Raw genomic sequence first — 115,343 nt, forward strand, 5'->3', positions numbered from 1 at the left:
AGAAATATATAAATATATTGTTTATTTATACAATGTTTTGGTATTTTTTATTTATATAATTTTAAATTAGCAATATTATTGTTTATTATATGTAAGGAAGTAACATTTACACCTGAACGCTGTAAAAAGGATACAAAACCGGCCAGATTGAGTATTAATCTGGCCGGTGTTATGAAAAGATTTTAGTCTGTACAGATGCAATTTCTGCTTGTACGGTTTCTGTACTGGCAGTAGTTAATAAAATACTTTAAAGCGTTCTGTGTCATCAATAAAGGTTTTTTCGGGGAAAGGTGCTTCATTGGAACCAAAAGGCATCATGGCGCGCAATTTCCAGTTATCCGGTATCTGCCACTCTTTGGCAGCAGCAGCATCCGGCAGTGGATTGTAGTGTTGCAGGCTAGCGCCGATGCCAGCATTAGCTAGTGCCGACCAGACAGCAAACTGGGCAATGCCACTCCCCTGTTCCGACCAGATGGGAAACTGTTCGGTATAGCTGGGAAATTGCTGTTGCAGGCTGGCAATGGTTTGCTGGTCTTCATAAAATAATACTGTACCGATGCCGGCAGCAAAGCTGTTGATTTTGGCTTCGGTGGGGGCAAATTTGTCGGCTGGAACGATGGCGCGTAATTCCTGCATGACAATTTGCCAGAATTTTTGACTTTGCTGGCCAAACAGAATCACTACGCGTGAGCTTTGTGAATTGAAAGCGGATGGTGACAGCTTAACGGCCTGTTCTATCAAGGCGGTTATTTCTTCCTGTGCCTGAGAAACATTTCTGCCCAGTGTATATTGGGTACGACGTTTTTCAATGGCTTCTATCAATGCGTTGTTCATTTTATTTCCTTTATCATTTTGTAATTAAATTATTAATTTGAATCAAACATACATTGCTATATTAACGGAAAAATTTCAACTTACCCAGCCATGTCTGCCAATACAACAGATTCCAATTTTTGATATTTAATTAATTTTATTGCTTTGTAAACAATATGTAATAAACAAGAATAGCTGAAATTTATCGCTATGGCGGCGGTTTTAGCTGATGGTTACACAGCATTTCCTTATAGGAATTGATTTTTTGACTCGTGCTGAACTGGCAAAATGTATATAGCAAATAGGCTGTTTTTAGTATATTTTTTATCAAATTTACTGTTGTTTAATTAGGTAAGTTATTCCGGCAAGGATTATGGCTGTCAGTTTTAGTATGGCAGATAGTGGCGCAAAAAGGCGGTAATGGCGATGCTGAATATTACTGTTGGCAATAGGGAAAAGCGCCATGCCAGTAATATGGTGATGATTACCGATAACAGATTGGCCGGATGAGTAGTGGCAAATGCAGGGGCAATGACTGCAATCAGTACACAGCCGGGAATGGATTCAAGTACGCTGGTCAGGCGCGCCCCCAGTGCGCGCTTGCGCAGTAGCAGATAACCGCTGACTCTAGTTACGTAAGTAACCAGTGCCATGGCCAGAATAGTGAGGATAGCAGGTAAATCAATCATAAGCAGCTGTTATAAATGCTACAGTCAAACCAGCTAGCATACCTAGCAGAACGTACCATGCACCGGGCAGAAAACAGTAGCTGGCAATAGCGACCAGTAAGCTAACCAACCATGAAATGGCCATTTTACAACCTTTCCACATACCTTTAAGTAACACCAGAAATACCGCGACAAAGGCCATATCAAAGCCGTAGTGGCTAACATCGCCAATTATTGGGCCGATAAGCGCACCTATTGTTGTAAATCCTATCCAGACCAGATACAGGCCAAAACTTGTACCAAGATAAAAGTAATAGCTGAATTTCTGCGCAGGTGAGCTTTTGGCATCGGTGAACGCCAGAGCCCAGCTTTCATCACACATAAAAAACAGCGCAGGCAAAACTTTGCGTTTGGGTAAGTCTTTTAAATAAGGTGTCAGTGCGGCACTCATTAAAATATGGCGACTGTTTACCAACAGTGTCATTAGGGCTATCAGAAATAGATGTGGCGGTGATGTCCATAAGTTGACGGCAACAAATTCGGAACCACCGGCAAAGTTAACTGCGGTAAGCAGTGAAATTTGACCAGTGCTCATGCCCTTCTGGATTGCCTGAGCGCCTAAAACCAGTGAAAACGGAATAAAGCTCAGCATAACAGGCAAAGCGGTAATCAAGCCCCTTTTAATCTCCTGAGCAGGTGATGGTATAGCGGATGACGACACTACTGGGCGCTTTCTTGAATATGGTTTGGCTAGCGCTATATTATAAATAATATATTTTCATGGCGTAAATAGAATATGATTGCTTATTACACGTATTAAATATAGCAAAACTGGTTAGAAGCTGTGCGCAGGGTAAGTAATTATTAGCAGCAATATTACAGACGCTTTTATACAGCCTGCCAGCCAGTGTATTCAACAGATGGCAAATTTTGAGATCTGTACAGTTCCATTGATATGGCTACTACAGGTAAATGTAATGTTTCAGCAGCAGGTTATTTGTGCTACTCTGGCAGATAAAAATTGCTGAGTGCTGCATGGCAAGATGCTGGGATAGTGGTAATTGCTGCTGGCCATGTCTTTATGCTTTGTTAACATGAGTCATGTTTGGTTATGTGTGCTGAAGAATAATAAGCTAGACGATGTTTCTTATAAATTTGCGATATGTAATTTATACCTGTCATAATAAATCATACTGATATATTTTGTTTCTTCTCTGCTACTGGTCTTAGTAATAGGATTAGTTAGGGATTCTTTAAAATTTATTATATTGAAATTTATAAATTAGGCTAGCTGGCAGAGATTGCCAACACTAATGGTTTGCGGGATAAATTTCTTCTCTTTGCTGAATTATAGGCACCAATTATGGGGAGCTGAGGAATAAGTAAACTTGTTAAAAGAATAAATTTATTTGCGGGTATTGTACTTATTGTCTTATCGGCTATTTAGTCTGTTTTGAAAGTTTAAATGATTTATTTGCAATATATTAAAAATTTCAGGATATATAGCTTATTAAATTGGCTTATGATTGCGTTTTATAATAACTTGTTTTAAATGGGTTTGAAGTTTCATAATTACTAATTTATCAGTGAATACCCATACTCTTTTATTATGGGTATTCACTGATAAAATTAATCGGAATCAATATGCAATCTTTTCTTACCACATTTAACACATTCAAATAAATATCCTACTAATGAACCATTTTTAGATAGGGAAGATTTTATTAAGTCTTCTGGGTAACATTCTATATCATCTTTGATTTCATCAAAATAAGGTTCAATTTCTTCTGAACCAACATAGTCAATAAAAGCACAAGGTTCATTACAATGAGCCAGCCACACCTCTTGCTGCCACCCTACATAACCTGGTGTTCTTAATAATATTTCCTCCAGTTTATCATCTGGAAGGTCTTGAATTCCAAGATAATCATTAAATTGGCCATTGTATTTTTGTGCAGCAGAACCATCAGCAATACACCACGGACAGATATAATCAGGTTTTTCAATACTATAAAAAGAACAATCATATTTTAGTTCGCGTAACTTATTACAAACAGAACAAATTCCTTGTTCATGTGCAAAAATGTTGATTTTATAGGCGTTTGGATGATATTTAAATTCTGGCAAGCACATAATTATATTTCACCATTTTCTAGTTGGAAACGAATTATCGATTGTTTTGAATGTAGTAAATAAATTGTGAATGACATCCCTTTATACTGCCCAACAATACCAGTGGTACTTTTTTATTGCTGATTAATTAAAACAGACCAGCATAATTACTGCTGGTCTGTAGGCTGGTTATTGATAGTAATGGACGATATTGAGTAAATCCGAGCGGGACATATCGCCGGGGTTGTTGCCGGGCTGGCCTTCGGGAATAGGAATGCCCATTTTTTTGAAGTGTTCTACCCAGTATTCTGGGAATTTACCGGTATCTTTGGATTTGAAAGTCATGGCACGCAAGGGGAAAACTTCTTGTCCGTGATTGGCTTCTTTGAATATCTGGTAGATTAATTCGGAGCAATAATACTGGTCGTTGTTGATATCAAAGGCATCATCGTATTTTTTACCCACTTTCTGGCGCGCATGAACCAAAGCAGAAGAAATCAATGGCTGGTAAGCTGCTTTTAATCTGCCTACCACGGCACGGGGCTGGCACTGTTTTTTCGGATGCAGATATGCGCGCAGGGGAGTAATTTTTACTTTGGGGTGTGTTGCTTCGATTACATAGTGCTGGCTAGGAGTTTTCTGCCAGACAATGCCCACATGGGTAAAATTATATCCCTCCAGACCACTGGTAGCTGCCTTGATGGCACTGCTCATACCGCCATCGCAGTCTTCCAGAAAGATAAGATCGCCATTTTGCACGTGAAAGGGTTTCTGGGCATAGACATTCAGGCTAAGTAACAGGCTGAAAACAAATGCCAGCAATGACTGGATGTATTTCTGGTTCATATCTGAATCTTATGCTTTTGGTAAATAATGGTTAATTATACAGAATATATCATTATTAGCCAGTGTTAATCCTGCATAGGCAATATGTTCCCTCTTATGCATCAGTCTACGTTTTTACCTCGCTTGCGCTGAAAGATGCGGTAACTGGCAGCAAATGCAGCAATGGCGGCGCCAATCAGTGCACCACCGATAAACATGGAAACCAGATCAACGGTTTTGCCCACATCCAGACTATCCAAGACCTGTTTGGCATTCAGTTTTTGGCCGTTAGGGCTGCTCATGCCTGCTATCATATGACGGTTGTTGCACTTGGGCAGTAAGGCTGTCTGGTCGGCCGGCTGTGGATAGGCTTGTCTAACCGCAGCTTCACACTGCTGAATCTGTGCCGGCGTCACCAGATTAAACCAGCCACCAATATATAAGCCGCCAGCCAGCAGACAGGCGGCAACAATGCCCACCATTACGGCAGAACCTCTCTTCTGCTCTGCTAGCGGTGCAGAAGCTTTTCTGTTTTGCTGTTGTTCGGCTTGACGTTTGATTTGACGAGTTTTGTTACTCATTTGCGCTCATTTCGTTGCGACAAATTTAGGGAAATATCTGATTACCAAGCATCTAGTTGTATTGGCCAGCAGTTGGGAAAACTAAAATATGGATAACCAGACAGTATGATGCTGAATGATACCTGAAGCTGCTTATATTCGGTTAATTGATGTAATGGTTTTGATAAACATCTTGTGGCTGGATTTCGCTGTGGCAATTAGTTTTGCAGGAATTTCAGCTTAACGCCAGCTTTGGTTTTCGCCAGCATTTCGCTGACGTTCTCCCCCAGATACAAGGCAAGGCCAATGGTAAGCATGTCGACTACCATTAGCTGTAACAGGCGTGAAATCATCGGTGTATATTTTTCACTGTCTTCAGGGGTAATAACGCTAATTACGCAATCGCAGGCTTGTGCCACCGGTGAGCCGGCGCGGGTAAGGCCGATAATTTTGGCGCCGTTGCCTTTGGCTATTTTGATGGCATCAAGTAAATCGCGTGAGGAACCGGAATGAGAAATGACTACTAGAACATCCTGAGGTGACAGAACAGCAGCGGCCATTAACTGCACATGGCTATCGGTATAGGCAACGGTAGACAGGCCAAAACGAAACAGTTTGTGCTGTGCATCCATCGCTACAATGCCGGAATTACCGGCACCATAAAATTCGATGCGGCGAGCTTTGGCCATAAGTTTTACTGCGATATCCAGATTAGCAGCATTAAGTGACTTACGACTGCCCAGCACGGTGGCAGCGGTGTTGGCGATAACTTTATTCAGCACGTCCTGCATGGAATCAGTGCTATTCAGTTCTTCATGCACATAAGGCATGCCGTCATGGCCAATGCTGGCAGACAGATTGAGTTTGAATTCTGAAAGTCCGCTATAGCCCATACTGCGACAAAAACGAATAACAGTAGGCTGGCTGACACGAGCTTCTTTGGCAATATTGGCGACGGCAGCATGCACAAACCATTTGCTCTGAGCGAGTACACACTCGGCCACGCGGCGTTCTGCCGAGGATAGTTCGGGTAATTTCTGGCTGATTTTGGCTAACATTCTGCTCTCCTGTTTTGTTGGCGCAACAAAACAGGAAGAGAAATATGTCTGTTAACTGCATGCATAATAAACCTGCTGACTTCTCTTATATTGCCCGTTTATCCTAATCACGAGTATAAACGAATGCAATATCTTTGGTGCGAATTAGCGGTACCGACATGGCTATAAAGCCATAAATAGTTATTGTTGTTCTAGACTTAGGTTTGTTTTTGTATACGTCATTTTCTAAACCAGTTTTCTACCCGCCTAGCAGCGATACTGGCCTAATGCGTTGAATATGATATCAAGCAGACGCTGGTTATCCACACTCTCCATGACATTGACAGGCTGGTGTGTTACTTCAGGCATACCTACGGTAAGTCTTAAGGCACCTTCTTTCCAGCGGCGGCTGCTGGCACGGGTATAGTCTCGCGCTGTGGATACATCAACAATATAGGGCGAGCTGGTAACGATATTGCTGTCTATCAGTTTGGCCACACATAAAACATCATGAATCCAGCAACCGGCAAGATGGCGGGTCTGGATAGAATAATCCATCCATGGGCGTGAAGTGCGCACGATAAAGTCGGTTAGCGGATTGGCAAAGCTTTGCAGTTTATCCAAATCCTGATGGGTAAGCATAGTCTGGGTAGTGACATCCAAAGGAGCCAGTGTAATGTTGGCACCGCTTTCAATCACAATTTTGGCCGCTTCAGGGTCGACTGCAAAGTTGGTATCTTTCAGATAGCCGTCCAACTGAAAGACACCGCCCATGATAACGATTTCGGCTACCGAACGGGCAAAATCCGGATATAGTTGAATAGTATGGGCAATATTGGTTAACGGGCCGATGGCTACTACGGTGATTTCTCCGGGATTGCCACACACCAGTTCGCCAATCGCCTGAGCAGCATGAGGTGCGCTGTGGTCGTTGAGTGCGGGCAATGGCGGCAGACTATCCCATAAGGAGAGCAGCCCCTGTTTGCGCACATTATTGTCCAGCTGTTCGCGCCATGGGGCGGCCGGTTCAATCAGTGCCTGTGCCGCACCTTTAACTACCGGTATATCTTTATTCAGCTCTTGCAATAGCTGGCGGGCTACCCGATAGCCGGTATCACGTGGTGTATTACCGGCCACAATGGTAATAAGTTCAAGTTTGATTGAATCTGCGGCCAATGCCAGCGCCAGTGCCAGACCATCATCAACATTTGCACCTGCGATGCCATTACCGGGATCACAGTCAATCACGATGCGCTTCATAAGTATTACCTATGTGTCAATGGTAACGGAGTCAGTGGCTGACTCCGTTACATATGTTTCAATCAGTTTGTCAAAGCGATTAAATGGCGTCTTCTACCGCATTCAAATCGCGTCCGCGGGTTTCCGGAGCAAAGAATGTGGTGAAGAAACCAATACTGGCCATGGCTGCAAAGTATATGGCAATCGGCCACCATGTATGATAATGATTAAGTAATTCTGAGGCTACTAATGATGCTGTGCCACCCGATATGATTCCACCGAGTTCTTTGGCCAGTGCCATTTTGGAATAGCGGTTACGTACGCCAAACAGTTCCACACCATAGGCTGCCTGCACACCGAAAATACCCAGTGAAGCCAGACACATACCAATAACAATAATACTGCCTACGATAAAGGGATCACGGGTTTCCAGAAACATATAGGCCGGAACAGCATACAGCATCAGCAAGAAACAAAACCAGCGGTAAACAATACGGCGACCGTAACGATCAGACAACCAGCCAGCAAAAGGTATCACCAAAAAACCCAGTAGAGAGGCAATAAATACCGCTGTAGTGGCAACAGTCTTACTAACGTCCAGAGAGTTGACTACATAGCCGATGACAAAGCCCTGCGCAAGATAAGATGGGCCGTTTTCGCCGATGCGCAAGCCCAGCATCACAAAAAAGGCTTTATTTCGCGCCCACAAAGAAGCTATGCTGGTCGAAGTGTCGGCAGGTGATTGAGTAACAGTTTCAGTTTGTAGTTGTTTTAATTCATTTTGTTCCTGTTCGAAAACAGGTGTCTCACGTACATGCCGGCGGATAAGGGTTGCAGCAATGGCAATCACAGCACTGAGAATAAATGGGATACGCCAGCCCCAACTAATCACATCTTCATCATCAAGCATTAATACCAGCAGCCATACCGCAGAAGCAATCAGCGTACCACTGTTGGAACCAATGCCGATTATGGAAGCAATTAGACCACGCCGTTTTGGCGGCGCATACTCTCCTAGCATAACCGTAGCGCCTGAAAGCTCGGCACCGGCACCAAAACCCTGTACAAAACGTAACATGACTAGAATCAAGGGAGCCCATATGCCAATGGTGGCATAGCTGGGAATAAAGCCAATCAGGGTGGTGGAAATTCCCATCATGGCAATAGTGGTTACCAGTACGAATTTCCGTCCTTTACGGTCACCCAGCCGACCAAAGAAAATGGCACCAATCGGGCGGGCAAGAAAGCCAACTGAATAAGTGGCAAAACTAGATAACAAAGCAATTTTAGGGCTTACATTTGGAAAAAATACCTTGCTGAACACTAGACCTGTGGCCAGGCCATACAGGGCAAAATCCACATATTCCATGGTGGTTCCAAGCCAGCAGGAAAGTGTTGCCTTAATAAATTCCAGTCGTCCTTCGGGGGTGGCTAAACGTTGTTCAGCTGCGCTCTGCTTATGGCTGTCAACTGACGATTGTAAGTCACTCATTCAAATATCCTATGGTTACAAATCAGGGTAATACTACTTAGAAACAAAAGGTTAAAACAAAATTTCCAGCACAAACTTGCTGCCTATATAAGCCAGCATCAGGCTGACAAATGACACAATGACCCACCAAGCCACTTTTTTCCCGCGCCAGGCCTGAGTATGGTGTCTGAACAAGATAACCAGATAGATCAGCCACGACAGCACGCCAAACACCGTTTTATGGTTAAAGCGTGCCGGTTCACCAAACACAGCCTCGGAAAATACTGTACCACTGACAGCCGCGAGGGTCAGAAGCACAAATCCCGCCTGTAGGCCCTGAAACATTAATTTTTCAATCGCCAGCAATGGCGGCAGGAATGATTGCTGCGGTACAGTTTTGCGCCGGTGCAAATAATGGTTGCGCACCAGCATCAGCATGGCCAGCAGTGTGGTGATGCCAAACAGGGCATAAGCCAGCAATGCCGACAAAACATGTATCATGAATGCACTATTGTGCATCAGGTACGCAGTAGGCTGCCCCGGCAACAGCCAGGCAATCAGCAATACCACGGCTGAGCAGGGAAACAGCACCAACTGCAATCCCTGAAGCTGATAGCGAAAACTACCCACCCAATACAGCACTACCATTAGCCAGGTAATCAGATTGAGTGCATGACCAAACCCTACCAGTAGCACCCGTTGCTGTAACATTGGCTGCCATACCACAAAGGTATGCAGCAGCAATACCAACAGCAACAGTAACTGCTCACCTCGCAACGGATAGGGCACATCAGTATGGCGTTGCCAAAACCGCCATGCCAGTACAGAAAGTACGGCATAGGCAAGAATAAGCACCAGCAACAATAAGCTCATGATTTTTCCGCAGCAATAGCGCGCCAAATTTTGGCGCGCATAGTGTAAAATAGGCAATTATTTATTATTATGCCTGCTCCAAACTCGGGCAGGCATAGCAACAAGATGCCATTTTATAACCAAATCGCTTCTTATCCTACCCATTTATTGCGTCAATTACTGACAATAGACAATTTTCACCCAATATACACAGGCTGCTTACACATAGCTGGAGATGGTTTCGATGCTAGACAATTTATCAGATCGCTTTAGTAAAATTGCGAAAACCCTGCGCGGACAGGCGCGTTTGAGTGAAGACAATATTAAGGATGCCCTGCGTGAAGTACGTATGGCACTACTGGAAGCAGACGTTGCCCTGCCAGTTGTAAAAACTTTCATGACTTCTGTAAAAGAACGTGCAGTTGGGCAGGAAGTCGTTGGCAGCCTTACGCCGGGGCAGGCATTTATCGGAGTAGTGAATGACGCCCTTACCGAGCTGATGGGTACTGAAAACAGCAGCCTGAATCTGGCTGCGGTACCGCCGGCTGTCATTCTGATGGCGGGTTTGCAAGGGGCGGGTAAAACCACTACTGTAGGCAAACTGGCACGACTGCTGAAAAACGAACAAAAGAAAAAAGTACTGGTGGTTTCCGCCGACGTGTACCGTCCGGCAGCGATTGAACAGTTAAAATTGCTAGCGCAACAGGTTGAGGTAGATTTTTTCCCATCTCATGAAGGTGAGCAACCGATTAGCATTGCCCTGAATGCACTGGATCACGCCAAAAAACATTTTTACGATGTATTGATGGTCGATACGGCTGGCCGACTGGCTATTGACCAGAAAATGATGGACGAAATCCAGCAGATTCATGCGGCGATTAATCCGGTGGAAACACTGTTTGTGGTGGATGCCATGCAGGGGCAGGATGCAGTGAACACGGCACAGGCCTTTAATGACACCCTGCCCCTAACTGGTGTGGTATTAACCAAAATGGACGGTGATGCCCGTGGCGGTGCCGCCCTATCAGTACGCCATGTAACCGGCAAGCCGATTAAATTCATCGGTGTCGGGGAAAAAATCAATGGCTTGGAACCATTTTATCCTGACCGACTGGCCTCACGCATTCTTGGCATGGGCGATGTACTCTCGCTGATTGAAGATGTACAAAAAGGCATTGATGAAAAAACCGCGCAGCAAATGGCGAAAAAGCTGCATAAAGGCAAAGGTTTTGACCTAAATGACTTTAAGGCACAGATTCAGCAAATGCGCAAAATGGGCGGGATTGAATCAATTATGTCCAAACTGCCGGGCGACATGGGACAAATGGCCAAGCAGGTACCGGAAGGCACAGCAGAAAAAGCCATGAGCCGGGTAGAAGCCATCATCAATTCAATGACAGCCAAAGAACGTGCCAACCCACAGCTGATTAAAGCCAGCCGCAAACGTCGCATTGCCAATGGTTCTGGCGTTACCGTGCAGGAAGTAAACAAAATGCTCAAACAATTTGAGCAATCACAGAAAATGATGAAATCATTTACTAAAGGCGGAATGGGTAAATTGATGCGTCTGGCTAAAGGCATAAAAGGTATCATACCGCAATAATCTAAATCATCAACGCACTGCCTGAATTCTTGTTCAGGCAGTTTTTTATTTCTGCTATCGTTGCCACCTGAGTAGACGGTTTTAATTCAGCCTGTACAAACTGATATTTTTATTGTAAATTATTCAGGACAGTTGATTCTTTCTGTTTAATCACTCTGCCTAAAAAAGGAGTAATATTATGCGTAAATTTAATGATAAAGGCTTTTTTTGAGCCAACCAGTAAACGTCGTAAAGGTTTCCCGTCCGAAACCAGCGTTAAACGTGGATTGATACGGATTGTTCATGGCGATAAAGTCCTGCATGAAAAGCTGGGTCGCAATGATCGCTGTCCATGCGGTTCTGGCCGCAGCTTTCAAAAAATGTTGCCTAAAAACAGGCTGCTTTCGATGGCAGCAACAGACATGACTATTTCCGCTGATTCCTGCCACTTGTACTGTTACTGATTTAATCAGCCTTTAATTGCTATCTTCCGGTATGCTGATAACACTGGTAGCATACCGGAAGATTATTAATTGCTTTTGCATAACTGATTGATGGGCAAATAATCAACAGACACAACAATCGGAATATGCTGACACCAATAGCAGCCAGTCACCATACTGATATACACTGCATTTCACTTTTTCAGCGATATTATCAACACATAATTACTCATCTGATTTACTTTCACACGCTCACAACGCGTAGTTTGCTGCCATATTATTCAGAATCTAACAAAAGCGCATCATCTTAAACCATGCATTAATGCATGAGTTATAATTGAAGTCTTATTTTTTTGATTTTCTCCCAATCCATAACCATGTTAAATACCCAATATTCTCCGAGTGAAATTGAAACCCGTTGGTATCAGCAATGGGAACAGCGCAGCTATTTCACACCATCACTGGATTTAACCAAGCCTTCTTTCGCTATTCAGCTTCCACCACCCAATGTTACCGGTACACTGCATATGGGGCATGCGTTTAACCAGACCATCATGGATGGACTGACCCGTTATCACCGTATGAAAGGCGAAAACGTCTGCTGGATTCCCGGCTCTGACCATGCCGGTATAGCAACCCAGATTGTGGTAGAACGCCAGCTAGCAGTAGAAAATATTTCCCGCCATGATTTGGGTCGGGAAGCGTTTATTGCCAAAATCTGGGATTGGAAAAAATTCTCCGGCAGCACCATTACCGAGCAAATGCGCCGTGTCGGCTGCTCAGTAGACTGGAGCCGTGAATACTTCACCATGGACGATGTTCGCGCTGAAGTAGTAACCGAAGTATTTGTACGCCTGTTTGAGCAGGGACTGATTTATCGCGGTAAACGGCTGGTAAACTGGGATCCGGTATTGGGTACGGCCGTATCTGATCTTGAAGTGGAAAACATCGAGGAAAACGGCCATATGTGGCACATCCGTTATCCACTGGCCGACGACCCGAACAATGCCCTGATTGTGGCCACTACCCGCCCAGAAACCCTGCTTGGCGACGTAGCTGTGGCCGTACATCCTGATGATGAACGCTATGCCGGCTTTATCGGCAAACAGGTAGTTCTGCCATTATCCGGCCGCACTATTCCAGTGATTGCCGATGAATATGTGGATAAAGACTTTGGTACTGGCTGTGTAAAAATCACACCGGCACATGATTTCAACGACTACGAAGTTGGCAAACGCCACCAAACTGTACTGATTAACGTACTGAGTCTGGATGCCAAAATCCTGCCGCAGGCAGAAGTGTTCGATTTTCAGGGGCAGGCACAGACAGCTATCGACCTGCCGGCAAAATATGCTGGTCTAGATCGTTTTGCCGCACGTAAACAGATGATAGCCGACCTTGAAGCGGAAGGTTTGCTGGTTAAGGTAGAAGAACACAAACTGATGACGCCAAAAGGCGACCGTACCGGTAGTGTGATTGAACCGATGCTGACCAATCAATGGTTTGTAGCCATGACCCGCAGTGCCAACAATGATGTCGCCCATCCGGAACCAGAATCAGAATTCAAAGGTAAAACCTTAACCGAAAAATGTATCCATGCCGTGGAAAGCGGACAGGTACGCTTTATTCCGGAAAACTGGGTAAATACCTATAACCAGTGGATGAACAATATTCAGGACTGGTGTATCTCACGTCAGTTGTGGTGGGGACACCAGATTCCGGCCTGGTATGACCAGTCAGGCCGCGTATATGTTGCACGCAATGAAACCGAAGCGCGTGCACAGGCCGGTGCAGATGCGGTATTAACCCGCGATGAAGATGTGCTGGATACATGGTTTTCTTCCGCACTGGTGCCCTTCTCTACTCTTGGCTGGCCGCAAGACACACCCGAATTGCAGGCGTTCCTGCCATCTCAGGTACTGGTAACCGGCTATGAAATCATTTTCTTCTGGGTAGCACGCATGATTATGATGACTACCCACTTCACTGGTAAAGTACCATTTCATGATGTTTATATTCATGGTATGGTGCGTGACCATGAAGGCAAAAAAATGTCTAAATCCGAGGGCAATGTGATTGACCCGGTAGATTTGATTGATGGCATTGATCTGGAAAAACTGCTGGTAAAACGCACGACTGGTCTGCGCCGGCCGGAAAAAGCACCGCAGGTAATTAAAGCCACACAAAAACTATTTTCTGACGGCATTCCAGTATTTGGTGCTGATGCACTACGCTTTACCATGGCCAGTTATGCCAGTCTTGGCCGCAGCATTAATTTTGACTTCAAGCGTGCCGAGGGCTATCGCAACTTCTGCAACAAACTGTGGAATGCCAGCCGCTTTGTGCTGATGAATATCGAAAACCACGATTGCGGACAAGACGAAAGCCTGCCATTGAGCTACAGTTTTGTTGATAAATGGCTGCTGACCCGTCTGCAACAGACAATCACAGCAGTGAGTGAAGCACTGGATACCTACCGCTTCGATATGGCCGCACAAACGCTGTATGAATTTATCTGGAATGAATATTGCGACTGGTACGTAGAGCTGGCCAAAACCCAGCTCCAGCGTGGTGACGAAGCACAGCAGCGCGCAACTCGGCGTACACTGGTACGGGTACTGGAAGTAGTATTGCGTCTGCTGCACCCGATTATGCCGTTTATTACCGAAGAGCTGTGGCAAACCATCGCGCCTTTGGCCAATGCAAAACATACCGAAAGCATCATGCTGTCAGCATGGCCACAGGCAGACAACAGCCTGACTGATACTGAAGCGGTAAACCAGATGCATTATTTGCAGGAGTTGGTTAATTCCGTACGTAATCTGCGTGGTGAAATGGGGCTGGCTATGAGTGTGAAAGTGCCGCTACTGGTAGAAAGTGCAACGGATTTGGGTACATTATTGCCGTATCTGCTGCTTATGGCACGCCTGAGCGAAGCCAGACAGGTAGCACAGTTACCGGAAAGTGACGATGCGCCGGTAGCCGTATGTCAGGGCGCACGCCTAATGCTGAAAGTAGAGGTAGATAAAGCTGCTGAAACTGCCCGTCTGCAAAAAGAAGCAGAAAAGCTACAGAAAAATATCGACAAGATTGCCAATAAACTAGCCAAACCGGGCTATACGGATAAGGCTCCGGCACATCTGGTAGAAAAAGACCGTAGCGAACTGGCACAATTGCAAGACAGAATGGTCAAAATCAACTTGCAGTTGCAAAAATATCGCTGATTAAATTATTCATGTTCTCATAGCAGCCACCAGACCAGAAGCATATATGCAGGCCAGATACACTGCCAATATGTATATATCTGCTCAGTCTGGTGGCTTTTTCATAGCAACCAAGAATGTTCCAATAATAAATAACAAATAATTTTTTTCATTACAAAACAATATTTTAAACAATAATAATATATGTAATTTGTATTTAATTTACACATAATTATTTAATTTTATAATAATCTTATGTAAAATTCAGAAATAATGTCTTATTTTTTGGCTTATTATTCCAAAGACATATGAACTGGATATACTGAAAGATCGGAGCAACAAGATGGTAAATACATCTAAATACTCATCCCTCAACATCGTCCTGATTCAGACACGCGAAGCATTACTTTCCCATTTTCGACCCATGTTAAATGACATTGGTATTACCGACCAGCAATGGCGTATTATCCGTTTATTGGCAGAAAATGGTATTATGGATTTTCAGGATCTGGCCAAGCAGGCATGCATTCTGCGCCCAAGCCTGACTGGTATCCTGACGCGACTGGAAAAACTGGGCTATGCGGTACGCCTTAAACCCTCCAATGACCAGCGACGGGTATTTCTGAAACTGACACCGGCAGGGGAAAAACTGTATGAAGATTTCTGTGTCGCAGTAGATGCACGTTACAAGGTATTGGAACAGCGTTTTACTCAGGAAAAACTGCAACAACTGGGTAAACTGCTGAAAGAATTTACCAATATCGCTGTTGATAAAGAAGAAAAAGAAACCTGATAACATGGATCAATCATCGTCAGCCATGGCTTTGCAATATCGGGAAGCCATGTCCAAAGTGGCGGCAGCAGTACATGTCGTCACCACAGAAGGCCATGCTGGCCGTTATGGCATCACTCTCACTGCTGTCACCTCGGTAACGGACACTCCACCCACACTATTATTATGTATTAACCGCAATGCCCGCATTCAGCCGATTCTGCGTGCCAATAGACAACTGTGTGTTAATGTTCTGGCCGCTTCTCAGCAGGACGTAGCCGAACATTTTGCAGGTCTGACATCCATTTCGGCAAGCGAGCGCTTTTTGCAGAACGAATGGCAAAATCACCAGCATACTACCCAGCCACAGCTAATAGGCGCACTGGCACATTTACACGGCCACATTATCAACAGCCATGATATGGGCAGTCACAGCATATTTTATGTAGCTATTGAGCATATCAACGTTAATTCGCAGGAAACTCAAGGATTACTGTATTTTCAGCGGCAATTTGCCCAAACTGCTGCACCAAAATGTGAAGCAGGCTATATCTGAATCATTTCCCTAGCAGACTGGCTGTTACCACCTGTCGGCACTATTAAACAAAACGGACTGTCCATACTGGTACAGTCCGTTGTTACTGGCAGAAATATTTATTTTACAATCTGTACCAGCTCACCCGCTGCATAGCGGTTAGCCATTTTTTCCAGAGAAACCGGTTTAATCTTGTCTGCATGACCAGCCGCACCAAATGCCACATAGCGGTCGATACACACCTGTTTCATCGCTTTAACAGTTTCAGTAAAATATTTGCGCGGATCGAATTCTGCCGGGTGTGTAGCCAGAAAACGGCGGATGGCTCCCGTACTGGCCAAACGTAAATCGGTATCAATATTTACTTTGCGCACACCGTACTTAATCCCTTCCACAATCTCTTCCACCGGCACACCGTAAGTTTCCGGAATATTGCCACCATATTCATTGATAACCTGCAACCACTCCTGCGGTACTGAGCTGGAACCATGCATCACCAGATGGGTATTGGGCAGACGTTCGTGAATTTCACGGATGCGGTCGATACGCAATACATCACCAGTAGGCTTGCGGGTAAATTTATAGGCACCATGGCTCGTACCAATGGCAATTGCCAGCGCATCCACGCCAGTGTCCTGCACAAAGCGTGCCGCTTCATCCACACTGGTGAGCATCTGCTCATGGCTGAGTTTACCGGCTGCGCCAACACCATCTTCTTCACCGGCTTCACCGGTTTCCAGATTGCCCAGACAACCGATTTCACCCTCAACCGATACCCCGCAAGCATGTGCTATGTATACAGTTTTACGGGTAACATCCACATTGTATTCATAAGTAGAAGGTGTTTTGGCATCACTCAGCAGCGAACCGTCCATCATCACTGAAGAAAAACCCAGCTGGATAGAGCGTTGGCAAACTTCTGGTGAAGCACCGTGATCCTGATGCATTACCACCGGAATATGCGGAAATTCTTCAATAGCAGCCAGAATCAGATGACGCAGAAACGGTGCACCAGCATATTTACGCGCACCAGCACTAGCCTGCACAATCACCGGAGCGTTAACTTCATCGGCCGCTTCCATAATCGCACGCATCTGTTCAAGATTATTGACATTAAACGCCGGCAGACCATAACTATTTTCTGCAGCATGATCAAGCAATTGGCGCATAGAAACTAAAGCCATGAGATTCTCCGTGGGTACTTGGTAAGAATGGGTAAAAATTTGGCGCAATTATACCATCAAGCATCATGTTTGTAGGCATGTGCATGCACTATTCAGCAAATCCGTGCCTGAATAAACAGTCGCGGGAATTACTGAAAAAAAACGATTTGTTCGCGCTGTATAGTTAATGGCAGCCAGTCACCTGCATTCACGGCCTGATGCAGTGGCAGCCACCAGCGCAATACCCCGTATTGCGGATGCAGCAACTGCACATCATACGATCTGGCCGTTAAACACACCTCAGCTACCTGTACCTGCACCCCGTTTTGCGGGTCATATTGCAACGCATTTTGCGGAATATAGCAGGCCTCACTGACATTATCACAGCCCAGCAGACGCGCAGCCCAAGCATCTGCCGGCCGTGCCAGTAACTCAGATTTCTTGCCCTGCTGCACCCAGCGGCCATGCCTGAGCAGGCAAATGCAATCGGCCAGCGCAAACGCTTCCTGCGGACTATGAGTAACCAGCACCGCCGGACATTTCTGCTGGCGTAGCAAACGCAAGGTTAATTGCTGCAAACTAGTACGCAAAGTCGTATCCAGAGCGGAAAAAGGTTCATCCAGCAGCAATGCCTGCGGTTGCAAAATCAATGCCCGCGCCAGCGCCACCCGTTGCCGTTCTCCGCCGGATAACACCCCTACCGGCTGAGTAGCGGCCTCTGCCAGCTCCACTTCTGTTAAAAGCTGCTGTGCCTGCTGCCGAGCGCGTGACTTACTTACCCCATGCATACGCAGGCCAAAAGCCACATTCTGCCAAACATTAAGATGCGGCAATAAAGCATAATCCTGAAACATCAGCCCGATACGGCGCTGCTCCGGCGGTAAAAAAGTAATATCTGTATCATTAAGCAATATTTTGCCGCTATCCGGCTTCACCAGACCGGCAGCTATATTCAGCAAAGTCGATTTACCACTGCCGCTTTCACCCAGTACCGCCACCAGCTCACCATCGGCCACTTGCAAACTTAAATCCGCTGCCACCACCTTATCAGCAAACTTTTTATTAATCTGTTGCCAGCTCAGCATATGCGTTGCTCCTTTCTGCCCTTACTCCACTCCAGCAAAGCAAAAATCAGCATTGCCAGCAACATCAGCACTAAAGTCAGCACCATAGCACGGTCATAATTATCACGGCCGGCTGTGCTCAGATAATGATAAATCAGTGTAGTTAACGTCTGCCATTCAGGCCGCGACAAAAACAGCGTAGCCGCAAACTCCCCCACACAAGTAGCCGCAGCCAGCGCCAGCCCGCGCTGCATGGCCGGCCGCAACAGCGGTAAAATCACATGTAGCAACACCTGTATGCGACTGGCTCCCAATGTTCGTGCTGCCTGTGTATAACTGCGCGGCAGACTGTCCCACGCAGCCAGTATATCCTTGGTAATAAACGGATAGGCGAGCAACGCATAAGTACATACCAGCATACTTAATGATGCCGTCCAGCCCGGGTAGCACAACAACAGTCCAAACGACACACACACCGGCGACACCATAAACGGTAAAAATGTCAGACTGCGCACCCACGCCAGCCGCTGCGCCAGCGCCGCATGAATAAAACCCAGCAGCAGGGCTAACACCATCGCCATTACAGTAAAGCGCAAAGTATTCAGCAGCGCCTGCCATGTAGTGCTTTCCAGCAATACCAGCCACGAGCTGCCTGCCAGCACAGCACGCCAGCCAACTGCCAGCAGTGGCAGCACACAGCAGCCCAGCAACAGCAACAATGCCAGCAATAGCGCCAGTTTCTGCCGGGCAGTCGGTTTTTGCGCAGGCAGCATCTGCACCATAGCCGTTTGTGCCGTATATTTACTCAGACAGGCATACATAATGCCCGCCAGAAAAGTCGTTGCCAGCGTCCACAGCACCAGCACACCGGCCTGTGCCATATCCAGTTCATAGGCAATCAACTGATAAATCTGCACTTCCAGCGTAATGTAACGCTCCCCACCCAGCAATAAAGCCAGACCAAAACCAGAGAAACAGTATAAAAACACCATGCACATACCACCGGCCAGCCACGGCAGCATCTGCGGTAACTCAACACGAACAAAACGCTGCCACACCCCTGCACCCAGAGTCTGCGCTGCATACAAACGCGTCGCCGGTACCTGACACAAGCCCTGATAGGCCGCACGCACCATTACCGGCAGATTAAAAAACACATTACCATATAACAATAACCACGGCGTTTCTTCCCAGCCACGCCACAACAGCCCCTGTGCCCCGAACAGCGCCAGAATACCCACACCAGCCACCAGCGTCGGCATCACAAACGGCAGCATCAGCAAACGCAGCACCCAGCTTCGGCCGGCAAACTGCAAACGGGTAACCACCCATGCCACCGGCACACCCAGCACCAAAGTCAGCCCACTGCTGATAGCGGCCTGTAAAGTTGTCCAGCCCAATAAACGGCGCAAATATTCATCATGCCAAACCATACGGAAACTGTCCGCATTCGTTTGTTGCAGCATCGTCCACAACGGTAACAGCACCACAGCCAGTAAAAACGGCAGCGGCAACAGTGACAACAGCCCCAGCAATACTTTTTGCGCCATACCGCCAGCATTTACTACAATGCCGTTTACCTTCATATGCACCTGATCATTACCTTTAAATTCACCGTTTGCACAATCAAACAGGGCACCACCATGCCCTGTTGTTATTCCCTGATTCAGCGATAGCAAACAGCCCTATTCCAGAGCAGTGCCATCATCTGCCTAGTGCTGCACCACCTTCACCCACTGTTTCACCCAGCCCTGCTGTTTTGCGGCCATATCAGCCATACTTGGTTGGGCAACAGAAGTAGGAATACTCATATGAGCATATACAGGTGGCAGCTTCACCCCTTTCACAGCCGGATAAACCCACATTGACGTAGGGATAGCACTTTGCACCTGATTGCTTTGCAGATATTGCACCAGCTTCGCCGCCAGTGCCGGCTGGCTGGCATTATTCAGCACCGCAGCGCCTTCAATCTGGCGGAATACCGCACCCTTAAAGCGCAAATCTCCAGTTGGTGGCGTCTGGTATTTGCCTTTACCATAATACACCTCGGCTACCGGACTGGAAGCATAGCTCACCACCATCGGCCTGCTGCCGCCGTTGAGCGTGAAATCAGTGTAATAAGCCTCACTCCAGCCCTTGGCCACTTTCACCCCGTTCTGGCGCATTTTTGCCCACCACTGCCACGTTCCCTGTTCACCGAGGCCACCAATATTGGCCAGTAGAAACCCCAGCCCCACCGTTGAAGTGGCCGGGCTAGGCACTACCAGCAAATCCTTATAAGCCGGGCTGGCCAGCTCCTCCAGCGAGCGCGGTAAAGGTTTCTTGTGTTTCTGGAACCAGGCCTTATCATAATTAATAGCAATATAGCCATAATCCACTGCCAGCACCTGCGGCAAGTCCACGTTTACCGCGCGGCTGGCCGGCTGGCTGGCAGCAAACAGCTTAAACTGCTGTGCCTTGCTGATATTACTGTTATCCAGACCATACACCGCATCGGCAATCGGTTTGGCACGCGTTAAAATCAGCTTATTGAGCATCTCATTGCCACTGCCAACCTTAATCAGAGTTAACTTAACCTGATTATCCTGCTCAAACTGCGCCAGAACATTTTTCGGCAAAGCAAAAGAATCATGCACCGCCAAACGTACTTCAGGCTGCGCCTGTGCCCATACGGCCATCAGCATGCATAATGTCCCGATTAACCACTTACCTGCCTTCATCCCAGCCTCCTGCACTTAAATTATCCATATCCTGTGTACAATCATACCTGTTTTACGCCTACATAGTACAAACCTGACGCCAACTTACAAATCATGACAACCCATTACTGGCTATTCGACCTTGACAACACACTGCATCAGGCAGATGCAGGCATCTTCAGCATTATCAATCAGCACATGACTGCCTATCTGGCTACTAACCTGCACATAGATAGCACAGCGGCCTCACAACTGCGCCAGCAATACTGGCAGGACTACGGCGCTACACTGGCAGGGCTCAGATTGCACCATCCCGAAATAGACCTGCACGACTTTCTGCTTGCCTGTCATCCACTGCCACAGATTCTGCCCCTATTGCAGCCCATGCCACAGCTACAGAACACCTTGGCACACCTGCCCGGACACAAAATAGTTTTTTCCAACGGCCCCAGCCATTACGTACAGGCACTGATAAGCGCCATGCAAATCCAGCCACACTTCCATGCCTTGCTGGGCACAGACAACATTGAACTGCACTACAAACCCCACCCTCAAGCCTACCATAACCTGTGCCGGCAACTGCATATCCAGCCACAGCAATGTATTATGGTAGACGACAGTCTGGCCAACCTGAAAACCGCACATACACTGGGTATGCGTACCGTATGGTATGGAAAGCACAGCCATCCCACTCCTGAAACCGATGCCACAGCCCCAGACATGTCCAGCCTGCTGCGCATCGCCTCAGACCTACTGTGAAATGCTATACGCCAGCACACAAATTCTCTACAATAACAGACTATAAATCACCAACCACAAAGGACAACGCCATGCGTGCGGGAATCTGTTTATTATGCGGTTTACTGGCTCTCAGTGGCTGTACATGGGAAACCTATCAAGACGCTACCGGCCAAACCAGACTGCGCCAGAAATACGAGCCGGGTACACGAGTGGTATATCAGGATGGTACCTACTCGCACAACATGCGTTACAACAACATGCGTCCCGAACCTCATGTCATGAAACCCAGCGTAGGTGATGCCAACGAAAAACTGCCGGCACATACCCACTGGTCAAACACAGACAGCAGTGCCGAATAATCCACATACACCCATACACAGGGCTGCCAGAATCAGACATGAATTCCGGCAGCCCGTTTATACATCTGATACATACTGATTTATGCCTACTACATCCCTTAATATCGTTATCCTCGCTGCCGGCAAAGGCACCCGCATGTACTCCTGCCAGCCCAAAGTGCTGCATGAAATCGGTGGCATCAGCATGCTGGAGCGCGTTATCCACACTGCCCAGAGCCTCCACCCCGACAACATCAGCGTCGTCATCGGCCATGGCAAAGAACTGGTGCGGCAACGCATTCAGGCAGATGTGCACTGGGTTGAGCAAAACCAGCAGCTAGGCACTGGCCATGCGGTAAAAATGGCACTGCCTCATCTGGGCAGCAGCGGGCGTACCCTGATTCTGTATGGCGACGTACCCCTGATTGACCAGCAAACCTTACAAGACTTACTCAGCACCGCCGGTGAAGATATAGGCCTGCTGACCGATGTGCTCGACAACCCCACCGGCTATGGCCGCATCATTCGTGAACAGGGTAACGTCGTAGCCATTGTCGAAGAAAAAGATGCCAGCACCGCCGAAAAAGCCATCCACGAAACCAACACCGGCATCTTCGTACTGCCCAACCACAAACTGGCACAATGGCTTAATGCCCTGCAAAACCATAACGCCCAGCAGGAATACTACCTCACCGATGTGATTGCACTGGCACAGCAGGACAACATCCCCGTACATCCGCTACAGGTGCGCGCTTCATGGCTGGCAGCAGGTGTAAACAACAAACTGCAACTGGCACAACTGGAACGCATCCTGCAACAGCAGCAGGCCACCGCCCTGCTTCAGGCCGGCGTTACCCTGCGCGACCCGACACGTTTTGATTTACGTGGCCAGCTCACCCACGGGCAGGACATAGTTATCGATGTCAACGTCGTGCTCGAAGGCAAGATAGAACTGGGCGACAACGTTACCATCGGTGCCAACTGCGTGCTTAAAAACGCCATCATCGGCGCCGGTACCACCATTCACCCCAACTCCCATCTGGATAACTGCACCATTGGCAGCAACGCCCAGATTGGCCCATTTGCTCGTCTGCGCCCAAAGGCACAGATTGGCGATGCCGTGCACATCGGCAACTTTGTCGAAATTAAAAACAGCAACATCGGCTATGGCAGCAAAGCCAACCACCTTACCTATCTGGGCGATGCCACCATTGGCGAACACAGCAACATCGGTGCCGGCACCATCACCTGCAACTACGATGGCGTCAACAAATACCGCACCATCATCGGCAATCAGGTACGCATCGGTTCCGGTAACATGCTGGTTGCGCCCATCACCATCGGTGACCGTGCCACCACTGGCGCCGGCAGCACCCTGAGCAGAAACTGTCCGGCCGACAAACTGACACTGGCACGCAGCCGCCAGACCACCCTACCAGAATGGCAACGCCCAGAAAAACCGGTCAAAGAATAAACCAGCCCTTACCCGCGCCATCAACCCGTTATGCCGCAGCCGCATAACGGGTTGAAAACCGTCTGCCGCACCCACTTTTATCCAGCATTCACCGTCAACAGGCACACACAGCCACTCAATCAGCCTGCCCGAAACTTACATAATCAGCACAAAATTAAACATAACCATATTATAACCTACAGAATAATCACGCCCATTACCAAAACCTTGACATAAATTCCTCACAGCGCAGCTTCCCTTAGCCATCCATGCATGCAAATTAACAAGCAAAAGTAATATCATGCATAATAAAAATGATTCCCACTAAAAACAACAACACAATACCTATTTCCTAAGGTTTAGCGCAGTGTCAACACTTACCCTCGATCAACTACCGTTTGGGCAACCGGCAGTCATCACCCGCTTATTGCCTGAATCCCTACCATTTCGTCGCCGCCTGTTAGCCATGGGCATCACCCCCGGCAGCCACGTTACCGTTATCCGCACCGCCCCCATGGGCGACCCATTGGAAATCAAAACCCGTGGTTTCTACCTATGTCTGCGGCGTAGCGAAGCAAAAGCCATTAGCGTAGTTGAGGTAACACAATGAAAATTGCATTAATTGGTAATCCCAACAGCGGCAAAAGCACCCTCTTTAACACCCTTACCGGCTCCCGCCAGCAAGTAGGTAACTGGCCGGGCGTCACCGTCGAGCGCAAAACCGGCAGCATCCAGATAAACCAGCAACCAATTGAAATCGTCGACCTGCCCGGCACCTATGTCATCGAAAACCTCGACCTAGCCGCCTCACAGGACGAAATGATAGCGCGCGAATTCGTCCTCAACGAACCCGACACCCTGATTATCAACATCATCGACGCCACCAACCTGCAACGCAGCCTCTACCTCACCTTTCAGCTTCTCGACCTGAAACGGCCTATGCTAGTGGTACTCAACATGATGGACGCCCTGCACAACATAGGCGAAAACATCAACATCAGCACCCTTACCCAACAGCTCGGCTGTCCGGTTATCGCCATTTCTGCCGCCAAAAAAACCGGCCTACCCAAACTGCAACAGGCCATAACCACTGCCATTACCCATCCCATACCGGCCAACCCGCAATTCGACACCCTTGGCAGCAAACACAGCAGCATCATTCGCAACCATCTGGCACAACTGCCCGCAGACAGCGCCGTTCACCAGCTCAATCAGTGGGCACTGATCGAACTGCTACTCAAACAAAATCCCATTCCCCTCAGCGAAGCAGAAAACCACACCTTGCAACAGTGCCGCGATGCCCTGTCCGACTGGTGCAACCACGAAATCGACATCGCACTGGCCAGCGCCCGCTACGACGCCATCGACCAGCTAAGCCGTAGCGTTATCGAAAAACCACGCGAAGCCAACCTATCACTGTCAGACAAAATCGACCGCATCACCCTTGGTCGCTACAGCGGCATCCCATTTTTCCTGCTTGTCATGTACCTCATGTTCATGGTAGCAGTGAAATTTGGCTCCGTATTCATCGACTTTTTTGACATCCTTTTCGGTACCATATTTGTCGATGGCTTTTCCGCCCTGCTTACCAAAATCAGTGCACCAGAGTGGCTGATTGCCATCCTCGCCAATGGCATCGGTAGCGGCATACAGACCGTCGCCACCTTTATTCCCGTTATCGCCGCCATGTTTCTGTGCCTGTCATTTCTCGAAGATTCCGGCTATCTGGCGCGTGCCGCCATGGTAGTCGACAGAGGCATGCGCGCCATCGGCTTACCGGGCAAAGCTTTCGTCCCCATGCTGGTAGGCTTCGGCTGTGGTGTACCTGCCATCATGGGCACACGCACCCTCGACAGCACCCGCGACCGCCTCATGTCAATCAGCATGATTCCCTTCATGTCCTGTGGTGCCAGACTACCGGTATATACCCTATTTGCCGTCATCTTCTTCCCCCACAACGCCTCTACCGTCGTATTTATCCTTTATCTGCTCGGCATTGGCATGGCCATCCTCACCGGCCTCATCCTCAAACACACCCTGCTGCCGGGTGCCATAACCCCATTCATCATGGAAATGCCCGCCTACCGCCTGCCTACCCTGCGCGGCATGCTCTACCTCACATGGTCACGCCTCAAAGGCTTTATCTTCCGCGCCGGACAGGCCATCGTCCTCATGGTAACCATCCTCAGCCTGCTCAACTCCCTCGGCAGTGATGGCTCTTTCGGCCATAACGACAGCAGCCAGTCTGTCCTGTCTGTAGCCAGCCAGAAAATCACCCCAGCATTTGCCCCCATGGGCATCAGCGAACACAACTGGCCGGCTACCGTAGGCATATTTACCGGCATCTTTGCCAAAGAAGCCGTCATTGCCACCCTCAACTCCCTGTACTCCATGAAAGCAGAAGAAGATGGCGGCGAAGAACACTTCAACCTGCAAGCCGGCGTCATCAAAGCCCTGCAAACCATTCCCGCCAACATCAAAGAACTGGCCAGCTCCTTCCTCGACCCCATTGGCTTCAGCGCACTAAACCAGAGCGCCGACAGCGTACAGCAGGATATGGACATCAGCGCCAGAACCATTACCAAACTAGAAGCCTCCTTTGGCAGCAGTACCGCAGCCATGGCCTACCTCATATTCATCCTGCTGTACACCCCATGCGCCGCCGCCCTTGGCACCATCTACCGCGAAGCAGGCGCGCGCTGGATGCTGTTTGTCGCCGGCTGGACATTTCTCACCGGCTGGAGCTGCGCCACCATCTATTATCAGTATCACCAGCTCAGCCACAGCAGCAGCGCCCCCTACTGGATTGGCGGCGTAGCCAGCCTCTTCAGCATCATCGTCTGCGCCATGAAACTCATCGGCAGCCGGTGGCAGACCAGCCAGCTAACCAAAAAAACCAGCCCGCGCAGCACAAACAACGGCTGCCACTAAATAGCAAACTATTTTTACCAACTATCAGACAGATTGACACTCAACAGCAGGCCGATGACTATAGCCAGTGGCTAACTAAAAAGTTGAGGCTGCACTGAAAAGCAAAACATGGCATACACATAATGAAGTAATTACCATTGCTTCGCGTTGCCGAACCGAGTTACTAACTGAACTGAAAAATGCAAGTTAGGTGGACAGATAAGGCATTAGCTGACTTAGACATCATTATGCGCTAATCTTCCAGAACAACCCAACAGCGGCATTTGATATTGAAGATTTGATTTTGAACGGTGTTCAAAATTAATCACTATTTCCATACTTAGGCCGTACTGGACTGGTCTTTTAGTACTCGCGAATTGGTTATCCACCCAAATTACATGGTAATCAATTGAATTGATGAACCATTAATACAAATCATTTCTGTAGTTCATACAAGGCGACAATATCCAAATATTTAACCTGTACTAAGAAATATAAAAGAGCCCCACTTGGGGCTCTTTTTACAGCTTTAATCTCACAAAGACTTTGCAGCTTGTTCCCGCTCATATCGTGCCATATCATCATCAAATTATTATTTTTCCTGATTAATTCTTTCAACAACAGCGAAATAATCAGTTCCTTGCAAGTAAGATGGTGCTAATTCGGGACACAAGTTATATACAAGCATATTTATATTGATCATATTGCCTAAAGCTGTACCACATGCGTGAACAGTTAGATCAAGGTAAAAATCATATTAATGCCGAAGAACAAGGGTAAATTGATCAAGAGTCTTACCTAATTCACTAGCTCTCTGATTAATCCCAACTAATTGATCATCAAAAAAACTAGGTTTGTCCATATTTATTACCAATGATAATTAGCCGCCCCGCCAAGTAAGTCAAAAATACCACCACTATCAGCACCCAAGCAATACATATAAGCCGCATAACACCGATGGTAATCTATGTTTGGCTGAACAGAGTTTTTAATACTCATGCTGGTTTTAGTTGTCCTGAAATAACGGTAGAGAACAGGTTGAGCGTGCGGCAGGTTACTAACCAAGAGAGAACTAAAAAGTTGAGATTGTGCAGAGCCATGATAGAGATTATGACGAACCGAGCATGTGACAAAATTGAAACAAAATAAATTTTAACGTATTGACTTATAATTTAATTTAATTTATTATAAATTTACTTATTTACCAGCAAATGGGAGGAATTTTGATGTTAAAGCGTTTAATTTCTTTATCAATACTGGCAGTTTTAAGTATATCCGCAGTAACGGCTACCGCTGCTGATCAAAAGCATTCTAGTGTAACTAGTATATTGAGTAGTAAGAAAGAAAGCCAAAATAGAGAATCACTTATGCGGCTGACACCAGGAGAATTAAGACATTGTATGAATGAATATAACAGGTGTCAGAGTGGCCTTATACCTAATATAGCCTATCATCAATGCTATGCAGCATTTAGGTATTGCCAAGGCCAAAATGGAATTTTTGACTTACCAGGAGGTGCCGCGAATCATCATTGGTAATGGATTATGAATAAACAAGAAACACAGTTAATCGAGATTGAAAAAAAAGCTGATGAGCTTATGCAGGCAATAAATGCTTTTGCATTTGCTCTTCGCCATGAACATCATTTTTTCCCAGATATAACTGTTAGACTATGTGCTGAGGCCATACACGATATTTCTAATATATCTGCTCTTGTTTATAGCTTAAATCCTGAATTGAGACCATCATATCTACAAACAACTGATTTCTCTAATGCACTTGAGGAGGTTAAAGAACAATTAACTTGGTGCTTTCCTCCTTGTACAAAAAAGCATGTAGAACAAGAATGATGATGAGCTAGTAGAGCTAAGAAAAAGCCCAGTTTGGATTTTTTCGTTGTTTAGCTGTACTAGCTCAAACTTAATCTGACAGAAACCACCTACTCATCGGCATTACCTCGCAATAGCTTAGCGCCCTCCCTGCAGCGGTCACGCCCCAGCAAATAATTAACGGATCCAGCTCCGCCACCTTTCCCTCGATTAAAAAACTGAACAATCATAATCAGCTTTCAAGATAGCCACGAACGGCATTTAATACCCGTTCTGTGGCTGCCAGATGGGTAATGATAGTAAGGACATCTAACTGGTTCACAGCACCAACCTTAACAACTCCATTAATGTTTCGGGCTATCTGGTTTAGATTGTTCCCGACACCCGCCACCGCTCTAACCAATTCTGAGCGTATTTTTCTAGCTTGCAAATCATCAAATTATTCTCTTATTAACTTAATAATCAGCTGCTTATCTCTTTTTTGTTTTGTCATAATGCCGTTCCGGCTACAAAAGGCTTTTATTGTGATCTAGGTGGTATCTCAACAGTGGCCAGCCTGAAGTAACCTCTTTTTTGCTGCACAAAGTTACCAACAATTTAAATGTAACCAGAAGTTTAAGAGGGTTGAGAGGCCTCCCCTCACAAGGCACCAAGCGATAGCTTTATCTAGCCTTGCCTTATTTATACGTAAATATCATATTAAAGCTTAATTTTAAATATCAAGCTCAACTTGCCTCTCTTGTAAATGCTCTTGACACGCTTTTTTGAATAGCTTTTTTGTGCAAACTACTACCCAACTTGTCCATTGTCAGCCAAATGTTAGCAACCTGGTTTATATCAATAGAGTAGCCATTAGCAATAAGTTACTTACACTCTGTAATGTGTTTGCAATAGTATGGATATTTTTACCCAAACAAATAGTGATATTTCCCATATCATCACTATCTGTTTGCATTCAATAGTCCAACCAACAGAAACCACCCACCAACTCACACCCACAGAGGATTACCAGAACATGCTTATCACCGCAATTCGCGATTACCTCCTCACCATCGGACAAGCCAGCCTACAGGATTTAGCGCGCCATTTTCAGGTACAGGAAAGCGCCATGGAGCAAATGCTCGCCTTCTGGCTCAGAAAAGGCACCATCCGCCAGCTTACCCCCAGCCAGCCCGCCTGTAGCCAGAACAAATGCAGCGACTGCTTCGCCTGCCCCGACGGCGTAAAAAAAATCTATCAGGCCACCACCAGCCCGCGCACAACCATCCCCATCAACCCGATTAATCGCAGTGCCTGAACATCCCATATTTAAGTCAAAACACATTAGCAAAGTGACAGCATAAATCAATACCAACAACATACAGCCAGAGCAAATACCGGCCAGCACCAGCAGTACAAAAAACAATATATTTGATAAATAAAAATAATTTACCCCAAACACCCACCACCACAAACCATCAGTACAGCCAAACACACCCCTCGGCACCAGCCGCCACAAACAAACATTACTGTGCAAACCCGCCATTTCCATTACAATCATCTTCTCAAACAAAATGGAAACAGCATCAACAGGCACCGCGATGCGCATCAGACAGGCTACCACCGCTGCATCTATCCATCACCAGCAACAGTATAGCCCCGTCTGACCATAACCCCGCATCCGCACCACCCAACCTGCCTGTAGCAAAAGGATAAACCATGTGTGGTATAGTCGGCGCCATTCGCGCTCAGGATAACGTAGTAGAATTTCTTACCAGCGGTCTTGAACGGCTGGAATATCGCGGTTATGACTCCTCAGGCATCGCCGTATGGACACCAGCCGGCATCGAGCGCGTGCGCCGCGTCGGCCGCGTCAAACTCATGGAAGAAGCCGCACAGGCCGCCGGCCTCAAAGGCTGCCTTGGCATCGGCCATACCCGCTGGGCTACCCACGGCGGCGTTACCGAGCCCAACGCCCACCCGCATATCTCCAACGACTTGATTGCCATCGTCCACAACGGCATCATCGAAAACTTCGAAACCGAACGCAGCCGCCTCCAAGCACTGGGCTATGAATTTACCTCACAAACCGATACCGAAATCATCGCCCACAGCATTCATTACGAATACACCCACACCAGCAGCGGCAACCTGTTTCAGGCCGTACAGACCGCATGCCAACGCTTTCAGGGTGCCTACGCCATCGGCGTTATCGCCACAGACAACCCCGACCAACTCATCGCTGCACGCATGGGCTGCCCCCTGTTGGTAGCACTGGGTGAAAACGAAAGCTTTATCGCCTCCGACGTCTCCGCCGTTATCGCCTATACCCGCCGTGTCGTCTTCCTCGAAGATGGCGACATCGTCCAGCTATCCACACAAGGCATCGACACCCTGCGCGACAAACACAACCAGCCGGCACAGCGCGAAATCAAAATGTCCGAGCTGTCACTAGCCTCCCTCGAACTGGGGCTATACAGCCACTTCATGCAGAAAGAAATCCACGAACAGCCCAAAGCCATCACCGACACCGCCGAAGTATTTCTCGTCGGCGGCTTTGAGCCAGAAAACTTTGGCGCCAGCGCCGCCAGCATCTTCGAGCGCATCCGCAGCATCAAAATCCTTGCCTGCGGCACCTCCTACTATGCCGCCCTTACCGCGCGCTACTGGCTCGAAGCCATCGCCCAGATACCCACCGATGTCGAAATTGCCAGCGAATACCGCTACCGCAAAGTCATCACCGACCCCGAGCAACTGGTCATCACCATCTCCCAGTCCGGCGAAACCCTCGACACCATGGAAGCACTCAAATATGCCAAATCACTCGGCATACAGCACAGCCTATCCATCTGCAACGTCATGGAATCCGCCCTGCCGCGCGAAAGCGAGCTGGTACTGTATACCCGTGCCGGTGCCGAAATCGGCGTAGCCTCTACCAAAGCCTTTACCACCCAGCTAGTAGCCCTGTTTGGCTTGGCGGTTACACTGGGCAAAATGCGCGGGCTGGTTACCTCCGCAGAAGAAGAACAATACACCAGCGAACTGCGCCTGCTGCCCGGCAGCGTACAGCACGTACTCAACCTCGAACCGCAAATCGCCAGTTGGGCAAACCAGTTTGCCGCCAAAAACAACGCTCTCTTCCTAGGCCGTGGCATCCACTACCCCATCGCCCTTGAAGGCGCACTGAAACTCAAAGAAATCACCTACATCCACGCCGAAGCCTACCCCGCCGGCGAACTCAAGCATGGCCCACTGGCACTGGTAGACCAGAACATGCCCGTCGTCGTCATTGCGCCCAACGACAGCCTGCTGGAAAAAGTCAAAGCCAACATGCAGGAAGTAGCAGCACGCGGCGGCGAACTCTTCGTCTTCACCGACCTTGACAGCGAATTCACTGCCGGCGCAGGCGTCCACATCATCCGCACCCCGCGCCATATGGGCGTACTCTCCCCAATCGTCCACACCATACCAGTACAGCTACTGGCCTACCACACCGCACTGGCACGCGGCACCGATGTGGATAAACCGCGTAATCTGGCGAAATCGGTGACGGTGGAGTAGGTATTACTTTCTCATCGCAATTTATTGAAATATAAAAAATCCAGTGATGCCTTTAAAAACATCACTGGACTTTTAAAATTAACTTAACAAATATTTAAAGTTTAAATTAAGATATATTTAATCCAGATTTAAAATATACTAAATTAATCTTGATTTAAAATATGAGTTTTAATCCAACTATCTAATTTTTCGATACAGACAAATTTAGTTGGTACATCATCAGGTGGGGCAACCATCCAAAAATGTAAATCCTTACTAATATATAATTCTATATTAATCTCTGGTTTTTCAGAAACAGGCCATCCAAGCAACTCAAGCATACGCTGTCTATTTTTCTGAACAAATGCGCGCCGTTTGGCGATTTTCTTCATATGTGCATCTTTTTTACTTCCAAATATTTCATCGCGTAAGCGGCGACTATCTTTTATAACAAAAGCTGGTTTATTATATTTACATTCAGCATATACTAAAACATTTATCTCTGGCCAATACACCAGTCCATCAAAATCGCCCACATCATCGAATCTCTCAGCTTTAAACCTGTCGTAAAAATCCAAACCACCTACAACATATTGCGTATATCTCTTAAATATTTCAATAGTGTGTTTTTCCAGTTTCTTTTCTAGCTCAACTTTAATCCCATTTACATATCGTTTAATATTAGGCCAGTTGAAATCTGCTGGCAAAAAGCCATTGTGTAAACTATTTATCCATATATTAGCGGTCTTAAAAGCTAATTCAGCACCCCAATAAAATTTATTATTAATATAAATTAATGGCCGGAGAGAGTGCCGGTAAAGCCGCTTATTATGCTCCCAATATGGAACCTCTCCTTCATCCTGATTTTTACCACTTAAACGAAGAATTTCTTTCTCTGATAAAGTTAAAAATTCTAAAATTGCGCGAGCCTCTTTTGATGAAGTCAATTTAATGTTTTTTGTAAAAACAGATAATAAATCATCCAGACTAGCACTGTAAGAAAGAGATAGATTTTTAGATAACCCAAACTGAAAAGGCTGTGCCAAGATAGTTAAAGCACATAACAATTGTTCAAAATCAAAATTTAAATCTTTTTCGCATATTTGATTAAAGTTTTTATCTTCAACTAAATTATAACCTATCTCTAAACCACTTGTGTCATCATCTTCATTTACTCCCAAACCTAGACGATTTTCAGCATATTGTTGTTGAAATTGTGAAATATTATTTTCTAAATTACCTGAATAAAAAATCTTGGGAATATAATTTTCATTAATGATTAAGCCACCAACAGCTATCTCATGATGTAAAACATCACTTGCTGAATTGAAAGTAAAATAGCATTCTACAAAACAATATAATTTTCTCAGTATATCATCGTTAACTATTTCATGACCTTTAATAGGTAAGCTAACTACTTTTTCAAGTAAATATATGAAATACTTTCCTTTATCCAAAAATTCTTCTTTGGCTTCTTCAATTCTTTCAACTCGATTATAGTCTACATCTTGATTTAAGCTCTTTTTAATCATTGAAACATAGGTTCTCTCAGTAGCTAAAGATGCATTGATTTCTTCAATGCATCGTTTAATCATTTGCTCTTTATCTAATTTATGCAAACAAGATTCAATATAATTTCTTAAATACAGACAAGCTTGTTTTATTCTAAGTTTAGCGTCATCTAGTTCATATTGGCCAGGTTGTAAACCAATATCATGAAAAGCTTTAGCTATACTGTTTATTATATTCTTACGATCATTAGGAGTAACCAATAGAGATTTTTCAGATAGAGGTGTATCAGTTATAGAATAATCTTTGGATATTTGAAATCTAGGTTTTTTTGGAGCTTGACCAAAAATAAGGTTAATAGATTGCTCAGATAATATCTGCTTTTTATGTGCATAACACATTTTTAATACTTCCAATAAACATTTTATTTCAAATGAATTATCTTTAGCATTCAAAAGACTATAAGCTACAACTTGAGGATTTACAGTCAAAATATAATAATTACTTTCTCTTACATCTACATTTGAGATTACTTTATCATCTATATTTATTACTTTTTTATCTGATTGTGAATCAAACAAGTGTTCTTTATCAATCCGACACTCAAAAACTATATGCTTTTCCTGCATTAAAGATATGCCAATTAGAATATCTTTATGTTGGTCAAAACTATCAATTAACAAATGAGCAAATAAATTTAGTTTATCTAAATTTTCGAAATTCAATTTCTCGTCTGAATAAAATATTGCCTGTACTGTACAAGCCCCTATACATGTAGAAAAAAAATATGATTTTTTACCTATAGAACCTAATTGTTTTACCGAATCAGATTTTGTTTTAGTAATTAGCCATGACTGGTCGTTATCGGGAAATCTTTCTGGCGCTTCATGCCAAAATTGAGCTAACTTTTTAAAGCGCCATTGATTTCCCCAATGTGGATAAATAAACACTATCTTTTTTTTAGATGAATAACCACTGAATAAAGTCCCCTTGGAATCACAATAGCTAGCATACCAGTCTACTTGAGATGCCATTGGATTGAAAAGCAAAGTTTGCGGATACGATTCATTACACACCTCTTGCATATAATATTTAAACTGTTCAATTTCATCTATATTTTCCATTAAATCGTAGATTGAAATAAAATCAGCTAATGGTAAAAATTGTGCCGGTTCTTGAGGTATATCCACAGAATATCTACCTAATTTTTTTTGTTCCAAAACCAGTGTAATACGAATATCATCCACACAATATTTTGATTTACCGATTTCCTTTAAGTTTATTATTTGGTTATTTGGTAATCTAAAAAATATTTCTGCTTCTTTTTGCAACTTTATATAAATTTTGTTTGTTGCATTTACAGCAGCTTGATAAAAATTATGTTTACAATAACAGATTAAATGCAATAGTTTCTCTCCCCCGATAACACAACTAATTCTTAAATCTGAAATAATTTCTTTATCAATTTGTATAAAAATTGGTTCTCTACACCCATAAACATCTGCGAAACGTTTGTCTAAAAACTCAGCAATTTTTATATGGGGTAAATAAGAACTGTTATTTATGTTTTTATTTGCCCAGTAATCAATTATTTTACCCGGTAATTGGCGTACTGATATCGGGATTAACAGTTCATCTGTTGACAAAAATATATAAGGTACAATAAAACCTTCAAGAAAATTATTAACAAATTTTTTTTGAGTTAAATCTTTATAGGAAGTGCCAAATGATGTTATTAACTTGTCACTGTTTTCATTGACCCATTTATTTATTTCCTGTCTTGTTTGTACCAGTGCTTTAGTACATGAATACCAGAAATTTTTCGGCGGCACTTCAACATATCCTTTTTCTGGTTGGGAGACATCCACATCAGCAAAACCATCAAAGGAATTAATCATATAGCTTTGAATGGCAATGGCAAGATTCATATCTGCCAATGCCTCAGGGTTATCTGCAAAACTGATACGAAATGATTCAATAAAATCCGGCACACGGTCAAGATTACTTCCATAGAAAATAGGCACAAATTCCGAACCAAGATGTACCTTAATTTGCCCCCAATCAGCTTGAAGAGAGTAGTCTTCTAAAGATGGAAATTCAGGCCATATTTTATAAAGCTCAGTAAGGAAAAAGCTAAATTCTTTGTAGTCTGAAATAGATTTTGCCTCTACTTCATCTTCGGATAGTTCCAGTAATATCGACCAAGCCAATGCATGTTTGGCGGGACTCGCAACATTCATTGGCCATAGTTCTGATACACTAATCGCCAATGCTATATCTAAAAGTTTATATTGTCTGAATAATAATTTTATTTTATTAATACTTGATACGAATTGAATATCTTCTTTTTGTTGAATCATTGTTTTAAATATATTTTTTTCTTGATTTTCTCTACGTTTCCTTTTTAATCGAGCTTTCTTTCCCATATCTTCTTCCTTCAATACATATTGACAAATTTCAAGCGCTACACAAAACTAAATTTATCATTATTCTACATAAATTAATTTTAGATAAGTCATTTATATACTATTTATAAATAAATAAATTTTTCTTAAGAATTTCAATCAGTCTTATATATAATAAATACATAAAAACCCGCCATGACCAAACGTCATTGACGGGTTTGCAGCCGTACAAATTTTCAACCGACCTGTCTAATCGCTATGCGTCGCTAATAGATACTTTTGGTACTGGTGGCAAGGCTTTCTATAAGGGTGAAGGAAACGGCGCTGAATTTGTGCATTCTTGGTTATCTACAAGCGGTACGCTAGCCGTAACAGGCTGGCACTGTAGCAACAGCTTATCTAGGCTGGGGTTATCCTACTTGCAGCAATTGTATTGCTTGCCTTTTCAGGCAAAGAAACGTCCTAACAGAGTGATACCGCTTTGCGATGGCTTCGACATCTTATTTGGTACCATGCCAAGCCTGCTACTCCTTACTTATCCAGCCACGGCCTGAATCTGTACACTTGATGTAAAAGGCAGCGACAATAGCCACTGCATTATGTTTCTTCTTATACACAGATTTGCCGTCATTACCAATACAAAATAATGCTCACCAGACGTTACCTTTCTGAATTAAAACTGGTTTTAGTTAACCTGAACTGCTGTTTTGGTAATTTACACCATAAAATTTAGATTATAATTTTGTATTGGAAAAATAAGCTTTAGTTTATGCACAGAATTTTTATGCTTATGTTAAGCAAGTCTGTGCAATATATATCATCAAACCATAAGTTTTATTTCAAATAAAGGCGATGCTGAATGCAGTATGTTGAGACTAGCCAGAATGACAAATATCAGATTGCGATGTTGGCTTTTCTGGTCGCATTTTTTACTTATATTTGTGTTTACGGTTTTGAGCTTACGCACTTCGGTTTGTCGATAGATGAGGAATTTAATAACAATATTTCCCATACTATTGCTATTGGCCGATGGGGGCATGCTTTATTAAAAGCCAGTATCTATCCTGAACCTTTTATTCCTTTTTATACTGAGATGCTGACCTTTATTTTATTGTCAGCTTCATGTGCGCTAATTGTTTATACCTTTTCCCTGAGTCTGAAACAAGCGCTTTTCTTTACGGTTTTATATGCTTCCTCCGCGCAGTTTGCTTATCAGCTCCAATTTCTCAATCAGTGTGATACGGTGGCCACAGCCATACTGTTGTCGTCTATGGCTGTATATTTAATCGTTAGAAAGAATTCCTTTCTGCATACAGTCCTTATTCCGGCTTTGCTGTTAGGTTATGCTGTAGCCATTTATCAGTCGATAATCTTTTTTTCTTATTCTTTATTGCTTGCCTATTTGTTGCTAGATATAGTCAGAGACACAGAAGATAGCAGGCATTTAAAACTGATATTCAGGTTAATAATAGCTTCAATTATCGGGCTAATCCTGTATTTTGTGCTGGGAGAATTAATCCTGAGTTATGACCATCTGCACTCAGAATCTTATTTAAGCGATATTGTTACCTGGTTTGATAAATCGTCCAAGCTGGCATTTAAAAAGATTAGCCGCTGTATCGAACATTATTTCACTCTTAAAGCTCCTTACGGGATGAATACGTTTGTACTGGCTGTTATATTTCTGATCCTGCCACTGTTTTATCCGCTAAAAAGAAAAACAAGATATGGTTTGTATGCATTTTTAAATATCATTACTTTGTTTTCCATGAATATAGTGGTTGGCAAGGATTTACCAGCCAGAACGATGACCAGCTTTGCTATATTTTTGGCCTCTGCTGGACTAATTGGTTTTATTGTTATCAGAAAAAATAAATATTTATGGGCGGTGGCGGCTTTTTCATTCCTGTACGGCATGGCCACGGTGAGTAATCTTTTTTATGCTGACTATATTGCCTACAAAAAAGATTACCGGCTGGCTTCAGCCATTGCCAACGATATAGCTAAAAAATTAAATGTATCTTTGCAATCGCCGGTAAAAGTCTATTTCTTTGGCGCGCTGGATATTAAACGGGTAAACCGACCCAAAAATTCGGATATGTTCGGTGCTTCGTTTTTTAACTGGGATCATGGCAATTCCGGAAGAATTTCTGCATTTATGAATAAGGCAGAAATAGCTAATATTGTTCCCGCATCCTATGATGAGATTAAATCGGCTTTAAATACGGTATATGCAGCGCCTGTCTGGCCGCAGAAAGGCAGTATTTTGCAGATAAAAGATGTGGTGGTGGTAAAACTGGGGCAGAATGTAGGTTACTGCCCGAATTGTGTTAAAGAAAATACCAAGCCTAAACAGTGTTTATAAGATTATCGACCTGTTGTTTATTATCCTGAGTATTTTGCTGTTACTGCCTAATACGGTGGTAGCAGCCGTCTGAACCCATGCAACATAATGATACAGAAAAACAGCAGATTTCTGCCCAGTATGGGGAGGTAGCTGGGTTGGCGCAGGGTAATGGTTTGTTCGGGGTGGTGTTTTTTGGCGGCCAGCGCGCTGGACAGTTTGCGCAGGTAGTCGATACTCATCGGCCACTCTTTCACTCCCGCTAGCCACTGTGCTGGAATGCCTGCCTCGCCCAACTGAATACCGGCAAGCGCACCGGCGATGGCGGCGGTGGTGTCAGTATCGCCGCCGGCGTGTACCAGTGCGCTGATAGTTTGTTCATAGTTGCCATAGTAGCGCAGCCATGCGTAGATAACGGCAGGCACGGTGTTGTTGATATAGCCGGTAATGCCTTTTTTCTCTAGTTGCAAGGCTAGCAGGTAGTCGCTGAGTTCTGCCTGTTGTTGTAGCTTTTGCTGTGCCAGTTGTAACTGATTGGTCAGTTGCTGGCCGTTTAAGCTGGGCATGATGTCGGCAAAGAAGCTGTCAATCGGGGCTTGCGGCTGTTGTTCTCTGGCCTGTCTGGCGGCCATGGCGATAACCCATGCGCCCTCTTCTGCCCGTGGGTCAGTATGGGTGATGATGGTGGCTGCGCGGACTATTTCGCGCATGGTGGCTGGATTATCGGCAAAAAACCAGCCGATCACAGGGGCACGCATGGCTGCGCCATTACCGGCGGAGCGAATACCGCTTTTGGCCGGACTGATGCCCAGACATAATTTGCTACAGGCTTTAAGGGTAGCCATACCCAAACCGGCTGGTAAGGTAAGAAACCAGCGCCGTAATCGGCTTGCCAGTTGGCGGCTGAAATCATCGGCATTCTGGTAACCGCTTAGCAGGCTCTGCGCCACCATGACTGCGTGCTCGGTGTCATCACTGCACAAGCCTGCCCTGCCCCATGGTGTAACTATCAGGCTATGCTGAATCTGGTTACCAAACAAACGAGAGGCTCGTTTGGGTGCCAGTCCTTCCCGTGCCAGCCCTATGGCATCGCCTACGGCGGTGCCAAGTAACAGGCCGGTAATCTGTTGTGCTGATTGTGTTTCTTGCATGGATAATCCAGACGATCATATCAACAATATACGCTCACCCCAATGTCGGCGCGAAACGGTAGATAGATATACTATCACTGTATGTTAAAAAAATACCTGTTTTTATTAATGTAGTTTAGCTGTTTTGGCAGGATTGAGTACAAGTTTGTTTAGCTGGCAGATATCAGCTTAAACCTATCTGCCGTAAGAATTACTGAAACCACTATGCACAGTGAATCCGGTACTTTTGTGTATGCGGGCAAATCTTTCATCTACATGCTTATAACCTTAGAATAGATTTAGCCCAATGATTGCTTTCGTACAGGCAGATTTCTGGCGTTTTTTATGTTCGTTGGTGTGCATTAATAAATTGGATATTGTTGAATGGCACGGCCATAAAACCGTTATCATAAAATAATTATTATTTAATTTTTACAGCTTTTCATTGATATCTGCGCCATAAAATCATTGGCGCTGAGCCGTTTTGATGCAGCCTGTTCTGGCTTGCTGTTTCAGGATAGATGACTAGTAAGATACACTGGAGCGGATGGCCATGCTGTATCAGGTTATGATGTCTGAACTCATTCAGGCAATAGCAGATGCAGTTATCATTGATGGCAGCCAGTTTAATGCGGTGTGGCAGGAAGGACAGACTTGGAACGAAATTACTTTTCTGCGGCATACGGTGAATATTATTGTGGAATTTTCCTGTGCGTTGCCAGCAGGAAAAAAGGGTGCCGGTTATTTTAATTTGCAACATAATCAGGTTTCAGCGCGCATATCCGCACGCAAAACTGTATATATTGCTTTTGTTGAGCGCAGTTTTATGCTTATGGCGACGGCCACACTTATTTTTCTAAACCCGCAAGGTGAGACGATGTTCAAGATTTTTGTTGGCCGTGATAAAAAGCGTCCGCTATAAGCAGAGCAGTTAAGTAGTCTGGCACAACGCTTTGATGCTGTCTGAGGAAAAGCTGATGAAAACTTTATTGTTGTTTGGGGTAAGCCCGAAAATGGGTACGGGCTATCAGGTATTGCAATTGGCGTTGCAGCAGCCATTGCAGTGGCGCTGTGTTGCGCTGGTACGGGACGCGGATTTTGCCCGACAGTTAAGCCAGCAGGGGGTAGCAACGGTGGTTGGCGATGCCACTGATGAATCCAGTGTCAAGAAAGTCTGCGAGCTGGCCGGTAACCATACGGTGATTGTATCGACATTAGGCGGCTCGGCAGGTGCGCACTATCTGGCACAGCGGCTGATTATTGATACGGCCGAACACTGTGGTATCAAGCAGATGCTGCTGGTTACTTCTCTGGGCTGCGGTGATTCATGGGCTACGATGTCTGAACGGGCAAAACAAGCTTTCGGACATTCAGTACGGGAAAAGTCTCTGGCAGAAGTTTGGCTGCAAACCAGTACGCTAAATTATGAAATTCTGCGCCCCGGTGGTTTGGTTAATGGTGCAGTTACCGGTACAGGAAAATGCGTTTATCAGCAGGAAATACATGGTTATATTCACCGTGCGGAGCTGGCAAATGTGATTATGCAAAGAATCAGCACTGCTGCACTGGATAACTGTGTTTATACAGTGGTTGACCCGGGTTTGCTCCCTGCGGATAAATAAACCATAACCGGCCAGATTGTGGATAACTGTACTTATCCACAACCAGAAAAAACTGGCCAGCCCATCTGCAAGTGTGACTGAGCAGACAGACTGGCCATTATTTCTCTAACCTGTTACTCAGGCTTTTTTCACAAAACATGCTTTAAGCATGATTTTCATGCCATCTACTTTGCAATCAATTTCGTGGTCACCTTCAACCAGACGGATACCTTTGGCTTTAGCGCCTTTTTTAAGCACGGTGCTGCTGCCTTTGAGTTTGAGGTCTTTAATCAGGATAACATCATCACCATTGGCCAGCGGATTGCCGTTACTGTCTTTAACATCCAGTTCCTGTGTGCTGGTAGTACTGGCAGCATCCCATTCATGTCCACATTCAAGGCAGACAGTAAAGGTGCCATCAAAGTAATTCTGTTCGCTGGCGCATTGTGGGCAGATTGGGGTTGATTCAGACATGGTTAAACCTCTGCAATGGTAAAAGCGGCGATTGTACCTAATTCTGTAACAACCACCATATTTTTATGTACTTCTTACGCTCTTTTGCAGCATCTGCGCTGCCGATACAGAAATTATGCCTGATTCTGGTATTGTTGCGCTGTTTTTTCTGAGCGTATGGACATTAGCTCGTGTTCATTAGATTTATTTGCTACAAACTGATAATCCTGTGCTGCAAATTCGGGCAGCATTCGGTAACGCCAGCTTAGTGAACACTTGGCGGTATTGATGGCAACAGGCTGTTTATCGTTGCTATGGCATTAGAGCAAGAGGGGAAATTTTTCTGAGGATAAGATACAAATAACAGGATGGCTATTTGACCACCCTGTTATATTATTGTGCGCTGCTTAGAATTCAGCGTCGATGTCGGCAATGCTTACCAGTTTCGCATTAACAAATTCTTTTAAGCCCAAATCCAGCAATTCACGTCCGAAGCCGGAACGTTTTACGCCACCAAAGGGCAAATCGGCTTTCACCATGGTGGGGTGATTGATAAATACCATGCCGGTATCAATCTGCTGTGCCAGTTGTGCACCACGCTCTTCGTCTGCGGTAAAGATGGAACCGCCAAGGCCATAAGGGGTATCGTTGGCAATTTCAATGGCGTGGGCAGCATCTTTGGCACGATACACGGAAGAAACTGGGCCAAAGAATTCCCAGTGTCGTGCTGGATTATCCTGCTGAATATTAGTCAGGATAACCGGCCGGAAAAAACAACCTTGCGAAGGCATATCCAGCGCAATTTCTTCGGCATGCGCACCCAGTTTAACTGCCTCGTCCAGCTGCTGTTGCAGGCCTGTAACGGCAGAGCGGGAAGACAGTGGTGCTAATGTCGTGGCAGCATCCATCGGGTCACCCATGCGCAATTGCTGGATACCCTCACGATACAGTTTCAGGAAGCGGTCGTATACGCCATCTTCCACGATAATACGCTTGGCGCTCACGCATACCTGTCCGGCATTCCAGTGACGGCCGAACACTGCCCATTTAGCGGCTTTTTCGATATCGGCATCATTGAGTACGATAAAGGCATCGGCGCCACCCAGTTCCAGCGTGCATTTTTTCAATGCCGCACCTGCCTGTGCAGCCACAATCGCACCAGCACCTTCTGAACCGGTTAAGGCCACGCCGCGTACGCGCGGGTCGGCAATGATTTTGGCCAATTGGGCATGGGTTGGAAAGAGGTTCTGAAAGGCACCATCCATCAATCCGGCCTGTGAGAGCATGGCAGCCATTTTAGCGGCACACTGGGGAACATTAGAAGCATGTTTTAGCACGACAACATTACCGGCAGCCAGTTGTGGCGCGACAATACGGGCTATTTGGTAATACGGGAAGTTCCACGGTTCAACCGCCAAGATAATGCCCTGCGGGGCAAATTCGATGCGGGCACGATTGCCTTTATTGGAAGTTACCGGCAAAACTTCCGGCTGAAGCTGACGCTCGGCATTAACTGCATAATATTCGAAAATCTGTGCAGACAGCTCGGTTTCTGCCTTGGCTTCACTAAACAGTTTACCCATTTCCAGTGTCAGCAGGCGGGCATATTCGTCAATATTGGCACGCAGAATGTCGGCAGCAGTTTGCAGGATACATGCACGCTGGGCAAATGTGGTGGTTTTCCACTGTTGAAAGGCAGCATCAGCACGATTTAATGCTGCTTCCAGTTCAACATCGGTAGTATCAGGAAATGCCATTACTTGTTGCTCGGTATAGGGATTGGTACTAGCGTATGCCATATAATTACCTTTCATGAGTAAGGGTTACACCACGGATACTGCCCTGTCGGCTGACTATTTACGGGCAGATTCTGAGAAAATCTATTGTGTATTACTATCCGGAAATGGTTGTGTGCCTGATGTGTCTGCTACCGCTGCTGCTAATTATCTGTAAGTCGATAAAGGCAGACGGCAATATTATTTATCATCCCTGAATACTAATATTTAGGGATGATTTTATATTTAATTCAGTTTAACAATTATTTACTGTGTTATCAAGTATCCCATAAACCAATGAAATATGACTGTCAGACTGAGCATTTTTAATGCATCAAGTAAGCTGTCTTCAGGCAGGTGACGCGTTGGAATATTCATGGTTTCCTACTGGGCAATAATGGATATTTTTGTTTCCGGAAACGCTCTTGCCGTAGCAGCACTTACCGGCTTAAGCTGTTTTGACACTTAATCAACCATACATAAGGGATATACAAATGAGTAAACTGGCAATTGTGTTTTTTTCCGGTTACGGCCATACCCGTAAAATTGCTGAAGCAGCGGCAGCAGATACACATGCGGCACTGGTGGAAATTAATGCTAATGGTGATCTGGATGATGATCAGTGGCAACAGCTACATACTGCCAAAGGGATTATTTTTGCAGCTCCTACTTATATGGGCAATGTACCATGGCAATTCAAGAAATTTGCCGATGCCACTTCAGCATTGTGGGCAAAGCGCGCTTGGCAAGATAAAGTATTTGGCGGATTTACCAATAGTGCCAGTTTTAACGGCGATAAACAGGTAACCCTAATCTGGATGCAAACTCTGGCGGCACAGCATGGGGGTATCTGGGTAAGTCTGGGGCTGTTACCGGCAAATACCAAAAATGCACAACGTAATGATGTCAACACCCTAGGTGGTTCTGTTGGTGCTCTGGTACAGACACCAGCCGATGCCAGTGTAGATGAAATTCCGCGCGGTGATATTGAAACAGTTAAAATTTATGTGGCACGAATAAATGAAATTATTAACAAGTTAGGCTGAAGGTATTCAAACCAATCCCGCATATCAGCCCGGTATGCAATCGCTTTATCCCTGAAAGATAAAGCAATGACATACCGGGCAGTCTGGATAAGTGTAGTCTACCACTTCAATGAGTATCCGGCTGCTGTCTGTTTTTCCACCATGAAGCAAGTATGGCAATCAGTAAGGCACTAAACACTACTGCCAGTGAAGCAAAAGAAGGAATATGCCACCACTTGGCAACCAACATTTTGCCGCCGATAAAGGTTAATACCACCGCCAGCCCATATTTGAGATAGATAAATTTTTCTACCACATTGGCCAGCAAAAAGTACATCGCACGCAAACCCAGTACCGCAAGAATATTGGATGTAAAAACAATAAATGGATCTGTGGTTACTGCAAATACAGCCGGAATGCTGTCAACAGCAAACACTACATCGCTTAATTCGATTACCACCAAAGTAAGCAGCAAGGGAGTAGCCATGCGCTGGCCGTTTTCAACGGTAAAAAATTTCTCCCGATTCAACTGCTCACTTACGCGCATATGCCGGTTTAACCAGTGCACCAGTGGATTATCAGCTAAGCCTTTATCCTCAGCCTTTTCCGGCAGCATCAGCTTAATACCGCTATAAAGCAGGAATACGCCAAACAGATACAGTACCCACTCAAAGCGGCTAACCAGCACCGCACCTAAAGCCACCATAATGGCGCGCAGAACAATCGCTCCCAGCACCCCAAAAAGTAAAACTCGGTGCTGATATTCAGCCGGTATTTTGAAATAACTGAATATCAATACAAATACAAAAATATTGTCGACTGATAGCGATTTTTCCAGCACATAGCCTGTGAGAAAATCCATCACGGAATCCGCAGCCACGTCCGAACCAAGCGCAGGATTATGTACCAGTTCGAAATACAGCCAGGCAGCAAATCCCAGAGAAACAGTAATCCATACACTTGTCCACAGCAGGGCTTCTTTTGTACTGACGCGATGTACACCTTCTTTTTTCAGCGTGAACATATCAATCGCAATCATAACAATCACAATGGCGATAAATACGCCGTAAAATAAAGGGGTACCTACTGAATTCAGTTGTGGTTGCATGCACTTTTCCTGCTAAATATTTTTATCATACAAAATCCGGTGACAAGACCAATTACCAGATGCAACAGTCCTGTGAATGGCTCTTTACAGGCCAATAATCGAACAATAACATAGATAATCCCCCTACTGTCATTAGTTGTGCCGATACAAACAGTCTGGTTATGATATGGATACCGGCAATGTGCCTTGATTCCGTTGCTGCCAGCACAAACACAATTTGTATTCTATACACATATTGTATTATTGTATCCATGTTGTTGATGGCAACTTTCGTATCTAGCTAAGGTGAAAAATAAAAAAGGAGAAATGCGGATGAAAATGCAATCTGCACGCCAGCACTGGCATGAGTTAACCAATACCAACCGGCTTTGCCAGTTTATTGATGTAATTCTGCGCAGCTACGGGCAGGTTATGTTGCAGAATAATCCTCTTTCCGGGCTGATTTTTCTGGTAGGCGTGATACTTGGTGGATATAGTGCGGGCAAGCCGCAGATTGGGCTGGCCTGTTTGCTGGCCGTTATCTCTGCCAATGTGGTGGCGTATCTGTATCAGCTTAACCACAAAGCATGGCAGCAGGGAATTTATGGTTTTAATGCCTGTCTGATTGGTATTGCCTTACCTACTTTCTGCGAAAATTCACTATATTTATGGTGCAGTATCGTGCTGGCCACCATATTATCGGTATTTATTACACAGGCATTCAATACGATATTACAGCAATGGTGTTTACCCTGTCTGACTACGCCATTTGTACTGACTACCTGGCTGTTTTTACTGGCTACACCATCTTTATCTGCGCTCACACTCCAGCCGCCCGCCACATCTGGGGCACAGTTTTCGAGCTATAGTCTGCTGCACCTTGTTCCAGATAGTATTCTTGGCATTGCTGAGGTATTTTTATTTAACAGTACGTTGGCAGGGATAATTTTTTTAGCAGGACTAGCAGTCAATTCACTCAAAATAGCTATTTACGCGCTGGCCGGTTCTGTACTTGCAATTGGTATTGCGTTGTTGTACGGCGGTCAGATAACTATCATTTCTCTGGGACTCTACTCTTTTAATGCTATTCTGACAGCTATTACACTGGCTACTTTCAGCAGTAATCAGGATGTTAAAACCAGTTTTTATATTGTGTTCGGAATTATACTAACCGTATTTACTCAGGCAGCCTTAACCACGCTGCTCAAACCATTTGCCATACCAGTACTGACTATGCCATTTATACTGGTAAGCTGGTTATGGTTATCGTTTAATCAGACTCTAAACCAACGTTAATTGCTAGCGATATGATGATGCATTAATCACACAGAAAAATATTTTTGCGGATTAATAGATACACAAACAAATATAACTCATTATCACAGATTACAAATATGAGATTACTCAATAAAAAAGACTACCCTCAGGGCAGTCTTTTTAGGTGCAAGATGTTGCAAACCATGCTTAACGTTTGAACATATTGCCGTATTTTTGGTTGAATTTGTCCACACGACCGGTAGAGTCAACAATTTTCTGTTTACCGGTATAGAACGGATGACATGCAGAGCACACTTCAATATTGAAAGTATCTTTTTCCATTGCGGATTTGGTTACAAAAGTATTGCCGCAAGAGCAGGTCACGGTTACGTCGTGGTAGTTTGGTTGAATGCTGTTATTCATAGTATCGTCCTCGGTTGGCGGGTACAGGGGTTGTGCCTGTACCTCTTGAAACGGATGTTTGTAATCGGATAATTATACTCGCATGAGTAAGATTTTCAAGTGAATCAGCACATAGCAACGACAACATCAAGCCGGCTGACAAACACAAAACAGCAAAAGCTGTCCGACTGATTACATCCTACTTTTTCAGTGTAACACTGCTGTCAAGACCTATACGTCTGATTAAAGCAGCTGGTTTGAGACCGGCCGTCTTTATACAGAAAAACTCAGGCACGGCGCCAGCTAGTACCACTGGCACCATCTTCCAGCACAATGCCGGCCGCAGTAAGCTCATCGCGAATCCGGTCTGATTCTGCCCAGTTGCGCTGTGCACGTGCCTGTTGCCGTGCGGCAATCAGTGCTTCAATCGCTGCATTATCCAAACCCTGCGCTTTTTCACCTACCTCACCCTGCAAAAAAGTCTCAGGTTCACGTTGCAGTAAACCCAGCAAACCAGCCAACCCTTTCAGGCAACCAGCCAGTTCAGCGTCATGAGTTTTGTTGATTTCATTAGCCAGTTCAAACAGAACAGCTACTGCTTCCACTGTAGCAAAATCATCGTTCATGGCTGCATAGAAGCGACGCGTATAGTCATTTAATTGCGCATGCACAGTTATGTCTGCTGCTGGGGTATTTTTCAGGGCAGTATACAGACGGGTTAACGCACCTTTGGCATCATCCAAGTGAGCATCAGAATAATTTAACGGGCTGCGGTAATGCGCGCGCAGAATGAAAAAACGCACGACCTCCGCATCGTATTTTTGCAACACTTCGCGGATAGTGAAGAAGTTTCCAAGAGATTTGGACATTTTTTCATTATCCACACGAATAAAACCATTATGTAACCAATATTTAACATGACTGGCAAAGTGATTCTGCTCATCACAACAACCCTGTTTTTCAGCGCCACAACTCTGGGCAATTTCATTTTCATGGTGCGGAAACTGCAAATCGGCACCACCGCCATGTATATCAAAGTTTTTGCCCAAGAGAGTCCTACTCATGGCAGAGCATTCGATATGCCATCCCGGACGACCACGTCCCCATGGGCTGTCCCACGCAGGTTCATGCGGCTTGGCGGCTTTCCACAACACAAAATCCAACGGGTCACGCTTGTGCCCATCAACATCAACCCGCTCTCCGGCACGCAGATCATCTAGGCTTTTTCCACTCAACTGGCCATAGGGAGGATATTCACGCACTGCATAAAAAACATCTCCGTTATCAGCTACATATGCCTTGCCATTTGCAATGATGTCCTCAATCATGGCTATCATTTGCGTTATATACTGGGTGGCGCGTGGTTCATGCTCTGGCGCAAGTACGCCCAACGCTGCCGCATCTTCATGCATGGCCTGAATATAGAAATCTGTAAGTTCGGTAATGCTGATACCACGCTCATTAGCACGGGCAATAATTTTATCGTCTATATCCGTGATATTGCGTACATAATCTAGCTGATAACCCAGTTCACGCAGCCAGCGTGCTACCACATCAAATACAATCATTACCCGTGCATGACCAAGGTGACAATAATCATAAACCGTCATACCACACACATACATGCGCACCTGTTGTGGATTAATCGGTGTAAATTCCTGTTTGGTTCTGGTTAAGGTGTTATACAAGCTTAGCATGTCTGTTTCCAAATTGACTAAATGGTAGCACTGTACCCGGGTAATTTATTTGTATGAGGTTAAACTGGCTGTTTTCAAGAGCCAGAGAGCCTAAAAGCACGATTACAGTAGTCTGAATTGTAATATAGCGCAGTATAAGTTGTCGTCTAAAGCAGTTTTAAACCAAAATAAATACCTTTTGCATACAGATAGCACTGCTTATTCTGTTAATGTGTATAACCGTCTAAGCTGGGGGTCTCACTTGCTTTTCTGCTACAGATGACATAAAACATTAATCGTGAAAACCAAAACAAGCTTTAAAGAGAAGGAGTAAGTATGACTATCATGAAATCACTGTCTGCACTGGCAGCCGCCACCACTCTGGCCTTAACTGGCTGCGTTACCGATCCAACTACTGGCCAGTCTCATGCCAGCAAAACTGCCGTATATGGTTTAAGCGGTGCTGCCGTGTGCGGCATTGTAGGCGCGATTACGCATAACAGCCGCGGTGCACGCAACGCAGCGCTGGGTTGTGGTGCTGTTGGTGCTGGTATTGGTGCCTATATGGATTATCAGGAAAAACTGTTACGCCAGAAATTGGCCAATACCAATGTTGATGTTCAGCGTGATGGTGATCAGATTAAACTGATTATGCCTGAAAACATAACTTTTGCTACCAATAGCTCAGAATTAAGCGGCTCCGCTACTTCTTCCCTGTCATCTGTAGCCGAAGTATTGGCTAAATATGTGGACACCACTATTACCATCGCTGGTTATACAGACAGCACAGGCAATGACAGCATCAACGTTCCTCTGTCACAACGCCGCGCTCAGGCAGTTTCCAGTTTCCTAACTTCCCGTGGTGTGGCTTATAACCGTATCAGTGCGACCGGTTATGGTTCGGCCAGTCCGATTGCCAGCAATGCCACAGTTGAAGGTCGTGCGAAAAACCGGCGCGTGGAAATCCGGGTAAATCCGGCACCGCAGGCTCAGACCACAACTACACAGCAAACTACAACCTACGTGCAGTAATTGCTGAATCAGGCCTGACTGATTGCAGTGCAATTTAATCAATCAGGCCTATACACCAACAAACCAAATTTTTTTATAGCATATTTATTTATATTTACAACCATGGTAAAATAAATTACATTTATTAACTATTAAATTAATTAAATATGTCAAACCAAACTAACTCTAATATTAGTACCTCTTCTGGTAACATTAGCACAGTCATGTCTGTAGGCGACTGGTTAATCACATTTCTTATTTTCTGCATCCCCTTTGTTAATCTAATTATGATGCTAGTATGGGCTTTTGGTGGCAATAGCAATCCTAATCGCGCCAACTTCTGCAAAGCCTATTTAATACTAATGGTAATTGGAATAATATTAGGGTTTGCACTCATGGCAGTATTTGGAAGTATTCTGGCCAGCTCTATACCTACTAATTAATTCATATTCTTGATAGCAGTAATGAGGAATTCCGATTTCTTATATATGATTTAGCCTATCTGCTATATTGAATCGATTATAAGACATCAAAAATATCAGGTATATAAAAAAGCACTTCTAACTGCAGTGCTTTTTTGATTTTAAATCTTCTGAATCATTAGTCACGCAATACCATTAATTTAATTATTGATTTAGTATAGCACTCGGCAACATTTACATTCAGTACCCAATTATTTTTAAAATGGCTATTACCTTGAATCCCGATAAAGCCTAATAAAGTTACCAATAAAGCCTGATTAGGCAGAGTTTTCTCCTCATAAGCTGGCCGAATTTCAAAATTTACCAGCCATCTTAATGGATGCAGTATAAAAATCTGAATCAGCCCAGTACAATCAAATGGCCACATATCATCTAAACCATTCCCATTTCAGTTAGCGCAGAAACCGACATCATTACTTATCAAAGCATCTTAGATTAAACCGTCCGTTGTTATTAATTATCATATAAACAACTGTATTTATATTATTATTTCATAGTCATTCAATGCCACAATCAAAATTAATAGCATGGCTACAAATTCATACCAATACGATGGAGATTCTTCAGCAGAAAAAGCTCCGGTTATGCCCACAGTCGACTGGATAACCAGCCTGATTACCTGAACATTCCTACAGTCAATCTGCTTATAACGTTAATATGACAATTTAGCGAAAATGGTAATCCTAACCGATTCAATTATTGTAAATCTTAAATCGTAATCTTTGCTGTTTGCATGGCACTAGGTATGTTCTATGTCATCACCTACGGGTAACAAACCATAATGCTATCAAAATATGAATACTGGTATGAACCAATAATCTGCAAAGCACTAATCAGATTAATCCACAAAAAAAGCACTTCAAAATGAAGTGCTTTTTACTATCGGCTAATTTATACATCCAGTGAACGATGCAGCTTCGCCTGCCGTTCAATGCGTTTGTTGACAAACCATTGCTGTGCCAGAGTCAGAATATTATTCGTCAACCAGTACAGTACCAGACCAGCCGGGAAGAAGAAGAACATCACTGAAAACGCTACCGGCATGATTTTCATCATTTTTGCCTGAACCGGGTCTGTTGGCGGCGGATTCATGAATGTTTGCAGATACATGGTTAGCGCCATCAGCACAGGCAGGATGAAATAAGGGTCTCGACGTCCCAGATCGGTAATCCAGCCAATCCATGGTGCACCGCGCAATTCTACCGAAGCAAACAGCGCCCAATACAAACCAATAAACACCGGAATCTGCAACAACATTGGCAAACAACCGCCAACCGGATTGATTTTTTCCTTTTTGTACAGCGACATCATTTCCTGCTGCATACGCATGCGATCGTTACCATACTGGTCTTTTAATGCCTGTAGGCGTGGCGCCACAGCACGCATTTTGGCCATCGATTTATACGATGCATGGGTAAGCGGAAACAGAATCGCTTTTACAGTGAGCGTCAGTAAAATAATCGCCCAGCCCCAGTTCTGTACCAAACCATGCCACCAGTTCAGCAGCCAGAATAAAGGCGAAGAGAACAACGATACTTTACCGTAGTCTTTAATCATCTGTAGATGATCAGCAACTTTGGTAATCACTGAATAAATCTGCGGACCAGCATATAGAGAAATACCAAAACTGCCGGTAGCATTGGCACCAATATCTTTTAACGGCACGCGCACACCAGCCGAGTACAGGCCATCACTGCGTTTGCGAATATCAATCCGACAGTCACTGCTGCCACAAACACTGCTACCCTCTTTGGGTTGCAGAATCCATGTGGTCATAAAGTAATGCTGGGTCATACCGATCCAGCCAGTGTTAGTCTTACGCTGATAATCTGCCTGATCGCGGCCGGAAGCGTAATCACTGTCCAAATCCTTAAAAGCCACTTTTTCAAATTTGCCATTCGGGGTATACAACACCGGGCCAGTATAGGTATGGTCAAAATAACCGCTACCTTCCGGTTCCTTGTCATCACGCAACACCCGATAGGCCACATCCATTTGCAGTGGCTGGGCATTGTGATTGACAATTTCATAACGCAGCCCAATCAGATAGCTGCCTTTGGTGAAGGTGTAGATTTTACTAACCTGCACGCCATTTTGTTCCGCAGCAGTCAAACGCACATCCAGTTTGTCACCATTAAGCGTGTACTGTTTTTGTGCTGCAGTAAATGTCAGATTTTTAAACTGGTAATCACCCTGACGGTTCAATAACACCGACTGGGCTATATACTGATGGCCATTAGCACCATTATCCAGCAACACAAAAGGCTTGCTGGCATCACTGGTAGCTTTGTATTTATTGAGTGTGAGCTGGCGTAAATCACCGCTTTTTTCATCAATAATCGCTTTAACGGTATCGGTGGTAACCGTTACCGGATCCGTTTTACTCAATGCACCTTCAGCAGTCACTTCGGTGGAAGTAGCATTGCTGGTGGATGATGTTTGTTGTGTTGCAGGCTGATTTTCGGGTTGTGGGTATAACTTTTCCCAACCCAGCAAAATTGCCATGGTCAGCACAAAAAATATCAGTAATCGTTTGAAATCCATAGTGTATTCCGTGTGTGTTCGCTAAGGAAGTGGGTCATGACCGCAACCACCCCATGGATGACAGCGGCAAATGCGCTTTATCGCCAGCCAGCTACCCCTAAATACCCCGTATTTTTGCAGCGCCAGTACTGCATATTGCGAACAGGTCGGGCTATATCGGCAACGTGGTGGCAGCAGCGGGCTAATGGCATACTGGTAAAACCGAATCAGACCCAGCAATAAATATTTCATTGCGACGTTGTTTTACACCCGTCAGTTGCCACAAGCAACTGCTGTAAAGTTCTGACAACGCCAGCATAGTCCTTGTGCTGGAAAGGCTGGCGTATACGAATGATTATATCTACCGGCGGCAATTCATGCCGGTGTAGGCGAAACCATTCCCGCAACACCCGTTTCATGTAATTGCGCCGGTTGGCACGTCTGGCCACTTTTTTGGCAACTATCAGCCCCAGACGCGGGAAACCCAAAGCATTGCGTGCCTGAAATACCTGAATCCAGGCACGGCTTTTTTGGCAACGTAACGCAAAAACGGATGAAAAATCATCCGTTTTTAATAGGCGATATTTTTTGCCAAAATGATAATCCATTCTTGTTCTTACACAGCCAAACGTTTACGACCCTTGGCACGACGGGCAGCCAGTACAGCACGTCCGCCACGGGTTTTGCTGCGAACCAGAAAGCCATGAGTGCGTTTGCGACGGGTAACGGATGGTTGATAAGTACGTTTCATAATTTATTCCCGAATTAACTTTAAATAAAACGTGGCATTACACAACAAGAACAGCACTTTGTCAATCAATATAATCTATAGCAAAGCTTTATAGCAACTGCTTTAACATAAAGTGCAAATCATGGTCAGAAGTGTGTTTATTGCGTATAATTAGCATAATAGGCATTTTTTACTTCCAGCCTTTAGCCAGTTCCGATTGACAGACAAATTTAAGCTTCACGCATGACCCTGACAGAATTTTGGCCACAGTGCCTATTGCAATTAAAACAGAGCCTGCCCTCCCAGCAATACCAGATGTGGATTGCTCCGTTAACTGTAGGCGAGGAAAATGGCAATTGGGTAATTTTTGCGCGTAATACCTTCACATTTAATCATATCCGCGAACGTTTCTGGCCATCTGTCGAAAGCGCCAGACAGGCCATTCTGCCCGATGGCAATACACCATTAATTCTGAAAATCGGTCAGGGACAATCCTTGCAGGCGGCCACACAAGCAGTGCCGCTAAGCATCGTAGCCAGCCCTACCCCTGCTGCGGTCACGGCACCGGCTACAGCGGTGACAGAGAATCCGCCAGCAGCTAAACCAGAAACAGACGTAGCAACTCCTGAGGTAGCACCCAAAACACGGACAACACCAAAACGAACTGAATCTGCTCAGGACATTATCGCCAAACGACTGCGGCACAGCCAGTCTAAAAGCGATAGTAGCCCTGCTGACAATGGCGAAAGCAGCAATATCAAAGCGGCCAAAGCAGAAAAGCCCGAAGCGGCTGCACCAGCAACCGCATCTGATTCAGCACATGAAAACAATAAAAAATCCCGCTATACCGAAACCAATCTGAATCCCGAGCACACTTTCGCCGCTCTGGTACAGGGTAAAGGTAACCGTCTGGCTCATGCTGCCGCCCTGTCTATTGCAGAAAATCCCGGCAACAGCATGTATAACCCGTTTTTCGTCTATGGCAGTACCGGTCTGGGTAAAACCCATCTGGTACAGGCCATTGGCAACCAGCTTTTTGCTACTGATGCCAAAGTAAAAATACGTTATATTCATGCTGATGAATTTATCCGCGGCATTATGAATGCATTCCATGCCAAATCCTTTGATGCCATGCGCCAGCAATATCAGCAGGTAGACTTACTTATCATGGATGATGTGCAGTTTATTGCCGGCAAAGACCGTACCATGGAAGAGTTTTTTTACGTCTATAACCATTTAATTGACGAAAAAAAACAGGTTATCCTTACCTGTGATACCCTGCCTACCCATATTGATGGCATGGATGACCGCCTGAAATCACGTTTTTCCTGGGGGCTGAGTCTGGAGCTCGAACCGCCAGAACTGGAAATGCGTGTCGCTATTTTGCAGAAAAAAGCTGAGTTGGCACAAGTCAAACTAGAAGACGAAGCCGCATTTTTTATTGCCAAGCATATCCGCAGCAATGTGCGCGAGCTGGAAGGGGCATTCAAGCGCGTAGTCGCTCAAAGCCGTTTTGCCAGCCGTCCGATTGACGTGGGCTTGGCTACAGAAGCATTACAGGATATTCTGGCAGTCAATCACAAACCCATGACACTGGAACACATCCAGAACACTGTAGCCAAGTTTTATGGCATCACCATTAGTGACATGGTGGGCAAAAAACGTACCCGCACTCTGGCTCGTCCGCGCCAGATGGCTATGACATTAGCAAAAGAACTTACTCCACTTAGTTTACCCGCTATTGGTAGCGGATTTGGTGGCCGCGACCACACAACGGTCATGCATGCGGTAAAAAGCATCTCCAAACTCCGGAAAGATGATGCCGAAACAACCAAAGCGTATGAAACCTTAATGATGATTTTGCGAGATTAAACCAAGGAACAGAATATGCTGATTTTACAAGCAGAACGCGACAGTTTGCTCAAACCGCTGCAAGCCGTAACCGGTATTGTCGAACGTCGTCACACCTTACCGATACTGTCTAATGTATTGCTGGAAAACCATCAGGGGCAAATCAAAATTCTGGCCACCGATCTGGAAATTCAGATTGATACCGTAGGGCCAAAAAGTGAAGCAGAAGATTTTCGCATCACCACCAATGCCAAAAAACTGCAAGACATCCTGCGCGCCCTGCCTGCTGGTGCCATGGTGTCACTAGACTGGAACAACAACCGTCTGGTGCTGAAAGCCGGTAAAAGCCGTTTTAATCTGCAAACCCTGCCAGCAGAAGACTTCCCGCTGATGAGCGTTGGCGAAAATGTCGATGCCACCTTTACCCTGCCACAGGAAATGTTCCGCGAAATGCTGTCACAGGTACAGTACAGCATGGCTATTCAGGATATCCGTTATTACCTCAATGGCCTGCTGATGCAAACCGAAGGTAATCAGCTACGTCTGGTGGCTACCGACGGGCACCGTCTGGCCTATGCTGCCTGCAATATTGAAGCAGATTTGCCCAAAGCCGAAGTGATTCTGCCCCGCAAAACCGTACTGGAGCTGTTTAAACTGCTCACCTTCCCCGAACAGCCGATAACCATTGAACTCCTGAATAATCAGGTGCGTTTCCGCTGCAATGACACCATTATCGTTTCCAAAGTGGTAGATGGTAAATTCCCCGACTACAACCGTGTTATTCCACTGGATAATGATAAAATCTTTCTGGCCAATCGTACCGAGCTGCTGGGCGCACTGGAACGGGCAGCCATTCTGGCCAACGAAAAATTCCGCGGAGCCCGCCTGCAAATCCAGCCCGGCCTGCTCAGTGTTACCTGTAACAACAATGAACAGGAAGAAGCACGCGAAGAACTGGAAATTGCCTATCAGGGCGATACACTGGAAGTGGGATTTAACATCAACTATCTGATGGATGTATTGCGCAATGTACATGCGGAAGACTTGCAGCTAGCTTTTGGCGATGCAAACCGCTCCACCCTGTTTACCATCCCCAACAATCCCAATTTCAAATATATTGTCATGCCAATGCGTATTTAAGCGTTATTCATACAATCACTTAGCTACGGCCGTAAACCAGCCTGCTGTTTTCATAACAGCCCAGACTGGTGTACGGCCGTTTATTATTTACATTCAGTATTATTACCCATAAAGAAAAATCAGCCAAAACATCACGTTAAATATAACAACTGGCTGAAAAAAAGCTGGTTTTCTGTTATAATATTCTTTTGGTCAATTGCCCTGAAACAGGCCTGTGAATACTGGCAAACCGGAAGTATGTTTATCATCATATCACGGCTACAGGCACACTTTTTAACGGCATGACCGCTGCCCCAGATTTAGTAAAGAATTCTTATGACCGATCACAGTTCTGAAGATTACGGTGCCGACAGCATCAAAGTACTAAAAGGTTTAGATGCCGTGCGCAAACGTCCCGGCATGTATATTGGCGACACTCAAGATGGTACCGGCCTGCATCACATGGTATTTGAAGTTCTGGATAATGCCATTGATGAAGCACTGGGTGGTTATTGTGATCACATCACCGTAGCCGTGAATGCCGATAACTCCATCACCATCGAAGACAATGGCCGCGGTATTCCTACCGATATGCATCCGGAAGAACACCGCTCTGCCGCCGAAGTGATTATGACCATACTGCACGCTGGCGGTAAATTTGATAACAACAGTTACAAAATTTCCGGTGGTTTACATGGTGTAGGCGTTTCTGTAGTCAATGCCCTGTCCGACTGGCTGCGCCTGACTATCTATCGCAATAATAAAGAACACTATGTTGAATTCTGCCGTGGCGATGTCGTAGCACCACTCGTTGTAGTAGGCGACACCGACAAACAGGGTACACGAGTACAGTTTTTAGCCAGCACCGAAACTTTCGGCAATATCGATTACCACTTTGATATTCTGGCCAAACGCATCCGCGAATTGTCATTTCTAAACAATGGCGTCAGCATCGAACTTTTCGACAAACGCGATGGCAAGCATGAGAATTTTGCCTTTAGCGGCGGCATTGCCGGCTTCGTACAATACATGAGCCGCAACAAAACAGCCTTGCATGAAAAAGTTTTCTACGCCTCTGGTGAAAAAGATGGCATGAGCGTCGAATGTGCCATGCAATGGAACGACAGCTATCAGGAAAATGTACAGTGTTTCACCAACAATATTCCCCAACGTGATGGTGGCTCCCATCTGACCGCTTTGCGTCAGGTTATGACCCGTACCATCAACAACTACATTGAAGCTAACGAAGTAGCTAAAAAAGCCAAAGTAGATACCAATGGCGATGATATGCGCGAAGGACTAACCTGCGTATTATCCGTTAAACTACCCGATCCAAAATTTTCATCCCAAACCAAAGACAAACTGGTTTCCGGCGAAATCGGCCCGGTGGTTAACGAAGTACTAGGCAAAGCCCTGTCCGAATTTTTAGAAGAAAATCCAATAGATGCTAAAATCATCACCGGTAAAATCGTAGATGCAGCACGAGCACGTGAAGCGGCACGTAAAGCACGTGAAATTACCCGGCGCAAAGGGGTAATGGATGGCTTGGGACTGCCGGGCAAACTGGCAGACTGTCAGGAAAAAGACCCAGCTTTATCAGAATTATATCTGGTCGAAGGTGATTCGGCCGGTGGCTCCGCCAAACAAGGGCGTGACCGTAAATTTCAGGCCATTTTACCGCTGAAAGGTAAAATCCTGAATGTAGAAAAAGCCCGCTTTGAAAAAATGCTGGCCAGTCAGGAAGTGGCTACCTTAATCACCGCGCTGGGTGCGGGCATTGGCAAAGAAGAATTCAACCCTGAAAAACTGCGTTACCATCGCATCATCATCATGACCGATGCCGACGTAGACGGTGCACACATTCGTACCCTGCTGCTGACTTTCTTTTACCGGCAAATGCCTGAGCTAGTAGAACGTGGTTATGTTTATATAGCCCAGCCGCCGCTTTACAAGGCCGAACGCGGCAAGCAGGAGCGCTACCTGAAAGACGAGTTTGAAAAAGATCAGTTCCTGCTCACACTGGCACTGGACAAAATACAGCTAATTATTGGCGACAGCACCCTTGAAGGTAATGCTTTGGCTGAAATTGCCAAACAATATATTCTGACACAAAGCATAATTATGCGTGAAAGTCGCATCATTGACAGTGCGGTACTGAACGCCCTGCTCTCCTGGAATGAAAATCTGGATTTAAGTACCGTAGCCAGTGCCGAAAAAGCAGTGCAAACATTAACAAAGCTTGTTAATGATGACAATCTCAAACTGGAACGCATCGGTGCTGATGATGAAGTGCAAATGATTAAAATCACCCGTCAATTGCATGGGAATCGAATGGTCAGCTATCTGGAACAAAAATTTGCTGAAAGCCGCGCCTACCAGAATATTCGCCAGACGGCCGCCACCTTAAGCGGCATCATTGATGCACCAATTGAAGTGGTTAAAGGTGACAATAGCAACAAAGTTACCGGCTTTGCTCAGGCGCTGGACTTATTGATGACTAACGCCCAGAAAGGACTAAGTATTCAGCGCTATAAAGGGCTGGGCGAGATGAATCCGGAACAGCTATGGGAAACCACCATGGATCCCGCCGTACGCCGGCTGCTGAAAGTCAGAATCGAAGACGCCATGGCCGCGGATGATGTCTTTGTTACCCTGATGGGTGATGAAGTCGAACCACGGCGCGCATTTATCGAAAACAATGCCTTAAATGCGCAGGTAGATATCTAAATATCCTGATCACACCCAAAAGGATGGCATAGCCATCCTTTTTTGTTCATTATGGGAGCTCGCTATAATCAATGTATAGATTTATCCATTGAGACAATAAATAAAATTACATCTTATGGTGATTTTATTGTTAAATTCTGGCCAAGATTTGTGCGGATACTAACATGAAAAAAAATTAATATGGTTATATACCCTATAATTTATATGATAGGACTTTTAATATTATTGTGTACTTCTAATAATCAATATGAATGGATGCAGGAAATGGATAGTACGATAGTTCAATTGCCAGAAGATAGCTCTGCAAATACGGCGATTGGAATGACTATTTTAACTTTAATATTAATTATTATGCAGATAGTTCGTTTCAAATTCGCCAGAAGCCATCTTGAAAAAAGCACTGTAATTATATTGGCATTGATTGCAATCATTGTATGGGCGCTTAAATTTAGTTAATAATTAATTTTATTCCATGTAAATTTTCCATACTGAATCTTACTTTAAGATAAATATAGATAGTTCTGCTTAACGACTTTTTCAACAAACAGCTTGCTCCACCGGCACAGAATAATCGACTGCACAGCTATTACTACTCAAAAAAAATAACGCCAATTCTTATAACAAAATACTCATACCTATTTTGATAAAGCAATTATAAAAAAGTTATCGGCACTTATTAAGTAAAGTGCTATCCAACAATCCATTTTATGCATAACAATTATCAAAATCTATGGCGCTTGAAATCATTAAATATAATAAATAAGTATCATCGTAAAATATTAGGCATTGGCATTACAAGCAGATGCCCCGTAGGTAGAATAACTTTGTTATCAGGACAAGCTGGCTGACTATGCTGTAGCTACCAGTAAACAGACAGGTGAATAATGAAGCAGAATTGACTGGAAGAACATTTACTAACTAAACAAAATCACATGGTATAAGCACAGACTATATTCAATCGCACAGCATATCCAAACGGGTATATTGCATAATTGTCTGTATCCAACAAAACTACTGAATTGATATCTTTTTCATAATCAGGTACCGGCAAGAAAAATAAGCCAAGCATGGCTGACGATTGATAACACCGTCCACCCATCAAGCAGCAAACAATATCAAGCCGATCGAATATCAAACATTGACACAGACAACGTAATTTTCTACGTGCGTTTTATACTGAGGACGGAATATTGACCATTTCATTACGATTGCATGCAAGCAGACTAAACAAGCCTGAATTAATCAGTTTTTCTCAGGAAGAGGAAACCTTAATTCCCATTTCCTCTTCCTGATAGTTAACAATTAAATTTCACCACCTATGCCCTTAAACTTCTCAACCAAGTCAGCAATCTTTTTGAACACCTTTTGTTTTTTGGGTAAATATTGCGGATTAAGCGGGCTCATTTTGGGCAAGACTTCGTTCAGCTCCGTGCCGTTGTCAGTAGCATATTCACGCTTTAATGAGGATGCAATATAACGTTTAGCAGCAGCTTCATTTAAATTTTCATCACCAATTAATGCCTTAACCTCGGCTTGTTGCTGCTGTTGGGCATACTGATAAAAGGCATCAATCATACCGGCTTTATCAGCAATAGCATTTAAATCGGTATGTTGAATAAATTCAATAACCAATTCCTCCTTGGCACGATAGCCTAAACTGGCGCGGATTAAGCGCTGTGCATCTTCAACAATGACTTGTTTATTCTTATCTTGCTTGTTCTGCTCAAAAATTAATTCCAGAATATAATCCAAATTGATTTCTTGCGATTTTAATAAATCCACTTCAAAAACCACATCATCCCAATCAATGGTTAGCTGCTCCTGTTTTTCAGCGGCTTGTTGTCTATACAGCCAGTCACGAATATCATGGTAAGTTGAACGGTAATTCTGGATCGCTCTTTCTGTTGGCATCTTAATCTTTTGCATCCGTTCAAAAGCTTCATCTGAAACATAATACTGCGCTTTAAACTGTTCAACCGCCTGTTTATCTGTTGTATCCAGCTGTTGCAATGCCTTTAAAGCGATATGTTCATCATAATTCTGTAATGCATTATCGGCACGTAAATACTGGCCAAATAATTTAACAAACGCTTTTTTATCTTTTTCAGTAGTAATCTGATCCAGATGGGGAAAACGTTGCTGTAGCTCAGCCACAAGAGCTAAATATCCGCTATGGATTTCACCGGAAACCTCATCGGTGTAACCCTGCATATGTTCCTCATAACTTTTTTCTAATACCACATTCTGAGTGTTTTTTTGACCAAATAGTTTGATGGCGTCAATGGTGGCTGGTTCTAAATCACGAAATGCCACAATATTACCGCAGACTTTGGTGTCATCATAGATGCGATTGGTGCGTGAAAAAGCTTGGATTAAGCCATGAAAACGTAAGTTTTTATCGACAAATAGCGTATTGAGGGTTGGCGCATCAAAGCCGGTTAGAAACATACCCACGACGATTAATAAATCAATTTCCTGCTTTTTAACGCGCAAAGATAAATCACGGTAATAATTCTGAAATTGCCCGCTGCTGACATCATAGTTAGATTTAAACATTTGATTGTAATCATCAATCGCAGAGGCTAAAAACTCTTTGGCACTTTGATTCAACGCATTGGTTTCAAAGCTTTCATCAGCAATAGCACCAGCGGGGTCTTGTTGCTCATTAGCCGCAAAGGAAAAGATAGTAGCAATTTTCAATGGTTTACTGGATGTTTCTTGCAGCTTTTTTAACGACTCATAATACAGCTTTGCCGCGTCCACACTGCTCACGGCAAACATAGCATTAAAGCCTTTGCCGTTGCCATTTGAACGATGCGTTTTTTGTTTAAAACATTTTAGGATATATTGGCTGATTTGTTCAATCCGTTTGGGATGCAGTAATGCTTGCTTATTTTCGGCGGCACTAAGTTTGTCCAGATTTTGCTCACATTCAATCGCTTTAAAATGCGGGCGTACATCATTGTAGTCGACTTTAAATTTAAGTACTTTTTTATCGCGAATAGCGTCGGTAATCAAATAGCTATGCAACTCACGCCCGAACACCGTAGCGGTGGTTTGTTCGCCAAACGCATTAGCGTCCAGAATTGGCGTGCCGGTGAAACCGAATTGATAGTATTTTTTAAACTTTTTCTTAATATTTTTTTGTGCTTCACCAAATTGTGAGCGATGTGCTTCATCAAAAATAAACACGACCTGTTTATTATAGATTGCTAAATCATCCTTAGCTTTTATCAGATTATTGAGTTTTTGAATGGTGGTGACAATAATTTTATTATCCTGTTTTTCAATATTGCGCTCCAGTCCGGCAGTACTATCGGAACCATTGACACTGTCTTTTGAGAATTTCTGATATTCTTTCATGGTTTGATAATCCAGATCCTTACGATCCACCACAAAAAACACTTTATCAATAAATTCCAGATCGGTGGCCAGACGCGCTGCTTTAAAGCTGGTGAGGGTTTTTCCTGATCCGGTGGTGTGCCAGATAAAGCCCCCACTATGTGGGCTACTCCAGTTTTTGGCCTGATAAGCACTGATAATCTGCCATAAAATCCGCTCGGTTGCGGCAATCTGGTAAGGGCGCATAATCAATAAAGTATCATTGATATCCAGAACGGAGTAAGTGATTAAAACACTTAACAGCACACGACTGGCAAAAAAGGTGGCGGTAAAATCTTTTAAGTCGTTAATCGGTTCGTTTTCAACATTCGCCCAGTTTATGGTGAAATCAAAACTGGTTTTATCCCGCTTGGTGGTATTGGCAAAATACCGGGTATCGGTACCGTTTGAAATCACAAATAACTGTAGATATTTAAACAGGGAATTGTCATGATTAAAACTCTCTTTACTGTAGCGATGAACCTGGCCAAACGCCTTACGAATGGCAAGGCCACGTTTTTTAAGCTCCACCTGCACCAAAGGCAGACCATTAACTAAGATGGTAACATCGTAGCGATTAGCATAACTACCAGTTTGCTGAAACTGGCGAATCACCTGTAATTTATTGTTGCTGAGGTTTTTTTTATCGAGCAGATAAATATTCTGAATATGCCCATCATCAAACACAAAATCGTAGATATGATTATGGTGAATTTTACGACTTTTATCGACCATCGATTCATTCGGTTTATCCAGATACTCTAATACAAATCGCTGCCATTCCTCATCGCTAAACTGCATATTATTGAGCGTTTGCAACTGCACCCGAATATTGGCCAACAATTTCTGCTGATTATTCAGCTCAGGCAGATATTCATAACCTTGACGGCATAAATCCCGAATCAATTCGTTTTCTAATTCATTTTCCGTTTGATATCCAGCCGCCGGCTCTTCAAGCTTGGTGTAGTTATCTAAAATAATATAGTGATCGGTTTCGGCAATCGGGGTTGTGTAATTGACCATCGTCCACTCCTGCTAGTTAAAATTGTAATTTTCGAGTAAATGATTCAGTAAAAAGGCAACAATTTGTTTTTCAGGCTCAGAAGGCTCGGGCACCATTTCATTGGATAAGGTTGAATGACTGGTAAAATTGATTATGCGGGTTAAGTATACGTCTCTATCATCAGGCAGCAAGTCTGACCAATGCCGATAGCCTAAAAAACAGGCGGTTTTTTCATACAGGTTACGTAATAGGGTAAAATGATATTTTTCAATTTTATTTTCTTTAATCGCTTCTTGCAGCAACTGTTTTAAATACAGATGATAGGAAAAGCTGTGATTTGAATCGCCTTGTTTGTTTTCTAGTTCAAAATAGCCATCTGCTAATCGTCTTAGAATATAACCGTTTGGCAACTTCAATTCATTATAAAGTACATTATAAAACAGTGAATTATGGGTAGTGATAATAAATTTAATATCAGATTCATTGGATTTGATTAATTGTGCAATATCCGCCGCCAACTGAATCAGATGATTCTCATCTAATGAGCTTACCGGATCATCAATAAAAATATAGCGTAATTGGTCAAACTCATTAGTAGAACGCTCGCTTTTTTCCGCAATATTGCGCTCGGCAATCACCAAACTAATCAAGGTGAAAAAAATACTCCAAATTAAATTATTTTCTTCCCCTTTGGAGATTTTAATATTATCGATACGCTGATCATTACCCGCTGCGAGCGAGAAAGTAATAGCGGAAAAATCCTCATTGAAATGCGGCGTCAGGTTGTGCTGGGTATAAGCTTGGAAGTATCTGGCCACATTTTGCTCCTGCCCTTGCTCTTTCAAAATCCAATCCGTAAATGAATTGGGTTGTATGCTTAGCTGATGCTCGCCTTGCTGATATTGATTGTTATTCCAGACAAATAAATCCTCAGTAAATGCGTTATAGTAAAGAATCTTATGCCGTGTTAAGGCGCTACTGTCTCCTTTATCCGTTTTATCCTGCTGCGATACAATAAACTCTTTAAACGCTTGCGATAAACGTGTTTTACCAGTGCCATTAAAAGCATAAATCAATTGAGTTTTTAGGGCTTTCTGTTTTTTTTGAGCGTTTTGGGCGTTTCTATCAATCTGCTCAGCAATATTTATCAGTGTATTATTCATATTCTGATTGTCTTGTCTTATTTATCTTCCACCTTAGGAAAGTCCAATAATAAATCCCGATAATATTCGTACTGTTTTTGGCGTAACTCAATCTCACACGGTAAACCTTCGGTCATGGAATTTGTTAACGCATCAAATTTATCTAAGATTTCGACAATTTGAGTTAACTTTGTCAACGGAAGAATAGGGATTTTGATGCTATTTAAATTCTTTTGATTTAATTTAGGTTGTGCAGCACCTGAAATATAAGGTGTTAAATCTATATTATTTAAAAAATACTCAATGAACTTACGTTCACCATAAGTCTTAAATTTCAATACGTGAGCGTGATTATTTACCCAAGTCTTGCCTGTAATACTAAATGCTATAGGAGTATTTCTTGCTAATAAATTTGCGCCATCTTCTGATATAAGCAATAAATCTTCTTCGAAAAGATAGTCTTCTACATAATCAACAATACCAGATGCTCCATAATACGGTATGCTACCTGACTTTCTTAGGCCACTTGTTACAGGTTTCCTCATATAATCAAGATTTTCTGCTATTTCTCCTAAGGTCTTCCACTCAACCTCATCCTCTTTAAATGTCAATAATTTATCTCGATAATAATCGTATTGTTTTTTCCGTGCTGTAAGCTCTGCTGTAAGCTCTGCTGTAAGCTCTGTAAAAGTGTCTAAGATACGGACGATTTCAGTCTGTATGTGTAGCGAAGGAATAGGAATTTGAATTTTTTTTAATTCACTCATTGGTAAACTAATAACTGGCGAACCAACAATTTTTTTACTATATTCATTTACTATATATTTTGAATTAAATAAATGAGATAAGTATTTTGAAACAACTATTTCTTGAACAGGTTTTATTACATAGACTCCTTCTTTGATATTCCAATTTTTAGGTTTTTCATCAATAACAGCTGTTTTTCCTACCGTCCCTGTCCCCGAAAATAAGATGTCGCCAGCCTCTAAATTCGAGCGGTTGTTTATAAGCTCTAAAGCTTGGTTATTAATTTTATCAGTCTTATCAAGGAAGACTATCTTTCCATTCTGAATTTCTCGAACAGTTATATAGAAATTCATAGCATCGGATGTATTCAACTTAAAGTTATTTCGTGGATTTAGCCCCGTTTTCAAAGATTTTATTACTTCCCCTAATGGTTTCCACTCAACCGCTTCCCCATCAAGTAGCTTAGCGATACTGTTTTGCATATTTGAATTGTTACTCATTTCTTGCGACTTTCCTGTTTCGCTTTATTTGCTAATACGTTGATGGTTTTCAGATAAGATATTTCTACCCCACTATAAACATTTCGTGAATGTTGTTGAACTGTTCGGATTTTCTGAACAGTTGCTTTTTTAAAATAAGCATCAATACAAACTTGTTGATTATTAATATGGTAAATTTCAATGTGATTATTGCTCATGCTTCAATCTCCGCCACAATGGCATCAATTTGGGCGCGTAAGCGATCAATTTTAGCCACAGTGTCTTTTAATTCCGCATTAAGCTTATGGATATCAATTACTTCACGGGTATCTTTGGCTTCCACATATGAGCTTACCGATAAATTATAGTCATTGTCGGCAATGGTTTGATTAGCAACCGATTTGGCAAAATATTCGACATCTTGTTTACTATCAAATATTTGTATAATTTCTTCAATATGCTTATCGGTTAGGACATTATTATTGGTTTCTTTTTTAAACAGCTTGCTGGCATCCATAAATTGTGTGGTTCTAACGGTTTTGTTTTTCGCCAGTACCAGAATATTGACCGCAATCGAGGTACCATAAAATAAGTTTGGTGCCAGTGATATCACGGTTTCGACAAAATTATTATCGATTAAATATTTACGGATTTTCTGCTCAGCACCACCTCGATAAAAAATACCCGGAAAGGTAACAATCGCCGCTCGCCCTCGCTCAGACAAGTAACTTAATGCATGCAGAATAAAGGCAAAATCGGCTTTTGATTTTGGCGCGAGTATGCCAGCAGGGGCATATCGGTCATCATTGATTAAGGTTGGGTCATCACTGCCAATCCATTTAATCGAATAAGGCGGATTGGAAACAATGGCATCAAATGGCTTTTCGTCGCCAAACTTAGGATTAAGTAGTGTATCCCCTAAGACAATTTCAAATTTATCGTAGTTGATATTGTGTAAAAACATATTCATACGAGCAAGATTATAGGTGGTATGGTTAATTTCCTGACCATAGAATCCATCCTCAATGATATGCTTATCAAACTGTTTTTTTGCCTGTAACAATAAAGAGCCTGAGCCTGCCGCCGGGTCATAGATTTTATTGATCTTTGTTTGATTATGTAAGGCTAATTGTGCGATTAATTTGGATACATTCGGCGGGGTGAAAAATTCTCCTCCTGATTTACCGGCTTTAGAAGCATAATTGGAGATTAAATATTCATAAGCATCACCAAACACGTCAATATGGTTATCTTCAAATTGCCCAAAATCCAGCTCGGCAATGCCATTGAGTACGGCAGCTAGCCGTTTGTTTTTGTCGGCTACGGTATTACCTAAGCGGTTACTGGTGGTGTCAAAATCAGCAAATAACCCTTTAATATCGCTTTCGGAAGGATAACCAATAGCCGAACTTTCAATCGCATTAAAAATATTGGCCAAGTGGGTATTTAAGTCTTTATTGGTATTGGCCTCGGCAACGGTATGGCAGAATAATTGGCTAGGATAGATAAAATAGCCTTTGGATTTAATGGCATCCTGTTTAATTTCGTCGGTAATCTTATCATCGGAAATTGATTTATAATCAATACTCTCATCGCCAGCCTGCATATAATCAGCAAAATTTTCACTAATAAAGCGATAAAATAAGGTGCCAAGTACATATTGTTTGAAATCCCAGCCATCGACAGCGCCTCTTACTTCGTCGGCAATTTTCCATATTTGGCGTTGTAATTGGTCTCGTTGCTGGATACTGATGGCCATGATTAAATTCCAATAAAAATCTGTGTGTTAAATATTAGGCTTATTAAGATATCTAAGCGGTAATTGTGTATTTTATCAGCACGGCTGCTTACTGGTGCATCAGGGTACAAAATAATATACGCCACCAGGCAATAACTGCGTTATAGGTTCTTCGATATCAAGGTTCTAGCCTGCATTCTGTGTATCTTGCTTTTACAGGTAGCGATTGATTCTGGCAGCAAACTTTATAACAAGTCGGCGCATTGCAGTTTTGCAGTGATGAATCGACATAATTCATTTTTCTGGTGTTGGCTGTATTGCTCAGCCAGTCAATTATTTTATGGCAGCATCAGCCGAGAAAGTTTTTTCATTACAAGTATTTATTTTTTCCTATAGCGTGATTTTAGCAGTAATAATTTGCATTTAATTTGGTATTTAACCGACTGAGAGAGAGAAAATCGAAGATGCGCTGGCTGCGGATAATGGCGTTATTACCCTTGATAGGTGATGCAGTTGAACCACGGCGGGCATTGATTGCATACAATGCCTTAAATGCGCAGGTAGATATTTACATTTCCTGATTGCACCAAAAAGGATGGCACAGCCATCCTTTTTTATTGCAATGATTATATTCAGTAGCCAGTCTGAGCTGGCTAAATACCTGATACAGCAAAAGCAGCTGAATCATCAGCCTTTGACACAGATAACCTGACGCAATTGATGCCTGATTTCCACCAGCTCCTGCTGTGCCTGCATTACGGCATCGATATCTTTGTACGCCAGTGGAATTTCGTCGATTACCTCCGCATCTTTACGACATTCTACATGGGCGGTGGCCTGCATCTGGTCGGCAACGGTAAATCTCTTTTTGGCTTCGGCGCGGCTCATTACCCGCCCTGCCCCATGCGAACAGGAATGAAAACTTTCTGTATTACCCAAACCACGCACAATATAACTTTTTGCCCCCATTGAGCCCGGAATAATCCCCTGTTCGCCCTCGCGTGCAGAAACTGCACCTTTACGGGTAACAAAAACATTCTGGCCAAAGTGCTGTTCTTTCTGCACATAGTTATGATGACAGTTTATTGTTTGCAGATGCGTGGTAAATGGCACATCAATCACTTTGCGTAATGCAGCAATGGTATTGTGCATCATCACTTCACGGTTTACACGGGCAAAGTCCTGCGCCCAATGCACAGCTTCCAGATAATCACGACAATATTCCGTTCCTTCAGCAAAATACGCCAGATCGTTATTGGGCAGATAGGTATCAATAAAATACTTTTTCATCTCTTTTTGCGCCAGCTCACTGAAATATTGACCAATGGCATGGCCAATACCACGTGAACCGCTATGCAGCATAATCCATACCTGATCAGTTTCATCCAGACAAACTTCGATAAAGTGATTACCGCTGCCCAGTGTGCCCAGATGATGCAAGCTATTGGCTTTTAAAAAGCGCGGATATTTGCTGGTGAGTTTTTCAAAGCCGGGCAATAACTGCTGCCAGTACTCTTGTACAATCGGTGGCGGATTATGCCAGCTACCTTTATCATATTTTTTATTACCCGGGGTGGAGCCATGCGGTACGGCTTTTTCAATCGCCAGCCGCAATGGCATTAAGTCTTCCGGCAAATCCTGTGCGGTAAGCGACAACTGTACCGCCATCATGCCACAGCCGATATCTACGCCAACCGCAGCCGGAATAACCGCGCCGGTGGTGGGAATCACGCTGCCAATGGTAGAACCTCGTCCCAGATGCACATCCGGCATTACGGCAATATGCTTAAAAATAAAGGGCAGTTGTGCGGTTTCAAGCAGTTGTGTTTTGGCGATATCTTCTACTGGTACGCCTTTAGTCCACATTTTTACCGGACGGGTTTTATCTTCTTTTAATACTTCATATTTTTGCATTTTTATCTTTCATTATTTTTCTGTTTAATCAATCAGCATAGGTTAGGCTGCTATTTCGCCTGAATGTTAATCAAACCATGTAATAACTGATCCAGACCGCCCACAACTGAAATTTTGTCGATGCGTTCAGCAATGCGTTCCAGTGTTTCCATTTCTTTCAGGCGTAAAGCCACCGGATTGTTTTCCATTACTCTGGCGGTATTCAGCAAGGAACGGGTGGCGGAAGTTTCTTCGCGGCGACGGATTACATTGGCCTGTGCCGCTTTTTCAGCCTCCACTACCTGCGCCAGAATGGTTTTCATGTCGCCCGGCAGAATTATGTCTTTCACGCCTACGCTAATGGTTTCAATTCCATAGCCTGTCATATTCGCCTGCATATGCGCATTGATGACTTCATCAATCACGTCCTTGTTTTCCAGCAATTCATCCAGCGTGCGGGTACCAATTGCTTCGCGTAAGGCAAATTGCAATTGCCGGTACAATAGTTCCACAGGCTGGGCAGCTTTGGCAAAAGCAGTTAATACATCGGTATAGCACCAGTTAGCCACCAGATTGATGCGCAGATTTACTTTGTCGCGGGTTAGAATTTCCTGCCCGGAGATTTCGACGGTCTGCAAGCGTGTATCTACGATTTCAACGCTGATTTCGCGGTTAAAGCGCCAGTAGGCGGTAATGCCGGCATCCAGTAGCTGCTCTACTTTGCCATTTACTTTTAATACACCAACATGATAGGCCGGTACCTGCGCAATCAGCACGCTGCTGTCACCAATCACTTCTTTTTGACGCAATTTAGGCTGTAATAATTGCTGTACCATTTGTTCTGAAAGCTGGTAGCCGGCAGCCAGCTCGATAGTCTGCATGTGCTGCTTGCAATTATTCTGCCAATATAATCTTTTTGTGCCCGGCGGCAGGATTTCTACCAGTAGGTCATCCTCGAAGCGTAATCCGGCCTGATTAGCGCCTACCTGCATCTGTACACAGTATTGCTGCATCTGCTCCGGTGCATTCTGCTCAATCGTGGCGGCCAGCAGGTCATCGATACGGTTGTCCTGTAATTTGAATTTTCCCAGTACAAGCTTATGCTTGAATTCGCATAAGCCAATTACAGATGTGGGCGGAATAATCTGCACAAACTGGTTATCCACAAACAGGGTACCAATCTGTTCATCTACAAAATAATGCAGTTTGATATTGTCGATACCGGTAATGAGTCTGGCGGTATTTTTGGCCTGTATCAGTTCCAGCGCTACTTCATCCGGCAAACGGTAGCCCTGCTGCAAAGTGACTTTTTTAATTGATTGTGCTTTATAACTCTGCCAGTACAGTGCTTTGGTAGCGGGCATTATAATTTCTACCAGCATGTCTTCTTCATAGCGCAGGGCAATTTCATTATCAGCCACATTGACATAATGACAATATTTTTCTACTAGTTGCGGATAAAAATTAAGCAGTTTTTCGGCGATATTCGGCTCGATTTCAGTATCGGCCAAATCCACCAGAGAATACGTTATTGCAGAAAAAGGATCCCAGAAAGTATGGCGGCCGGCGCTAACGATGGTATTTATCTCATCCCGTTTATTAACAACAGCCAGCTCACCTTTTTTTACATCGATTATGGTCAACATATTAATTCTCCTGTCTATTGCAGCCAGTAAACAGGATGAACACACTCAAACGGATTAAGTAACGAAATAACAGGGGAAAGATTCCTCACCATAATCTAATCACTGCCTGATCATGGTTAATAAATATTTTGCCTGCTATCCGGTTTTTTTACCCAGACAAAAACAACTATAGCTGAGTTTGCCCGGTTAACCGGTTTTTCCTGTGCCTAAGCTTTTACTACTCTGCTTATTCCCATTTACTGACTGGTATTGCTTAATACTACAAGTATTACTATGTGATTTTTGAAACAGGAATCGAACCTGTCACAGATTGGTTTGGTGCCAATTGCTCTATCCAGTGAGCTTTTCAAAAATACTCCGTGAAAGGGAGGTGTCTTTTATACTCAGGAATACATGTTGATAATGCAAATGAATTGGCCTTGCGGCGAATCCGGCTGCATTCGCTATGCACCTGACTGCCATATCAGACAGCATGTATTGCAGACACAGGCTTTATTGCAATTACTGTACCAACAGGTAAATTTTTTTAGGTAATTTTTATAGATAATTATTTTTATTAATTAAATAATTAAATTTTAAAATTACTTGCCAGTCATTCATTGCTTAAATCGAACATGATTTTATAAATTTATATATAATTTTATTTATATTTATAAACCGGTAAAATAATCCTATGAACAGGCAAAACGTGGTATTCGGCTTTTTAGGCAATGTGCTTGACCAGCGCGGTAAAGGCAGAAAACGCTGGGAGCGCTGGCGGCCAACGGTTGATGTCTGTAATCATCCGGAACTGCCGGTATCCCGCTTTGAGCTGCTTTATCAAGTCAATGATAATGAGTTACTGGCTGAAATTATTCAGGATATTAAAACCATTGCCCCAGATACACAGGTTAATCCGGTTGCAGTGCATATACATGACCCGTGGGATTTTGAGGAGGTGTATACCTGTTTACTGGATTTAGCCAAAAGCTATCAATTTGATTATGAACAGGAAAATTATTATTTAAATATTACTACTGGCACGCACGTTATGCAGATTTGCTGGTTTCTGCTGGCAGAATCACGCTTTTATCCGGCCAGACTGCTGCAATTATCGCCGACCAAAGGGGCAGCACGGCATGAAACGGCGTTAACTGAGCCGGCAGAGCATCAACAGCTATGCAGCCGCGGACAAATCAACATTATTGACCTGAATCTGAACCGCTACGACCAGATTCTGACCCGCTTTCAGCAATACGCCGGCCAAGCTACTGAATTACTCAAATCCGGCATTGCCACCAGAAACCCGCATTACAATCAGTTAATTACTGAAATAGAACAGGTAGCCAGCCGCTCCCATGCGCCTATCCTGCTGTGTGGCCCTACCGGCGCCGGTAAGTCATTTCTTGCCCGGCAAATTTACCAGCTTAAGCTGAATAAGCATCAGATAAGCGGCCAATTTGTGGAAATTAACTGCGCTACCCTGACTGGGGATAATGCCATGTCCACGCTGTTTGGCCATAGCAGAGGTGCTTATACGGGTGCCAGCATGGCCAGAAGTGGCTTGCTCAAACAGGCTGATAACGGCCTTTTGTTTCTGGATGAAATCGGTGAGCTGGGGCTGGATGAACAGGCTATCCTGCTCAAAGCCATTGAAGAAAAGCATTTTTATCCATTGGGCTCGGATAAACTGGTTTCCAGCCAGTTTCAATTGATTGCCGGCACCAATAAAGATTTAAAACAGGCAATTGCCTGTGGCGCATTCAGGGAAGACTTATATGCACGGATTAATTTGTGGAGCTACCAATTACCCGGTCTGGCAGAACGCAAAGAAGATATTGAGCCGAATATTGATTTTGAGCTGGCGCGCTATGCACAGGAATATGGCACTATGCCACGCTTTAATCAGCAATCCAGAACCCGCTATGTAAACTTTGCCACTTCAGCTACCGCACGATGGACGGGCAATTTCCGTGAGCTCACTGCCTCCATTACCCGTATGGCTACACTGGCCACGCAAGGTAATATCACTTTGGCACAGGTTGAAGACGAAATTCAGCGCTTACAGCAACACTGGCAGCAAACAACACCAGCCGATGCGCTGATTCCGGCTGAAATTGATGAATTCGACCGCTATCAGCTAGAAAAGGTGATTGAAGTATGCCGCAAAAGCCGAACCTTATCCGAGGCCGGCCGCTATCTGTTTGCTGTATCACGGGCACAGAAACAGCGTGCCAATGATGCCGACAGGCTGAAAAAATATCTGGCCAAATTTGATTTAAGCTGGGAGCAGATAAAAGATAGTAGTCATCACGTCATTTAGAAGCGGCATAACTGTTTAAACTTGAATATCAGGTGATTTATCGGCAATCACTATCTTTGATAATTTACCCTGAAATCATAACCACAATAAATCAGACTGCCGGCAAAGCTGTAAGCAGGCAGTCATGCTATTAACACACCATGCGCTGTAGCAGTTTCTTAAACTCTTCACCCACCAGCGGATGCTTCATGCCATACGCCACTGTTGCTTCCAGATAGCCAAGCTTATCACCACAATCATAGCGTCTGCCGGCAAAAGCATAAGCAATCATTTTTTGTTCGGTGAGCAAGCGGGCAATCGCATCGGTTAACTGGATTTCTCCGCCTGCCCCGCGCGGTAAATTAGTGAGAAAATCAAACACACGGGCAGATAAAATATAGCGCCCCACTACGCCCAGATGCGAAGGTGCTTCATCCGGATGCGGTTTTTCCACAATACTTTTGACATAATCAAAGCCATCTTCGCGGGCAGTTTCCACAATACCGTAAGCACCGGTCTGTTGGGGGTCAACATTTTCTACACCAAGCACATTACAACCAGTACGATGATAGACATCCATCATCTGGCTTAATGCGCCGGGCTGGGCATCAATCAGGTCATCGGCCAGCACCACCGCAAAGTTTTCTTTGCCCACAGCGGCACGGCTGCACAGCACCGCATGTCCCAGTCCCAGCGCTGCCGGCTGGCGAATATACAGACAAGTGACATTAGGTGGCAGTATATCCTGCACAAAATCAAGTAATTTATTCTGATTACGGTAGGCCAGCTCGGTTTCCAGCTCATACGCCTTATCAAAATGATCTTCGATGCAGCGCTTATTGCGGCCGGTAATAAATACCAGCTCGGTACAGCCGGCAGCCACAGCTTCTTCCACTGCATACTGAATCAGTGGCTTATCCACAATCGGCAGCATTTCTTTCGGGCTGGCTTTGGTAGCCGGTAAAAACCGTGTTCCCATACCAGCTACCGGAAACACACATTTACGGATTGGTTCTGCTTTCATCAGTTCTACTCTTTAATTCCCAACATAGCCATCAACGCAGCCTGATCCAGTATGGTAACACCAAGTGCCTCGGCTTTGGTCAGCTTGCTGCCTGCTTCAGCACCGGCCACGACAAAATCGGTTTTTTTCGACACACTGCCACTAACCTTGCCACCGGCTTCTTCAATGTGCTGCTGCGCCACATCCCGCGACCAGTCTGGCAATGTGCCGGTTAACACAAAAGTTTTGCCGGCAACAGCTTCATTGGCTGCCGGTGCTATTTCTTCTGGCTGGCCGGCAAGTAATTGCTCACGTAAAGCAATGGTTTTTTGCAATAATAAGCGGTTTTCCGGCTGAGCGCACCAGTGCTGCCAGCTTTCCGGTAAGGCCTTGTCGGTTAATAGCTGCGCCCAGTCCATGCCCACCAGTTGCCACAGTTTCTGCGCCCGCGTTGCGGTTAAACCCGCGCCGGGCAGGCGTGCCAGTACTCGCTCAGGAGCAAAATACTCATGCAATGGTATACGGCGGGTTTCTGCCTGTGGTGCTACGCCTGCATCAAGCAATTCCTGCAATTGACCAGTCTGGTCTTCCTGACTGAAAAAATACGCTACTGAGTGCGCCACAACAGTACCGATATCCGGCAAGCAGGCCAGTAATGGCTCCGTAGCCTGAGTTAGCGTGGCCAAATCGCCAAACGCCTGTGCCAACTGCTTGGCTGTGCGTTCGCCCACATGAAAAATACCCAAAGCGTAGATAAGATTGGCCAGTGGACGCCGGCGGCTGGCATCGATACCGGCCAGAATATTTTCTGCCCAGCGGGAAGGTTGCTGTTTGGCTGCCTTACCGGTAGTGGATAAGGCCAGCTCATCCGCCGCTGCTTCTGCACTATCCGCTGCTTCCTGCTTGGCCTGCTGTTTCATGGCCAGCAAATCGGCCAGTTGTAAACGGTATACATCGGCAAAATGATGCACACGCCCCTGTGCGACCAGCAGCTCAATCTGCCGCTCGCCCAGATTTTCAATATCCATCGCCCGGCGTGATGCAAAGTGAATCAGTGCCTGTACCCGCTGTGCCTGACACAGCATACCGCCACTACAGCGCGCCACTGCCTCCCCTTCTTCGCGCACAATCTCATGCCCACAAACCGGACACTGTTGTGGCATACGGAAAGGCGGAAACTTTGGCACAGCCTCTGCCGGCGTGAGTAAATCTATCTGTTCTTCCACCATTGGCCGCTGCGCCAGTACCACAGACACAACTTCCGGAATCACATCACCGGCACGCCGTACAATGACCGTATCACCCTCTCGCACATCCTTACGCTGTGCTTCACCTTCATTATGCAAAGTTGCATTGGTAACGGTTACGCCACCAACAAATACTGGTGTTAAACGCGCTACCGGTGTGATCGCGCCTGTGCGCCCAACCTGTACATCAATTGCTTCAACTGTAGTGAGCATTTCCTCAGCCGGAAATTTCTGTGCAATGGCAAAGCGTGGTGCCCGCGCCACATAACCAAGCTGTTCCTGCTGTGCCAGATTATCCACCTTGATTACCACGCCATCGATGCCAAACGGCAAATCAGCGCGTATCTGATAAATCTGCTCATAAAATGCCAGTACCTTTTTGATATCAGCCTGATAACACAAGGTATCCTGTGACGGTATGGTCAAACCCAAACGCGCCAGCAGCGCCAGCTCTTCACTGTGACTATCCGGCACAAAATGCTCGTCCAGTCTAGCAATACCGTAAGCATAGAAATGCAAACGCCGGCGTGCAGTAATTTTCGGATCTAGCTGGCGCAAACTGCCGGCTGCTGCATTGCGCGGATTGGCAAATGTTTTTTGATTTTCTGCCTGCTGATGTGCATTAAGCCGCTCAAAATCCGCTTTCAGCATCAGCACTTCACCGCGCACTTCCAGCACGTCGGGCACATTATCCCCATGCAGACGCAAAGGAATATTCACAATCGTGCGCGCGTTCTCAGTTACATCCTCGCCGGTATAGCCATCACCACGGGTTGAAGCCTGCACCAGCAAACCATCACGATAAAGTAAGCTGATGGCCAGACCATCAAATTTCGGTTCCACAATATATTCAGGCTCAGCACCCAGACCATCACGCACGCGCTTATCAAAAGCATGCATTTCACTATGGTCAAACTGATTACTATCGTCCAGCGGCGAAAACGCGTTATTCAGCGACAACATCGGAATCTGGTGCACCACAGCAGTGAATTTTTGCTGTGCGCGTCCGCCCACGCGCATACTGGGACTATCCGGCTGGCGCCATTGCGGATACTGCTCTTCCAGTGCCTGTAACTCGCGGAACAACCGGTCATATTCTGCATCCGGTACAGTAGGCGCATCCAGATCATAATACTCATGTGCATAGCGATTAAGCAGTGCGGTTAAATCGATAATTTGCTGTTCGCTCACTGTATCCATTCCAGTTATTCCTTCAAGCAGCTAAAAAGAAAATGGCAACCCCCATTCTGCGGCTTGCCATCTCATCATAAAATTAAAAATACAGGCAATATCAGGAAAACAGCCTTTTCGTCAGCTCACTTCCGGGCTTCAGCTCAACCTGCTTCATTTCCTTCTGCCGGTCAACCACATAGCGGCGTACTTCACGCAACCATTCTGTGGACAACTCTTCCACCTTATCGTTGACCAAATCCAAGCTTAGCTGACTGGACAGCTTAACGGCCATATCCATAAACTGATCAAAGCATTTTTCGCCGTTCGGTATGTGTACTATATCAAATAACATACTGAATCCACGATAATTTTGATTTGCTAACAATGTAGCAGTAAATGGTGAGTTATCCAGCGTTACAATACTGAACAAAGGTTCACCATTACTATCGGCATAGTAGAATGCACCATCATGCCCCAGTTCAAACCCCTGCCGCTCAACCGCCGAGCGCAACTCCATACCACTTACATTAGTGCGTGATACCAGATGAATAGCAATTGTCTGATCAACCCGGGCACACAAGTCATCCAGTGGCCGTGCAACATTCAGGAAAGTATTAATATCCGTTAACAGCAATTGGCCATCCATTTGCTCGGCAAAACGGTTGGCCTGTTCACCAAAATGTACCAGCTCTTCATGCGTGATCAAGCCACTGCGGCTGATGGCCTGCAAGCCAACCACAAACCCCTGATAATAAACACTGGGAATCGGTTCAGCCACCTGATAACGGTCATCCATGGTACAGCCCACCAGCCGAAAACGTGAACGGCTGCTCAAACGCGGCATGGCGTGCAACTCTTTGGGCTCATATAAAGCGATATAAGCCAGATAATCAAAGCGCACATCAAACCATGGCAGCGGCTGTTTGGCCATATCACGCAAATCCAGCAAGGTTTTGCGCCCTTTTACCGGAATAGTTCGTGATAACGATTCCATATCACTGCATACGGGCGGGCTTTCCGGGGCTGCACCCTCGTCAGCAGCAGGCAGCTCCGGCGGTTGTGCAGTGGCTACCTTTTCTTCCTGTATATGGCCATCACTGGCTTCAGGCTCAGTTTCCTCACCAGTAGCCACAGATTCAGTCGGTTCGGTAGATGAATCGACAGCCATACCCGCCTCACTTTCTGGCGGCACAGCTTTCTCATTGAGCACAGATTGCGCCTGAGCGCCATCACGTACAGAATTCACCTGACTATCCAGTAAAGCATCCTTATTGGCGTGTCCAAACTGTTCACGCAATTGTTTGCGGTATTGGCTTTCCTGATAAACATTATAGACCAGCACTGCCAGAATGAACGCCGCACCCACCACCAATATAATCAATACAGAATCACTCATTACATTCCTACTAGGCAATTTGCGGAAGCCGCAGTTTAATTAACAGCTAGACAGAATTATAACCAAAAATACCCCTGCCGGCAGCCTTAAACTATAGTGGCCACTGATATTTCGTTATCACTGGCAAGCCCCAGGCACGCAACCTGTCCCACTGAAAAAAATGCCCCGGATCAGATTTACGCCCCGGCGCTATATGCTGATGCCCGGTAATCGCCCGAATCGGATAACGCTCACACAGTGCCAGCAATAATTTATTTAACTGCGTATACTGCGATTCTGTAAACGGCTCAAAATCACAGCCTTCCAGCTCAATCCCGATTGAAAACGCATTACAGCCCTCTCGCTCGTCAAAACGCGATACTCCGGCCTGAAAAGCAGCATCGTCACAGGAAACAAACTGGGTTAATGCCCCGCTGCGCTCCAGCAGAAAATGGCTTGATACCCGTAAGTTGATAAGCGAACGCATAAAATCATCCGGCTCATCCGGCTTAATCTGATTGGTAAACAGACGCTGCACGGCCTGTTGCCCATATTCAAACGGCGGCAGGGAAATATTATGCAATACCACCAGCGATACCTCAGCTTGCTGCGGGCGCTGGCTGAAATTCGGTGACGGCACATGTGTACACTGCTGTAACCAGCCGTCTGTCCATAGCGGCTTTTGTTCGCCCTGCATCCTCTTTGCCTTTGTGATAAAAGTGCTTACCTTAATACAGCTTGGTTTAATCGTCCACATTTAGCGAAGAGACAGGCCACAACCCGGGAAATAAGCTGCGATTAGCCCTAAACAGGCAAAATCAAAATCGTACATAGTGCAACAAACAGGCAAAATCAGACTTTTTCCATTAAATAAACAGCTACATATACAATCTTACACATAAAATACTTGCCAAGAGAGTTTATATCTGGTTTAATGCGCACTCTTCCCCGATGGCCAGATAGCTCAGTCGGTAGAGCAACGGACTGAAAATCCGTGTGTCGGCAGTTCGATCCTGCCTCTGGCCACCATTAGTAACCGCTAAATGCGGTTATTTTTTTGTCTGTTTAAAGTATAAAAATAAATCAGATAATTCTTTATTAAGTTAAGTTTAGAATGAATATTCAAAACAAGAATTAGATATAAAATATATCAGAAAAAATAGGCATCTTGAGTAGATATTTTTTGTTTAATAAATAGAATTTTTATATTATATTAGTAGTTAATTTATTAATAGCTTAATTTTTAAGTTAGTACTATTAATGTTGAGTACAATATAATTTCGCCTTTAATTCATATTAAAAAAGTTGCTTTTTTTAATATAATCGGAAAACATTAAACCCGTTTGTGCAGAGAAAAATTAGCATAACCAATCTACATTATAATATTTTTCAAATGATTAGAATAATTTACGGATATGTAGATTTTTCTATATATCTATAAATTTAGTCAAAACAACATAATAATAAGAATAGAAAGTATAAGTAAACTAGCTGAAAGGTAACCACGAATCTATAACTTTTATTTTAACTAGGATATACCTTGCTAGTCTAAAATACTTAAATATTATTTCTTTGTTTCTAACTGTGGGAATGTTATGGATAAGATTGATAATATTGACCAACAATATGATAGTGTAGATGCTAATAAATGGATTAAAAATTCATTAACTAAAGAAATTAAAGATATCAAAAATAGATGCACCCAAGAAGGTATCGATTTTTCAATGTATCAAATCCGGTCTTTTCGGGATATAACAGATTATGGCCACTTCGATGTTAAAGGTACCTTTGTACGTATTACAGACATTTTAGAAATTAGCGATTATTCTGATGAAAATTTCACCTTAATAAAGCATGCAGTTTTCAACTTAGGAAAATCTTTAATACAATTTTGTAAATCTTTTAAATTACATCTACCAGGAAAAAAACCTGTCTTTCTTTCTAAACATCATCCATATATGCTGATAGAAGAGCCATTACTTTTATTAAACATGGCCATTGAAAATGGTCACTTTAAAGACGGCTTTGAAACAATTTTTAAGCAATGTACGGAAGAAAAAATATTTGCAATCATGGCTATAATGATGATTGGATATTTAAAGAATACTAGTTTTTTTTCTCCATTTCCCAATGCTGACGTATTTTATGCAACTGCTGCAATAGAATCTATTTGTATTGCAGAAAGTTATAAGAATATCCAACATTATAAGAAATTAGCTCAGTCAACCGACGGGATCATTTCCGCATATAAAAGACAAGCTGCCTCTAACGCTGGTAAAGCCAAAAAAAGCCCATACGAAAAAGTTGGTACCAAAGAAGCCATGAAAAAGTATTGGTTACAGGCAAAAGATGGTTTTATACAGCGAGGAGCAAAGCAAAAATTTATAGACGATATGCACGAAAAAGCGCTGACAAATATTTTACCTATGCCCAAAGATGCCAATTTAACCGACAAAACAATTAGAAACTGGATAAAAGATTTTGAGCAGGAAATGGGGAAATCATCAAGCTGATTCTGGAAATCAACACGCTATTTCAGGAAATCAGCATGCTGGTTCATTTAACTGATTCTTCGCGTTAATTAATCTTCTGCCTGTGTTTAACAGCCATAATAAAGGCAAGCAGTATGACAAATAAACCAGTAAAAGCAACTGTACTTTTCACAATCAAGGCTTTAGGTATGGGTAGCGCATGGGTCAAAACCATCTCAAATCATAAGTTTGATAAAACATATTTTCTCAAACTTAGCCTGTTACCAGTATCCAGCAAAGCATGGCTGGCAAATCAATATTACCGGCTGCATCCCTGTCTGATATCACCGCACAAGCTGTCAATAAATGCGGAGGGCAGATAATGAATAATACCTCTACTGCTGCTATTTCAGCCCAAAAATACAATGATGCAGCCGCTCAGCCACTGGCAGACACCAGTTACGCCACTCAGCGCAGTTTTATCCTGCAATGTTTGCGTGAACAGCCGCATAGTACTTTGGAACTGCGCGCATTGGGTATCTGTAGTCCGGCATCACGTATTAATGAATTACGCAATCAGGGCTATGTAATTGAGACGACGCGGCGGCATGAATATGATTCTGCCGGTGTGCTACACAGTATTGCTGTGTATACGCTGTTAGCCAATCCCAACAGGCACGGCGCGATTAATTACGCCGAATAATCAGAATACCGCAATAGAGGAAGCGTTACACTATGTTTGATGCTTTCTCTATTGCCACTGTATTTCACAAACAGCTCCATAACTGGTTTTGACTGCAAAGCAGTTTCGATAATGCCGGAACTTCAATCCAGACAGGGATTGCTGATTGACTGCATCCGGCTATATCGAAAATCAACTCTTAAACTACCGGATTGGGGAGATAGCAGCTTGTGTAAGCATCTGCTGGCTGGCTGCTGCAATGGATGTTTCTGATAAAAATTTTTCTAATCATGCTGTTGCATATAAATGAAAATAATTATTATTATCTTTTAAAAATAGTTAAGCCTGTATAGAATGTTGTCTCTGGTGGATGGCAATCGGTTTCAGTCTATATTTTTGGGAGAAAGCTTACATGCAATCTGATACTTCTGGATTACAGCAACAGCAGGTTTTTCAATCTGGTGTGAATAATGTATCGGCACAGAATCTGCAAAATGCGGCGATAGCGGCAGATGAGTTTTGTTTTCTGAAATATATCGAGCACAATCTGTTTGGTGCTGCTCTGGATAAAACGGCGCTGTTTTATGCTGGTGAGGCCATTAGTTATCCACAGGTGGGGCAGAATGTGGCCAGAATCATGCACGCTTTGCGGCAAAAAAATTTACAGGCGGGCGCGGTGGTGGCGGTTTGTCTGCCCAAAAGTGCGCAGCATGTTTATGCTGTTTTAGCCTGTGCCCTGCTGGGCATTATCTGGCTACCGGTTGATATGGATGCACCTGAGGCCAGACGCGACTATTTGCTGTCTAACAGTAAGGTTGATGTGCTGATTGCTCAGACACAGGTAGACGGCCGGCAATGTGTTTTGATTGATGAGGCGCTGGCGACGCCGCTGCCGCAGCAACCTGAATGCTGCTATCGGCTGGACAGGAGCGCGGCTTATTATTTGTATACTTCTGGCAGTACGGGGACACCGAAGTGTGTGGTGCTCAATAATCTGGCTACGGCCAATGTGCTCGGGCAGACGATTGGCAGATGGCATGTGCAGCAGGACGATGTACTGATGGCGGTTACGCCCTTTCACCATGATATGTCGGTATTTGATGTTTTTGCGGCTATGGCACTCGGCGCTTCGCTGGTGATTCCGACGCCAGCACAAGTAAAGGATGCGGGTGCATGGGCGCAATTGGTGGCTGCTTATGGGATTACGCTTTGGGTAAGTGTGCCGGCAATTGTGGATATGTTATGCAGTGTGGCTCGGGTGGAACAGTTGCAATCGCTGCGTCTGGTAGCACAGGGCGGCGATTATATTAAGCCGGGGCTGATTCAGTATTTACGAGCACATCTGCCACAGGCGCGTTTGTTTTCGCTGGGTGGCCCTACGGAAACTACTATCTGGAGTATCTGGCATGAAATCACTGCTGCGGATGTGGATGTGATTCCTTATGGCCGGGCTTTGCCACACAATCAATATTATATTCTGGATGAGCAGTTACAGCCGTGTGCGCTGGGCGAAGTCGGCCAGATGTATATGACGGGGGTGAATTTATCCAATGGTTATTTGCTTGATGGGCAGTTGCTGACCGGCGATTTTGTGTCGCTACAATGCGATGCGGGAAAAACTGCTTTGCGCATGAGTGATTTGGGCTATGTACGTGCGGATGGGAATATTATTTTTGCGGGGCGTACTGAGGGTTATCTGAAAATCAAGGGGGTGCGGATTTCAGCGGCGGAGGTGGAAGCGGTGCTGGCTAAATCCGGCTGTTTACAGGATTGTGTGGTGGTGTGCTGTACCCATCCGGTTACTTCTATGCATGAGCTGGTGGCGGTGTATACGCTGCCACCGGGCGGGCAACAGGTGGATATTGGTGTGTTAAAGGAAAGCTTAATGGCCAGTCTGCCCAAGTCGCATATTCCCACCAGATGGCTGGCTATTGAGGAGATTCCGCTCACGCGTAATGTGAAAGTAGACAGGAAGCTGGTGCAGCAGATGGCGCAGGCGCGTCTGTATCAGGCGGTGGCCGCAGCGGGGCAAAATCAGGCGGTGGCAGATGGTGTTGTGGCTATTTTTCGTGACTGCCGCCCGCAACAGGCAGACGATGCAGGTGATATTTTTGTGCACACTGAGATTCTGGCCATCGGTATGCGCCTGAAACAGTTGATGCTGGTAGCCAAGCGGATTGCTGAACAGTTTGATGTGCAGTTGGATGCGCCGGCACTGGTGCGTTGTAAAACGGTGCAGGATGTGGTGCAGCAGGTGCAGCAGAAGATGCTGAATTAGGTTTTGATAGTGCTGGCGCAAATCAAGTACTTAATTGTGATTTTAAGCACTTGATTTGTTTGATGCGGGGATTTTTACTGGCTGGCACTTGGTGCTGATATCTGTACAGCCAGTTCACTTAATAGCTGCTTCACTTCATGGGCGATGCGCTCAACCACCGCGGTTGGATAGCGGTGTGCCTGATAGGTAATAATCATGCTCAGGTTATGCTGGTTATTAATCTGGTTTTCCATGATTTCAAAGTGCAGCCCAAACATGGATTCGTTGCGCTCGGGTAGTATCTGCCGGTAAGGGATAGCGCCTTGCGGGGTGCTGAGCTGGCCGTTGAGGGCGTTGTTGGTATGGATATGGATGTAAACATCAAACATTAGGCCTTGGTTGGCGGGAATGCCGATTGCCTGCTGGATGTAGTTAATCGGGATATCGGCATAGGTCATGGATTCGTTGATTTGTTCGCTGGTATCGGCCAGTAATGAAGCGAAAGATTGCTGCGGGCTGAATTGGATGCGGTGCGCCACCATGGTGGTGAAGTAGCCGACGGTATCGAAATAATTGGGATCGGTACGGCCTGAAGCGGAGGTGCCAATCACGATTTCTTGTAAGTTGCCCTCTTTTTGCAATACGGTGGCAATGGCGGTGTAAAACACGCTGAATATGGAGGCGTGATGGGCTTTGGCAAAGGCGGAAATGTTGTGGTGAAAGGCTGAATCAAAGTCGATTTGCCGCCATGCTACCTGTGGGGTGGTATTTTCTGCTGCTGGGGCGGCTGGATTTAGGGTTAAGCCGGTTACTGCGCCTTGCAGCCGGCTGCGCCAGTAGTCCAGATGTTGCTGGTTAATGCCGTTTTGCTGTTGCCTGCGGGCAAATTCGTGAATGCTGGGCACGCTGTTCGGCCACGCGGGGGCTTTTCCTTGCAGCCGTGCTGCATAGGCAAGGTTTAAATCGGCCATGATGGTGTTTAAAGACCATTCATCTATTACCATGTGATGCACCAGAAACGATAAAACGGTGTGGCCGTTGGCGGCTTTGAACAGGCGAATTCTGAGCGGCAGTTCACGGGTAAGATCAAATTTGTAGGCGGCCTCAGTGGCTAAAGTAGCGTCGTTGCTGTCGCTACTCGGCCAGAACCATTGATAGTGTTTCAGTTCGGTAACGGGAACGGTGTATTGCAGGGTTTGCTGCTGTGCGGTTTTAAACAGGGTGCGCAGGCCGACATGGCGGATGATTAAATCTTTAAATGCCTGTTGTAATGCTGCTTCATTAACCGGCTGCTGAAATTCAATGGCAAAGGGTAAATTGTAGATGGGGCTGAAATCAAAGGCACTGTAAGCCTGCCATAAAAAATCCTGCGCCAGTGTTAGGGGTGCCTGCTGCTCAGGCGGCGCTTGAACTGCGGCAGCTACCGGCTGCGTCTGCTGAGCAATAGTGGCCAGTGCACGGGCGGTGGGTGATTTAAAGAAATCATTGAAGTTGAGTTTAATGCCATGCTTGTTTTGTAAGTTGCCAATCACGCGGGTGGCCAGCAGCGAATGGCCGCCAAAATCAAAAAAGTCATCGTCAAGGGTCATGTTTGGTTCGGCCAGTGTGTTTCTGAACTCGGCCAGTATGATGCCGGCCAGCGCTGCTGTGTTGTTATCCTGTGTCTGCTGTGCTGTTGGCGGGTTTAAGCTGCTTAAATCTATGGGGGTTAGTTCGAACCGCTGCTGTGAGCCGCTGAATTTGGTGTAGCTGCTCTGAATTGCTTCGATTAATTCTGCCAGTGTGTATTGTTGCGCCAGCACGGGATGCAGGCGCAAGGCCAGTATGATGCTGTTTTCTGTGCTGATTATGCTGGCCAGAAAAGGCGGGGTGGTTTCCGGCTGCCAGTGTTGCTGAGCCAGTATGGATAATAATTCAGTAACCTGCCCTTGCGGTGCTTGCTCATTCTGCACACAGGCTGTCCAGTCTGCATCAGGATATTTGTATAAATCGCCATCTGCGGTAAATTCATAGCGGGTATTCAAATCCATATGCATTTGCAGCAGGCTGTGGATGCTTTTATGTAGTATGGCTGAATCAGGCTGTGGATTTATCTGCCATGCTGCGAGCTGATATTTGACTTGTTCTGGTTCCTGCAATTGTTGCATCCAGATGTATTCTTCATGCTCATTGGCTAAAGATGGTGCTGTTGCTGCATCTGTGTTTGACATGTTTTTTAATCCTATCTTGTCCTGTTGAAGACGAATAAGTAGCTGTTAATGAATGCCCGAGTGTTGATGAGACACGAGGAACGATGAATTTTTATTAACAATCGGAGGGGTTTGGGCTGTTTTCCGGCTACTGCGCCTGAGCATTTTTATTGTATTAATGTTACTTTACACTTTATTTAAAAGTATAATACAATTGATTATCATTTTCATCAATAATAATTGTTCTTAATTTTATTTAATATTTTTGCTCATGCTGATGAATTCGGTATGGGTATATGGCATGGATATACAGAACATTCTTAATAAGGAGAAGCAATGCGAGGTAGGTATCAGCAAATGCAGGGGCGAAAGTTATGTTGCTGGCTCCGGTTGTTTCTGGCTGAGGATTCGCTGTTGCTGGCATTAATCTGCTGCGCCAATGCTAAGGTGTATCGCTGATGTATCGCAATATGATATGTGCATTTCTTATTTTATGCATATTATCTTTGCTGGTGGGCACTGATCCGATTTCATGGACGGGTTTGCTGGCCGGTTCGGATGCTGACTGGCTTACTTTAAAAGCCAGCCGCTTGCCGCGCCTGCTGGCGATTATTCTTACCGGCATGGGGCTTTCTATTGGCGGGGTGATTCTGCAACATATTGTGCGCAATAAATTTGTGGAGCCGGAAACTGCCGGCGGGCTGGATGCAGCCAAGCTGGGGGTGCTGGTGTCGCTGGTGTTGCTGCCATCGGCGGGGGTGTTAAGTAAGATGCTGGCCGCGCTGGTGTTCTGCTTTGTGGCCGGGCTGATTTATCTTCTGATTATTGCCAGAATCCGCTATCAGCAAATCGTGCTGATTCCGGTGATTGGCTTGATGTATGGCTGTGTGTTAAGTGCCGGTGCTGAATTTTATGCCTATAAAAATAATCTTTTGCAAAATGTTCAGGGCTGGCTGCTGGGGGATTTTTCGCGCGTGGTACAGGGGCATTATGAATTGCTGTATGTGCTTGTGCCGGTGATTGTGCTCAGTTATGTGTTTGCGCAGCGTTTTACGGTGGTGGGCATGGGGCAGGAAGTGGCTACCAGTCTGGGGGTGAGCTACAAAAGTACGGTGGCGCTGGGGTTGATGCTGGTATCGGTTACGGTGGCAGCAACGGTGATTACGGTGGGTTCGATTCCTTTTATCGGGCTGGTGATTCCGAATCTGGTGGCGCTTAGATATGGTGAACATTTAGCCAAAACTTTACCTTTGGTGGCTTTGGGCGGGGCGTGTCTGCTGCTGCTGTGTGATGTTAGCGGCCGTTTAATTATTTATCCTTTTGAAGTGCCTGTTGGCCTGACTGCCGGTGCTGTTGGCGGCATTGTTTTTCTGCTGCTGATTTTACGGGGGCTTCGCTAATGAATCGCAGATTCTGGCTGCTTTGTAGCGCTATTCTTGCTCTGGCTGTGTTTTTTATGCTGTTTGATTCCGGCTTTGATATGGAATATGTGCTGCCCAGACGTCTGTTACGGCTGGCCACTATTTTGCTGGCCGGTATGTGTATTGCTGTGTCATCTGTGGTGTTTCAGACATTGGTTACCAACCGCATTTTAACGCCGGCAATGATGGGCTATGAGGCAGTTTATCTGTTCTGGCAAGTGCTGCTGTTGTTCTTTCTGGGACAAAGTGGTCTGGGCTTGCTGGGGCTTAATGGCAATTTCTTTGCTTCGGTGGGCTTAATGCTACTGTATTCATGGATGATTCACCATTTTTTGCTGCCGCGCGCACGCAACAATCTGTGGCTGTTGTTGCTATTCGGGCTGGTATTGACGATGGTAATCACGACTTTTACTCAGTTTATTCAGCTCAAAATCAGCCCGGGGGAATTTTCGGTGTTTCAGGGCATTAATTATGCTTCTTTTAATCATTCGGAAACGCAGACGCTGATCTATGCCGCTATAGCCATGCTGGCGGTGGGCTGGGTGGGCTATCCGTATCTGACCACGCTGGATGTGATGGCTCTGGGAGAGGAGCAGGCTATTTCGCTGGGGGTGGATTATGCGCGCTATGTCCGCTGGGGGTTTGGTTTGATTGCGGTGCTGGTGGCGGTTTCCACTAGTCTGGTGGGGCCTACGGCGTTTATGGGGGTATTTATTGCCAATATGGCTTATGTCTTTGCCGGCCATTTTCAGCATAAACGGATTCTGTTATTTGCCGGTGCGGTGGCGGTTGCGGTGTTTCTGATGGCGCAGATTCTGGTGGAACATGTGTTTAATTATAAGACTACGGTGAGTATTTTAATCAATCTGATTTGCGGGATGTATTTTCTGCTGCTTATTGTCCGTCATCGAGGAATGGCATGATTGATATTCAGAATGTTTGCAAAATTTATGGCCATAAGCAGGTGCTAAATAATATTAATCTGGCACTGCCACTGCATCAGGTGACGGCACTGATTGGCCCCAATGGCGCGGGTAAATCCACTTTGCTGATGATACTGGCACGGTTACTGGCGCCTACTTCGGGCAGTATTCTGTTGGATAAGCAGGATATTGGCCGTATCCGCATTGCTGATTATGCCCGTCTGGTGGCTACGCTACGGCAATCGCCCTGTTTCGGCTTGCGTCTGACGGTAAGGGAGCTGGTGTCTTTCGGCCGTTTTCCGTACGGGCATGGCTTGTTGTCCGCTAAAGACCATCAGCTGATAGATGAGGCGCTGGATTTTCTGGGCTTAAATGCGCTGTGTGATGTGTATCTTGATGAGTTAAGCGGCGGGCAGCGACAAATGGCTTTTCTGGCCATGACTATTGCGCAGGAAACACGGATTCTGCTGTTGGATGAGCCTTTAAATAATCTGGATATGAAGCATGCAGTACAAATCATGGCGGCTGTCCGCCGTTTGTGTGAGGAGCAGCAAAAAACGGTGATTATGGTGGTACATGATATTAATTTTACGGCCAATTATGCAGATTATATTGTGGCCTTAAAACAGGGACAGGTAAGTTTCAGTGGCGCTACGCGCGAGGTGATTACTGAAGAGCGCCTGAGTGAGCTGTATGGGCTGAATTTTGAAATCAGCCACAATAAGCATGGTTATGTCTGTCAGTATTTTCATTCGTTGAAAGGTGAAACATGAACGGGAAATTCAAGCAATGCGCTGCCTGCCTGCTGGGGCTGATGGCGGTGGTGACGATGGTCACTGTGTCTGGTTGTGATAAAAAATCGGCAGCAGCAACTGCCAGCCCTGTGGTGCAAAAGCGCGCAGAACCGCTGCTTATCCAGCATCAACTGGGTACTACTACAATTACTGATGTGCCGCAGCGTGTGGCGGTAATGGACATGAATGAAGCGGATTTTCTGGATCAGTTGAATGTGCCGTTTGCTGGTATGCCTAAAGATTTTATTCCGCATTTTCTGGATAAATATCAGCAAAATCATGCTGACATTGCCGATCTGGGTGGTATTGTGCAGCCGAATATGGAGCGTATCCATACGCTGAAGCCCGACCTGATTCTGATGACGCCAATTCAGAAAGACCATTATCAGGAGCTAACGCAGATAGCGCCCACGCTTTATTATGAAATCAATTTTAATAACAGTGAGCACGGGCATCTGGCCACGATTAAAAATCACCTGCTGACGCTGGGGAAAATTTTTAACCGTGAAGATTTGGCACGCAGCAAGGTAGCCGAGCTGGATGCGGAAGTGAACAAGGTGCGCGCCATCACTAAAGAGCGGCCGGAAAAGGCGCTGGTGGTGCTGTATAACAATGGTGCTTTCAGTAATTACGGGGTGGATTCGCGTTATGGTTTTATTTTCAGTGATCTGGGGGTAAAGCCGGCCAGCAATGATGCCAGTACGAGCTTGCACGGGCAGCCAATTTCCAGTGAATTCATCAAACGTGCCGACCCGGACATTCTTTATATTATCGACCGTACATCGGTTATGCAACATCAGCCAGTCATCACTGCTGCTCAGGTGACCAATCCATTATTGCGTGCCACGAAGGCATGGAAAAATAACCGGGTGGTCTTTGTGGATGCTGATGCCTGGTACACCACTGGTGCCAGCCCTACTTCGATGTACCTGCTGATGCAGGATGTGATGAAAGGCTATCAGTAATCACATGTTAATCACAACAGAATAACAATAAGTAGTATCAGTGAATTCAATCCTGCCAATAAATTTTTAAATGTGTTGCATGAATTAGGTTAACAAGGAGACATCTATGGGTAAACACAAGCATCACCAGAAGCTGGATGGCCTGCACGCGGTTAGAAACCGGGGCGGCAGTGCTCTGAATCCTGTCGCCTCTGCTCCTAAGGTGCTGCTACTGAGTCTGGCCAGCGCTATGCTGGTTTATACACCGGCAGGGTATGCCAGACCGGTGGATGATAAAGCCAGACCGGCGGTTAAGAAAGCAGCAGACTCAAGTGCGCAATCTGCTGGTGAGGCCAAGCTGGCTGAGGTGGTGGTAGAAGCCAATCAGGGTACTACTTACACTGGGGGCTTTGTGGACAGAAACAGCCGCATCGGTTTTCTCGGCAATAAAAATGCTATGGAAACGCCGTTTAGTACGATTAGTTATACCGACAAGTTTGTCGAGGATACTCAGGCCAGAAATGTAACTGATGTGATTGCCGCTACTGACCCTGCGGTGTTTACTAATGGTGCTATTGGCGGCTGGAGTGAGAATTACTATATCCGTGGCTTTCAGTCCAGTACCAATGATATGTCGATGAATGGTTTATTTGGTATCGCTCCCTACTACAGGACTGCGCCAGCGATGTTTTCGCGCATTGAGGTGCTGAAAGGCCCCTCAGCGCTGCTGAATGGGATGCCTCCTGCCGGCTCTGTGGCCGGTACGGTTAATCTGGTGCCCAAGCGTGCCGGTAATGAACCACTGCTGCGGGTAACGCCTACCTATATGTCGGATTCACAATGGGGCGGTGCGATTGATGCCAGCCGCCGCTTCGGGCAGGACAAGCAATTCGGGATTCGGGTTAACGGGGTGTATCAGGATGGTACCGGCCCGGTAAGAAAGCAAAATCTGAAAACTCAGCTCGGCTCGGTGGGGATGGACTGGCGCGGCTACCGGGCACGTGTTTCCGCCGATTTTTACATGGCTAATGATAAGGTAGATGGTGTAGTGCGCGGTATCAATCTGGGTAAAAATATGAAAGTGCCCTCCCCGCCCAACCCGAAAACTTTAATCAATCCGGACTGGTCTTATGTCAGTAATAAAGACCGTGGCGCGATGATGCGAGGTGAATATGATATTAGCGACAACATCACTGCCTATGCTGCGTTCGGACGCAGTAAAACCAATTACAAATACAATGGTGCTACCTCGGCCAATTTGCTGGACAACCAAGGCACCATACAGACGGTGATGGCGCAACTGGCGTTTGATGTGGATAAGAAATCGGCTGATGTGGGCTTGCGGGGGCAGTTTGATACGGGCCCGGTTAATCATCAATGGGTAATCAATACCACCTACTACAAGCATAATCAGCATGATTATGGGGTAAGAAGCATTCCCTCGGCCACGTGGATAACCAATATGTATCATCCGGTGTGGGGTAAATCAGTACCGTTTGATGTTCCGCCGATTTCTAGAAGCTCGCTGCAACTTAAAAGCTATGGGATAGCGGATATGCTGTCATTGATGCAGGACAGGCTGCAACTGACTTTAGGTCTGCGCTATCAGGAAGTGAAAAGTGATAATCTGAGCCTGATGGGCAAGCCGGTTTTAACTGCTTATAAAAAACATGCCTTAACGCCGGGTGCGGCGATTTTGTTTAAAGCCACGGAACATATGTCACTTTATGGCAATTATATTCAGGGCTTAACCAAAGGCGATTCGGCTCCCATTACTGCGGCCAATTACCCCACCGTGTTTGCGCCGTATAAAACCAAGCAAACCGAGCTGGGCATCAAATGGGATTATGGCACGCTGTCGCAATCATTAAGTGTGTTTAGCATTAAAAAACCCAGCAGTTATACCGATGTAGCCACCAATATGTTTACTTCCGGCGGTGAGCAGCGCAATCGTGGCATTGAATGGAGTTTTATTGCCTCACCGCTTGAAACAGTACGCCTGATGGGTGGTGCCAGCTACATTAAGCCGGAGCTGACCAAACTGGCCAAGCATGGCAATGAGGGTAATATCGCTACCGGTGTGGCTAAAGTTCAGGGCAAGCTGGGTGCTGAATGGGATATTGCTGCTCCTGCCGGTATGGTTACTCTGTCTGCCCATGCCACGGCCGTATCCAAGCAATACCTGAATCAGGAAAACAGTTTATCTGTACCCGGCCATACTGTATTTGATATTGGTGCCCGTTATAATGCCAAAGTGTCCGGCCATCCGTTCACGCTGCGGGCAGAGGTTAAGAATGTCACTAACAAAAGCTATTGGGGCATGCCACGCCTGTCCAATCTGTCTTTAGGCGCACCACGGACTTTCCTGCTGTCTGGTTCCTATGATTTCTGATGGTAATCAGCCATTAAAAAAATCGCCTGCTGGCGATTTTTTTAATGGCTGCGGGATTACTGCGGTAAACCATACCGCTGAAATGCAGAGTATTCCGGTACCTGATAATGCTGTTTACCCAGCAACTGATTGATAATCACCCCGTTTCTGGTGGCGCCCATGCCTAAATCCGGTGAACCGACGCCCTGCTTGGCGATTTCGGCATTCTGGATAAAAATCCGCCCTCTGCCGCCATCACAGCGCACTGCCGTAAAGTCTTCGTTAATCAGATAATCATGCTGGTCGTCGGTTTGCAGCACCGTGCCTTTGAGCGCTTCAAACCAGTCCGGCCACTGATGGTGATAGCCGGTAGCAGCAACAATCGCATCGGTTTGAATGGTTTGTTGCTGATTAAGCTGGGTATGCAGACAGGTCATGTTAATAACGCCGGATGGCAGTACCTCTACCGCCTGCACATCACAATTGGAAAACAGCGTCAGGCCGGCAGGGGCGCCGGCGATGGTGCGTTCGTACAGCAAGTCATAAATATCGCCGATGGTAGCAAAGCTGATGCCTTTATACAGTTGCCCCTGACTGGCACTGATTTCCCGCCGTTTCTGCGCCGGCAGCGTCTGGAAATATTGCATATACACCGGCGTAAAACACTCCTGTCCCAGTTTGGAAAATTCCATCGGATGAAAGCCGGCCGAACGGGTAATCCAGCGAATGGACGCACCGGCTCTGATTTGCTCCGGCTGCAAGGCACGGTAAAGCGTCAGCACACATTCAGCAGCACTCTGCCCTGCGCCGACTACGGTAACCTGCCTGCACTGCTGCAACTGCTCCTGCATATGGGTGAATTGGGCAGAATGCTGAATCAGCGGATAACTGGTATTTTTCAGCCATTCAGGCTGATAGGGTTGGGTGCCAACACCAATCGCAATATCCCGACTGCAATATACCTGTTTTTCACCGCCGGCAGATTCACTTTCAATAATAAATTTTTCCTGCTGGCGGTGGTAGCTTACCGCCGTGACGCAGGCATCGAAGTGGCAGGATGGCAACCGGCTGACAGCCCAGCGACAATAATCATCATATTCCTGACGCGGTATCAGGAAACGGTCGTAGTAGCAAAACTGGTACAGGCGTTGATGCTGGTGCAGGTAATTAAGATAGCTGAGGGGATGGCATGGATTGGCCATGGTAACCAGATCGGCCAGAAACGGCACTTGCAGGGTGGTGCCGGCTAATAACAAACCCGCGTGCCAGTGAAAGGTGGGCGCTTTATCCAGAAACACTGCATTGACTTCCGGATGGCTCGACAATAATGCGGCCAGCCCCAGATTAAAGGGGCCAATCCCAACACCGGCCAAATCAGTTTGTTTCATATCCATGTTTATTTCATCCCTAGGTTCAAATAGTTAAATATTGAAGTGTTTACAGCGGGTAATATTTTTTATGCCGAAGCCATGACAGATTGAAGCAGATGCGCCACTTCCTCTATATTGCGACAGCCAATCAGCTGGCGCGGGGTTAGCGCCAGCCTGAAAATCTGGTTAATCTGGCCGGTGATTTCTTTTACGTGCGCAGAACGCAAACCCAACTGGCTAAACGGCTGCGAGGCTGTGATAGCCATTGCCGCTTCGATATGCAGCACCTTGCGGTAAATAAGCATTAATTGCTGTTGCTGCCACGCTGCCGCAGTAGCAGAGTGCGTATCAGGATTTAAAGCCGCAGCGGATGGCGCCTGTGGCAGCACTGAATCGATATTTTCCAGTCCGCTATCAGCCACCTGCTGGCATACATTGACCAGTGCTGCCAAAAAATCGCGGATAATGGCATCACTGATGGCCGCCTGAGCATAGTCAACGTTAAACAGCAAAGCACCATCACTCCCGAGCATAAAACGGATATCGATTGCTACCTGCGGTGTCTGGGTAAGGCCGCTCACATAGTGAACCGGCTTGTCTGACGGCAGGGTTGGCCAAGATAGCCCATTGGTAATAACCACCGGTAAAACCGGTGCCTGACCATGCTGTTCAAACAGCATTCGCGCCAGCTCAACACCGGAAAAGGCCAAATGCTGTAATCCCTCTAGCGTATCGGCCTGTAATTTTCTGGCCTGCTCGATAAATGCGGCTGTCGATGGCCATGTGGCAACGATAAAAGTAGACTGATTGGATAATTCACCCTCATACAGCGGTAACACCGGCACAGCCACAGACAATAGCACCGGTGTCTGCTGCCAGCGATTTAACACTGCCAGAATCAGCGCCATCAGTAAGGAATTTTTAAACAGTCCCTGCTGTGAACCCAGACGACATAATGTCTGAAATGTATGTCTGGGCAGCACCGCACTTTGGCGGCTATAGCTGGAAGTCATCAGGGTGGCCAGTGGCTGTTTCCACGGCAGTTGCGGTATGGAGGTAATCGCTTGCAGCCGCTGCTGCCAGTAGGCAGCAGCCAAGTCATAGTACCGGCCATCCTGTTGCTGCCTGCTTTCAGGCTGAGATGATGCTGCTATCAGTGGTGTAGTAGTGAATAATTCACACATCAGCGCCGCAATTGCGCGCCCATCCAGAATCAGCGCATCAAAACGGGCAAACAGCACAAACTGTTGCGGCGTTAATTGAAACAGGGTGATGTCCCAAGGCGATTCCTGCAAATCAAACAGTGCCTGCTGATAATGCTGCCGCAAAGTAGCAATTTTTTCTGCGGCTAGTGCGGGTTCTTCGCCACACAGATTGATTTCAGTTAAATTAATGATTGCCTGCGGGTTTACCCACTGCACACAGCGTCTGGCATCAATATAGGTTCTCAAACTGGCATGATGCTGCACCATATCGGCCAGTCGCTGCCGGAATACTGGCAAATCCAGTGTTCCGGCATACTCGCGGAACTCCTGCATGGCCACACCACCCAGAGCAAATGCGGTGCTGCGGCCTGATAAATAGGCCTTTTGCAGCGCATTCAGCGGAGTGGCTCCATCGTCAGGAACGGTGAGATTCAAGTGCTGGCTCAATGCCTGTAACGGCTGGGTAAAACGCTCCGGCTGAGCAATAAGTGCATTTATCAGGGCAAGACAGCGTTCAAACAGCCCGTTTACCCATGTTTGCGGCAATGCATCCAAACGGATATCCCAGTTGATCAGTAAATGATTGTTCAACTGCACAAACTGTGCATCCAAGGCCACCTGCGGACCTTGAGAAATACACCAGTCCATGCTGCCAAAATACTTATGCACCCGTGATGAAAATAAATTTTTTTCCGGCAAATCCAGCGCAGCGGTAAAAACAACCGGTGCCATTTGCGGCGTAGCATGATGGCGTGACAAATGCCGCATCACATTCACACCACTGAACTGCCGATAATCCAGACAGTGCCGCCATTCTGCTGCCACACGCTGGCAAAACGCATGCAGACTGGGCGCCTCCGCCATATCAATATTTAACAGCACCATATCGGCAAAATCACCGATGGTTTTATCAATATCGGGCAGAAGCGGTTCACGCCGGAAAAACGGCACGTTGAGCCGGTAAGCTGCATCATGGGTTACTTTGCCCAGACTGTAGGCAAACAGCCCCAGCATCAGGGCAGAAAAAGTAAGCCGGTGCTGACAGGCAAGCTGGCGCAACTGCTGCATCTGCCCGGCGTTAAGCGTGGCATTCAGACGCGTGCTTTGCGCCGCAGCCGTGGCGGAATGATTTAAAGGCAGAGCAGGAGCAGGGGCAATCGCTGCTATGCGTGCCTGCCACCACTGGCGCGCACGTTGCTGCTGTTGCTGTTCATACTTATCCTGCTGCATGGTGCTGCGCCAGACATAGAAAGACGGCGGTGGTGGCAAAAACACGTTACTGTCTGCATAAAACTGTGCCAAATCTTCCATCAGGATACGAAAGCTGGAAGGGTCAACCGCAATCATATCGGCGTCAATATGCAAGCGAAAAACCTGATTAGCCAGAAGACTGATGGAAAAACGCACAGTTTGCCCCTCTTCCAGTTTCAACTGCTGATGCGTCCATTGCTGGCGTTTCTGTGCGAGTTTCTGTTGCTGCTGCGCTTCAGACAAATGGAGAAAATCATCTATTTCCAGCACATCCAGCGGCAAGGTATTACTGATACTTACTTCACCCTCCGCACTCAGTTGCAGGCGTAACAGTTCATGACGCCGGTACAGACACACGATTGCCTGCCTGAGCTTGGCTACATCAATATGCCTGCCATTGAATTCTGTATACAGATGCGCAGCCACACCACCGAGCATTGCACTATGCGCACGCCCAAACCAGCATGCCGACTGCATTGAAGTAAGTTCACCCATTATTTCATTACTCTGTTGACAAATTTACGGTTTTTGACGATGATACATGTAAATGAAAATGATTACCAGTTTCATTATTTAGAAAAAACAGATAACCCGTTAATGAGCGCCACTGAACAGACAGACACAAAAATGATGTTGCAGCTTCAGTTTTGTCTATAAGTCAACATTACTTGTCTGATTCAGCCGGTTTAGCCGACAAAGGCTGAAGAGATGATTACCTATACACGCTGGCCAGAAGATTTAGCCCGCCAATACCGTCAAAAAGGTTACTGGCTGGATCTGCCGTTAACCCGAATCCTCACAGACACAGCCAAACGGTTACCGCAGTCAACCGCCATCATCTGCGGAGAGCGGCACATCAGTTATCAGGCGCTGAATCAGTTTTCCGACAATCTGGCCGCCAAACTGGCAGCACAAGGCCTTGGCATAGGTGATACGGCACTGGTACAGCTACCGAATAGCGACGAATTCTATATTGTATTTTTTGCCCTGCTGAAAGCAGGTATCGTGCCGCTGAATGCCTTGTACAACCATCGCCAGCATGAACTAACCAGCTTTTTCAGCCAGATTAAACCGCGGCTGCTGATTGCATCACGCAGCCATGAAGTATTCATACACAATGATTTTCTCAATCAGCTCACCAGCCAGCAACTGGCTCCCTCCCTCACCCTGATGCTGAATGCTGGCAGCGGTGACAGAAATTTAAGCGACTGGTACACCAGCCCCCCTGCCACGGGCAGCAATTATGCTGCCACGCGCGCGGATGAAGTGGCCTTTTTCCAGCTTTCCGGTGGCAGCACCGGCACACCGAAACTGATTCCACGCACCCATAATGATTATGATTACAGCGTACGTGCCAGTGCCGAAATCTGTGGTTTAAATCAACACACGCGTTTATTGTGCGCCATGCCGGCACCGCATAACTATATGCTGAGCTCGCCCGGTGCACTAGGCGTATTTCACGCCGGCGGCTGTGTGGTCATGGCCGCCAACCCCGAACCATCAAGCTGCTTTGCCCTGATTGAACAACATCAGCTTACTATGGCCTCACTCGTACCCAGCGCGGTAGCGATGTGGATGCAACAGCCAGCGGAACAACTGGCCAAAGTCCGCTCATTACAGCTAATACAGGTAGGCGGTGCCAGTTTTCCGGAATCCATGGCACGACAGGTGTTAAATGTTTTCGGCTGCCAGTTGCAGCAGGTATTTGGCATGGCAGAAGGACTGGTGAACTATACGCGGCTGGACGACAGCGAAGAAGTGATTATCACCACTCAGGGACGCCCCATCAGCCCGGATGATGAAGTACGGGTAGTAGACGAAAACGGCCACGATGTGCCTGACGGAGAAACAGGCATGCTGAAAACGCGCGGGCCCTATACTTTCCGTGGCTATTATCAAAGCCCGGAATACAATGCACAGGCTTTTGATACAGAAGGTTTTTATCACTCAGGTGATTTAGTGCAGCGCAACAGCAGCGGCTACCTGAAAGTAGTCGGGCGCATCAAAGACCAGATTAACCGTGGCGGAGAAAAAATTGCCGCCGAAGAAATTGAAAAACTGATTATTACCCATCCCGATGTCACCGAAGCAGCACTGGTAGCCATCAGTGATGAACGCTTTGGCGAAAAAAGCTGTGCCTTTATCGTGTCACAGAACCAGCATTTGACCGCGCTCAGCCTGAAACGCCATCTGCTCAATCTGGGGATAGCCCATTACAAACTGCCTGATCAGGTTTGCATCGTTGACAGCTTGCCCCTCACCGCCGTAGGCAAAACCGATAAAAAACGTCTGCGTGAAACCTTACAGCAAAGCCCGGCCTGAAATATTCATCATCACCGTGAGAAAAAGAGAAACAGCATGACTATCAAACAAATTACCGATTACCCCATGCCCACACCAGCACAGCTACCACCAAATAAAACCGCATGGGAAGCTGATACCGCACGTGCCGTATTGTTAATCCATGACATGCAAAATTATTTTCTGAATTTCTATCAGCCCAACAGCCCATTAATCCAAACCCTGATTCAGAATTTGCAGGCACTGCGCAACTGGGCGACACAGCATCAGATTCCGGTGGTATATACCGCGCAGCCGCATCAGCAAAATTCCCAGCAGCGCGCCCTACTGAATGATATGTGGGGTTCAGGTATCACGACCGCGCCGGTTGAAGAACAGAAAATTGTTGCGGCACTGACACCCCGGCCAGAAGACACCGTGCTGACCAAATGGCGCTATAGTGCTTTCCAGCGTACAGATTTACGCACACGCATGCACAACTGGCAGCGCGATCAACTGATTATTGGCGGCGTCTATGCGCATATCGGCTGTATGGTCACCGCCGCAGAAGCATTTATGCAGGATATACAGGCTTTTTTCGTTGCTGATGCACTGGCTGATTTTTCTGCACAGCAGCACCAGAACGCTTTAGATTATGTTGCCGGCTGCTGCGGACAAGTCACCACCACAGCCGCATTAATGCCAGCAACAAATGCCCTGACCCGCTCATGGCTGACACAGAAAATCCAGACCCTACTGGAAATGCCGGCAGAACCCATAGACCCCGAAGAAAACCTGATTCTGTACGGACTGGATTCCCTGCGCATCATGCAGTTTGCGGCAGAACTGCAACAGCGTGACATCACTATCGGCTTCGAGGCATTAGGGCAGCAACCGTCCCTCAATAACTGGTGGCGCCTGATTGAGGCACAGCAGACGGCCAGCGTAGCCTGATAAGCAGCAATGGATGCCTAACCTTGGTTAACAGCTCTAGAGAAACAAAACATGAGTGATTTAAACATCTCCGGCCACAATACCCAGCCGAATCTTGCGCGTCAGTGGCGTGAGGCCTTACCCGGACTGGCAGGTGGCACACTGGCTGCGGTGATTGCTGGCATCGCCATGCTGGCCGCACTGTGGTTTATAGTTAAATTTATCGGCCACAGCATCTGGCATTGGCTGGAGTACGCACTGCTGTGCTGGCTTTTGGCCGCTGTGTTTACCGCATGGTCGGCGTGGCTGGCGCATCAGGCAGAAAGCCGCTTTGCAGCCACATTGCGCCGCAGCGTGGCGCAGCATTTAATCCGCCTACCCATGAATACACTGGCCAGACAGAATGAACAGACACTGAAACAACTGCTAACCGACGACATCAGCAGCCTGCATCATATGCTGGCACACTTACCCGCAGAAATAGCCGTTTTCACCGTAATCCCCCTGTTATCCATCAGCATACTGATTTATTTTATTGGTCTGGCAACACTATGGGTGTTACTGCCCGGCTTCATTGCCTCCCTGTATTATCTCGTTATCATGCCGTACATGACCCGGCGTGATGGTACGGCACGCATGCAGGTGATGCTGGACATCATCAACAAAGCCGATGAGTATGTGCGTGGCATTCCGGTATATCGCATATATGGCCAGCATTCCAGTGCGCTCACTGCTTATACACAGGCCACCGATCGGTTTACCCGCGATATGGTGCACTGGGTAGCCAAAGTGGCCACCCCGGCATCTATCGCCGTGGCGTTGTTACAGGCAGTGGCCACCTTCGCCATTGCCTATTGGGTAAGCCATGCCTATGGCACCACCACACTGGCTGCCACCCTGTTATTCAGTCTGGCCATTGTCACACCAACTTTACGTCTGGGACATGGCATCGACTACATCAGAGCCGGACGCGCTGCGGCCAAACGTTTGGCCGAATTTCTACAAGAGCCTCTACTGCCTGCCGGTCACATCCGACAAATTCAACATCCCCCCACCCTCACCATTCACAACGCCAGCCTGCTACAGGAAGAACGGCCAGTTTGGCATCAACTCAGCTTTACCTTTCCCACCGGCGCCCTTACCGCCATCACCGGCTCCAGTGGCGCCGGTAAAACCACCTTATTAAATGCCCTTGCCGGACTGGTGTCCCTAACATCTGGTGATATTGAGCTAGGCCAAACCGAAGTGGCTGCTCTGCATGAAGACACACGTCAGCAACTGATTCTACTTATTCCACAAGGCTACGATGTTCTCAACAACAGCGTGCGCAGCAATCTGGCGCTTACAGCACCTGAAGCCAGCGACGAGGCCATGCAGCAGGCACTGGCCAAAGCACAGCTAAACATAGACTTATCCACACCAGCCAGTGCCCTTTCCGGTGGCGAAAAACAGCGGGTCAATATTGCCCGTGCCTTTCTCAGCACAGCCGAAGTCATCTTACTGGATGAACCAACCAGCGCCCTTGACAACCAGCATGCACAGGCCATTTTTCAGGCACTGTGTGAGCTGGCCAAAACCGCGCATAAAACCATCATCGTAGTCACCCATCAGCAGGCACTGGCCAATCAGGCCGATGCGCAACTGGAATTACCCAATTTAAGGAGCGCGGCATGAATACAGCCAGCACCCCAAACCGCCCCCTCTTTGAAGCCATACCTGCCGCCACCAGACCACGCCTGCTTGGCATCAGCATCGGCTGGATACTGGTTGCTGCCGTAGAAGCCTGTGCCTATACCATACTGGCTCTGGCCATAGTGCACCAGCAGTCTTCACTGTGGGTACTCACCAGTGCCATCAGCGCCATTATCATCACCGTAATGGTTACCCGCAGCGGTTTCCTTACCGGCGTACGGCTGGCCGGTGATTTATTTGCCGCTTTAGGGCATTCCCTGTCCAGTGCCAAGCTTTCCTGGTTTAACGACCAGCGCCGTGCTGTTATCAGCAAAACCGCCGGACAGGAAATTCCCAACTTTATGAGCATTCCGGCGCATCAGCTACAAACCTTTTTACATGCCCCCTGCCTGCCCCTGTTTATCTGCCTCGGGCTGGCGTTTGTGGCTGATACCGGCATGATGCTGGTGGCACTGACACTGATTATCCTGTCATTAGCCATACAGCTATGGGCGCAATATGCGCTAAACAAAACCGATGCCCAGCGCCATCAGGCCGAGCTGGACAGCGCCACCGCCACCCTCGAACTGGTAGAGCACCTTTCCCTGCTGCGTACAGCGGCCGGACCAGCACATGCCCTCGATTCCATCCAGCAAAACTGGACGCGTCAGGAAAACCTGTTAAGCAGAATCAATCGCAGCGCCGCATGGGCCACCCTGATTGCCACCATAGCCAATGTATTACCCATGGCCGGCATGGCGCTGTACTGCATCCTGTCTGGCCAGAGCAACGAGCGCCTGATACTGGCCGCACTACTCCTGATGGGGCGTGCCGGCGCACCATTAAGCGCACTGGCTACAGCAGGTTTAAGCATCAACGACTTAATCAGCTCACTGCGCCACTTCCAGCAACTCACCCACCCGCCCGTATTGTCGCAAGCTGCCACAACACGCACACCACAGCAGCCGCATCTGTCCCTGCATAGTCTGGTGTACAACCCCGAATCAGCAGCAGTAAATCTGGATATTCCCGTGGGTAGCCGCGTACACGTGGCCGGCGCAAGCGGCAGTGGCAAAAGCACCTTGCTGCAACTGTGCATGCGCTTTGATGATCCGGCACAGGGCGAAATCCGTCTGGACGGCATCTCCCTGCCGCAGCTATCCTCTCAGGCACTGACAGCAAACATGGCTTACGTAGCCCAGAACCCGATTATTTTCACCGGCACACTGGCAGACAATATCCGTATCGGCCGTTTCGATGCCAGCGATGCCGAAATCGAAGCCATCGCCCGCCAATGCGCGCTGGGACAAATTATCGACCGCGCAGACGAAGGCATTCATCAAAGCGTTGGCCAGCAGGGCTCTGCCCTGTCTGGCGGCGAACAACAACGTGTAGCCATTGCCCGTGCCCTGATTAAACACGCGCCCATACTCATTCTGGATGAAGCCACCTCAGCACTGGATGAAAGCACCGAGCAACAACTGATTAAAACCATCCTTGCACAATCCCAGACCCTGATTTTTGTCTCCCATCGCAGTGCCACCCCGTGGCAACCTACCCAAACTCTAGACTTATCCAGCTAGCGGCTGTGCGGACAACAAGGTTATTTATGACATTAACATCAAAGCAACACGTGTCATTGCATCCGCATGGCTATCCGGCCAGAAGAGCGAAAACGGCCGTAGCAGACAATCATCAGCCCGCATTATTCAGCCATCACACCCTTAACATCGGCCACAGCACCATACACCAGATACGCATGCAGCCTATCAGCAGCTCAGCACTGCATAAGCTTTGCCAGAATTTCAGCATACATCTGCCAGAAACCATTCAACGTAGCAGGCACAAACGCCAGCTAGAATTTGTGGCTGGCAGACTGGCCGCAAAATACGCCTTGCAGCCCCATGGCTACAGCAACTTTACCCTTGAATCAGGTGCACACGGGCAGCCGCTTTTTCCACAACAACTACAAGGCAGCATCAGCCACAGCAGCAACCAATGGCAATGTCTGGCCATCGCCAGCGTACACAACAAGCAACCAGCACACAGCTATCTGGGTATTGATATCGAACAGCAACAGCATCAGCACATCATCCACAACAACAAAACCATACTGGCACTATTTCTCCAGCCACAGGAACTACAATACATAACGGCACATAACATCAGCCTGCCACAACAGGCTTTACTGCTTTTTTCCGCCAAAGAAAGCATCATCAAAGCCTGGTTTCATAAATACCAATCACTTATCGATTTTAGTGCCATTATTTACCAGCCCCGCAGCAGCCAGAATCTGTATTTTCAGATTAAAACATCCAAACAGCATAAAAAACCGCAAACAGCAAAAGTTTGCTTTACCTGTACACAACAAGAAATAATCACCATAGCATATATTTAAATCCGGCCTGTAGCAGATTTTTCCCGGCACAAACAAAACACATTTATTCACAACACAATAATTGATAATGATAATTATTTGCATTAATATAAACAAACTCACATACCCTGACTTATCTACACTTTTACTGACAGATAACCCGCCCATACCCACAGGTAACCAAAATGACCATCAAAGCATCCAGCGCACACCAACGCCTCCGCTCACACCATCAGGATCAGATTGCCTGTTTTGCCGGCAAAAATCACCACATCAGCGCCCGGCATCTTATCCACAAAATCCACATGCCCATCAACCCCCACACCGCCTATAATCAGCAAATTGCCCGCTGTTTTAACAACATCAAAGCGCAAGGCCATTCCAACCCCATCCTGATCGCAGCCATCCCATTTGACACCACCCAGAACGGCACATTAAATTTTTACAGCGATTTTGACAAAACCACACCCGCTATCTCCCATAACTACCCGTCTCATATACCCACCACCCTCGTGCACAAAAAAGCACTGGTAGAACGTCAGGCATTCGAACACAGCGTTCAGCTAGCCTTAAACGCCATGGCCAGCAACAAAATACAAAAAATTGTCCTGTCACAGGCAACAGAATACGAATTCAACCAGCAGCATAATCCAGAGCACATATTCAACACACTGGTGAAACAAAATCCCGATGCCTATAACTTTCTCATTCCAATAGAAGAAAACCAGTATATTTTCGGCGCCAGCCCCGAATTACTATTGTCACGCCAGCAACAACAGGTACGCAGCAATCCACTGGCCGGTTCACGGCCACGTTCCTGTAGCGCCACACAAAACAGCCACAGCGAAACCGAGCTGTATCAGTCTGTCAAAGACCGGCATGAGCACCAATTTGTTATAGACAACATTCGGCACAAGCTCAGTAGCTATTGCAGCCAATTCAGCGCCTCAGAAACACCCGAAATCCTCACCACCTCCACCATGCTGCACCTGTCTTCCGTATTTCAGGGACAGCTAAAAGACAACGCCCCCGACGCCCTCAATCTGGCCTTACACCTGCATCCCACACCCGCCGTATGCGGTACCCCAACCACAACAGCCAGACAATTCATCCTCAACCATGAAGGCTATAACCGCCACTACTACAGCGGCCTCAATGGCTGGATGGACGCCAATGGTAATGGCGAATGGGTAGTCACCATCCGCAATGGCCTCCTGAATCACAACACAATCCGCCTGTATGCCGGTGCCGGCATCGTTGCCGGCTCAGATGCAGCCACAGAATGGCTCGAAACCGAAGCCAAAATGCAAACCATGCTCAACGTATTTCAGCAACAATAACCATACTCAGGAGAATACCCGAATGCAGCCAGCCATCATCGTCACCGGCGCAGCACAAGGCATCGGCGCCGCCGTAGTCATCAAACTGCTCCAGCAGAACTATCATGTTATCGGCATCGACAAACAGCCTGCACCAGCAAACTGGCCGGTACAACAAACAATAGCAGCCCAGTATCAGCCTCACTGGCTTGGTGTCAGTCAGGACATCACCGCCATTGAAGAAACCCGCATCTTGCTTAATACCCTTATCGCCCAGTATCACATCACCGGATTGGTTAACGTTGCCGGCATACTCATACTCACCCCACTGCTCAGCGCCACCGAAGCACAATGGCAAACCAGCCTGAATATCAACTTACTGGCACCCATCTTCATCAGCCAACATTTAGCCCGCCATTTCTGTCAGCAGCAACACGGCAGCATTGTTACCGTCAGCTCCAACAGCGCGCGCATGCCCCGCACCCAGCTAGGCCTGTATGCCACCACCAAAGCTGCCCTCAGCCACTTCTGCCGCAATCTGGCACTGGAAGTCGCCCCACATGTACGCGTCAACATCGTCTCCCCCGGCTCCACCCTCACCGCCATGCAGCAACAATTGTGGCCAGACAGCAAACCACCGGCCAGCATCATCAATGGCGACCCAAGCCAGTACCGCCTCGGCATCCCCCTCAGAAAACTGGCACAGCCCGCAGACATAGCCAACACCGTATCCTTCCTGCTCTCCGAACAGGCCGCACAAATCACCATGCAGGAAATCGTTGTCGATGGCGGCGCCACACTGGGAGTATAGTCAGAAATTTAGAAGCTGCACCGCAGCAGCAAACCCAGCCAATTTCTTCCTGCAACCCTCATTCAAAGGAAAAACTAAACCGTCACCATCTACAGCGCAGACAATTTGAACTTGCCTCAAGCCACGATTCATAACCGCAAAGCGCAGTAACTTCTACAGAAATCCCCTAAACATCAAAAAAGTATTAAATTTACTTACCAACTTAATAATTAATTACCTGATACAGATGGATAATAATTCCAATGCAACATTCTAGTTGCAACCTGGCATTTATCTTATTGATTTTATAATAATATCTTTAAGCCCAAACAATATATTTAAAAAATCTCAAAATTTAAACATATTTTCTGGATATGTACACGCTTTAAACATGTACTTAAAACATGTTTAAATTTTAGAGATTAATAAACATGTCTGCCTGAGAATTTGATAAACCCTATAATGCACAGCCATCATTACCACCACGAACCGAAATTAAACTGAAGCAGCGTATTCTCGCACGTACCGCTCTGGCTAAACTCAAACAAATAGCAGAATGGATACCTAATCAAACTATGCTTATTAATATTCTGCCTATTATCGAAGCACAGGCCAGTTCTGAAATTGAAAATATTGTCACAACCACAGATAAACTTCTTCAGTATATAAAAATGGCATCACAGCCTGATCCAATGACAAAAAAAGCATTACGATATCGTTCTGCACTGATTGAAAGAGTGCAATCTATAACAAAAAGACCATTATGCACTCACACAGCCGTTTAAGTAGGTAACGAAATTAAAGGCAGTGCCAAGGATATCCGAAAACCAGATGGCACAGCATTGAGAAACAGCCAGATACACCGGATTACTTACACACCACCTGACGGCGATGAAATTATTCGTAACAAGCTAGCAAATTGAGCGCACTTTATTCACCAAAGCGATCATTTAAATCCCTTAATTATTTTAGCCATTGCTCATTATCAATTTGAAGCAATTCACCCATTTGAGGATAGCGATGGCCGTATTGGACACGTCTTAACTAGCCTGATACTGAGTGATAAAGGACTACTGACTTCACCGAAGCTTATATCCGAACCAATATATCATTCAAAACAAAAACGCTTATTATCAAGGATTATTAAATGTCACTAAAAATCAGGCGTGGGAAGAATGGATTTTATATATGCTAAAAGGTATTGAATCAACAGCATTATGGACTATAGCCAAAATTGATGCTATTCGTCGACTACAACAACACACAATTGAATATGTTAAAAACATAAAACCACAAATATACAGTTATGAATTAATTAATTTGTTATTTGAACTACCATATACCCGTATTATTAATCTGCAACAACGCGGTATTGCTGGTAGGCAGACAGCCTCCAAATATCTTAAAGAATTATGTACTATTGGCGTGCTGAAAGAAATGCAATTTGGAAGAGACAAGCTATTTTTGCATTACAAACTGCTTGATATACTGATACATAATACGAATGATTTTAATGCTTACCCACACTCATAATGTCATACAAATAGCGTAGTAGCAGTGGGTATCATTTACATTGAGCAAACCATAGATAAAGAAATTACTTTACCCTATGAACAAACATAATCAGATGATATAAATACAACTTATGCTCCTTAATCAATCAATACAGACAATATACCAATATTGCTCCTTATAAATATGTGAATCCTGATTTAGTCAGATTGTGGAATATCTGTATAAGGAAATTCAGAGGAAAGAATCAAAAAATGTCTAAATCCATAACCGGAATCTTTTTTGCATTATCAGCAGCCGCGCTAAATGGCTCTATTGGCATGATCAGCAAACTACTGATGTCCAGCGGCCTGAACGCATATGAAATAGCATTTTATAAAACATTGATTGCCACCGTTTTTGTCTCACTACTGGTTATTCGGGTTCCGTTTAATCAGCAGATGCAAATGATTGCGCCCAAAACCGACACTAGCAAAATAGTCTGGTTACATATAGCTTTATGTTCATTGTTTGGGATTTTTACACTGTTTTTCTTTGAAACACTGGCTTATGGTTATGGCTTCGCAGCCAACGTTGTCGTAGTGGTAATGACCTCGGCAGCAATTACGGCACTTTTTTTTGGCTGGTTACTCTTAGGGGAAAAAATCACCATCCCGGCACTAGTGGGCACAGGATTGGCTATTGCAGGCATCAGTATCATATCCTGGTCAGAAAAAGGTACACTACTATTATTAACTTTTGCCGCTACTGCGGGACTAGGCTATGGGCTTTTCAGTGTGCTGGTGAAAAAATTCCGATTATCCGGAGGAATTTATCTCACCAGATTATTACTGTTGTTTGGCGTATTTTATCTGGCTTTACCTTATACACTCACGGTGCACAGTAATCCGCTAAATATGAATTGGCCAACTATTACCGGCCTATCTGCTCTGGCCGTTTTACCAACCATTCTTGGCTTTTACTGCACCACCAAAGCACTCAGTTGCCTATCAGCCGCTCGCGTACAAGTTACCGAATTAGCTGAACCTATTTTTGCAATGATGCTGGGCTGGCTGTTTTTACACGAAATCCCAACTACTGAATTTTTTTCCGGTGCATTACTGATTATTCTGGGGATTTTGTTAATTAACGGCATCTTCGATTTATTATACAAAAATATATCTGGCAACTTCGGTTCGCAGTAGATTAAACATTAGCAGACCGGCCTATATATCAATATTAACAATAGAATAATTACCCAAAAACCATAATATACATTCTTTGCACGCTGGAACAAATCATTGATCGTGCAGACAAAGGCATTCACCAAAGCGTTGGCCGGCAAGGCTCAGTCCTGTCTGGCGGCGAACAACAGCGCCTGTATGCCATCACCAAAGCTGCCCTCAGCCACTTCTGCCGCAATCTAGCACTGGAAGTCGCCCCACATGTACGCGTCAACATCATCTCCCCCGGTTCCACCCTCACCGCCATGCAGCAACAATTGTGGCCAGACAGTAAACCACCAGCCAGCATCATCAATGGCGACCCAAGCCAGTACCGCCTCGGCAGCCCCTCAGAAAACTGGCACAGCCCGCAGACATAGCCAATACCGTATCTTTACTCCTCTCTGAACAAGCCATATAAATCACCATGCAGAAAACCGGCGTCGATGACGGTGCCACACTGGGTGTGAAATCAGAAATTTAGAAGCTGCACCGCAGCGCCAAACCCAGCCAATTTCTTCCTGCAACTTTCATTCAAAGCAAAAGCTAAATCGTAACCATCTACAATGCAAATGCAGGAAATTTGAACTTGCCTTAAATCACAATCAACAACCGCCAAATACAGTCATTAATGATTTACTTAACTACTAAATCAATACATAAGTAACTTTTTATTCAGCTCTATTTCATTCATTACTTCTTAATAACCTAATTATAAATTATTAAATAAATATATAAATTAACCCAAATCACCAACTACTATCACCCTTCCCAACTTAAAATTTTCTATGCCTTTAGTACATGAATTAAACCTAACTTATTACAACATAAATGATTTAATCTTAATCAAATAACCATCTTACTATCCAACAAACACATAATAAAATGATACAAATATTTAAATTAAGTTAATAATTGACAAAACAATCAACACAGTCAATAATAACTAATATTAAACAATTAAATTTGTAATTTAATATTCATCATCTACAATGAATATTATTAATCTAATATTAGTATATTTAGCCATTAAAATTTTAATTTCTCCAGAATTAAAATTAAATTAAAGATATTAATAGTATTAAACTTTAGGAATAATAGTGATGAAAAAATTGATTATATTTTTTATGTTAATAGTAGCATTTTACGTTATAGTAATAAAAGATAAACATAAAACTGTATATTCTTCAAATGGATCTTATATTAAAGTTTACGGTAGAGATGGTTGTGGAAATACCCAAAGAATGAGAAGGTATTTAAAAAAAGATCATATATCATACGACTACTATAACGTGGATGATAAAAAAATATCAATTCCAATGAATAAAAAAATGCGTGAAGCAGGTATTGATACAAGCTATTATCTCTTGCCTGTAGTAGAAGTTAATGGTAAATTTTTCACCAACCCTCACTATAATACAGTTATGGAAACTTATTATAATAAAAATAAGATAGATTAAAACGACCCCATTCTATATTTTGTATATTTACTCGTTAAAGGTGATGTAAATATCGGCTTCAGCTTCTTTTAAAATGGATACGATTTGATGTTCAGTCATTTTTTCATGTTTAAATCCTCCGTGGGTTAATAGAGAGAATTTTCTACTTTTGCGCTGTACTATTTTAGGGGGTAGTTAAAAATAATCAAAGCATCTCCCTTAGCACTCGCATCTCGTATCCATTTATCATCAACTAATTCCGATGGTGATGGTGCTGTTTACTGATTCCATAAATATCTACCCAGAATTTCATCCACACTTACTAATTCTTTTCCTGCATTCACGTCATAAGGCATATAAACGCTCCTTTTATTTAATATTTAAAGCCACAGATTAAACCCAAAAAAACTTATATCAACACAATAAATAATTAAAGTTGTAATCTATAATTTATTGTAAATTACCTGCGCCACCAATAATTTGGTCTATATAAAACATCGCCACAATTATTTAACAAATAAACTTTTCTGGTATCCTTAAAAGTTTCACTTTTATCTTTAGCTACAAATTCTGGCACACTTATTGAATCAGAATATGTAACATCAAAATAAAAATTACCTACGCCCCAAGAACTAATATTTATATCTATGGGAATTCTAGATTCTTGCATAAATGCTGCTACATCAAATCCAGCATATTTTAAAATATAGTTTTTTCTTATCAATGACCATTCTGATTTATTTAAAACAGTGCAACAGCTATTACTATCATAGACAGAGAGATAAGCTGGATTATCTTTTTTATGTATCAAAATATAGTTTTTTAACTTAAAATCGTCATTAATATAATTTTTATCCGACGCAAATATAAAGCTTTCCGCTTCATTATGTTTAATTAATATATCAATGCCTTTCCAAAAATCATATTTATTTTCAATATTATCTTTAAGGAATTTTTCTTTGTCTGGATTCATCGGAATTTTAAAGACTCTACAACCGTTCCACCTAGCACACTCCTCTTCAGTTGGTAAAAAATCACCATTAATATTAACCACCTTATTATCCCAATAAAATTTATTTTCATATATCATTCGACCAGTTAAGCTTTTCATTGCCTTATACCAAAGCTCTTCCTTGCTATAATATTTCCTGTCCCGCCAGCAATACCCAGCTCTGTTTTTAGCCTCAAATTCTTCTTGTGTAATATCGTTTGGTTTGGGGTTTTTCTTTATTAATTCATTCCAGAAGTAATACGGCGATTTTTCATAATATATATCTCGTATTTTTAAACCACCTGCTACCATTAATATAATGAACATGGTTATTAATGTATATTTCGCCGGTTTTGGGTGCGCTTTTGCTAAATCTGTTACTTTAGCCAGAATCCAAACGCTACATAGAGGTAAGAAAAAAGTGATTAGGATAATTCCAGCAAATATCAACAAAATTCTAATAATAAAATTATCAAACATACCTTTATATTCTCCATGCACATATGAATTTCATCTGCTTAAATAGTAACAAATTTTATTTCTTTAATACACTGAAAGAACTATTACTTATAAAAACTATTTAGAATTTAAAATCAGCCTTCGATACAGACCTCCCATCGCCATGCGTCATATATTCATTTGCATCAATAATCAAAGCATCTCCCTCAGCACTTGTATTTTTTATGCATTTATCAATTCGGACTGAGATGGAGCTGTTTCCTGATTCCATAAATATCTGGCTGGCTATACTGCTCAGGCACAGTTATTTAAAATGGCTGAAGAATTTCTACACTGATTACGGATATTGCCCTAATTTACGGCATGATAAATTTATTAGTTCTGTATTTTACGGCCATCACCATGAAAATAGGCTGGCAATACAAGTGTAATTTTATTCTGTTTAATTCGGGATTAGTATTATTTCAATTTCAGCTTAAATTTACACAGATTCATTTATTTATCTAAAAATTAATTATTTTATTTAATTTTTTATCATAATTTAATTAAAAAATATATTACTTTTTTAATTAAAATGGATAATAGTGTAGCTGTGATGACCTTCTTTCCAACTGTTTTCTGTTTTTGTCTGATATTTTTTATTCAGCCAGACCATTGTTTCTCTTATTAATCTTTTCATTAAATATTAGTAAGTTTACTTAATCTTTTACAGAAATAAATATATTTTCTTTGGTTAATTTTTTTAATAAAAATATTGAAAACTCATTTCAATTTATACCCATATATTAAAAAGCCACAACAATAAGTTAATTATTTTCCTATTCTGAAAATATTAATAATTAATAATTAATAATTTATAAGATTTTATTTTTCAAGCGTAATCTTTCAGATTAGCTGCATTTGATCATGTGTAAATGATTAGAAATTTTATACAGGCAGTTTTAATCCTTATTGATTGACTGTTTATGTGTCTGTCGGCCTGCTTGAGCAACTGGCGGATGTAATGAACAGATATGGTTATGTGTAGAAGAGGTTAGGTTTGTTAGTCATTTAACTTTAATCAGGAGAAACCTATGAACAAGGTTTATCGCAATGTCTGGAATGAACATACGCAAACGTGGGTAGCTGCATCAGAATTGGCAAACAGTAAAACCAAGTCGAATACTGTTTGTGAACTACCACTTGTCAAACGCATATTAAATATGTTCGGGCTGAAAAAAATTGTCAGCCTCACACTTACAACACTAGTACTGCAATTGCAGGCAATTTCTCCGGTGTATGCTGCCAATCTGGCTATCACCGGTGGTTCTAATTTAAGTACGAATAGCCCAGCCGTAGCCTATGGCAACGGCAGCCACGGCAGTATCGTTTTGGCAGGTGATGATGATTTTTGTGGTACAGACAAAGTAAGCGGGCGCAGAAATATCACAGGTGGAATCAGTGCCATGGAAGAATACTTGCGTTTTGCCGAGAATCGTTCATTTAATGGCAGAAATCCTTATGGCGTCAGCAACGGTCAGCAAGTATGGACCGGAGACGGTACTACCGGTGGGATTAACACCGGATCATCCGGCTACATGGGTACCCCAACTGGTGGAGACATCAATAGACTTCCTGTAGCTTATGGCGTTTATTCCTTTGCATCCGGTTGCGGCTCTTATGCCACAGGTAATTATTCAACAGCATTCGGTAATAATGCCACTGCCACTGCTGGTGGTGCTCAGGCTTTTGGTGTAGCGGCATTGGCTTCTGGCGCAACTGCTGTTGCAATCGGTGTTGGTGCTCAGGCTACTAACACTGCAAGTTTAGCGCTTGGTTCCGTGGCCACTTCCGATGGTGCAGGAAGTGTGGCGGTTGGTTTCAATAGTGCTGCCCAGAAAGATAATGCTACTGCGTTGGGTGCCAACGCCATGGCAACAGTAGAAAAAGCAGTGGCTCTAGGTAGCGATTCTCTGGCTAATACTAGCTCCGGTATTCAGGGTTATGATCCGGCCGGCACTAATACCGATGCTGTAAATCAGTCTGCAACATGGAAAAGTACCGCTGGCGCAGTTGCCATCGGGAATACAAATATGCAGATCACCCGACAGATAACTGGCCTAGCGGCCGGTACTGCCGATACTGATGCGGTTAACGTAGCCCAATTAAAAAATCTGGCCAGCTCTACCTCAACAGGTTTATCCAGTTTGTCTACAGCGATTATCAGAGCAACTGATTTAACCTCAATAAACAACAGCATTAACACCCTACAAAAAGACGCCTTGCAATGGAATGGTACCGCTTACGATGCCAGCCACGGCACTGCCAATGCGCAGAAAATTATCAAAGTAGCTGCTGGTGATGTCAGCGAAAATTCTACTGATGCCGTTAATGCCGGACAGCTTTTCAGTCTTTCCAGCTCTACTTCGACTAGTGTCGAATCGCTGTCTACCACTTTACGCAATGCCGGTGACCTGAGTAATGTTAATAACAGCATCAGCTCCTTAAATAACACTGTTTCCAACTTGCAGAAAGACGCCCTGCAATGGAATGGCACCGCTTATGATGCCAGTCATGGTACGGCTAATGCGCAGAAAATTGTTAAAGTGGCCGCTGGTGATGTCACCGCAAACTCTACCGATGCGGTTAATGCCGGACAGCTTTTCAGCCTTTCCAGCTCTACTTCGACTAGTGTCGAATCGCTGTCTACCACTTTACGTAATGCCGGTGACCTGAGTAATGTTAATAACAGCATTAACTCTTTAAGCAGCAGCCTTAATACTGCTAACAGCAGTATTAGTAGCTTAAATAATAATGTTTCTAACTTGCAGAAAGACGCTCTGCAATGGAATGGTACCGCTTATGATGCCAGTCATGGTACGGCTAATGCGCAGAAAATTATTAAAGTGGCCGCTGGTGATGTCAGCGAGAACTCCACCGATGCGGTTAATGCCGGACAGCTTTTCAGTCTTTCCAGCTCTACTTCAACCAGCTTGGATTCGCTGTCTACTACTTTACACAATGCCGGTGACCTGAGTAATGTTAATAACAGCATTAACTCTTTAAGCAGCAGCCTTAATACTGCTAACAGCAGTATTAGTAGCTTAAATAATAATGTTTCTAATTTGCAGAAAGACGCCCTGCAATGGAATGGCACCGCTTATGATGCCAGTCATGGTACGGCCAATGCGCAGAAAATTGTTAAAGTGGCCGCTGGTGATGTCAGCGAAAATTCTACCGATGCGGTTAATGCCGGACAGCTTTTTAGTCTTTCCAGCTCTACTTCAACCAGTTTGGATTCGCTGTCTACTACTTTACGTAATGCCGGTGACCTGAGTAATGTTAATAACAGCATCAGCTCCTTGAATAACACTGTTTCCAACTTGCAGAAAGACGCCTTGCAATGGAATGGCACCGCTTACGATGCCAGCCACGGTACGGCTAATGCGCAGAAAATTGTTAAAGTGGCCGCTGGTGATGTCACCGCAAACTCTACCGATGCAGTTAATGGCGGACAATTATATTCTCTGTCTAGTTCTACCGTGACCGGTTTAGATAATCTATCTACTGCTTTCAGTGGCAACCTCTCTACTGGTCTGAGCACTGCCAATTCGCGTATCGATACTGTGTCCCAGTCTACAGCCAATCTGGCCGGTGATCTCACTACTGCGGTTAACAGCATTAGCACTCTGCAAAAAGATGCCTTGCAGTGGAATGGCACCGCTTACGATGCCAGTCATGGTACGGCTAATGCGCAGAAAATTGTTAAAGTAGCTGCTGGTGATGTCAGCGAAAATTCTACCGATGCTGTTAATGCTGGGCAGCTTTTCAGTCTTTCCAGCTCTACTTCAACCAGCTTGGATTCGCTGTCTACTACTTTACACAATGCCGGTGATCTGAGTAATGTTAATAACAACATCAACACCCTGCAAAAAGACGCCTTGCAGTGGAATGGCACCGCTTATGATGCCAGTCATGGCACGGCCAATGCGCAGAAAATTGTTAAAGTCGCTGCTGGTGATGTCAGCGAGAACTCCACCGATGCGGTTAATGCCGGACAGCTTTTCAGTCTTTCCAGCTCTACTTCAACCAGCTTGGATTCGCTGTCTACTACTTTACACAATGCCGGTGACCTGAGTAATGTTAATAACAGCATCAGCTCCTTGAATAACACTGTTTCCAACTTGCAGAAAGACGCCTTGCAATGGAATGGCACCGCTTACGATGCCAGCCATGGTACGGCCAATGCGCAGAAAATTGTTAAAGTGGCCGCTGGTGATGTCAGCGAGAACTCCACCGATGCGGTTAATGCCGGACAGCTTTTCAGTCTTTCCAGCTCTACTTCGACTAGTGTCGAATCGCTGTCTACCACTTTACGCAATGCCGGTGATCTGAGTAATGTTAATAACAACATCAACACCCTGCAAAAAGACGCCTTGCAGTGGAATGGCACCGCTTATGATGCCAGTC

91 protein-coding genes, 2 tRNA genes and 1 pseudogene (1 of these 94 running past the window's edge) are annotated in these 115,343 nt (G+C 45.1%); 51 read left to right on the top strand and 43 right to left on the bottom strand.

Annotated features, from left to right (window positions below; all coding sequences use genetic code 11):
* Window positions 1–234 precede the first annotated feature (234 nt).
* The 10 genes from MJ764_RS06425 to MJ764_RS06470 all read right to left on the bottom strand — a co-directional run bounded on the left by MJ764_RS06425 (window position 235) and on the right by MJ764_RS06470 (window position 9,598).
* Window positions 235–834 (bottom strand): nitroreductase family protein, encoded by a 600-nt coding sequence (locus MJ764_RS06425; RefSeq protein ID WP_100090892.1) that lies wholly within the window; start codon window positions 832–834, stop codon window positions 235–237.
* Window positions 835–1,199: 365 nt separating this feature from the next.
* The gene (locus MJ764_RS06430; protein WP_239325684.1) at window positions 1,200–1,502 is read right to left on the bottom strand and encodes an AzlD family protein; all 303 of its coding nucleotides are present in this window, start codon (window positions 1,500–1,502) and stop codon (window positions 1,200–1,202) included.
* Window positions 1,495–2,202, bottom strand: a complete 708-nt coding sequence (locus tag MJ764_RS06435) for an AzlC family ABC transporter permease (RefSeq protein WP_275415270.1) — start codon at window positions 2,200–2,202, stop codon at window positions 1,495–1,497. The genes MJ764_RS06430 and MJ764_RS06435 overlap by 8 nt, the downstream gene beginning before the upstream one ends.
* A gap of 908 nt (window positions 2,203–3,110) precedes the next feature.
* A complete protein-coding gene (locus MJ764_RS06440) occupies window positions 3,111–3,614 on the bottom strand; it encodes a CbrC family protein (RefSeq protein ID WP_239325686.1) in 504 nt (167 codons plus the stop codon).
* Between the two features lie 168 nt (window positions 3,615–3,782).
* Window positions 3,783–4,439: a YiiX/YebB-like N1pC/P60 family cysteine hydrolase gene (locus MJ764_RS06445; protein WP_174828023.1), complete on the bottom strand. Its 657-nt coding sequence runs from the start codon at window positions 4,437–4,439 to the stop codon at window positions 3,783–3,785.
* A gap of 101 nt (window positions 4,440–4,540) precedes the next feature.
* Complete coding sequence (locus tag MJ764_RS06450) at window positions 4,541–4,999, bottom strand: hypothetical protein (RefSeq protein ID WP_239325688.1); 459 nt, start codon at window positions 4,997–4,999, stop codon at window positions 4,541–4,543.
* A gap of 197 nt (window positions 5,000–5,196) precedes the next feature.
* The gene (locus MJ764_RS06455; RefSeq protein ID WP_239325690.1) at window positions 5,197–6,036 is read right to left on the bottom strand and encodes a MurR/RpiR family transcriptional regulator; all 840 of its coding nucleotides are present in this window, start codon (window positions 6,034–6,036) and stop codon (window positions 5,197–5,199) included.
* A 246-nt stretch (window positions 6,037–6,282) separates the two neighbouring features.
* On the bottom strand, window positions 6,283–7,275 hold the full coding sequence (locus MJ764_RS06460) for a nucleoside hydrolase (RefSeq protein WP_239325691.1): 993 nt from the start codon (window positions 7,273–7,275) through the stop codon (window positions 6,283–6,285).
* A gap of 79 nt (window positions 7,276–7,354) precedes the next feature.
* Entirely contained in the window at window positions 7,355–8,746 is a 1,392-nt protein-coding gene (locus MJ764_RS06465; RefSeq protein WP_239325693.1) for an MFS transporter, read from the bottom strand.
* A gap of 51 nt (window positions 8,747–8,797) precedes the next feature.
* Window positions 8,798–9,598 carry a cytochrome C assembly family protein gene (locus MJ764_RS06470; RefSeq protein WP_239325695.1) on the bottom strand — a complete coding sequence of 267 codons (801 nt, stop codon included), beginning with the start codon at window positions 9,596–9,598 and terminating at the stop codon, window positions 8,798–8,800.
* A gap of 223 nt (window positions 9,599–9,821) precedes the next feature.
* On the opposite strand from MJ764_RS06470, the gene ffh reads away from it, so the two are divergent.
* The 5 genes from ffh (at window position 9,822) to hpaC (ending at window position 16,133) form a co-directional block, all read left to right on the top strand.
* Window positions 9,822–11,180, top strand: a complete 1,359-nt coding sequence (gene ffh, locus MJ764_RS06475) for a signal recognition particle protein (RefSeq protein ID WP_239325697.1) — start codon at window positions 9,822–9,824, stop codon at window positions 11,178–11,180.
* A 191-nt stretch (window positions 11,181–11,371) separates the two neighbouring features.
* The gene (locus MJ764_RS06480) at window positions 11,372–11,623 is read left to right on the top strand and encodes an SEC-C metal-binding domain-containing protein (protein ID WP_239325699.1); all 252 of its coding nucleotides are present in this window, start codon (window positions 11,372–11,374) and stop codon (window positions 11,621–11,623) included.
* A 356-nt stretch (window positions 11,624–11,979) separates the two neighbouring features.
* Window positions 11,980–14,826, top strand: a complete 2,847-nt coding sequence (locus MJ764_RS06485) for a valine--tRNA ligase (protein WP_239325709.1) — start codon at window positions 11,980–11,982, stop codon at window positions 14,824–14,826.
* A gap of 322 nt (window positions 14,827–15,148) precedes the next feature.
* Complete coding sequence (gene hpaR, locus MJ764_RS06490) at window positions 15,149–15,598, top strand: homoprotocatechuate degradation operon regulator HpaR (RefSeq protein WP_239325711.1); 450 nt, start codon at window positions 15,149–15,151, stop codon at window positions 15,596–15,598.
* A 4-nt stretch (window positions 15,599–15,602) separates the two neighbouring features.
* Window positions 15,603–16,133, top strand: a complete 531-nt coding sequence (gene hpaC / locus MJ764_RS06495) for a 4-hydroxyphenylacetate 3-monooxygenase, reductase component (RefSeq protein WP_239325713.1) — start codon at window positions 15,603–15,605, stop codon at window positions 16,131–16,133.
* Between the two features lie 98 nt (window positions 16,134–16,231).
* Here the strand turns inward: hpaC and fba are convergent, their stop codons facing one another.
* The 4 genes from fba to MJ764_RS06515 form a co-directional block, all read right to left on the bottom strand.
* Window positions 16,232–17,296: a class II fructose-bisphosphate aldolase gene (gene fba / locus MJ764_RS06500; protein WP_239325715.1), complete on the bottom strand. Its 1,065-nt coding sequence runs from the start codon at window positions 17,294–17,296 to the stop codon at window positions 16,232–16,234.
* A gap of 128 nt (window positions 17,297–17,424) precedes the next feature.
* On the bottom strand, window positions 17,425–18,360 hold the full coding sequence (locus MJ764_RS06505; RefSeq protein WP_239325717.1) for an ABC transporter ATP-binding protein: 936 nt from the start codon (window positions 18,358–18,360) through the stop codon (window positions 17,425–17,427).
* On the bottom strand, window positions 18,354–19,889 hold the full coding sequence (locus MJ764_RS06510; RefSeq protein WP_239325826.1) for an ABC transporter permease: 1,536 nt from the start codon (window positions 19,887–19,889) through the stop codon (window positions 18,354–18,356). Before MJ764_RS06510 ends, MJ764_RS06505 begins: the two co-directional genes overlap by 7 nt.
* Before the next feature lie 162 nt (window positions 19,890–20,051).
* Window positions 20,052–21,059: a thiamine ABC transporter substrate-binding protein gene (locus MJ764_RS06515; protein ID WP_239325719.1), complete on the bottom strand. Its 1,008-nt coding sequence runs from the start codon at window positions 21,057–21,059 to the stop codon at window positions 20,052–20,054.
* A 93-nt stretch (window positions 21,060–21,152) separates the two neighbouring features.
* On the opposite strand from MJ764_RS06515, the gene MJ764_RS06520 reads away from it, so the two are divergent.
* The 7 genes from MJ764_RS06520 (at window position 21,153) to MJ764_RS06550 (ending at window position 28,330) form a co-directional block, all read left to right on the top strand.
* A complete protein-coding gene (locus tag MJ764_RS06520) occupies window positions 21,153–21,797 on the top strand; it encodes a pyrimidine 5'-nucleotidase (protein WP_239325721.1) in 645 nt (214 codons plus the stop codon).
* 71 nt (window positions 21,798–21,868) lie between these two features.
* Window positions 21,869–22,138: a spore cortex protein gene (locus MJ764_RS06525; RefSeq protein ID WP_239325723.1), complete on the top strand. Its 270-nt coding sequence runs from the start codon at window positions 21,869–21,871 to the stop codon at window positions 22,136–22,138.
* Between the two features lie 82 nt (window positions 22,139–22,220).
* The gene (gene glmU, locus MJ764_RS06530) at window positions 22,221–23,591 is read left to right on the top strand and encodes a bifunctional UDP-N-acetylglucosamine diphosphorylase/glucosamine-1-phosphate N-acetyltransferase GlmU (RefSeq protein WP_239325725.1); all 1,371 of its coding nucleotides are present in this window, start codon (window positions 22,221–22,223) and stop codon (window positions 23,589–23,591) included.
* Window positions 23,592–23,937: 346 nt separating this feature from the next.
* On the top strand, window positions 23,938–24,180 hold the full coding sequence (locus MJ764_RS06535; RefSeq protein WP_239325726.1) for a FeoA family protein: 243 nt from the start codon (window positions 23,938–23,940) through the stop codon (window positions 24,178–24,180).
* Window positions 24,177–26,501, top strand: coding sequence for a Fe(2+) transporter permease subunit FeoB (gene feoB, locus MJ764_RS06540; protein WP_239325728.1), 2,325 nt, complete (start codon window positions 24,177–24,179; stop codon window positions 26,499–26,501). The genes MJ764_RS06535 and feoB overlap by 4 nt, the downstream gene beginning before the upstream one ends.
* A gap of 1,205 nt (window positions 26,502–27,706) precedes the next feature.
* Window positions 27,707–28,018, top strand: a complete 312-nt coding sequence (locus MJ764_RS06545) for a hypothetical protein (protein WP_239325730.1) — start codon at window positions 27,707–27,709, stop codon at window positions 28,016–28,018.
* 6 nt (window positions 28,019–28,024) lie between these two features.
* The gene (locus tag MJ764_RS06550; RefSeq protein ID WP_239325732.1) at window positions 28,025–28,330 is read left to right on the top strand and encodes a hypothetical protein; all 306 of its coding nucleotides are present in this window, start codon (window positions 28,025–28,027) and stop codon (window positions 28,328–28,330) included.
* A gap of 322 nt (window positions 28,331–28,652) precedes the next feature.
* On the opposite strand, the pseudogene mobC reads toward MJ764_RS06550, so the two are convergent.
* Window positions 28,653–28,739, bottom strand: a pseudogene (gene mobC / locus MJ764_RS11715) (plasmid mobilization relaxosome protein MobC); the annotation flags it as partial.
* A gap of 465 nt (window positions 28,740–29,204) precedes the next feature.
* Between mobC and MJ764_RS06560 the strand changes: the two are divergent.
* Window positions 29,205–29,606 carry a FeoC-like transcriptional regulator gene (locus MJ764_RS06560; protein ID WP_239325733.1) on the top strand — a complete coding sequence of 134 codons (402 nt, stop codon included), beginning with the start codon at window positions 29,205–29,207 and terminating at the stop codon, window positions 29,604–29,606.
* Window positions 29,607–29,874: 268 nt separating this feature from the next.
* Here MJ764_RS06560 and MJ764_RS06565 read toward each other — a convergent pair whose 3' ends face one another.
* The gene (locus MJ764_RS06565) at window positions 29,875–30,030 is read right to left on the bottom strand and encodes a hypothetical protein (protein WP_239325735.1); all 156 of its coding nucleotides are present in this window, start codon (window positions 30,028–30,030) and stop codon (window positions 29,875–29,877) included.
* Between MJ764_RS06565 and glmS the strand changes: the two genes are divergently transcribed.
* Complete coding sequence (gene glmS / locus MJ764_RS06570; protein WP_239325737.1) at window positions 30,008–31,849, top strand: glutamine--fructose-6-phosphate transaminase (isomerizing); 1,842 nt, start codon at window positions 30,008–30,010, stop codon at window positions 31,847–31,849. The genes MJ764_RS06565 and glmS overlap by 23 nt on opposite strands.
* Window positions 31,850–31,992: 143 nt before the next feature.
* On the opposite strand, the gene MJ764_RS06575 is transcribed toward glmS, so the two are convergent.
* A complete protein-coding gene (locus tag MJ764_RS06575) occupies window positions 31,993–35,763 on the bottom strand; it encodes a hypothetical protein (protein ID WP_239325739.1) in 3,771 nt (1,256 codons plus the stop codon).
* Between the two features lie 188 nt (window positions 35,764–35,951).
* On the opposite strand from MJ764_RS06575, the gene MJ764_RS06580 reads away from it, so the two are divergent.
* Both MJ764_RS06580 and MJ764_RS06585 read left to right on the top strand, forming a co-directional pair.
* On the top strand, window positions 35,952–36,296 hold the full coding sequence (locus MJ764_RS06580; RefSeq protein WP_239325741.1) for a hypothetical protein: 345 nt from the start codon (window positions 35,952–35,954) through the stop codon (window positions 36,294–36,296).
* 305 nt (window positions 36,297–36,601) lie between these two features.
* Entirely contained in the window at window positions 36,602–38,107 is a 1,506-nt protein-coding gene (locus MJ764_RS06585; protein ID WP_239325751.1) for a glucosyltransferase domain-containing protein, read from the top strand.
* Window positions 38,108–38,154: 47 nt separating this feature from the next.
* On the opposite strand, the gene MJ764_RS06590 is transcribed toward MJ764_RS06585, so the two are convergent.
* Window positions 38,155–39,237, bottom strand: coding sequence for an ADP-ribosylglycohydrolase family protein (locus MJ764_RS06590; protein ID WP_239325753.1), 1,083 nt, complete (start codon window positions 39,235–39,237; stop codon window positions 38,155–38,157).
* A 526-nt stretch (window positions 39,238–39,763) separates the two neighbouring features.
* Here MJ764_RS06590 and hutX point away from each other — a divergent pair.
* Both hutX and MJ764_RS06600 read left to right on the top strand, forming a co-directional pair.
* A complete protein-coding gene (hutX, locus tag MJ764_RS06595; protein ID WP_275415272.1) occupies window positions 39,764–40,138 on the top strand; it encodes a heme utilization cystosolic carrier protein HutX in 375 nt (124 codons plus the stop codon).
* A gap of 55 nt (window positions 40,139–40,193) precedes the next feature.
* Entirely contained in the window at window positions 40,194–40,838 is a 645-nt protein-coding gene (locus tag MJ764_RS06600; RefSeq protein ID WP_239325757.1) for an NAD(P)H-binding protein, read from the top strand.
* 117 nt (window positions 40,839–40,955) lie between these two features.
* On the opposite strand, the gene MJ764_RS06605 is transcribed toward MJ764_RS06600, so the two are convergent.
* Window positions 40,956–41,291 (bottom strand): zinc ribbon domain-containing protein YjdM, encoded by a 336-nt coding sequence (locus tag MJ764_RS06605; protein WP_100090971.1) that lies wholly within the window; start codon window positions 41,289–41,291, stop codon window positions 40,956–40,958.
* Window positions 41,292–41,677: 386 nt separating this feature from the next.
* Window positions 41,678–43,069 carry an NAD-dependent succinate-semialdehyde dehydrogenase gene (locus MJ764_RS06610; protein ID WP_239325759.1) on the bottom strand — a complete coding sequence of 464 codons (1,392 nt, stop codon included), beginning with the start codon at window positions 43,067–43,069 and terminating at the stop codon, window positions 41,678–41,680.
* A gap of 470 nt (window positions 43,070–43,539) precedes the next feature.
* Between MJ764_RS06610 and MJ764_RS06615 the strand changes: the two genes are divergently transcribed.
* A complete protein-coding gene (locus MJ764_RS06615) occupies window positions 43,540–44,091 on the top strand; it encodes a flavodoxin family protein (protein WP_239325761.1) in 552 nt (183 codons plus the stop codon).
* Between the two features lie 106 nt (window positions 44,092–44,197).
* On the opposite strand, the gene MJ764_RS06620 is transcribed toward MJ764_RS06615, so the two are convergent.
* Window positions 44,198–45,178, bottom strand: coding sequence for a TerC family protein (locus MJ764_RS06620; RefSeq protein ID WP_275415273.1), 981 nt, complete (start codon window positions 45,176–45,178; stop codon window positions 44,198–44,200).
* A gap of 312 nt (window positions 45,179–45,490) precedes the next feature.
* On the opposite strand from MJ764_RS06620, the gene MJ764_RS06625 reads away from it, so the two are divergent.
* Window positions 45,491–46,453, top strand: coding sequence for an urea transporter (locus MJ764_RS06625; protein ID WP_239325763.1), 963 nt, complete (start codon window positions 45,491–45,493; stop codon window positions 46,451–46,453).
* Window positions 46,454–46,621: 168 nt separating this feature from the next.
* On the opposite strand, the gene rpmE is transcribed toward MJ764_RS06625, so the two are convergent.
* Entirely contained in the window at window positions 46,622–46,837 is a 216-nt protein-coding gene (gene rpmE / locus MJ764_RS06630) for a 50S ribosomal protein L31 (RefSeq protein WP_100090964.1), read from the bottom strand.
* Window positions 46,838–47,103: 266 nt separating this feature from the next.
* Complete coding sequence (gene cysS / locus MJ764_RS06635; protein WP_239325765.1) at window positions 47,104–48,513, bottom strand: cysteine--tRNA ligase; 1,410 nt, start codon at window positions 48,511–48,513, stop codon at window positions 47,104–47,106.
* 315 nt (window positions 48,514–48,828) lie between these two features.
* Here cysS and MJ764_RS06640 point away from each other — a divergent pair, with 315 nt between their 5' ends.
* Window positions 48,829–49,524 (top strand): YiaD family glycine zipper/OmpA-like lipoprotein, encoded by a 696-nt coding sequence (locus tag MJ764_RS06640; protein WP_239325767.1) that lies wholly within the window; start codon window positions 48,829–48,831, stop codon window positions 49,522–49,524.
* A 1,352-nt stretch (window positions 49,525–50,876) separates the two neighbouring features.
* Here MJ764_RS06640 and yidC read toward each other — a convergent pair.
* Genes yidC through rpmH form a run of 4 tightly spaced genes read right to left on the bottom strand, consistent with a single transcriptional unit; the run spans window position 50,877 to window position 53,259 of the window.
* Complete coding sequence (gene yidC / locus MJ764_RS06645; protein WP_239325768.1) at window positions 50,877–52,529, bottom strand: membrane protein insertase YidC; 1,653 nt, start codon at window positions 52,527–52,529, stop codon at window positions 50,877–50,879.
* 21 nt (window positions 52,530–52,550) lie between these two features.
* The gene (gene yidD, locus MJ764_RS06650) at window positions 52,551–52,760 is read right to left on the bottom strand and encodes a membrane protein insertion efficiency factor YidD (RefSeq protein ID WP_100137751.1); all 210 of its coding nucleotides are present in this window, start codon (window positions 52,758–52,760) and stop codon (window positions 52,551–52,553) included.
* A complete protein-coding gene (gene rnpA / locus MJ764_RS06655) occupies window positions 52,757–53,116 on the bottom strand; it encodes a ribonuclease P protein component (protein WP_100090957.1) in 360 nt (119 codons plus the stop codon). The genes yidD and rnpA overlap by 4 nt, the downstream gene beginning before the upstream one ends.
* A gap of 8 nt (window positions 53,117–53,124) precedes the next feature.
* On the bottom strand, window positions 53,125–53,259 hold the full coding sequence (rpmH, locus tag MJ764_RS06660; protein WP_004283944.1) for a 50S ribosomal protein L34: 135 nt from the start codon (window positions 53,257–53,259) through the stop codon (window positions 53,125–53,127).
* Window positions 53,260–53,481: 222 nt separating this feature from the next.
* Here rpmH and dnaA point away from each other — a divergent pair, with 222 nt between their 5' ends.
* The 4 genes from dnaA to MJ764_RS06680 all read left to right on the top strand — a co-directional run bounded on the left by dnaA (window position 53,482) and on the right by MJ764_RS06680 (window position 59,391).
* Entirely contained in the window at window positions 53,482–55,110 is a 1,629-nt protein-coding gene (dnaA, locus tag MJ764_RS06665) for a chromosomal replication initiator protein DnaA (RefSeq protein WP_239325770.1), read from the top strand.
* 15 nt (window positions 55,111–55,125) lie between these two features.
* Entirely contained in the window at window positions 55,126–56,229 is a 1,104-nt protein-coding gene (dnaN, locus tag MJ764_RS06670) for a DNA polymerase III subunit beta (RefSeq protein ID WP_100090955.1), read from the top strand.
* A gap of 315 nt (window positions 56,230–56,544) precedes the next feature.
* Entirely contained in the window at window positions 56,545–58,935 is a 2,391-nt protein-coding gene (gyrB, locus tag MJ764_RS06675; RefSeq protein WP_239325771.1) for a DNA topoisomerase (ATP-hydrolyzing) subunit B, read from the top strand.
* 264 nt (window positions 58,936–59,199) lie between these two features.
* Complete coding sequence (locus MJ764_RS06680; protein ID WP_239325772.1) at window positions 59,200–59,391, top strand: hypothetical protein; 192 nt, start codon at window positions 59,200–59,202, stop codon at window positions 59,389–59,391.
* Window positions 59,392–60,237: 846 nt separating this feature from the next.
* Here MJ764_RS06680 and MJ764_RS06685 read toward each other — a convergent pair.
* From MJ764_RS06685 to MJ764_RS06720, 8 genes are all read right to left on the bottom strand, one after another.
* A complete protein-coding gene (locus tag MJ764_RS06685) occupies window positions 60,238–63,339 on the bottom strand; it encodes a type I restriction endonuclease subunit R (protein ID WP_239325773.1) in 3,102 nt (1,033 codons plus the stop codon).
* 12 nt (window positions 63,340–63,351) lie between these two features.
* Entirely contained in the window at window positions 63,352–64,482 is a 1,131-nt protein-coding gene (locus MJ764_RS06690) for an ATP-binding protein (RefSeq protein WP_239325774.1), read from the bottom strand.
* Window positions 64,483–64,499: 17 nt separating this feature from the next.
* The gene (locus MJ764_RS06695) at window positions 64,500–65,708 is read right to left on the bottom strand and encodes a restriction endonuclease subunit S (protein ID WP_239325775.1); all 1,209 of its coding nucleotides are present in this window, start codon (window positions 65,706–65,708) and stop codon (window positions 64,500–64,502) included.
* On the bottom strand, window positions 65,705–65,905 hold the full coding sequence (locus MJ764_RS06700) for a hypothetical protein (protein WP_239325776.1): 201 nt from the start codon (window positions 65,903–65,905) through the stop codon (window positions 65,705–65,707). The genes MJ764_RS06695 and MJ764_RS06700 overlap by 4 nt, the downstream gene beginning before the upstream one ends.
* Window positions 65,902–67,446, bottom strand: coding sequence for a type I restriction-modification system subunit M (locus MJ764_RS06705; protein WP_239325777.1), 1,545 nt, complete (start codon window positions 67,444–67,446; stop codon window positions 65,902–65,904). Before MJ764_RS06705 ends, MJ764_RS06700 begins: the two co-directional genes overlap by 4 nt.
* 666 nt (window positions 67,447–68,112) lie before the next feature.
* The gene (locus MJ764_RS06710) at window positions 68,113–69,339 is read right to left on the bottom strand and encodes an RtcB family protein (RefSeq protein ID WP_239325778.1); all 1,227 of its coding nucleotides are present in this window, start codon (window positions 69,337–69,339) and stop codon (window positions 68,113–68,115) included.
* A 50-nt stretch (window positions 69,340–69,389) separates the two neighbouring features.
* Window positions 69,390–70,964, bottom strand: a complete 1,575-nt coding sequence (locus MJ764_RS06715; protein WP_239325779.1) for a slipin family protein — start codon at window positions 70,962–70,964, stop codon at window positions 69,390–69,392.
* Between the two features lie 279 nt (window positions 70,965–71,243).
* Window positions 71,244–71,316 (bottom strand) — tRNA-Trp (locus tag MJ764_RS06720).
* Between the two features lie 321 nt (window positions 71,317–71,637).
* Between MJ764_RS06720 and rtcR the strand changes: the two genes are divergently transcribed.
* Window positions 71,638–73,266 carry an RNA repair transcriptional activator RtcR gene (gene rtcR / locus MJ764_RS06725; RefSeq protein WP_239325781.1) on the top strand — a complete coding sequence of 543 codons (1,629 nt, stop codon included), beginning with the start codon at window positions 71,638–71,640 and terminating at the stop codon, window positions 73,264–73,266.
* A 130-nt stretch (window positions 73,267–73,396) separates the two neighbouring features.
* Here rtcR and galU read toward each other — a convergent pair whose 3' ends face one another.
* From galU to ampD, 4 genes are all read right to left on the bottom strand, one after another.
* A complete protein-coding gene (galU, locus tag MJ764_RS06730; RefSeq protein ID WP_239325783.1) occupies window positions 73,397–74,269 on the bottom strand; it encodes a UTP--glucose-1-phosphate uridylyltransferase GalU in 873 nt (290 codons plus the stop codon).
* A gap of 5 nt (window positions 74,270–74,274) precedes the next feature.
* Complete coding sequence (gene ligA / locus MJ764_RS06735; RefSeq protein WP_239325785.1) at window positions 74,275–76,695, bottom strand: NAD-dependent DNA ligase LigA; 2,421 nt, start codon at window positions 76,693–76,695, stop codon at window positions 74,275–74,277.
* Between the two features lie 91 nt (window positions 76,696–76,786).
* Window positions 76,787–78,049, bottom strand: coding sequence for a cell division protein ZipA C-terminal FtsZ-binding domain-containing protein (locus MJ764_RS06740; protein WP_239325828.1), 1,263 nt, complete (start codon window positions 78,047–78,049; stop codon window positions 76,787–76,789).
* A gap of 106 nt (window positions 78,050–78,155) precedes the next feature.
* The gene (ampD, locus tag MJ764_RS06745) at window positions 78,156–78,740 is read right to left on the bottom strand and encodes a 1,6-anhydro-N-acetylmuramyl-L-alanine amidase AmpD (protein ID WP_239325787.1); all 585 of its coding nucleotides are present in this window, start codon (window positions 78,738–78,740) and stop codon (window positions 78,156–78,158) included.
* Between the two features lie 256 nt (window positions 78,741–78,996).
* Between ampD and MJ764_RS06750 the strand changes: the two genes are divergently transcribed.
* The 4 genes from MJ764_RS06750 (at window position 78,997) to MJ764_RS06765 (ending at window position 83,474) form a co-directional block, all read left to right on the top strand.
* Window positions 78,997–79,072: transfer RNA gene (locus MJ764_RS06750), tRNA-Phe, on the top strand.
* Window positions 79,073–79,638: 566 nt separating this feature from the next.
* Window positions 79,639–80,556, top strand: coding sequence for a hypothetical protein (locus MJ764_RS06755; RefSeq protein WP_239325788.1), 918 nt, complete (start codon window positions 79,639–79,641; stop codon window positions 80,554–80,556).
* A 259-nt stretch (window positions 80,557–80,815) separates the two neighbouring features.
* The gene (locus MJ764_RS06760) at window positions 80,816–81,217 is read left to right on the top strand and encodes a helix-turn-helix domain-containing protein (RefSeq protein ID WP_239325790.1); all 402 of its coding nucleotides are present in this window, start codon (window positions 80,816–80,818) and stop codon (window positions 81,215–81,217) included.
* A 391-nt stretch (window positions 81,218–81,608) separates the two neighbouring features.
* The gene (locus MJ764_RS06765; RefSeq protein WP_239325792.1) at window positions 81,609–83,474 is read left to right on the top strand and encodes an AMP-binding protein; all 1,866 of its coding nucleotides are present in this window, start codon (window positions 81,609–81,611) and stop codon (window positions 83,472–83,474) included.
* 74 nt (window positions 83,475–83,548) lie between these two features.
* Here MJ764_RS06765 and MJ764_RS06770 read toward each other — a convergent pair whose 3' ends face one another.
* On the bottom strand, window positions 83,549–85,663 hold the full coding sequence (locus MJ764_RS06770) for a condensation domain-containing protein (protein ID WP_239325794.1): 2,115 nt from the start codon (window positions 85,661–85,663) through the stop codon (window positions 83,549–83,551).
* 315 nt (window positions 85,664–85,978) lie between these two features.
* Between MJ764_RS06770 and MJ764_RS11465 the strand changes: the two genes are divergently transcribed.
* The 6 genes from MJ764_RS11465 to MJ764_RS06795 all read left to right on the top strand — a co-directional run bounded on the left by MJ764_RS11465 (window position 85,979) and on the right by MJ764_RS06795 (window position 92,116).
* Window positions 85,979–86,101: a hypothetical protein gene (locus MJ764_RS11465; RefSeq protein WP_275415274.1), complete on the top strand. Its 123-nt coding sequence runs from the start codon at window positions 85,979–85,981 to the stop codon at window positions 86,099–86,101.
* Complete coding sequence (locus MJ764_RS06775) at window positions 86,101–87,042, top strand: ABC transporter permease (RefSeq protein WP_239325796.1); 942 nt, start codon at window positions 86,101–86,103, stop codon at window positions 87,040–87,042. The genes MJ764_RS11465 and MJ764_RS06775 overlap by 1 nt, the downstream gene beginning before the upstream one ends.
* Window positions 87,042–87,986 carry an iron chelate uptake ABC transporter family permease subunit gene (locus MJ764_RS06780; RefSeq protein WP_239325798.1) on the top strand — a complete coding sequence of 315 codons (945 nt, stop codon included), beginning with the start codon at window positions 87,042–87,044 and terminating at the stop codon, window positions 87,984–87,986. Before MJ764_RS06775 ends, MJ764_RS06780 begins: the two co-directional genes overlap by 1 nt.
* Entirely contained in the window at window positions 87,983–88,759 is a 777-nt protein-coding gene (locus tag MJ764_RS06785; RefSeq protein ID WP_239325800.1) for an iron ABC transporter ATP-binding protein, read from the top strand. Before MJ764_RS06780 ends, MJ764_RS06785 begins: the two co-directional genes overlap by 4 nt.
* Window positions 88,756–89,745, top strand: coding sequence for a siderophore ABC transporter substrate-binding protein (locus MJ764_RS06790; protein ID WP_275415275.1), 990 nt, complete (start codon window positions 88,756–88,758; stop codon window positions 89,743–89,745). The genes MJ764_RS06785 and MJ764_RS06790 overlap by 4 nt, the downstream gene beginning before the upstream one ends.
* Window positions 89,746–89,851: 106 nt before the next feature.
* Window positions 89,852–92,116: a TonB-dependent receptor gene (locus tag MJ764_RS06795; protein WP_275415276.1), complete on the top strand. Its 2,265-nt coding sequence runs from the start codon at window positions 89,852–89,854 to the stop codon at window positions 92,114–92,116.
* A gap of 56 nt (window positions 92,117–92,172) precedes the next feature.
* On the opposite strand, the gene basC is transcribed toward MJ764_RS06795, so the two are convergent.
* Both basC and MJ764_RS06805 read right to left on the bottom strand, forming a co-directional pair.
* Window positions 92,173–93,489, bottom strand: coding sequence for a putative histamine N-monooxygenase (gene basC / locus MJ764_RS06800; RefSeq protein ID WP_239325802.1), 1,317 nt, complete (start codon window positions 93,487–93,489; stop codon window positions 92,173–92,175).
* A gap of 62 nt (window positions 93,490–93,551) precedes the next feature.
* Entirely contained in the window at window positions 93,552–96,416 is a 2,865-nt protein-coding gene (locus MJ764_RS06805) for a condensation domain-containing protein (RefSeq protein WP_239325804.1), read from the bottom strand.
* A gap of 213 nt (window positions 96,417–96,629) precedes the next feature.
* Here MJ764_RS06805 and MJ764_RS06810 point away from each other — a divergent pair, with 213 nt between their 5' ends.
* From MJ764_RS06810 to MJ764_RS06865, 14 genes are all read left to right on the top strand, one after another.
* On the top strand, window positions 96,630–98,243 hold the full coding sequence (locus tag MJ764_RS06810) for a (2,3-dihydroxybenzoyl)adenylate synthase (RefSeq protein ID WP_239325806.1): 1,614 nt from the start codon (window positions 96,630–96,632) through the stop codon (window positions 98,241–98,243).
* A gap of 36 nt (window positions 98,244–98,279) precedes the next feature.
* Window positions 98,280–99,155, top strand: a complete 876-nt coding sequence (locus MJ764_RS06815; RefSeq protein WP_239325808.1) for an isochorismatase family protein — start codon at window positions 98,280–98,282, stop codon at window positions 99,153–99,155.
* Between the two features lie 51 nt (window positions 99,156–99,206).
* On the top strand, window positions 99,207–100,808 hold the full coding sequence (locus tag MJ764_RS06820; RefSeq protein ID WP_239325810.1) for an ATP-binding cassette domain-containing protein: 1,602 nt from the start codon (window positions 99,207–99,209) through the stop codon (window positions 100,806–100,808).
* Window positions 100,805–102,388, top strand: a complete 1,584-nt coding sequence (locus tag MJ764_RS06825; RefSeq protein WP_239325812.1) for an ATP-binding cassette domain-containing protein — start codon at window positions 100,805–100,807, stop codon at window positions 102,386–102,388. Before MJ764_RS06820 ends, MJ764_RS06825 begins: the two co-directional genes overlap by 4 nt.
* A gap of 26 nt (window positions 102,389–102,414) precedes the next feature.
* The gene (locus MJ764_RS06830) at window positions 102,415–103,203 is read left to right on the top strand and encodes a 4'-phosphopantetheinyl transferase family protein (protein ID WP_239325814.1); all 789 of its coding nucleotides are present in this window, start codon (window positions 102,415–102,417) and stop codon (window positions 103,201–103,203) included.
* Window positions 103,204–103,367: 164 nt separating this feature from the next.
* Window positions 103,368–104,522, top strand: coding sequence for an isochorismate synthase (locus MJ764_RS06835; RefSeq protein ID WP_239325816.1), 1,155 nt, complete (start codon window positions 103,368–103,370; stop codon window positions 104,520–104,522).
* 22 nt (window positions 104,523–104,544) lie between these two features.
* The gene (locus tag MJ764_RS06840; protein ID WP_174828134.1) at window positions 104,545–105,312 is read left to right on the top strand and encodes an SDR family NAD(P)-dependent oxidoreductase; all 768 of its coding nucleotides are present in this window, start codon (window positions 104,545–104,547) and stop codon (window positions 105,310–105,312) included.
* A gap of 539 nt (window positions 105,313–105,851) precedes the next feature.
* Complete coding sequence (locus MJ764_RS06845) at window positions 105,852–106,076, top strand: Fic/DOC family N-terminal domain-containing protein (RefSeq protein WP_239325832.1); 225 nt, start codon at window positions 105,852–105,854, stop codon at window positions 106,074–106,076.
* Between the two features lie 213 nt (window positions 106,077–106,289).
* Window positions 106,290–106,448 carry a hypothetical protein gene (locus tag MJ764_RS06850; protein WP_476749658.1) on the top strand — a complete coding sequence of 53 codons (159 nt, stop codon included), beginning with the start codon at window positions 106,290–106,292 and terminating at the stop codon, window positions 106,446–106,448.
* A 31-nt stretch (window positions 106,449–106,479) separates the two neighbouring features.
* On the top strand, window positions 106,480–106,824 hold the full coding sequence (locus MJ764_RS06855) for a Fic family protein (protein WP_239325818.1): 345 nt from the start codon (window positions 106,480–106,482) through the stop codon (window positions 106,822–106,824).
* Between the two features lie 233 nt (window positions 106,825–107,057).
* On the top strand, window positions 107,058–107,987 hold the full coding sequence (locus tag MJ764_RS06860; RefSeq protein ID WP_239325820.1) for a DMT family transporter: 930 nt from the start codon (window positions 107,058–107,060) through the stop codon (window positions 107,985–107,987).
* A 96-nt stretch (window positions 107,988–108,083) separates the two neighbouring features.
* On the top strand, window positions 108,084–108,209 hold the full coding sequence (locus MJ764_RS11470; protein ID WP_275415278.1) for a hypothetical protein: 126 nt from the start codon (window positions 108,084–108,086) through the stop codon (window positions 108,207–108,209).
* Window positions 108,170–108,385 (top strand): SDR family NAD(P)-dependent oxidoreductase, encoded by a 216-nt coding sequence (locus MJ764_RS11635; RefSeq protein WP_420853937.1) that lies wholly within the window; start codon window positions 108,170–108,172, stop codon window positions 108,383–108,385. Before MJ764_RS11470 ends, MJ764_RS11635 begins: the two co-directional genes overlap by 40 nt.
* A gap of 723 nt (window positions 108,386–109,108) precedes the next feature.
* On the top strand, window positions 109,109–109,465 hold the full coding sequence (locus MJ764_RS06865; RefSeq protein WP_239325822.1) for a glutaredoxin family protein: 357 nt from the start codon (window positions 109,109–109,111) through the stop codon (window positions 109,463–109,465).
* 439 nt (window positions 109,466–109,904) lie between these two features.
* Here the strand turns inward: MJ764_RS06865 and MJ764_RS06870 are convergent, their stop codons facing one another.
* Entirely contained in the window at window positions 109,905–110,915 is a 1,011-nt protein-coding gene (locus MJ764_RS06870) for a hypothetical protein (protein ID WP_239325823.1), read from the bottom strand.
* Between the two features lie 1,052 nt (window positions 110,916–111,967).
* Here MJ764_RS06870 and MJ764_RS06875 point away from each other — a divergent pair.
* On the top strand, window positions 111,968–115,343 hold part of the coding region annotated (locus MJ764_RS06875; RefSeq protein ID WP_275415279.1) for an ESPR-type extended signal peptide-containing protein (this coding region is incomplete at its 3' end). 1,564 nt of the annotated region lie beyond the right edge of the window; 3,376 of 4,940 annotated nt are visible.

The organism is Snodgrassella gandavensis, from assembly GCF_914768025.1.
GTDB lineage: Bacteria > Pseudomonadota > Gammaproteobacteria > Burkholderiales > Neisseriaceae > Snodgrassella > Snodgrassella gandavensis.

Coding starts and splice junctions, on each gene's coding strand:
- MJ764_RS06520 (WP_239325721.1), top strand. CDS start 21,153: ATGACAACCCATTACTGGCTATTCGACCTTGACAACACACTGCATCAG.
- glmU (WP_239325725.1), top strand. CDS start 22,221: ATGCCTACTACATCCCTTAATATCGTTATCCTCGCTGCCGGCAAAGGC.
- MJ764_RS06685 (WP_239325773.1), bottom strand. CDS start 63,339: ATGGTCAATTACACAACCCCGATTGCCGAAACCGATCACTATATTATT.
- MJ764_RS06795 (WP_275415276.1), top strand. CDS start 89,852: ATGGGTAAACACAAGCATCACCAGAAGCTGGATGGCCTGCACGCGGTT.
- rpmE (WP_100090964.1), bottom strand. CDS start 46,837: ATGAATAACAGCATTCAACCAAACTACCACGACGTAACCGTGACCTGC.
- MJ764_RS06545 (WP_239325730.1), top strand. CDS start 27,707: ATGTTAAAGCGTTTAATTTCTTTATCAATACTGGCAGTTTTAAGTATA.
- rnpA (WP_100090957.1), bottom strand. CDS start 53,116: ATGGATTATCATTTTGGCAAAAAATATCGCCTATTAAAAACGGATGAT.
- MJ764_RS06865 (WP_239325822.1), top strand. CDS start 109,109: ATGAAAAAATTGATTATATTTTTTATGTTAATAGTAGCATTTTACGTT.
- glmS (WP_239325737.1), top strand. CDS start 30,008: ATGTGTGGTATAGTCGGCGCCATTCGCGCTCAGGATAACGTAGTAGAA.
- MJ764_RS06470 (WP_239325695.1), bottom strand. CDS start 9,598: ATGAGCTTATTGTTGCTGGTGCTTATTCTTGCCTATGCCGTACTTTCT.
- rpmH (WP_004283944.1), bottom strand. CDS start 53,259: ATGAAACGTACTTATCAACCATCCGTTACCCGTCGCAAACGCACTCAT.
- MJ764_RS06715 (WP_239325779.1), bottom strand. CDS start 70,964: ATGTTGACCATAATCGATGTAAAAAAAGGTGAGCTGGCTGTTGTTAAT.
- cysS (WP_239325765.1), bottom strand. CDS start 48,513: ATGCTAAGCTTGTATAACACCTTAACCAGAACCAAACAGGAATTTACA.
- MJ764_RS06810 (WP_239325806.1), top strand. CDS start 96,630: ATGATTACCTATACACGCTGGCCAGAAGATTTAGCCCGCCAATACCGT.
- MJ764_RS06465 (WP_239325693.1), bottom strand. CDS start 8,746: ATGAGTGACTTACAATCGTCAGTTGACAGCCATAAGCAGAGCGCAGCT.
- MJ764_RS06835 (WP_239325816.1), top strand. CDS start 103,368: ATGACCATCAAAGCATCCAGCGCACACCAACGCCTCCGCTCACACCAT.
- MJ764_RS06590 (WP_239325753.1), bottom strand. CDS start 39,237: ATGCAAGAAACACAATCAGCACAACAGATTACCGGCCTGTTACTTGGC.
- MJ764_RS06770 (WP_239325794.1), bottom strand. CDS start 85,663: ATGTCAAACACAGATGCAGCAACAGCACCATCTTTAGCCAATGAGCAT.
- MJ764_RS06440 (WP_239325686.1), bottom strand. CDS start 3,614: ATGTGCTTGCCAGAATTTAAATATCATCCAAACGCCTATAAAATCAAC.
- MJ764_RS06485 (WP_239325709.1), top strand. CDS start 11,980: ATGTTAAATACCCAATATTCTCCGAGTGAAATTGAAACCCGTTGGTAT.
- MJ764_RS06830 (WP_239325814.1), top strand. CDS start 102,415: ATGACATTAACATCAAAGCAACACGTGTCATTGCATCCGCATGGCTAT.
- MJ764_RS06790 (WP_275415275.1), top strand. CDS start 88,756: ATGAACGGGAAATTCAAGCAATGCGCTGCCTGCCTGCTGGGGCTGATG.
- MJ764_RS06460 (WP_239325691.1), bottom strand. CDS start 7,275: ATGAAGCGCATCGTGATTGACTGTGATCCCGGTAATGGCATCGCAGGT.
- hutX (WP_275415272.1), top strand. CDS start 39,764: ATGGCCATGCTGTATCAGGTTATGATGTCTGAACTCATTCAGGCAATA.
- MJ764_RS06705 (WP_239325777.1), bottom strand. CDS start 67,446: ATGGCCATCAGTATCCAGCAACGAGACCAATTACAACGCCAAATATGG.
- MJ764_RS06820 (WP_239325810.1), top strand. CDS start 99,207: ATGAGTGATTTAAACATCTCCGGCCACAATACCCAGCCGAATCTTGCG.
- MJ764_RS06625 (WP_239325763.1), top strand. CDS start 45,491: ATGAAAATGCAATCTGCACGCCAGCACTGGCATGAGTTAACCAATACC.
- MJ764_RS06450 (WP_239325688.1), bottom strand. CDS start 4,999: ATGAGTAACAAAACTCGTCAAATCAAACGTCAAGCCGAACAACAGCAA.
- MJ764_RS06780 (WP_239325798.1), top strand. CDS start 87,042: ATGAATCGCAGATTCTGGCTGCTTTGTAGCGCTATTCTTGCTCTGGCT.
- MJ764_RS06585 (WP_239325751.1), top strand. CDS start 36,602: ATGCAGTATGTTGAGACTAGCCAGAATGACAAATATCAGATTGCGATG.
- yidC (WP_239325768.1), bottom strand. CDS start 52,529: ATGGATTTCAAACGATTACTGATATTTTTTGTGCTGACCATGGCAATT.
- MJ764_RS11465 (WP_275415274.1), top strand. CDS start 85,979: ATGCGAGGTAGGTATCAGCAAATGCAGGGGCGAAAGTTATGTTGCTGG.
- MJ764_RS06525 (WP_239325723.1), top strand. CDS start 21,869: ATGCGTGCGGGAATCTGTTTATTATGCGGTTTACTGGCTCTCAGTGGC.
- MJ764_RS06710 (WP_239325778.1), bottom strand. CDS start 69,339: ATGCAAAAATATGAAGTATTAAAAGAAGATAAAACCCGTCCGGTAAAA.
- MJ764_RS06825 (WP_239325812.1), top strand. CDS start 100,805: ATGAATACAGCCAGCACCCCAAACCGCCCCCTCTTTGAAGCCATACCT.
- MJ764_RS06430 (WP_239325684.1), bottom strand. CDS start 1,502: ATGATTGATTTACCTGCTATCCTCACTATTCTGGCCATGGCACTGGTT.
- MJ764_RS06565 (WP_239325735.1), bottom strand. CDS start 30,030: ATGGCGCCGACTATACCACACATGGTTTATCCTTTTGCTACAGGCAGG.
- MJ764_RS06695 (WP_239325775.1), bottom strand. CDS start 65,708: ATGAGTAACAATTCAAATATGCAAAACAGTATCGCTAAGCTACTTGAT.
- MJ764_RS06575 (WP_239325739.1), bottom strand. CDS start 35,763: ATGGGAAAGAAAGCTCGATTAAAAAGGAAACGTAGAGAAAATCAAGAA.
- MJ764_RS06760 (WP_239325790.1), top strand. CDS start 80,816: ATGGCTGGCAAATCAATATTACCGGCTGCATCCCTGTCTGATATCACC.
- MJ764_RS06855 (WP_239325818.1), top strand. CDS start 106,480: ATGCTAAAAGGTATTGAATCAACAGCATTATGGACTATAGCCAAAATT.
- galU (WP_239325783.1), bottom strand. CDS start 74,269: ATGAAAGCAGAACCAATCCGTAAATGTGTGTTTCCGGTAGCTGGTATG.
- MJ764_RS06805 (WP_239325804.1), bottom strand. CDS start 96,416: ATGGGTGAACTTACTTCAATGCAGTCGGCATGCTGGTTTGGGCGTGCG.
- hpaR (WP_239325711.1), top strand. CDS start 15,149: ATGGTAAATACATCTAAATACTCATCCCTCAACATCGTCCTGATTCAG.
- MJ764_RS06755 (WP_239325788.1), top strand. CDS start 79,639: ATGGATAAGATTGATAATATTGACCAACAATATGATAGTGTAGATGCT.
- MJ764_RS06600 (WP_239325757.1), top strand. CDS start 40,194: ATGAAAACTTTATTGTTGTTTGGGGTAAGCCCGAAAATGGGTACGGGC.
- fba (WP_239325715.1), bottom strand. CDS start 17,296: ATGGCTTTAGTTTCTATGCGCCAATTGCTTGATCATGCTGCAGAAAAT.
- MJ764_RS06840 (WP_174828134.1), top strand. CDS start 104,545: ATGCAGCCAGCCATCATCGTCACCGGCGCAGCACAAGGCATCGGCGCC.
- MJ764_RS06515 (WP_239325719.1), bottom strand. CDS start 21,059: ATGAAGGCAGGTAAGTGGTTAATCGGGACATTATGCATGCTGATGGCC.
- MJ764_RS06510 (WP_239325826.1), bottom strand. CDS start 19,889: ATGGCGCAAAAAGTATTGCTGGGGCTGTTGTCACTGTTGCCGCTGCCG.
- dnaA (WP_239325770.1), top strand. CDS start 53,482: ATGACCCTGACAGAATTTTGGCCACAGTGCCTATTGCAATTAAAACAG.
- MJ764_RS06455 (WP_239325690.1), bottom strand. CDS start 6,036: ATGTTAGCCAAAATCAGCCAGAAATTACCCGAACTATCCTCGGCAGAA.
- hpaC (WP_239325713.1), top strand. CDS start 15,603: ATGGATCAATCATCGTCAGCCATGGCTTTGCAATATCGGGAAGCCATG.
- MJ764_RS06870 (WP_239325823.1), bottom strand. CDS start 110,915: ATGTTTGATAATTTTATTATTAGAATTTTGTTGATATTTGCTGGAATT.
- MJ764_RS06560 (WP_239325733.1), top strand. CDS start 29,205: ATGGATATTTTTACCCAAACAAATAGTGATATTTCCCATATCATCACT.
- feoB (WP_239325728.1), top strand. CDS start 24,177: ATGAAAATTGCATTAATTGGTAATCCCAACAGCGGCAAAAGCACCCTC.
- yidD (WP_100137751.1), bottom strand. CDS start 52,760: ATGAAATATTTATTGCTGGGTCTGATTCGGTTTTACCAGTATGCCATT.
- ampD (WP_239325787.1), bottom strand. CDS start 78,740: ATGCAGGGCGAACAAAAGCCGCTATGGACAGACGGCTGGTTACAGCAG.
- gyrB (WP_239325771.1), top strand. CDS start 56,545: ATGACCGATCACAGTTCTGAAGATTACGGTGCCGACAGCATCAAAGTA.
- MJ764_RS06615 (WP_239325761.1), top strand. CDS start 43,540: ATGAGTAAACTGGCAATTGTGTTTTTTTCCGGTTACGGCCATACCCGT.
- MJ764_RS06690 (WP_239325774.1), bottom strand. CDS start 64,482: ATGAATAATACACTGATAAATATTGCTGAGCAGATTGATAGAAACGCC.
- MJ764_RS06505 (WP_239325717.1), bottom strand. CDS start 18,360: ATGCTGAGCTGGCAACAGATTAATAAAAAGTTTGCTGATAAGGTGGTG.
- MJ764_RS06680 (WP_239325772.1), top strand. CDS start 59,200: ATGGATAGTACGATAGTTCAATTGCCAGAAGATAGCTCTGCAAATACG.
- MJ764_RS06700 (WP_239325776.1), bottom strand. CDS start 65,905: ATGAGCAATAATCACATTGAAATTTACCATATTAATAATCAACAAGTT.
- MJ764_RS06425 (WP_100090892.1), bottom strand. CDS start 834: ATGAACAACGCATTGATAGAAGCCATTGAAAAACGTCGTACCCAATAT.
- MJ764_RS06785 (WP_239325800.1), top strand. CDS start 87,983: ATGATTGATATTCAGAATGTTTGCAAAATTTATGGCCATAAGCAGGTG.
- MJ764_RS06765 (WP_239325792.1), top strand. CDS start 81,609: ATGCAATCTGATACTTCTGGATTACAGCAACAGCAGGTTTTTCAATCT.
- ligA (WP_239325785.1), bottom strand. CDS start 76,695: ATGGATACAGTGAGCGAACAGCAAATTATCGATTTAACCGCACTGCTT.
- ffh (WP_239325697.1), top strand. CDS start 9,822: ATGCTAGACAATTTATCAGATCGCTTTAGTAAAATTGCGAAAACCCTG.
- MJ764_RS06445 (WP_174828023.1), bottom strand. CDS start 4,439: ATGAACCAGAAATACATCCAGTCATTGCTGGCATTTGTTTTCAGCCTG.
- MJ764_RS06550 (WP_239325732.1), top strand. CDS start 28,025: ATGAATAAACAAGAAACACAGTTAATCGAGATTGAAAAAAAAGCTGAT.
- rtcR (WP_239325781.1), top strand. CDS start 71,638: ATGAACAGGCAAAACGTGGTATTCGGCTTTTTAGGCAATGTGCTTGAC.
- MJ764_RS06610 (WP_239325759.1), bottom strand. CDS start 43,069: ATGGCATACGCTAGTACCAATCCCTATACCGAGCAACAAGTAATGGCA.
- MJ764_RS06605 (WP_100090971.1), bottom strand. CDS start 41,291: ATGTCTGAATCAACCCCAATCTGCCCACAATGCGCCAGCGAACAGAAT.
- MJ764_RS06480 (WP_239325699.1), top strand. CDS start 11,372: ATGATAAAGGCTTTTTTTGAGCCAACCAGTAAACGTCGTAAAGGTTTC.
- MJ764_RS06620 (WP_275415273.1), bottom strand. CDS start 45,178: ATGCAACCACAACTGAATTCAGTAGGTACCCCTTTATTTTACGGCGTA.
- MJ764_RS06775 (WP_239325796.1), top strand. CDS start 86,101: ATGTATCGCAATATGATATGTGCATTTCTTATTTTATGCATATTATCT.
- MJ764_RS06815 (WP_239325808.1), top strand. CDS start 98,280: ATGACTATCAAACAAATTACCGATTACCCCATGCCCACACCAGCACAG.
- MJ764_RS06640 (WP_239325767.1), top strand. CDS start 48,829: ATGACTATCATGAAATCACTGTCTGCACTGGCAGCCGCCACCACTCTG.
- basC (WP_239325802.1), bottom strand. CDS start 93,489: ATGGATATGAAACAAACTGATTTGGCCGGTGTTGGGATTGGCCCCTTT.
- dnaN (WP_100090955.1), top strand. CDS start 55,126: ATGCTGATTTTACAAGCAGAACGCGACAGTTTGCTCAAACCGCTGCAA.
- MJ764_RS06860 (WP_239325820.1), top strand. CDS start 107,058: ATGTCTAAATCCATAACCGGAATCTTTTTTGCATTATCAGCAGCCGCG.